Here is a 114,879-nt window from a genome sequence, read left to right as displayed (position 1 = left end):
CTGCTTGCCGGGCGGCTGATAGGTGACCGAGGGGGTGATGGTGCGGCCTTCAATTGCCATGGCCTGACCGGCGAAGAAGCGGAACTGCCCGATGGCACCGGGGATTTCCGCCCAGCGGCCAACATAGAGCGCCTTGCCCTGGTCCAGCGTTTCCAGCTCCGACAGCTCGTCAATATGACGTTCCATCAGATCGGCAATCCGGTTCAGAATGGCTGCCCGTTCTGCCGGCACCGTGGCGGCCCAGCCGGGAAAGGCAGCGCGGGCGGCCGCAACCGCCCGGTCCACATCGGCCGCACCGGCATCAGGAATCTCCGCCAGAATCCGGCCGGTGGCCGGATCGATGGTGGGGATGGTGTAGCCCGACAGGGCCTGCACCCATTCCCCGCCAATCAGCATGGCGCGCCGCGCCGGGGCGGACAGCAGGGCGCGGGCGGCCTCGCTGCTGGGGCTGGTGGCTTCTAACAAGGTCATGGTCGGGTCGCCTCCCGGATATAAGGATGGCTGGATTTGACGGGACATAGCCCTTTCAGGGCAGCGCTTTCATCATCACTATCCACCATGCGGATGGTGGTGGGGCGGAAACTGTCCATCAGGCGAACAGATGGGGGCAGCGGGCTTCGCAGAACCGGCGCCAGGCCACACCATCACTGAAAATCACCGACATACAGGGATGGTGGAGATGCTGAACACGTTCCAGCAGGCGCCGCACGCGATGCTGCCGCAGGCCACGGCCGATGAAGCCTCACGTCAGGAATTCAGCAAGAGCCTGAAGCAGTTCATCCAGAGGGGCTTGCTGCCCGGTCTGGGCCCCATCTACAAGACCCGCGCGGTTGACCGCTACAGCCAGGAGACCGGCAAGGCGCCAACGCCCGACCGCCATGGCATCCGCAAGGCGATGGTGCGGGATGTCTATTTCCAGCATTATGCCGCCGTCAACCGGATCAGCCAGGAATTGCTGTGGGATTCGGTAATTGACAGCATCGAACGCCAGGAAGGCGATCTGGCTGCCGCCGCCAAGGAATGTTCAGCCAAGAACAAGGGTCAGTTGCTGATCCCCGACAATTTCGAGGTGCCGAAATATGTCGCCGCCTTGGACATCCATTGTATGCCCGGCGGCTATCCGGGAGAGGAAAAGCCGGCGGAGATCAATGGCGGCGTTCTGTATGACCGTGGCGTCTATCTCTATTCCATGGGCTATACCGGCCCGAACAATGATGATATGGGCCGGTCGGTCTGCAACTATATCAAGCGCCGCCTGAACGGCTTCACGCCCAAGCGCATTCTCGACATGGGCTGCACCGTGGGCCATTCCACCCTTCCCTATAAGGAACTGTTCCCGGACGCAGAAGTCTGGGGGGTGGATGTGGCCGCCCAGCAGGTGCGCTATGCCCATGCCCGCGCCGGCGCCTTCGGCCTGGATGTCAATTTCGCCCAGATGAATGCGGAGAAGACCAGCTTCCCCGATGGTCATTTCGATCTGGTGGTTAGCCATATCCTGCTGCACGAGACATCCGGCAAGGCCATGCCACGCATTTTTGAAGAATGTTTCCGCGTGCTGGCCCCCGGCGGCGTGATGATCCATGCCGATCTGCCGCCGTTCGACCTGATGGACCCGTTCACCCAGTTCATTCTGGATAACGAGACCTATTATAATAACGAACCCTTCTGGGGGGCGATGCGTGAGGTGGATCAGGTGGGGCTGGCCCGCAAGGTCGGTTTCGCGCCGGACAGCGTGCGCTTTGATACCGCCCCGATGGCGGTGATGGAGTTTGCCGCCCAGGCCGCCGGTTACAGCCAGGAAGCGGCCGAAGGTGTGGCTGACCGTGATTTCGTGGCGGGTGAATTTGCCCCCGGCGGCGGCTGGGAAGTGCTGATCGCCCAGAAGCCGGCCTGATCCGGCCGTGGGGCGGCACCAAGGCCGCCCCTGCCCGCCAAGCCCCCGCCCCCCATTCGGATGAAAGCCATGAACCGCAATTCCAAGGGCAAGCGCCCGCAATTTTACGACAACAATGCCCATGACCAGATGATGTCGATGATCATGGTGCTGGCCAGCGAAGTGTCGGTGCTGGCCGACCATATTGACAGCATCGAGCGTGTGGCCGCCGCCAACGGGCTGGATCTGGCCGGCGGCGTTGCCAAGCTGCAACTGGACCAGCCGGCGCTGGAGGCACGTGAAGCCCGCCGTCAGCAGATGCTGGAACGCCTGTTCTATCTGATGCGCAAGGAAGCCGCCGAAGCCACTGCCCATGAAACGGCGGAAGGCTACAGCGCTGTGATCGACGAAATTGCGGTTGCCTGACATGCCGCTCGACACCACTCCCCTGCTGGCACAACTGGCCGCCATCGTTGGTGATGACGGCCTGATCACCGGCGATGCCATGTCGCCGCTGGCCACCGATGTCTATCGCCGGCTGGAAATGCCGCTGGCCGTGGTCCAGCCGCAAAGCGTGGAGGCTCTGCAGGCGGTGGTGCGTGCCACCGCCGCCGCTGGCATCGCCTTGTCGGTACGCGGGGGCGGTGCCTCCTACACCGATGGCTATGTGCCGCGTGATGCGGGCCAGGTGCTGGTCGATCTCAGCCGGCTGAACCGCATCCTCAGCATCAATGAAGAAGATGCCTTCGTCACGGTGGAGGCCGGTGTCACCTGGGCGGAATTAAAGGCGGCCCTGGATGCGCGCGGTTTGCGCACCCCGTTCTGGGGCCCCTTCTCCGGCCTGCTGGCCACGGTGGGCGGGTCGGTGTCGCAGAACAGTATCAGCCATGGCTCCGGCGCCTATGGCATTTCGGCGGAATCGGTGCTGTCGCTGGATGTGGTGACGGCCGATGGCAGCCTGCTGTCCACCGGTTCGGCCGCTGTCGGCAGCAGCCCTTTTTCCCGCCATTACGGGCCGGATTTGACCGGCCTGTTCACCGGCGATTGCGGGGCACTGGGCATCAAGGCGCGGGTGACCCTGGCGCTGCAGCGCCAGCGCGCCGCCCATCGCCCGATTTCTTTCGCGTTTCCCGATTTCGACCATCTGCATGAGGCCATGCGCCTGGTCTCCTTCGACCGGCTGGACGAAAGTGGTTTCGCCCTGGATGGTGCCCTGTCCCAGGGGCAGATCGCCCGGCAGGACCGGGCCGGCGCGCAGTTTGGCATGGCCCTGTCCATCCTGCGCAGCTCGCCCTCCCTGGCGTCGGGCATTGTGCAGTTGGGCAAGGCCGCCCTCTCGGCCCGGCGCGATCTGGGCAGCGCCCCCTATATGGTGCATTACATCGTCGAAGGGGTGGATGATGGGGAGGTGAAGGGCCGCCTGAACCGGATGCGCGAATTGCTGGCCCCGCTGGGCCGGGAAATTCCCGGCACGGTGCCGGCCGTGGTCCGCTCCATGCCATTCGCCCCTTTCTACAACACGTTGGGTCCGGCGGGGGAACGCTGGGTGCCGGTGCATGGTGTGCTGCCGCATTCCGCCACCAAGCCGTTCGACAAGGCGCTGGCCGCCTTCCTGGCCGAACGGTCGGCAGAGATGAAACGGCTGGGCGTCTGGACCGGCACCATGTTCTCCGTCCCCAATGCCAGCGGTTTCCTTTATGAGATCGCCATTTATTGGCCGGATGTCATCACCGACTATCACCGTCAGGTGGTGCCCGCCGATTATCTGGAAAAGCTGCCCAAATATCCGGAAAGCCTGGAGACACGGGCCTATGTGCACCAGTTGAAGGCCGATCTGGCCACCCTTTATGGTCAGTTCGGTGCCATTCATTACCAGATCGGCAAGGCCTATCCTTATCTGGATCGGCTTTCCGGTCCCGCCGCCGGGTTGGTGCGCAGCCTGAAGGCACAGTTGGACCCGCAGGGGCGCATATCGCCTGGCGTGCTGGGGCTTTAAAACAGCCAGTGACGGGGGGATATGGGGCGGTTCAGCCCGTCCCTGCATCCCCCCGTCGCCGTGCCCAGAACGGATTATCCGGCCAGCGCCGTTCCAACCCGTACCAGGCCGATAAATGGGCCCGATACGCGGCCCGGATGCTTTCCATCCGGTCCAGATGCATGGCCATGGCCCCGGCAGGGTCACCGGAAAGGGCGCGGTCGGCCGCCTGACCGGCGGCCAGCCCGGTATAAAGCGCGTTGAACAACCCCTGGGACGAGAGCGGATCAAAACAGCCGGCCGCATCCCCACAGGCGAACCAGCCTGGACCCGCGGGCTGTGCCAGACGGGCGCCATGGGCGGCGGTGAAGCCGCCCGCCAGATCATCCAGCGCCCCAGCCCTTGTCAGCAAAGGGGCCATCAGCCCCATTTTCGCTGCCCGTGACAACAGCCCGGCCCGGTCACGGACATCACGCGCCGCCGGCAAATCAGCATCAGTATGGAATGCCAGGATGCGGCGCTGGCCGGGTAGCGGGACGCTGTACCACCATCCCTCTTCCTCCGCCTCAATCAAGGTCATGCCGGGATGCTGACCCTGATCCGGCAGATGCGTCCAGGCACAGGCAAGCCCATCCTCCGCCAGCGGGCGCTGCCCCAGGGCACGGGCAACAGGGGCCGTCCGCCCACCGGCATCCACCAGGATGCGCGCCGTCACCACCCCAGCCCCTGCCAGTTGTACCTGCCAAACACCGTCTGCCGATACCACGCCAGCCAGTTCCGCCGGGGCCAGCATTTGAGCACCCCGCGCCGTGGCTTCATCGCGCAACAGCGCATCGAAGCGGGCGCGATCCAGATGCCAGCCGGGGCCATAGGGATCGCGCAGGGCGTCGCGTTCCACCAGCCGTTGCCCACCCCAGCGGGATAATTGCCCATGGCAAGGCGCATGGCCCTGGGTTTGAAAGGCCGCCATGACCCCCAGATCGGCCAGGATACGGCCGGCAGCGGCGGGCAGGCTTTCGCCCACCCGCACCATTGCCCCTTCCCGCCGATCGACCAGCAAAACCGAGCGTCTGCCCACCAGCGACAAGGCTGTGGCACAACCCGCCGGCCCGGCACCGATGATCAGCACATCGATATCGGCCAAGCGCGTCAGTCCCGCCGACGGTTGCGGCTGCCCCGCACCTTGTCGATATCGGACCAGTCGATGCCTTGGGTTTCAGCACCGGCCTTGGCGGCCCCCAGCAGCCCCGCCTTGGGTGCCGCCTCCCGATCGGCCACCTGCATGACGGGTGGCAGGTGGATGCCATCGGTGGGGCCCGGCATAACATCGACCACAGCCACAAGATCGATATTATTGGCCATGGCGTTGATCTGGGCGATGTAGGTGCCGGCCCCCAGCGTGTCATCCCAATCCTGTCGGCTGGCAAAGGCGGACAGACGCTCTTCCGTCGACAGGCTGGTATCCATCACCTTGGCGTAGGCGCTGGGCGTCAGAACCTGATTGGGCACGCGGGCCGGCCAGAAGGTGGGCAAATAGGGATCATATGTCTTGTCATAGCCCGAGCGGCAGCTTGCCGTATCGGTCTGCCATGGCACCGCCATCCAGCGGGTAATGGAGCCCGGCCGCTGCCCCCATAGCGGTCCCTGCGGTGTTTCGCAGATTTCCGTGGTCATGACGGGGCCATAATCCGGCTCCGGACTACCGGCCGGGGCATGGAGGAAGCGGAAGGCCCCCATGTACATATTAAGCGACCGTACCGGCCACGTCATTTCACATCCCGGATGGAAGGCATCGGCCAGACAGAATTCCAGCGCCGCGCGGGTCAGGGCTTCCGGCTGCTCGGCCACGGGCAATTCTTCCAGACTCTTAGGCTTATGAGCATCCGGATCATAATCGGCAATGAAATCCCCATCAGCCCATTGCTTCAGGAATGCCAGTTGTGTCGGGGTCAGTTCGGTGAACTGGCGCGGGGTCTTGCCCTTCAACTCCCCCATTGCGTCACCATAGACCCAGGGCCAGGGGACCGGCGACCAACTGTCACGATCGCTCTGGCGGAACTGGTTATAAAGCTGCCGGCGGCTTTCTGTATTCTCTTCCGACGCGTCGGCGAGTTTCACCTTCCAGGTGGCGCTGGTGAAATCATAAGGTGAATCCCAGCCAAAGCCGTGGAAAAAGCCCTCATTCACCCATTGCAGATCGCTCAACCGTTCAAAGATCGGCAAAATGTCAGACGTGAAGGAGGGGCGCTTGAGTTTGGGCAGGAAGCCCGACTTGATGGCGAGCTGGCGCATCAGATCCCACATGGTCCGCACAGATTTCTGCTGCGGCCCATAATTGGGCGGGCATGTCACAATCCAGGCCGGTGCCACGGTCAGGGACCGGCCATCCAGCTTCACGGTCGCCATGACCGGCCCATCCGCCGTATCATCGTGCCAGCCATCATTATTGCCGAAAGTCACCGCCGGCGCGCCGTTGTAGGAAGCGGATTTGCCATAGCCGCCCAGCACCACCAGACGCCCCGCCCCATCGGTGCGCAATTCGCCCAGATAGACCGGCTTGCCAACGAAATGGCCGCTGTCAAAGGCAACAGGCGCATGTTCCTTGCCGCTGATGGTACGCGGGCCGGGATCGATCACCAAGGAGGCACGATCCTCCACCTGGGCATTACGGCGATAGGAGGGGTCGGCCAGCGCCGCCTCCGGAATATCCAGGGCGATCTGGAATTCGTACCAGGCGGCCTTCTGGTTGGCCAGATGGACGGTCCATTCAATCTCCACCCCATCGGCACCGGTCAGTTCCCGCACGGCAATGCCCTGTGCGTTCAGACCATAGATGCGGAAGCGCGCCGCTTCCCGCTTCAGCGCCCCGGTGCTGTCACGATAGAAACCCGGCGGATGGGCCGGCGGCTCCGGGATTTCCGGCCCATAATACCAATCGGTGGGGCTGTTGCCGACGCGGGCAATGCCGATCGGCGGATAGATCGCCGCGCTGACAATCGTATCATCCAGGGCGGATACCGGGCTGCTCATGACGTGTCCTCGCCTTATTCCTGTTCCCGTGTAACGGGTGTGCAAGGTTGTGCGAGACAGCCATAAATTTCAACTATTAATAATGTTAAATGTTATGTGCCCGCTCAATGCGTCCCCTATATGACGGGCTTACGCCGCTGTTGTCGTGATTGCTGCCTGATCCCCGCGATCCAGCATGAAGCGGATTTGGGCGTAACGGACGAGATAGCCAATCAGATGAAACTGTCCCTGGGGATATTCCTGGGCAGCGGCCAGCAGGCGCAGCACCATGGCCTTTTCCGCCAGCCCCAGTCGGGCGATGAATTTCAGCAGGGTGCGGACATCATCCCCGATCGGCAATGGTTGCGGTTCTTGTTTAAGACCACCATGAAAATCATTGAGAAAATTCATTATTCTTTTCTCAAATGCCAAAGGGGCATAGGCTTGGTGGACCAGATCGCGCACGCCCTCTATCAGGGCCTGCCGGCTCATATGCAGCGGTTGGATATTGGTGGTGAAGCTGCCGGCACTCTGCCAATCCTCCCCCACCAGCCGCCCCTCTGCCTTCAACCGATCATGCAGCGGCGTCCCCGGTGGCGCCACCAGAGCGCCTGTGCTGAACAGCGGTACCGGTGACGATTGCATGAAGTCATAAAGCGTGCCGAAAATGTCCGGCTTGTCGGCATCAAAGCCAACCACCATGCCTCCCTGGATAGCGATCCCAGCCTTTAGAATGGCTTGCAGGGCAATATTCGTATCCTGGTAGAGGTTCTGGCGTTTGCCGGCACCGCGCAAACTCTCCTCATTCACTGTTTCGATACCGATGAAAACCATGTCCAGCCCGGCACTGACGCAGGCTTTCATCAATTCAGCGTCGCGGGCTAGGTCCAGCGACGCCTGGGTCATGAAGCGTAATTTTTCATGCGGCGCCCGCCCCACATGCCAGTCGCGGAGCACATCCAATATCGCATGGGCATGTTGGCGATAGACGGTGAAGTTATCATCGGCCAGGAAGATGCTGCGATAGCCGTGGCGGTACAGCATATCCAGTTCCGCCTGAACCTGGGCTGCATCCTTGTGGCGCTGCTTGCGGCCCAGATACTGGATCACATCGCAGAAATCACACTGGAATGGGCAGCCGCGGGACGTTTGCAGCGAGCCCATCACCGCCCCGTCATTGTGATAGAGATCCCAGCGCGGCACGGGGGAGGAGCGCAGGTCGGGCTTGCCGCCCTGGTAATGCGGGCGGGGCGTGCCGGCGGCCAGGTCGGCGAACAGGCCGCCGGCAATATCCTCAATCTCCCCGGTCACCAGCACATCGGCATGGGGGCGGATATCGTCGGTGGAAAGCGAGGCATAGGAACCGCCGATCATCACCGTCCGCCCCCGCGCCCGGAAAAGGGCGGCCAGTTCGATCATCCGGTTACGCTGCGTCACCTTGCCGGTAATCGCCACGATATCGCACCAGCCGGCGGCCTCCTCAATATCCAGCGGCTGAATCATCTCATCCACCAGCCGGATTTCCCAATCCGGCGGTACGAAGGCGGCAACGGTGGTGATGGCAAGGTCTGCCACCGGGGTGCGGGCGGCCAAGCCGGCGGCGGCAAATACCTCCCCGGAATGATATCCCGGGATTTCCGTGGCCGGATTAATGATCAGGATACGCATACAGCCCGCCGATAAACGCCTATGTCTGCCAGCAAACCATATTGGCTGCGGTACGGCACGTGGCGTGGGGTATGGCGGGCCGGGCGCTGACTATGCGGGGCCGGTAAAGGTGGCCTTGTGCTGCTCCCGCAGAGCCGCCTTCTGTACCTTGCCCATCTGGTTGCGGGGCAGTTCCTCCACAAACCAGATGCGCTTGGGCACCTTGAAATTGGCCAGCGCTTCCTTTGCCCGGGCGATCAGGTTGGCTTCCGTCACATCGTCACAGCCCGGCTTTTTCTGCACGATGGCGGCCACCGCCTCCCCGAAATCCGGGTGAGGCAGACCGATGACGGCACTTTCAGCCACACCATCAAGCCCGTCCAGAAACGTCTCCACCTCCTTGGGGTAGACGTTGAAGCCGCCGCAGATGATCAAATCCTTGGCGCGACCGACAATATGCACATAGCCATGTTCATCCAGCTTGCCGACATCGCCGGTGATAAAGAAACCATCGGCCCGCATATCCTCAGCCGTTTTCTCAGGTTTTTTCCAATAGCCCTTGAAAAGATTGGGGCCTTTGAATTCAATCTGACCAATCGTGCCGGTGGACACAGCCTGCCCTTCATCATCGGTGATGCGCAATTCTACCCCCGGCAGGGGAAAGCCCACCGTCCCCGGCACCCGGTCACCCACCAGCGGGTTGGAGGTGATCATCCCCCCTTCGGTCATGCCATAGCGCTCCAGAATGGCATGACCGGTGCGCTCGCTGAATTCCCGGTGCGTATCGGCCAGCAGCGGGGCCGACCCGCTGATGAACAGGCGCATGGGCGCCACCAGATCGTGGGTGAAACCGGGATGCGCCAACAGGCGGGTATAGAAGGTGGGCACCCCCATCAACACACTGGCCTGCGGCAGCAATTCCACCAGCCGATCGGCATCGAACTTGCCCAAAAACAGCATGGAACCGCCGTTCAACAAGGTGGTGTTGGTGGCAACGAACAGCCCATGCACATGGAAAATCGGCAGCGCGTGCAACAGCACGTCACCCGGCTGGAAGCCCCAAAGCTGATGCAGCGTCAGGGCGTTGCTGGCCAGATTGCCATGGCTGGTCATCGCCCCCTTTGACCGCCCGGTGGTGCCGGAGGTGTACAAGATGGCCGCCAGATCATCCGCCGCCATCGGCACGGTATCGAAATGATGGCTGAGATTCAGGGCCATGTCCGGCAGGCTGCCGTCGGCGGCAATGCCCAGGGTGGCCACTGCCGGCACATGATAGCGGGTGGCCAGTTCTCGCATTCCGGCCTCATCCTCCGGCCGGCAGACGAACAAGGCGGGTTCGGCATCTTCCAGGAAATAGGCGATTTCCGCTTTCTGATAGGCGTTGTTCAGCGGCAGATAGATTGCACCCAGTCTTAGGGTTGCGAGGTAAAGGAACAGGTTTTCGGCACTTTTTTCCACCTGTACCGCCACCCGGTCCCCCCGCTTCACCCCCAGTTGCACCATGGCATGGGCGAAGCGTGCGGAGATGGAGACCAGATCGGCGTATGTGTACCAGACACCCTGGCGCGGCCCGTCCATCAGGGTGATGAAACGGGCCTGCATATCGGCGGGAAAGCGGCTTTCGATCAGGTGATAGAGGTTGCCGCTTTTCACGCCGTCCATGGTCATTTCCCCTGCAGCATTTTCACGATGGCGGAGAAATCGAGCCCACCATGGCCCGCCGCCGAAAATAGCTGATACAGCGCCGCCGCCTGCGCGCCAAGGGGGGTTGATGCGCCGGCACTGGCAGCCGCCTGCTGTGCCAGCTTCAAATCCTTCAACATCATATCGACCGCGAAACCAGGCTGGTAATCCCGGTTGGCCGGCGAGGTCGGCACCGGCCCCGGCACCGGGCAGTAGGAGGTCAGCGACCAGCATTGGCCCGACGATTTGCTGGAAATATCGAACAGCTTCTGCCGATCCAGGCCCAGCTTGTCGGCCAGGGCGAACGCCTCTGACACGGCGATCATGGAAATGCCCAGCACCATGTTATTGCAGATTTTCGCCGCCTGCCCGGTGCCGGGACCACCGGCATGAACGATGGTCTTGCCCATCAGTTCCAGATAGGGCTTGGCCTTGTCAAAGGCCGCATCCGACCCGCCGACCATGAAGGTCAGCGTCCCCGCCGCCGCCCCGCCGGTGCCGCCGGAAACCGGGGCATCCAGCATCAGGTGCCCCGCCTTTTCCGCCTGGGCCGCCACGGCACGGGCGCTGTCCACATCCACGGTGGAACTGTCGATGAACAGGGTGCCGGGTTTGGCGCTGTCAATCACCCCGCCGGCATTGCCATAAACGGCGCGCACATGCGGGCCGGCGGGCAGCATGGTGACAATCACATCCGCCTGGGATGCAGCCTCACCCGCCACCGGCCCTGTCTCAATCCCCGCTTCTGCGGCGGCGGCCAGATTGGCGGGGGCGAGATCGACACCGATCACCCGATGCCCGCCCTTCAACAGGTTCTTGGCCATCGGCAGGCCCATATTGCCAAGCCCGATGAAAGCAATCGTCGCCATGGTCTTCCTCCCGATCAGGTTATTATGTGAAGGGTGGGGCTGTCTGATTCAATTTGAACCATCCTATCCCGTCACCCCGGCGAAGGCCGGGGTCCAGAACACAGGCCCCTTGCTCTACGAAACTGGACCCCGGCCTGCGCCGGGGTGACGGTTGTAAGAGCTATTCCTGTTCCACTTACACTGCACCAACACTCAGCCCGGAAAAGTCAGGTCACCATCCGCTGGCGGGGCGAAATGGCGGGCGACGAACGCGGGGTCCACCGCATCCAGGCTCGCCGGCTGCCATTTCGGGTTGCGGTCCTTATCCACCAGCACGGAGCGGATGCCTTCATAGAAATCATGACCATCCATAACCGCCTGGGTCATGCGGAATTCCAGCCGCATACAATCATCAAATTCCAGCTCGGCCCCCCGCCGCAACTGCTCGAATGTCACTTTCAGGCTGGTGGGGGACATGGTTTTCAAGCTGGCCAGTGTCTTGGCCGCCCAGTCGCTGCCCTCATTCTCCAGCCTGGCGAAAATGCCCTCAATGCTGTCGGCATCAAAGCAGCGATCGATGGCGTCGCGGTGGGCCGGCAGGGTGGGGGCATCCGGCGTGGCGGCATGGTGGCCCAACACCGCCTCCACCGCCGAATTGGCGTCGGGCGCACTGGACAAGGCCGTTTCCAGGTCGCGCTCCAGATCGTCCAGGGACTCACTGCGGCTATGGTGCGTGGCGATGCCGGCATAGGCCAGATCGCCCGCCGTCACCCGCGCGCCCGTCAGCCCCAGATAAAGCCCCAGCCGCCCCGGCAACCGGGGCAGGAACCACGTCCCGCCAACATCCGGGAACAGGCCGATGCCGGTTTCCGGCATGGCCAGCAGGGTCTTTTCCGTCGTTACCCGGTGGCTGCCATGGACAGACAACCCGACCCCGCCGCCCATGGTGATGCCATCAATCAAGGCGACATAGGGTTTGGGGAAATGCTTGATCTGCCGGTTCAGCCGGTATTCCCCGGAGAAGAAGGCCGCCGTCAGCGCACCCGCCCCCTCCCCACGCTTGCGCTGCAGCCCGGCATCCCAGACGGCGCGCACATCGCCCCCGGCGCAGAAGGCGCGGTCGCCCGCCCCCCGGATCACCACCGCCTTGATGGCGGGATCGGCAGCCCAGGCGGCAAGGGCCGGGGCAATCACCTCCACCATCGGCAGGGTCAGCGCGTTCAGCGCCTTGGGCCGGTTCAGCAGAATATGCCCCAGCGGGCCGCGCGTGGTGCAGATGGCATCAAGGGTCAAAGCCGTTCCTCCCGGTTTGGATCACACTTGTGAAGTGGGTGGGCTTATTCCACCACGGCAAGGGGGATCATGGTCTTCTGCCACAACCAACCCCTACCATTGCGGTGATGCGCACATCCATGCGAAGTTTACCCCATCCGTTGTGCGCATTTCCACGCAGGTACGTCGATGGCCGGGCAATTTGATTGGGATGATCTGCAAAGTTTCCTGGCCGTGGCCCGCAGCGGGCGGCTGACCCTTGCCGCCCGGCGCATGGGGGTGGATCACACCACCCTGGGACGGCGGCTGCAATCGCTGGAACGCGCGCTCGGGGCCAATCTGTTTGAACGCCATGCCACCGGCTACAGCCTGACCGCCCAGGGTGAAAGCCTGCTGGCCAGCGCGGAGGCGATGGAGGGGCTGGCCATGACCATCATGGAGGATCTGGCCGGCAGTTCCGGCAGCCTGTCAGGGGCCGTGCGCATCGGCACGCCGGATGGTTTCGGCAGCTTCTTCCTGGCCCCCCGCATCGGCCAACTGGCCGCCCGTCACCCGGATCTGGAGGTGCAGTTGGTGGCCATGCCGCGCCTGTTCAGCCTGTCCAAGCGGGAAGCGGATATCGCCATCTCTCTTGCCCAGCCGGATGCCGGCCGGCTGCATGGCCGCAAGCTGACGGATTATGAATTGGGGCTCTATGCTGCCCGATCCTATGTGACGGCGAACCCACCCATTTCATCGGTGGCCGACCTGCCCGGCCACCGGTTCATATCGTACATTGACGATCTGCTCTATACGCCGGAGCTGGATTACCTGCCGCAGATTTCCCGCGATATCCGCCCGCAGTTGAAAAGCGCCAGCCTGGTGGCACAATTTCGCGCGGTGGAGGCCGGGGCCGGCATTGCCGTGCTGCCCTGCTTCCTGGTGGATGGCCATGCCGATCTGGTGCGGCTGTTGCCAGCAGAGGTCAGTTTGATCCGCAGTTTCTGGCTGCTGATCCATTCCGACCTGCGCCACCTGTCCCGCATCCGTGTAACGGCGGAATTCATTGCGGAGGAGGTGCGGCGGAACAGCCGGCTGTTCCGCCCGTAATGTCACTGATCAGACCATGAACAGCTTGACGAAGATCGCCACCTGAAAGGCCAGCACAAAACCCATCATCCATTTGATGATGTTGACATCGGATTTCAGGCCGGTGACATCTTCATCCCGTTTGGACAGCGCCGACGCGGCCTTCAGCGCCTTTTCCTCCGGAATGTCGATGGCGCGGAAAGCCTCAAAAACCTCTGTCTGCATCGTGCTCATGCACTTCCTCCGCCGGGCCGACCTATCAGCATGATATCATATCGGCTGACAGGTGGATAAGCCCTATCAGGATAGGCTGGCCCGATAGGCCCGCCAGCCGCCATGATGGGTGATCTCCGTCGCCCCCTCCAGGGCATAGGATTCACACAGGAAACTGGTCACTTGCCTCCCATCGGCCAGCGTCACCTTGCCAACCCCCAAGGGGGCGGGAATGCGGGCGATGAAGGCACCCAAGGCGGCGGGCGGCAGCAACCATTCCTCCGCCAATATCCCCGGCCCGGCAAAACCGGGATCGCGCACCAGCCCCGGCTTGGGTGGCACGGTGCCGGCCAGCGCATAAAGCCGGTAATCGGGGGCCGTCCGCACCAATCCCGCCAGCCGGCCGCCCACGCTGGTCAATTCATGGTTCAGCGGCATCCCGGACAGATGCGCGCCTACGGCCAGGATGGCCAGCGCATCGGGGGCCGGCACCGGGGCAAGCGCCGGCCCTGGCAGGTCGGCTCGTGCTGTCCGGTGCAGCCGGTCGCCCAGCACCGCCAGATCGGCATCGGCAAAGGCGGGGGCCACCAGGGTGACGCCGAAGGGCAACCCCGCCGGGGTGAAGCCCGCCGGCACCGCCACGGCGCTGCAATCCAGCAGGTTCACGAAATTGGTGTAGCGGCCCAGATTGCTGTTCAGCCGCAGCGGATCGGCCAGCATGTCCGCCACCTTGTAAATGGTGGGTGCTGTCGGCAGCAGAAAAATATCAAGATCACGCCACAAGCCATTGATATACTGTGTATAGGCAGACAGGGCATATTGGCCGCGATAGGCCTCCACCGCCGTTTTGCCCTGCGCCCCTTCGATGATGGCCCTGACCGTCGGGTCCATGTCGGCGGCGTTGCTGGCAATGAAATCTTCCACCGCGGCCAGCCGTTCGGCCACCCAAGGGCCGCCATAAAGCAGGTGAGCACATTCACGCAAAGGCTTGTAATCAAATGGTACGGGCGTGCCGCCCAATGTCACCAACCGGTCGATGGCCGCATCGTAAAGGGCGGCAGCGGCATCATCGCCGTAAAATTCCCGCTCTTCCCCCGCCAGCACGCCGAAGCGGAATTTCTCCAGCTTCAGGGAATGGAACCCGGCGGGGCGGGAATAGGGATCGGCCCCGTCGAAACCCTCCGCCACGCGGCGCACCAGATCGCCATCGGCGGCGGAATGCGCCAGCACGGTGACGCAATCCTGCGACCGCACTGCAGGCACTATGCCAGCGGTCGACAGCAGCCCCTTGGTCGGCTTGATCCCCACCAGATCGTTAAAGGCGGCGGGCACCCGGCCCGAACCCGCCGTATCGGTACCCAGCGCAAAGGCCACCTGCCCCCGCGCCACCGCCACGGCAGAGCCGGAACTGGAGCCACCAGAGACATAATCCGTATCGAACACGCAGCGCGGCGCTCCATAGGGGCTGCGCGTGCCGTTCAGCCCGGTGGCAAACTGGTCCAGGTTGGTCTTGCCCACCAGCAGCGCGCCTGCCGCCCGCAGTTTGGCAACCACGGTGCTATCCGCCGCTGGCTGATAGGCGAAGGCGGGACAGGCGGCGGTGGTGGCAAGGCCGGCCGCGTCAATATTATCCTTGGCGGCAAAGGGAATACCCCAGAGCGGTTGATCTGCCTTGTACCCCTCCGCTGTCAGTTCCGCCGCTGCCGTGCGCAGTTCCGCCGCCGGCACCAAACTGATCCAGATGGCGGGGTCGGGGCTGGCTGCCAGCCGGGCCAGTATTTCTTCCACCACCGCCAGCGGGGTGGTGGCACCGCTGCGGTACAGTTCCGTCAGCCCGTGAATGGTCAGTTTTTCCGGGAACATCAGGCAATCTCCTCCAGAATGGCGACGGTCTGGCCGGCATTGACGGTGCGGCCCGGCTTGGCGGTGATTTCCCGCACCCTTCCAGCACTGGCGGCCTTCACGTCCATCTCCATCTTCATGCTTTCCAGGATCAGGATGGTGTCACCGGCGGCCACTTGCTGGCCTGGCTCCACCAATATTTTCCAGACATTGCCGGTCACGCCGGTCTCCACCCCGATGCAGCCTTCCGGCAGGGCCGTTTCATCTCCCGTCGGGCCGCCATCGTCGCTGACAAAGCTGTCCAGACCCTTAGCCTTCCAATCTTCCCGCTCTGCTTCAAACGCGGCCTGCTGGGTGCGTTTGAAGGCATCGATGCTGTCGGCATTGTCGGCCAGGAAGCGCAGATGATCGGCGTAGCTGAACTCGGCTTCTTCGATCTGGATCGGATAGCGGCCATGGGGGAAGGCCTCGCGCGCGTCGGCCAGTTCCGCCTCCGACACAGGATGGAACTTGATCTGATCGAAGAAGCGCAACAGCCAGGGTTTGCCATCCTGGAACACCGGCGTGGGCCGCCAACTGTTCCAGACCTGGATGGTGCGCCCGAACAGTTGGTACCCGCCCGGCCCTTCCATGCCATAGATGCACATATAGGCCCCGCCGATACCCACGGCATTTTCCGGCGTCCAGGTGCGGGCGGGGTTGTATTTGGTGGTCACCAGCCGGTGGCGTGGGTCCAACGGCGTGGCCACCGGGGCACCCAGATAGACATCGCCCAGCCCATAGACCATGTAATGCGCATCGAACACGATACGCTTCACATCCTCCTGGCTTTCCAAGCCGTTGATACGGCGGATGAATTCGATATTGTCGGGGCACCAGGGGGCGTCCGCCCGCACCAGTTCCTGATATTTGGTCATGGCCAGCCGCACCTGGGCATCGTTCCATGACAAGGGCAGATGCACGATGCGGCTGGGAATGCGGGCATTGGCGATATCGCCCAGACCGCCCTCAATCTCCGCCAGCACAGCCAGCAGGTTGGCGGTTTTCAGCCGTCGGCTGTCATAATGTACCTGCAAGGACCGGATGCCCGGTGTCAGGTCGATGATGCCGGCCAGGTTGCGTGCCCGCAACTCTGTGACCAGCAGATGCACCCGCAGCCGGATACCCAGGTCCAGCGCCATCGGGCCATATTCAACCAGCAGATAATCATCCCCCGCCCGGCGATAGAGGACGGGGATATCGCCGTCGATGCGGGACAGGATGGGGGATGGCAGGGTGGCGTGGGTGAAACGCTTTGCTGCTTCATTTCCGTCACCCCGGCGCAGGCCGGGGTCCAGGTTCGTAGAGCAAAGCGCTTGTGGCCCCTGGACCCCGGCCTGCGCCGGGGTGACGGTAGAGTTAGCGTCAATGTAGGTGGCGTATGCCACCGGCACAAACCGCACCTTATCCCCTGGCCGCAACTGGCCGACCTTCCACAGCTCGTCCCGTGCCACCACCACGGGACAGACGAAGCCGCCCAGGCTGGGGCCGTCGGGGCCCAGGATGATGGGCATGTCGCCGGTGAAATCGACCGCCCCGATGGCATAGGCATTGTCGTGGATGTTGGACGGGTGCAACCCCGCCTCCCCGCCATCGGCCCGCGCCCAGGCCGGACGGGGGCCGATCAGCCGCACGCCGGTGCGGGCGGAATTGAAATGCACCTCATATGATGCGGCAAACAGGTCGGCAATGTCGTTTTCCTGGAAGAAATCCGGGGCACCGTGCGGCCCATAATGCACGCCCAACACCCATTCATGGGTCAGGGCCGGGGCCGCGAATGGCTCGGCCTGCCCCACCGGCCCGCCGGCCAGCGCCAGCGTGTCCCCCGCCTTCAGGCAGCCGGTGGCATGGCCGCCGAAGCGGCCCAGCGCGAAGGTGGATTTCGACCCCAGATATTCCGGCGCATCAAAGCCACCAGCCACCGCCAGATATGTGCGCTGCCCAGGCCCCTGGATGCGGCCCAGCGCCAGGGTTTGCCCTGCCGCCACGTCAAAAGCCACGCCATGCGGCACGGCCACGCCATCCAACGTGGCCACCATCGCCGCCCCAGCCAACGCCACACGGGCGGCTTGGTTGAAGCGCAAGCTTGGCCCCGTCAGCGTGCATTCCAGTGCTGCCGTGCCTTCCGGGTTGCCCAACAGCCGGTTGGCCAGCCGAAAGGAGAGATCATCCATCGGCCCCGATGGCGGCACGCCAACATCCCAATAACCCAACCGCCCCGGCCAATCCTGGATGGATGTCTGGGCACCGGGGCTCAACACCTCCACCGTCGCGGGCGTGAAGGGGAAATCCTTCAGCACAGAGGTGGCGACCTTGCCCTGCCGGAAAATATCCGACCCGATGATGGCGCGCAGGTACGACAGGTTGGTTTCAATCCCCGCCACCCGCGATGCGGCCAGGGCCGCCGTCAATTGATCAATCGCCGCATCGCGGCTGTCGGCATGGACAATCAGCTTGGCCAGCATGGGGTCGTAATTGGCCGTCACCTCCGTGCCCGTATTCACCCAGCCATCCACGCGGATAGTGTCGGGGAAACGCACCTCCGTCAGCAGGCCGGTGGAGGGGCGGAAATCAGCGGCGGCATTTTCGGCATAAAGGCGAACCTCAATGGCGGCCCCCTGCGGGATCAGGCTTTCCGGGGCCGGCAAGGTGAAATCCCCCGCTGCCTGCCGGATCATCCATTCCACCAGATCGACGCCGAACACAGCCTCCGTCACCGGATGTTCGACCTGCAGGCGGGTGTTCACCTCCAGGAAATAGACCTGTTCGCGCGCCACATCATAGATGAATTCCACCGTGCCGGCGGAGGCGTATTGCACGCTTTCCCCCAGCGCCACGGCAGCATCACGAAGCTGCACCCGGACCGCATCGGGCAGGCCGGGGGCGGGTGTTTCCTCCACCACCTTTTGATTGCGGCGTTGCAGGGAGCAATCGCGTTCCCCCAGCGCCACCACGCCGCCCTTGCCGTCGCCGAAAATCTGCACCTCGACATGGCGGGCCTCTGCCACGAACCGTTCCAGATAGACGCGGGCATCGCCGAAGCTGCTGGTCGCCATACGCTGTACGGCGGCGAATTTGGCGGCCAGTTCCTCGGCGCTATGGCAAAGCTGCATCCCGATGCCACCACCGCCCGCCGTGCTTTTCAGCATGACGGGGAAACCGATGCGCGCCGCCTCCGCCTGGGCCTGTTCAACATCGGCCAGAATGTCGCTGCCGGGCAGCAGCGGCACGCCGGCAGCCCTGGCCAGGGCGCGGGCCGTATGCTTCAAGCCGAAATCGCGCAAATGTTCGACGCGCGGGCCGATAAAGGTGATGCCGGCCGCGTTCAGCCGTTCCACGAACCCGGCATTTTCCGACAGGAAGCCATAGCCGGGGTGAACCGCCTGTGCGCCGGTGGCCTGACAGGCGGCGATGACGGCATCAATATCCAGATAGGATTGTTTGGCCGGCGGCGGGCCGATGCGTACCGCCTCATCCGCCGACAACACGGGTTGGGTGAAGCGGTCAGCGTCGGAATAAACAGCAACCGAGGCAATGCCCATGCGCCGCAGGGTTTTTATCACCCGCGCGCAGATCTCACCCCGATTGGCGATCAGAACCTTGGTGAACATGGGGGGGGATTCCTTTGGGGGATGGGGGGAGGGATGGCGTTGGGTCATTCCCATGCCGTCTTGGGGCTGCCGTCCGCTCTCTCTCACCCGTCACCCCGGCGAAGGCCGGGGTCCAGAGGCCACGAGCGCATTGCTCTACGAACCTGGATCCCGGCCTTCGCCGGGATGACGGGGACAAGAAGGCTTTGGCCTTTCGCCCCCTCACCCCTCCCAAACCAAAATCTCAATCGGTGTCGGGTCAAACGCGTTGCATGGGTTGTTCACCTGCGGGCAGTTGGAAATGACGCACAGCAAATCCATCCGCGCCACCAGTTCCACATAGGCCCCCGGTGCCGACACGCCATCGGCAATAGCCAAGCCGCCTTCAGTATCGAACGGCACATTCATGAAGAAATTGATGTTGGGTACAATGTCCCGCTTGGTCATGCCATGGCGCGACACGGCGATCAGGAAATTTTCCCGACAAGCGTGCATGTAACGGGTGTGTTGGCCAAAGCGGACCGTATTGCTTTCACAAGAACAGGCCCCGGCGGATGTATCGTGCTGGCCGCAGGTATCAGCCACCAGTTCGGCCATCACCTGACCGCGATTGGAATAAAGCACCGATCCCGGCCCGATATAGGGCGTGCCCTGGGCCAGCACCGTATCCTGGGCGCTGTAACGTTCGGTATGGTCGGCGGTGCTGTAGAACAATGTATCCACCGCCTGACAGCCCTCGCTGTCAACAATCCGGATCACCTGGCCCTTTTTCACAAAACCCGACCAGGGATATGTCGCCGGCACGGTTTCGCGGAAAATAGCGTTGGCCGGGTCGCGGGGGGAAAGCACGGGCGTAAAGCTGCTGGTCATGATGGTGCCTCCCCCTTTCAGGCCGACAGATAGCGGTCGGTATTGTCAAACCCGCGCACGGCCTCTGCCGTGGCGGTGCGGCACAGATCGTCGGCAGCCGGTGCCGCCCCCTGGTGGATCACCAGATCAATCGGCAGCGGTTCAACAGCCGGGGCCAGCGGATGGGGCGTGTTGGAAACGGCGATAATCAAATCCATCTCCGCCCGCAGATCGACGAAATCACCCGGCACCACGCCAGCGCTATCCCAGGCAAAACCGCCATCAGCTTGCACCGACACCGGGGCAAAGAAGCCGATGCAGGGCGGAATATCGGCCAGCCCCAGCCCATGCTTGCCGGCAGCCAGAATGAAATTGTCGCGCGCATTGCGCACCCCGCTATCGGGGCCATAAAGCCGGGCGACGCTGGCCGGGGTGGAGCCACCGATCACCGTGTCATGCCGACCGCTGGTATCCTCCACGATGGAGAGCAGCACGCGGCCCATGTCGGAGAACAGCACGCGGCCTTTGCGCAGGGCGGCGGTCCATTGAATCTTGATCGTGTCGGCATGGTTGAACCGTTCCGACGGGTCGGCCTTATTCCAGGCCAGCAGGCTGACACCCGGCGTGCCCTGGCTGTTCAGGATGCGCAGCACCTGCCCCCGGCGGATCACCCCGGTCCAGTACCAGCCGCCGGGCACCTGTTCGCGCAACAGCACGGCAGCATCGGCGATGGGGGCGGCATCACGCGCCGTGGGCGGGGGCAGCACCAGGGGGGCCGCCCCCTGGGCTGCCTGTTTCAGTTCCAGATAACGCGCCCGGTTGGCGGCGATCTGTGCTTGGGTCTGGCGTGGCATTTCCACACTCCTCACGCAGCGTCGGCCGGGTCGTCCCGGTCTGGGTGCCCAAGGTCAAGCGCCGGGTCGTCCCGGCGGGGCAGATGGGCGGGGTCGCGCCCGAAATCAGGCTGTCCGGCCACCCGTTTCGGCCAGACATCGATATCGTTGGTGATGCACGCGCCATAGCGCAGCCGTTCTTCCGGAAGGGTGCGCGTGCGGTCAAAGGCGATGACGCGGGTGGCCAGATGGAAGGCTTCCGACAGATCATGCGTCACCATCACCACGCTCATCGGGTGCTGGTGCCATAATTGGCGCATCAGTTTGTGCACATCGGCGCGAATGCCGGGGTCCAGCGCGCCGAAAGGTTCATCCAGCAACAGCACCTTGGGCCGGGCGATCAGCGCCTGGGCCAGGGCCAGGCGCTGTTGCATCCCGCCGGAAAGCTGGGCGGGATATTTATCCAGCGCGTGCGACAGGCCCACCGCATCCAGCAGTGCCGCCGCATCATCGCGGGCCTGTCGGCGGGCGTCCCCGAACAGCCGGCCCAGCAGCCGGCTGCCGCGCAGTTCCGCCCCCAGCATCACATTGCCCAGCACCGTCAGGTGCGGGAACACGGAATAACGCTGAAACACCACCCCGCGATCGGGCCCCGGCTCCGGCGACAGGAGCACACCATCAATAGTGATCTCGCCGCGCGTCGGCAGTTCCTCGGACAGCAACATGCGCAGGAAGGTGGTTTTGCCACAGCCGGAAGGGCCGACCAGGGCCACAAAGGAACGCGGGGCGATTTCCAGATTGATGCGTTCCAGCACCACCTGTTCCCCATATTCCTTCCAGACATTCTTGACGCTGATCGCGGTCATTGGCCGGTCCTCGCACGATCAAACCAGGGGAAGGCGCGTGATTGAGCGGCCCGCAGGCCCCAATCCATCAGGAAGCAGAGCAGCGTGATCCAGGCGACATAAGGCAGGATGACATCCATCGCCAGATAGCGGCGAACCAGAAAGATGCGATAGCCAAGCCCGCTTTCACTGGCAATCGCCTCCGCCGAAATCAGGAACAGCCAGGCGGGGCCGAGATTGAGGCGGATACTGTCCATCAAGCGCGGCAGGATTTGCGGCAGCACCACGCGAATGGCAATCGTCCAGCTATTGGCCCCCAGCGTCTGCGCCTTGATCAGTTGCTGGCGCGGCAGATCGTCGATCTTCAGCATCAGGTCGCGGATCAGACCGGGCATCACGCCGATGACGATCAAGGTGATCTTCGATGCCTCCCCCAGACCGACCACGATGAACAGAATGGGCAGCACGGCCAGCGGCGGCACCATGGAAACCACGGTGACAAAGGGCGACAGTGCCGCGCGGGCCAGGGGTAACAGGCCCGCCAGCATCCCCACCAGCAACCCGCCAGCCGCCGCAATCGTCACCCCTGCCACCAGCCTTGTCAGGCTGGTGCCGGTATCCACCCAGAGCAGGATATCCCCGGTGCGCTTGTCGGGTTCCAGCGCCATGCGGTCGATGGCGTCGGCAAAGGCGGTCAGCCCCGGCAACAGCTTGTCCGCCGGGTTTTCCGCCAAGCGGATGGCAGAACCGGCGGCATAGGCGATCAGCACCGCCAGAAAGGGCAGCACCGCCAGGATCAGCCATAAGGACCGGTCCGGCCGGCGATTGATCAATCGCATGGGGGTGGTTCCTTGGGGGGAAGTTGCGTCTGTCGATTGAATGGGCAGTTTCGGGATCGTTCCGATGAGGAAGGATTCTGCCATTGCCGCTCACTCTTCCGTCACCCCGGCGAAGGCCGGGGTCCAGCATTACAAGCGCCTTGCCCTACGAACCTGGACCCCGGCCTTCGCCGGGGTGACGGTTAGTAAAAAACGGCAGGCTCTCCTTACAGCTTCCCTTCCGCCGCAGCGGCCATGAAGCTGTCGGTGAAGCGGAACTTCACGTTCTTGGCGTCGCCATAGGTGCTGCCATCGGGGAAGGCGATACCCACCGCCTCTGCCGACGGTGCGCCATTGCCCAGCAGGCCGTGATCGAACAGGAAGCCGGCCACCTTTTTCATCGTTGCCTTGGGCTCCGGCCCGCGAACAAAGGCCAGCGCCTCATCGGCCTTATAGAACATGCGGGTGGCGGCCAATTGCGCCTCATATCCCGCCAGATCGGTGCCCGATGCCTTGCCCATGGCAGTACGGGCGGCCGTGCCGGCCGCATCCTTGGCGGACATCAGGGCCATGGTTTCATACCAGATGCCGGCGAGCGCCTTGCCGAAATTGGGGTTGTCCTTCAGCACCGCGCTGTTGGCCACGGCCAGATCGATGATCTCCCCCGGAATCTGGCTGCTGTCGAACACCTTCTTGGCGTCCGGGGATTTCAGGATTTCCGCCACCAGCGGGTTCCAGGTGACAACCGCCGTCACGTCCGGGGTGGACCAGGCGGCCACCAGATCGGCGTCGGAGGTGGAAACCACCTTGATATCCTTGGCCTCCGTCATTTTCACGCTTTCCAGCGCGCGGGCCAGCAGATAGTGGGAGACGGAGAATTCAACCAGATTGACCTTCTGGCCCTTGATATCGGCCAGCTTGTCCTTGCCCTTCAGCATCACGGCATCATTGCCGTTGGAGAAATCACCGACGATCACGGCGGTGCTGTCCACACCACCGGCAGCGGGGATGGACAAAGCATCCATATTGGTGACGGTCACCGCATCAAAGGCGCCGGCGGTATATTGGTTGACGCTTTCCACATAATCATTGAACTGCACGACATCGATCTTGATGCCGTATTTATCGGCCCATTTCTTCACGATGCCCTGTTCGGCAGCGTACTGCCACGGCATCCAGCCCACATAAATCGACCAGGCGAGCTTGAATTCCTTCTTTGGCGCGGCCATCGCCGGCAGGGTGAAACTGCCCGCCAACATGGTGGCGGCAACAAAACCGGCGGTGATCTTTGCAAGGAAGCGGCGCGTCGTCATCATCCAACCCCTTCTGGTTTCAAACCATCTCTGGGGGGTTGGCGAGACCGAATGGAGGTTATAGCCAACCCTCCTCGATCTCCCGGGCTTTTGTCCCGCCGTGTACCCGACCGGGCCTGCGGTACAGGCGGAATCGGGCGGCAGCTCTCGGACCAGACATCCCTTTCATCAGGGACCGGAACCCTAGCCACCATTCGTGACTTACCACGCAAGGGGCGTGCCAACCGAAAAAAGCTGCATTCCCGTGCAACGGAAGGCAAAACGCCGTGCATTTCAGCAGCAGGTGCAGGCAACTGCCTATTCTATGCGCAGAAAAAACCGAGGCCGATTGCACATCCCATTTCGGAAAGACGTTTTATTTATTGACCCGGTGATGGTTCCTGTCACAAAATTTCCCGATAAAGAGGGGATCAGGCAGTTGCCCCGCAAACATGAAAGACAGCCGGCAAAGCTGTCGCCTCCGGGAAGGAACGTCGATGAACAGGGTCGCCAGCCGGCTTTTCCGTGCCTCTCTCTTTGCCTCATTGACAGCGCTTACCGCTGTTTCAGTCACAGCGCAGTCCCATCAGGGGCTGGGCGGTACCGGTGCCTTCGGTCCTGGCAGCTTCGGTCCGTTCGATGCAGAGTTTCCCCGTGGTGGCGATGGGTTGACGAAACCAGTACTGGAGGAAAAGCCGACCTTGGGGCCGGCGATACCTGCCGGCTCTCCCTGGACCCTGCAAGGCTGGGTACAGATTGACAGCGCTGACAAGGGCGTGACGCTGGTGGGCGGCCTGCCCGCCGCCGATGGCAGGTCGCCAGGGCGGTTCCTGGCGCTGGAGAATGGCAAGCCGGCCTTGCTGCTGGATGGCAAGCTGATCAGCGGCGGCAAGGCGTTGAAGGCCGGGCAATGGGTGGCCCTGGCCGCCAGCTTCGCCGATGGCACTGCGCGGCTTTATGTCGATGGGGTGGAGGTGGTGAAAACAACGGCCACCTCTGGGACCGCCCTGCCCCTGTTATCGCTGGCGCCGCGTCGTTCAAAAATGGTGCCCTTCATCGGGACGGCGAATCCGTCCTTCGCCGGCCGGGTGGCCGGCTTTACCAGCCTGCCGCGTGCCCTGGCAGCAGCCGATATCAAGGCTGCCGCTGCCCAGTCCCCCAACAGCGCCTTGACCAATTTCGAATCCGGTGCCCCCGGCTGGCCGGTGCAGGTGCGCCAGCAATATGGCCAGTTGCGCCCGCAAGACCCCTGGACGCGGCCCCGGCAGCCGGTGGATTTCAGCAAGCCTGTCGCCAAACCTTTGGTGGAAACCCCTGCCCTGCGCCCGGATGGCGCGGGTGAATGGGTGCTGGGTGCCTGGCGGCTGGCGGAAGCCCCCAAGGTGGCGGCCCCCGGTGCCACCCTGTCGCAGCCCGGCTTTGATGCCCGCAACTGGATTGTCGCCACCGTGCCCGGCACGGTGCTGACCACGCTGGTGGATCGCGGGGTCTATCCCGATCCGGACTATGGGCTGAACAATCTCGCCATCCCGGAAAGCCTGAACAAACAGGATTACTGGTACCGCACGGAATTTGAAGTGCCGGCCGATCAGGTCGGCAAACATCTGCAAATCCTGCTGAAAGGCGTGAATTACAAGGCAGAGGTCTGGCTGAACGGCGCCAAACTGGGTGACATGAAGGGGGCCTTCATCCGGGGCCGTTTCGATGTCACCGGGCTGGCCAAACCGGGCCAGAAGAACGCCCTGGCGATCAAGGTATCACCGCCCAGCCATCCTGGCATCCCGCATGAGGAGTCGCTGACGTCTGGTGTGGGGGAAAATGGCGGGATGCAGGCCCTGGACGGGCCGACCTTTGTGGCGTCGGAAGGCTGGGACTGGATTCCCTCGGTCCGTGATCGCAATACCGGCCTGTGGCAGGATGTGAAGCTGATCGCCACGGGGGATGTGCGCATCGGCGATACGCAGGTGGTCACCGCCCTGCCCGATGCCGACAATTCCCGCGCCAGCATCGATATCCATGTGCCGGTCGAAAACCTTTCCACCCAGCCGGTCAATGCGACGGTGACGGCCCGTTTCGACGGCATTACCGTCACCAAGCAGGCGATGCTTCAACCGGGTGCCGGCACCATCAGCCTGACGCCGGCGGAATTTCCCCAGTTGCTGGTGCAGAACCCCAAACTCTGGTGGCCCAATGGCTATGGGGAACCGGCGTTGCATGACCTGAAACTGGAAGTCACCGCCAATGGGGCGGCGTCGGACAGCCAGGATGTGCGTTTCGGTATCCGGCAGGTGACCTACGAACTGTCCTTGATGGACCAGAAGGGTGACCTGCGCCGGGTTGAGGTCGACCTGACCAAGGCCAAGGCGCGGGGGGAGCGCATTGTCGACAGCAGCCATGAGGGCATCCGCAAGGTGCCCGATGGCTGGGCCATGTCGCTGCGGCCAGGGGCGGAGAACTCCCCCGCCGTGAAGCCGGTGGAGGCGGCGGAACTGTCGCCGCATCTGGTGATCAAGGTCAATGGCGTGCGCATTGCCGCCAAGGGCGGCAATTGGGGCACGGAGGATTGGCGCAAGCGCATCGACAAGAAGCGGCTGGAGCCCTATTTCCGGCTGCACCGTGATGCCCATGTCAATGTCATCCGCAATTGGGTCGGCCAGAATACGGAGGAGGAATTCTTCGAACTGGCCGATGAATATGGGCTGATGGTGCTGAATGATTTCTGGGCCTCCACCCAGGATTATCAGTTGGAGCCGCAGGATGTGCCGCTCTTCATGGCTAATGCGGCCGACACCGTGCGCCGCTACCGCAACCATCCGTCCATCGTGCTCTGGTTCGGCCGCAATGAGGGCGTGCCCCAGCCGGTGCTGAATGAGGCGCTGGACGATATGCTGCAGGCCGAGGATGGCACGCGGCACTATATGGGCTCCTCGAACCGGATCAATCTGGCCGGCTCCGGCCCCTATAATTACCGCGAGCCGGAAAGCTATTTCACCGACCATGCCCAGGGCTTCTCGGTGGAGGTCGGCACTCCCTCTTTCCCCACGGCGGAGGCGTTCAAGGCGGCCGTGCCGGCCAGCGAGCAATGGCCGATCAGCGACAACTGGGCCTATCATGACTGGCACCAGAGCGGTAATGGCGATGTGAAAAGCTTCATGGACGCCATCGCCAGCAAGTTCGGTCCCGCCAGCAGCCTGGAGGATTTTGACCGCAAGGCGCAGATGCTGAATTACGAAGGCTATCGCGCCATCTTTGAAGGCATGAATGCCCAGCTTTGGCGCAAGAATTCCGGCCGGATGCTGTGGATGACCCAGCCAGCCTGGCCCAGCACCATGTGGCAGATTTTAAGCCATGATTACGATACCCATGGCGCCTTCTATGGGATGCAGAAGGCGGCGGAGCCGGTGCATGTGCAGATGAACCTGCCTGACCATGGCATCAGCGTCATCAATAATAGCCGCCAAGCCCTGGCGGGGTTGACTGTCACGGCCAAGGTCTGGACCCTGGCCAACCAGCCGCTGGCGGAAAAACGTCAGGCGCTGGATGCGCCGGCGGGCAGCGTTTCCCACCCGTTCGGGCTGGATCTGGCCCCGCACCTGGAGGCCCAGGGGCTGGTGCTGGTGACGCTGGAACTGGCGGACAAGGCCGGCGCCGTGCTGTCGCGCAATTTCTATTGGGTGGCCAAGGATGCGGCGGCAAACCAGAAGCTGAACAGCCTGCCCGCTGCCGCCGTTTCCGTCAGTGGCAGCGGCCAGAAACAGGGGGGCGAGGTGAAGCTGCGCCTGCGGCTGACCAACAGCACTTCCGTCCCCGCCATCCTGACGAAGCTGACGCCGTTGAACCCGGATGGCAGCCGCATCCTGCCCGCCTATATCAGCGAGAATTATCTCTCCCTGCTGGCGGGTGAAAGCCGGGATGTGGAGGTGACCTATCCCGCCGAAACCGCCAAAGGGACACCGTCCATCGCCCTGCGCGGCTGGAACCTGCAGCCGACCAGCGTGACGGTGACCATCACCCCCTGATCCACGCCTTTCGGGGTCTGCGCCCGCCGGTTCCGGTGCTGTGCCGCAACTGACCCCAAAGCCCGCCATGGTGATCGCCGCAGCACTCCCCTGTGGCGATGGCTCTCATGGCGGGCTTTCTGTTTTTCAGCCCCCCGCCAATCTCACCCGATGGCAGCCAGCACAGCATCCAGCAGGCCGGGAAAGCGGCGTTCCAGCTCCTCCCGCCGCAGGGAGTTCATGTGCGTCACCCCGGCGGGCTTGGTGTAGACCAGCCCCGCCTCCCGCAATACGCGGAAATGGTGGGACATGCTGGATTTCGGCCGGCCACCATCCAGCGTGGCGCAGCTTGCCTCCTGCTCCCGCGCCAGATGGCGGACAATCTCCAGGCGGACCGGATCGCTGAGCGCGTGGAAGAAGTCCTCCGGACGGACATCCTCAATGGCAGGGTGCTTATAGCTTCGCATGATGGACGCATCCTAGCACCGAAAAGGAGCTATTGCTATTGTTCGAATAATATCGTACAAGCGAACTATCGAAGGATGGTTCACCGTCCCCAATGGAGTTTGTCGATATGCCGACCTTGTTTGATCCTTTCAGCCTGAAGGATGTCACCCTGCGCAACCGCATTGCGGTGTCGCCGATGTGCCAATATAGCGCGACCGATGGTGTCGCCAATGACTGGCACGCCGTGCATCTGGCCACCCTGGCGCGCGGCGGGGCCGGGCTGGTGGTGATGGAGGCAACGGGGGTGTCGGCGGATGGCCGCATCTCCCCCGGCTGCCTGGGCCTGTGGAATGATGATCAGGCCGCCGCCCTGGAACCGATCGTCGCCGCGATTGTGAAGGCCGGGGCCGTGCCCGGCATCCAGATCGGCCATGCCGGCCGCAAGGCCAGCGCCAACCGGCCTTGGGAAGGCGATGACCATATTCCCGCCGGCGATCCGCGCGGCTGGGAAATCATGTCGCCTTCCGCCATCGCCTTCGGCAAGGGGCTGCCGCGCGTGCCGCGGGAGATGACCAAGGCCGATATTGAACAGGTGAAGGCGGATTTCGTGGCGGCCACCATCCGCGCCCGCGATGCCGGTTTCAAATGGCTGATGTTGCATTTCGCCCATGGCTATCTGGCGCAGTGCTTCTTCTCCGTCCATGCCAACCAGCGCACCGATGAATATGGCGGCAGTGCGGAAAATCGCGGCCGCTTCCTGCTGGAAACCCTGGCCGCCGTGCGCAAGGTCTGGCCGGAGAACCTGCCCCTGACCGCCCGTTTCGGCGTCATTGAGTTTGATGGACGTGATGAAGAAACACTGGCCGAGGCCATCGGGCTGGTGAAGGGCTTCAAGCGGGAGGGGCTGGATTTCCTGGATGTCTCTATGGGCTTTTCCACGCCCGATGCGCAGGTGCCGTGGGGCCCCGCCCTGCTGGCGGAGACAGCACGCCGCGTGCTGCGCGAAACCGGCCTGCCGGGTTCCAGCACCTGGAATATCGGCCCGGCGGAGCAGACCGACCGGCTGATCCGCGAAGGCTATATCGACGTCGCCATGATCGGCCGCCCACTGCTGGCCAACCCGCATTGGCCCTATGAGGCGGCCAGGCAGTTGGGCGTGGAAAAACCCGCCTGGACCCTGCCCGCCCCCTATGCCCATTGGCTGGAGCGTTATCGGTAGAGCGGAGAGCGCCGCTCCGGCGGCGACCGCCGCCGCGCGCCCTGTGGCGCGTGAAGCCAAGCCGCGGATGCGGTGCCGGCGCTTGAGGAAATGAAAAGGTGGAACCTGTTTCCGGCTATCGGAAACAGGTTCCACCGAATCAGTCGGCGCTCCACAGCCCGGCCAGCCATTCGCGCATCAGTGCAGATGTCTGATCGGGCTGTTCCAGCGGGGCCAGATGGCCGCAATGGTCCAGCACCATGCAGCGGCCACCGGGCACGGCGGCCGCCACTTCCTCCAGCCGGTCGGGCGGGGTGATCGCATCATCCCGCCCGACGATGCAGAGCGTGGGCACCTGGATGGCACCCAGAAAGGGCCGGCTGTCGATGCGGCCCAGAATGGCGCTCTGCTGGCGCAGGAAAGCGTCGCGGCCCACCCGCTCCGCCATCTCCAGTACCACACCGGCCACGGTGGGATCATTGGCCCGGTCCGGATGAATCAGCGCCGGCAGCAGGCGGGGCGTCACGCCCTTGAACTTGCCCATTTTCGCCAACTTAATCAGGGCCATACGGCGTTCGCGCTGTTCATCCGTATCCGGCCGCGCGGTGGTATCCACCAGGCACAAGCCCAGCACCCGTTCCGGTGTGCGGCGCATGATTTCCATCGCCACATAACCGCCCATGGACAGGCCAGCCAGGGCAAAACGTTGCGGGGCCGTGGCCAGCACCTGCGTTGCCATCGCTGCCACACTGTCCGCATTGGTCAAGTCCGCCACCTGACTCTCGGCAATATCCGCCAGGGCCGCCACCTGATGCGCCCATAGCGCGTGGTCGCACAGCAGGCCCGGCAACAGAAGGAGGGGCAGCCTTGCGTCCTGCGGTGGGTGCATCATCGCCCGAAATCCTTGCTCTTAAAGGCTGGAATTGTTATCGAAGATGCCGACCCTAGCTGATGCGTAAAGTCCGGCCAAGCCGGTGGCGCTGTGGTTTTGTCTGGTCGGCGGCTGGCGCATGGCAAACGCGCTCTCCTTCGGCCATATGGTCGTCCATCCATGCCGCTGACGTCACGGTCTTGATCGACGTCGTTTTACCTGCCTGACGAAGGTCGAATGCTGTTTTCGGAACTGGGGCTCGGGCCCGACGTCCTCCGCGCTGTTGATGAAGTTGGGTATAAGAACCCGACGCCGATCCAGGAGAAGGCTATTCCCTGGGTGTTGCAGGGGCGCGACGTCCTGGGTTGTGCACAGACAGGCACCGGCAAGACGGCGTCCTTTACCCTGCCCATGATCGATATTCTGGGCCGTGGCCGCGCCAAGGCGCGGATGCCCCGCTCCCTGATCTTGGAGCCGACGCGCGAACTGGCCGCCCAGGTGGCTGATAATTTTGAGCTGTACGGCAAGTATCACAAGCTGAACATGGCCCTGCTGATCGGCGGCGAGTCGTTCGGCGATCAGATCAAGAAGCTGGAACGCGGCGTCGATGTGCTGATCGCCACGCCCGGCCGCATGATGGATCTGTTTGATCGCGGCAATATCCTGCTGACCGATATCAAGGTACTGGTGATCGACGAAGCCGACCGGATGCTGGATATGGGGTTCATCCCCGATATCGAACGCATCGTCAGCCTGTTGCCGCGCAAGCGCCAGACCCTGTTCTTCAGCGCCACTATGCCGCCGGAAATCAAGCGGCTGGCCGATAAGTTCCTGGACAAGCCGGAAGAGGTGACGGTCAGCGCGCCCGCCTCCACCGCCACGACCGTGGCCCAGCATCTGCTGGTGGTGCATGAGGAAGACAAGCGCGAGGCGTTGCGCCAGTTGCTGAAGAATGATGATGTGAAGAACGCCTTCATCTTCTGCAATCGCAAGAAGGATGTGGACATCGTCTATGGTTCCCTGGCCAAGCACGGCTTCAATGCCGGTGCGCTGCATGGGGACATGATGCAATCCAAGCGGATGGAAACGCTGGAAGCCTTTAAAAATGGCAGCATCGACCTGCTGGTTTGCTCCGACGTGGCGGCACGCGGCATCGATATTTCCAATGTCAGCCACGTGTTCAATTTCGACACGCCGCACCATTCGGAAGATTATGTCCACCGTATCGGCCGCACCGGCCGCGCCGGCAAGACCGGCCGTGCCTTCACCATCGCCGTGCCGGAAGATGGCAAGCTGGTGCAGGCCATCGAGAAGCTGATCAATCAAGAAATCCCGCGTTTCAGCATCGAGGGGATGGAGACGGCTGAGTTGTCCTTCGATGATGATCCGCGCCGCCGCCGTGGCGGCCGTGGCCGCAAGGAAGAAATGCGCCGTCCGGAACCGCGCACCAAGCGCAACCGGGAAGAGGCGGTGGAAGCGCCGGCAGCCACCGTTGAAGCTGCCACTGAGTCGCGCGAACCGCGCCGCGAGCGTGGTAGCCGTGACCGGTTCGAGGCGCGCCACGGTGAAGGCCGCCCGGATCGCAATGGTGACAGCCGCTTGGATCGTAATGGCGAGAGCCGTCCAGATCGGGGCGAAGCCCCGCGTCGGGAGCGGGATGATCGTCGTGACCGCGATGACCGGCGTGACCGTCGCCCCCGGCGCGATGATCGTGATGATGATCTGGTGCCCGTGCTGGGCTTTGGTGACCATGTGCCGGCCTTCATCCTGCGGATAGCCCGTCCGCGTAAAGCCGTTGCTGAGCAGGCCGAATCCCTGCCGTTGGATGTGGTGGAGAGCGGGGAAGACAGTGTTTCCCTGCCCGCGACTGCGGTCGAAGCGGTGGCAGAGGTCTGAGCGCCATGCAAACCATCTTCGTCCAGGTCAAATGCGAACTCGGCCGCGCCTATGACGTGGCCGACCGCGCCGTCCAGGATGTGGAAGAGGTTTCAGAGGTGCATTCCATCTCCGGCCAATATGACCTGATGATGAAATGCTTCCTGGCTGACGACGCCGATATCGGTCATTTCGTCACCGGCCGCATTCAGACCCTGGCCGGGGTCAAGGATACGTTTACCATCATCACCTTCAAGGCGTTCAACTGAACCGTCTGGCTTGGGTATGATGGCCATGTAAAAAGGGGCGCCCTTTCCGGCGCCCCTTTTTAATCAGCGGACCAACACTTCCGCCGCTTCCTTGGTTTTATTCACCGACTGGGCAACTTCGCGCACCGCATCGGAGATGCTGACCACATTGGCCGACACAGTGCCGACCGCCTTGGACGCGCGCTGCATGTTATCGGACATGCCCCGCGTGACAGCGCTTTGTTCTTCGACCGCAGAAGCCGTCGTCGTCACCAGATCGCGCACCGAATTCACCGCATCGCGGATCGCATCCAGGGCCCCCGCCACCTCGCCAGAGGTGCTCTGGATACCATCGATTTCGTTGGAGATCTGGTCGGTGGCGCGGGCCGCCTGGTTGGCCAGGTTTTTCACCTCCGACGCCACAACGGCAAAGCCGCGACCCGCCTCCCCTGCCCGTGCCGCCTCGATGGTGGCATTCAGGGCCAGCAGGTTGATCTGGCCGGCAATATTCTGGATCAGGGCGACAATGCCATTCATCGCCTGTGCCGCACTGGTCAGGCGCTGGGTGCTGGCTTCCGCCGCCTGGGCGCGCTCGAACACGGTGTCGGCCGCATGGCGGGACTGAACCATGGACCGGGCGATCTCATCCACTGATGCGGCCAGTTCACCGGCACCGGCCGCCACCGCCTGCACATTCTCTGATGCATCGTCTGCGGCTTTGGTGGCGTTGCCGGCCTCATTCATCGAACGGTCGATCTCACCATTGATCTCGCCGAAATTCTTGTCGATCAGGGATTTCAGATTGCCCAGCAATTCTACCTGCGCGGTGATGTCGGTGGCGAACTTCACCACCTTGGCCACCTTGCCATTGGCATCGAAAATCGGGTTGTAGGAACCCTCGATCCAGACCGGCTTTCCTGCCTTTGACAGCCGCTTGAACTGTGCGGCGCGATATTCACCCCGGCGCAGGCCGTCCCAGAATGCCTCATACTCCCGGCTGTTCCTAACCTCTGGTTCCACGAAGATGCTGTGGTGTTTGCCCTTGATCTCCTCCAGCCGGTAACCCATGGCTTTGAGGAAATTCTCATTGGCATCAATGATGGTGCCATCGACGCCGAACTGGATCACTGCCTGCGACCGGCTGATCGCCGTCATTTGGGCGGCATAGTCAAGGTTTTGCAGCCGCTCATGGGCATTGGCCCATTCCACCACAAAGCCGATGCGCTGCCCAGCTTCGGAAAGCGGGGTCACCAGCAGGTCGAAAGTCCATTTCCCGACCTTGATGGTGGCGGCATGGGGCTTGGTCAGCGCGGCCAGCATCTTGCGCTGATGCGCCGGGTTCTTGTGGAACATGTCGATATTGCTGCCGATCAGACGGTCAGCGCGGAAATGCGGCAATTCCTTGCGCAGATCGGCCTCTGCCTCCTGCATCAGCGCCGCGACCGATGGGTTCATGTAGATGATGTTGAGATTCGGGTCAGCGACCATCACATTGCCTCGCAGCGCATCCAAGGCTGCAATCCGCGCCGTCAGATGATCGCGGTTTTTTCTAAAGCGGCCCAGCATACTGAAAGTCCCCATGAGTGATCGTTGCCTCGACCATAAGGTTGCATAAAAACACCCCTTATGAAGCTACACATAAGATTAACCTATCTTTCCGTATAGGTTGCCGTATGACCTATAGGCATGAGCCCATGTCGCTATATCGTGAAGTCGTGGTTATAGATAATACGTCCGTATTTCGTGATATCCTCTCAGTATCCTGCTGAAGATATGTCTTTCTCTACAATATGCCGCGGCGGAGTTACTGAAGCGGGCGCAACCTCACCGGCTTCTTTCGGCCAGCCCAACCTCCATCCCGCCCTTGTATTTGCCCACAAAAGGGCGGCGGGTTTGCCCCATAAAATATACTACAAAATTTATATGTTGAAATTTTAAATAATTCAATAAGAAAATAATTTACTATATAAATTTTTAAAGATGTTCTGCCTTGAGGGAAGTGGTGCCGCCGCTGACGATTCGTCCGGTTGATGGCCGTCCCCAGTGATTGACACGATAGAAAAAGCCCTGCGAAACGGCGTTTCGCAGGGCTTTTCGCGGTGGCTCAGTCTGTGTCGACCGGCGGTCAGGCCGCCGCCGTCTCCAGCAGCACACTGTTTTGCAGGGACGGATCCTTCGGCGCCGGCAGGCCGGTCTCCGTCAGGCAACGCTCACGCAGTTCGTCGATGGTGCCGCCGAAATTGAACAGGCCGATTTCACCACGCTTGGTGACCAGTTCGTCGCGCAACGCCGCCGTGGCGACCGCATCCACCGAGCCATCAGCCGCGATGACAACGCCATAACGCTTGGCTCCATCGACCGTCACCAAGCCGCGCTTGACGTCGGTGGCCACCAAGGCCGGGTCGCGGGCCAGCGGGTCGCCCCAGCCGCCGCCACCCCAGGTGTCGAAGATCAACAGGTCGCCGGGGCGAACCTGGATATCATCGATCTTGGCGGCCAGCACCTCTTCCACGCCATTGGCGCGGATCAGCACGCGGCGGGAACGCCAACCCGGCTCACCGCCATTCACGCCCCAGGGATAGGTAAACCAGCGGTCATCATGAATGGCGATGGCACCCGGCTCCAGGAAGCGATAGGAGATGCGCACGCCATTACCACCACGATGCAGGCCCGGCCCGCCGCTGTCGGGGATCGTCTCATACCGCTCAATCCGCAGCGGGAAATAGGCCTCCAGGAACTCGTTTGGCACGTTGGTGAAGTTCGGCCACAGGGAGTGACCGTCCGGCCCGTCGCCGAACGGACGGCCCGGAATGCCGCCGAAACCGATCTGGAACAGCTGGTAATATTTGCCCGACCCGCGATAGCTGCCCGACAGCATCAAGTGCGGGGAGGAGGAGAAGCCGGCGGCGTTGAGGAATTCCGGCGTGCGCTGGCCCAGCAGGGCGCCCAGCACGTCGAACACACGACCGATACCATGGGTGCGGCAGGAGAGTGCCGCCGGGTATTTCGGCTTCAGCAGGGAGCCTTCGGGGATACGGGTTTCGACCAGATCATAGAACCCGTCGTTGAACAGGATCTGCGGGTCGAACACCATGATCATGTAGATACCGAAGAACATCTTCAGCATGTTTTCGTTCAGGTAGAAATTGATCGAGCTTTCCGACTGGGGCGAGGTGCCTTCCCAGTCCAGGATCACCTTCTCCCCTTCGCGCCACATGGTGGCCCGCAGTTTGTAGGGACCGAAGCCGCGACCATCATCGCAGATATAGTCTTCAAAGCTGACCTTGTCGGTGCTGATCGAGGTTTCGATCAGCTTGGCCATGGCGCGCTTGTTGCGCTCCAGCAGCTCATCAACGGCAGAGATATAGATATCGGTCTGGAAACGCTTGCACATTTCCACGATGCGGCGACCGGCGATGCGGCAGGACGCGATGATGGCATTCAGGTCCGACCGGCACCAGTCGCGGGTACGGGTGTTGTTCAGCACCAGTTCCAGCACATCCTCGTTCAGCACGCCCTTGCGGTACAGCTTGATCGGCGGGATGCGGATGCCTTCCTGGAAGATGGAGGTGGCATCGGTCGGCAGGGAGCCCGGCACCTTGCCGCCCACATCGGTCTGATGGCCGAAATGGCAGGTCCAGGCGACCAGACGGCCATCATGGAACACGGGCAGGATGATCAACCAGTCGTTCAGATGGCTGATGGCACCTTCGACGGAGTACGGGTCCGACAGCCAGATGACGTCGCCTTCCTCGATCGTGCCCTTGTAGTTCTTCAGGAAGCCACCGAGGAACGAGCCGAACTGGCCGACAACCATCTTGCCTTCATGGTTGGCGATCAGCGGGAAGGCGTCACCCTGTTCGCGGATGCCCGGCGACATGGCCGTGCGGAACAGGGTGGCATCCATCTCCGCGCGGGCATTGCGCAGGGCGTTTTCAATGATGTCCAGCGTGATCGGGTCGATGACGATCTTCTGGAACGGGGTCGGGTTGGTCTGAATGATCTGGGCAACCATGGGTCTGTCCCCTTCTCAGAAGCTGGAAATCACTGGGCGGCGAGCGGGCGGATCAGGATCAGCCCATAGGGATCGACTTCGGCCACATGATCGGGCAGCAGCACGGTGGTGCTGTCCATTTCGCAGATGATGGCCGGGCCGATGACGCGGTCGCCCGCCTTCAGCTTGGCACGATCATAGATGACGGCCGGATGTTCCTGGCCATCGGCCCAGATGGCATGGTCGCGCACCTTGGCGGCGGACGGGTCGCCATTACCTTCCGGCAGCTTCTCCAGCTTGATGGCCGAAGCCTTGCCCAGGGCCGTGGCGCGCACCGTCACCAGCTCGCGGTCCGATTCCAGGCAGAAGGTGAACAGGCGCTCATGCTCCTTGTCGAAGGCGGCACCCAGATTTTCCAGGCCATCAGCCGCGAACCCGTCCAGCGCCACCGGCAGGGAAACCTCGAAGGCCTGACCGGAATAGCGCACGCCGGCTTCGAAGCTGATCTCCTGCTCGGCCACCGGCACGCCTTCGGCCAGCAGTTCCTTGGAGACGGCGGCGTGCAGTTCGCGCAGCACATCGGCCACGCTCTGGTTGCTGACATCCGGGAAGGGCTTGCCGATGGACTTGGCGCGTTCGGCGCGCAGGCGGGTGGTAGCGTCGCCAAAGGCGCACAGCACGCCGGGGCTGGGCGGCACGATTACCGGCCAGCTACCCAGCAGCTTGCCCAGGGCGTTGGCGTGCAGCGGACCGGCACCACCAAAGGCCACCAGCGCGAAATCACGCGGGTCATAGCCCTGCTGGACGGAGATCAGGCGCAGCGCACCCATCATCGTCTCGTTGGCGATGGAATAGATGCCGTTGGCGGCTTCCTGCACGCTGATGCCCAGCGTGTCGGCGATGACCTGCACCGAGGCGGACGCCGCCGGACGGTCCAGGCGCATGGTACCGCCCAGCAGTTCTTCGGGCAGATAACCCAGCACCACATTGGCATCGGTCACGGTCGGCTTGGTCCCGCCACGGGAGTAGCAGACGGGACCGGGAACGGCACCGGCAGAGGCCGGGCCGACGCGCAGCGCCTTGGTCAGTTCCGGCACGAAGGCGATGGAACCGCCACCGGCACCCACGGTGCGGATATCCAGGGAGGTGGCGCGCACCTTCAGGTCACCGCATTCGGTTTCACGCGCCAGACGCGGCTGGCCATTTTCAATCAGCGCCACGTCGGTGGAGGTGCCGCCGACGTCCACGGTCAGCAGATTGCCGAAACCGGACTTGCCGCACACCCACATGGCACCGGCCACGCCACCGGCAGGGCCGCTCATCAGCAGGTTGACCGGGTGGTCCTGCGCCTTTTCAAAGCTCATCAGGCCGGCATCGGAACGCAGCAGGTTCATCTGCCCGTTCATGCCGGCCTTGTTCAGCTCCGCCTTCAGGTTGCGCACATAATTGGCCACGCGCGGACGAACATAGGAGTTGGCAACGGTGGTCAGCGCACGCTCATATTCCTGCATTTCCGGCAGGACTTCGGACGACAGCGAGATCGGCAGGTCGGGGAAGATGTCCCGGGCGATCTCACCGGCGCGCTTTTCATGCACGTCGTTGCGATAGGCATTGATGAAGGAGATGGTCAGCGCCTCAATCCCCTCCTTCTTCAGCCCTTCCAGGGCGGTGCGCAAGGCCGCTTCATCCAGCGGGGTAACAATGGAACCATCCGCACCGATACGCTCCGGCACTTCCACCGTGGATTCCAGCGGTGCGGTCAGCGGCGGCTTGTTCCAGACGATCCAGCCAGCCAAACCGCCGGGCACAAAGGAACGGGCGATGTGCAGCACCTGGCGGTACCCATCCGTCGTCACCAGGCCCACCTTGGCGCCGGTGCTGGTCAGCACCGTGTTGGTGGCAACCGTTGTGCCGTGCATGAACAGCTGCACATCTTTGGGATCGATCTTCGCCTTGGCGCAAATCTTCAGCGTGCCATTGACGACGGCAACCGACGGGTCATGCGGGGTGGACGGCACCTTGTCGCGGAACGTCTCACCCGTCTCATCCTCGATCAGCAGAAGGTCGGTGAAGGTACCCCCCACATCCACGCCCAGCCTGTAAGCCATCACTCTCTCCTGTTCGACGCGATTTGTTCGCATTAGGGCTTGAGGCCCCATTCATTTGCGGGCGGCGCTGCGCCCCCACATGGCGGCTGGAAGGCCGGTTGGACAGCCGCTCAGGCCACCTTTGGCACCGGTGGGAAGATGCCGGCACGGCCCAGCATGGCCGGATTCTGCCGCCCAAGAACCCCTTCCAGCCACTTGGCCCCCTCGATGGCGGTGGCCAGATCGACGCCGGTTTCCACCTTCATGCGGTTCAGCATGTAGATCAGATCTTCGGTCGGGATGTTCCCGGTGGCGGCCGGTGCGAAGGGGCAGCCGCCGACCCCGCCCAGCGAGCTGTCCAGCACCGTCACGCCAGCCGTGATGGCCGCATAGGCATTGGCGATGCCGGTATTGCGGGTATTGTGGAAATGCGCCCGCAGCCGCATCCCCGGCAGGGCCTTGGCAACGGCGGTAAAACGCTCCACCACATCAGCCGGGCTGCCCACACCGATCGTGTCGGCCAGCGCGATTTCGTCCGTGCCATGTTCGGCAGCGCGCTTGGCGATTTCCACCACCCGTTCCACCGGCACTTCCCCTTCAAACGGGCAGCCAAAGGCAGCGCCGATGGTGATGCTGGTGGGGATTTTGGCGGCACGCGCGGCGGCCGCAACTTCGGCCCAGCCGGTCAGCGTGTCCAGCGTCGGCGCGCCATTATTGCGGTTGGAAAACGTATCGGAGGCGACCAGCACATAATTCACCTCCGACGCGCCCGCCGCCAGCGCCCGGTCGAAACCACGCCCGTTCAGCGCCAGCCCGATATAGGAAACACCCTTATCCTTGGGCAAGGCGGACAACACAACCTCCGCATCGGCCATCTGCGGCACGCGCTTGGGGTTGACGAAACTGGTCACCTCAATCCGGCGCAAGCCAGCGGCGATGGCTCGGTTGACCAGCTCCACCTTGGCTTCCGTGCTCACCAGCACGGCTTCGTTCTGCAACCCGTCGCGCGGGCTGACTTCCACGATTTCGATCGAACCAGCCATCTGTCCCTATCCTTGGAAAATCTGGCAGAGGCGCGCAAAAGGCGTCGGCCCCACCCTGTCATTATGTATACAAACACGGGGGTGATAGGCTGACAAGCGGAAAACCGTGATGATTTCATCCGCGACCACTCCACGGTCAGAAAGCGGCATATTCCTTGTATATTAGCCATGTTCTGTGCATTCTCCCGCGTGACGGTCGGTTTTCGCTGCCAGATGCGCCCACCGACCCCATCGTGTTTATGTATACATTTAATGAGGAGAGCACCGTGTCCGAGAAGGCCACTGAAACCCTGGGTGAAGGTCAGGTTGCCACCCGTCAGGGTCCGCTGACGGATCTGCGCGTGATCGAGATGGGACAGCTGCTGGCCGGCCCCTTCTGCGGTCAGTTGCTGGCCGATTTCGGCGCGGAAGTGATCAAGCTGGAACAGCCGGGTGTGGGCGATCCGATGCGCGAATGGGGCCGGGAAAAGCCCCATGGCAAGTCGCTCTGGTGGCCGGTGGTGGCCCGCAACAAGAAGTCGGTCACGCTGAACCTGCGCGAAAAGGCCGCCCAGGATATCGTGCGCGATCTGGTGGCCAAGTCCGACATCCTGATCGAGAATTTCCGTCCCGGCACCATGGAACGCTGGGGCCTGGGCTATGATGTTCTGTCCAAGATCAACCCGAAGCTGGTGATGGTGCGTGTCACCGGCTTTGGCCAGACCGGCCCCTATTCCAGCCAGGCCGGCTATGGCTCGATCGGGGAGGCCATGGGCGGCCTGCGTTATGTAGTGGGTGATCCGTCCACCGCCCCGTCGCGCATGGGCATTTCCATCGGCGACAGTCTGGCCGCCACCTATGCCGCCCTGGGTGCCTTGATGGCCATCCATGCGCGCGAACGCACCGGTCGTGGCCAGGTGGTGGACAGCGCCATTTATGAAGCCGTGCTGGCGATGATGGAAAGCCTGATCACCGAATATGATCAGACCGGCTATATCCGTGAACGCACCGGCCCGATTCTGCCCAATGTGGCACCGTCCAACGTCTATCCGGCCAGCGATGATCAGATGATCCTGATCGCCGCCAACCAGGATACCGTTTTCAAGCGTCTGGCAGAGGCGATGGGCCAGCCGGAACTGGCGACCAACCCGCGCTATGCCACCCACTCCGCTCGTGGTGCCGTGCAGCAGGAACTGGACGATCTGATCGCCGACTGGACCCGCACGGTGGACAGCACCACCCTGCTGGATCTGATGGAAAAGCATGGCGTGCCGGCCGGGCGCATCTATCGCACCCCGGAAATGCTGGTCGACCCGCATTTCCAGGCGCGCCAGAACATCATCAAGGTGGCCCACCCGATCTTCGGCAAGCTGGCGATGCAGAATGTTGCCCCGCGCCTGTCGGACACGCCGGGTGGCGTGGTCCATGCCGGTCCGGAACTGGGCCAGCATACGGAAGAGATCCTGTCCGGCGTTCTGGGCCTCAATGGCGAGAAGCTGGCCAGCCTGAAAGCCGCAGGGATCATCTGAGCCATGGCGAAAGATCTGAATGCCGATTACGCGCAGGCCGGTTTCGGCAACCGGCTGGGTTGGGGCAAGCGCCCTGCCCTGCTTATCATTGATTTCGTCAAAGCCTATCTCGACCCGGCCTGTCCGCTTTATGCGGGGGTGGAGAAGACGCGCGACGGGGCGGAAGCCCTGTTGCGCGCAGCCCGCGCCGCCGGCATCCCGGTGATCCACACCAATGTCGCCTATACGCCCGGCGGCGTGGATGGCGGGGTGTTTTTCCGCAAGGTGAAGGCGCTGACCTGTTTTGAGCGCGACAAGCACCCGCAATGGGCCGCCTTCGCCGACGGGCTGGAGCCGTTGCCATCCGAACCGGTGGTGACCAAGCAATATGCCAGCGCCTTTTTCGGCACCTCGCTGGCCGCCACCTTCACCGCCATGGGTGTGGATACCGTGCTGATCGCCGGGCTTTCCACCTCGGGCTGTGTGCGGGCCTCGGCCCTGGATGCCTGCCAGAACGGGTTCATCCCCCTGGTGGTGCGGGAGGCCGTGGGCGACCGCGACCCGCGCATCCAGGAAGCCAACCTGTTCGACCTGAACGCCAAATATGCCGACGTAATTGCGTTGGAAGAGGCGATCGACCATCTGGCAGGTAACGTGTGATGAGTGCGACGGCCAGGGCCTATCAGGCCGTCCGGGGGCTGATCCTGGATGGCACGCTTCCACCGGGCAGCCGGTTGAAAGAAGAGGAACTGGCCGAGCGGATCGGCGTCAGTCGCACGCCGATCCGCGAAGCCCTGCGCCGTCTGGTGGCCGAAGGTTTGGCTGCCAAACCGGACAGCGGGGCCGGCGTGCTGGTACCGGACTGGTCTTACCGGGAGTTGGAGGAACAGTTCCGTCTGCGCGGTCTGATGGAGGCCCATGCCGTCACCCTGGCCGCATCCCGCATCAGCGATGAAGAGATTGAGCGGCTGCAAGCCCTGGCCGATGCCATGGAAACCTGCGTGGCCCATAAGGGGGATGATTACCTGACCCTGAATGGGGAGTTCCACCACACCATCCTGTCAGCCGCCGGCAGCCGGCTGCTGGCAGCATTGATGCCGCATCTGGTGGAGGTGCCGGTGATCAACCGCACCTTCCATGCCTATGATCAGGCAGCCTTGGAACGCAGCAATCGGCACCATCGGGAACTGGTGGCGGCCCTGCGGCTGCGCGACGCCGATTGGGCGGCGTCTGTCATGCGCTCCCACATCGCCAATGCCTGGCACAGTTGGTCCAGCGGGATGACAGAACCGTAATTTTGTTCATATTCTGTTCCCACTTTGCCCGGTTGTGGTTATGATGGTGCTGACCAGCACCTTGACAACCGGAACCTTCCCCCTTGCCTGCCAGCCTCTCCCTTGATCCATTTTCCCTGCTCCTTGGCGCCTTGTTGGCGGCCAGCCTTGTCGCCCTCTGGCTGCGCCAGGGATCGGCCCGGCGGCTGGCCGGTTTGCGGGCAGAGGTGGCAGGCCTGCGGGCCGAACGCGACCATATGGGCCGGCATCTGGGGGAGCTTCGCCATGAGTTGGCGGAGCGGGACCGGTTATTGACCGATCTGCGCCGGCAGTGGATGGGCGAACAGGCGGCACGGGCGGCCGCCGAAGCGGTGGCCGAACGCGTGCCGCTGCTGGAAGAGCGGTTGGCTGAGGCCCAGGATGAACAGGCCCATCTGCAGGCTGCCTTGGCCGAGACCCGGACGGAGCTGGAGCAGGAACGGCGCGGCAATGCGGAGAAACTGGCCCTGCTGGATCAGGCCCAGGCCCGGCTGGGGGATGCCTTCAAGGCCCTGTCAGCAGAAGCACTTTCCGCCAATAACCGCGATTTCCTGACGCTGGCCCAGGCGCAGCTGGAAAAATTCCAGGAATCGGCACGCGGCGACCTGGATAAGCGCAATGCCGCTATCGACGCCCTGGTCACCCCCATCCGCGACCATCTGACCAAGTTTGGGGAGGCGGTGCAGGGCATCGAACAGGCGCGTGTCGGCGCCTATGTGGAGTTAAAGACCCAGATCGCCCATCTGATGGAAGGCCAGGGCCAGTTGCGGGCGGAAACCGGCAATCTGGTAAAGGCCCTGCGCAGCCCGGTGACCCGCGGCCGCTGGGGTGAAATCCAGCTCCGCCGCGTGGTGGAAATGGCCGGGATGCTGGACCATTGCGATTTCTTCGAACAGACCAGCACCCAGACCAGCGACGGGGTGCGGCTGCGGCCGGACCTGATCGTCCGCCTGCCCGGCGGCAAAAGCATTGTCGTGGATGCCAAGGCCCCGCTGGAAGCCTATCTGGATGCCACACAGGAGGGAGATGACCGGGCGAAGATCGTGCATCTGGCCCGCCACGCACGGCATATCCGCGACCATATGAAGGGGCTGGGGGAAAAGCGCTATTGGGCGCAGTTCGATCCAGCACCGGAATTTGTCGTGCTGTTCCTGCCGGGGGAGAATTTCTTCTCTGCCGCCCTGGAACAAGACCCCGGCCTGATTGAGGCCGGAATCGACCAGTCGGTGATCCCCGCCACCCCCACCACCCTGATCGCCCTGCTGCGCGCCGTCTCCTATGGCTGGCGGCAGGAGGCGCTGACCCGCAATGCCCAGACCATCAGCCAGTTGGGACGGGAGCTTTATGAGCGGCTGGCGGTGATGGCCGATCATATGGGTCGTGTCGGCAAGGGGCTGGGCGGGGCGGTGAACAGCTATAATGCCGCCGTGGCCTCGCTGGAATCGCGGGTGCTGGTGACGGCGCGGCGCTTCAAGGATTTGCGTGCCGCCCCCGATGGGGCCAGCTTGGCCGAACTGGCCCCGCTAGACCATGCACCACGCCAGCCCATGGCCCTGGCCGAACCCATGCCGGAAAATGATGTGCTGCCAGCCCCGCTGGCGGGGGAGTAGACCCGCACCCATGGCGCTTGACGCCAAAGGGCTTGGGGCCTATCTGCCCACAATGTAATAATGCCATCTGCGTTCCACCCCCGCCCGCCGGACCGAAGAAGAAATGTCTCTGCTGCCCATCCTCACCATCCCCGACACCCGCCTGAAGGCCAAGTGCAAGCCGCTGGACAATGTGGACGGTCGTGTCGCCGACCTGATGGATAATATGCTGGAGACCATGTACAAGGCGCCCGGTATCGGTCTGGCTGCCCCGCAGGTGGGTATTCTGGAACGGCTCATCGTGGTCGATGTCACCGACCACAAGAACGAAAAGCCGAACCCGCTGGCCATGGTCAACCCGGAACTGATCTGGACCTCGGATGAGCTGGCAGTGACGCAGGAAGGTTGCCTCTCCATCCCGGAAATCTATGCCGATGTGACCCGCCCCGCCCAGGTCCGCGTGCGCTATGTCGACCGCGCCGGGGAGGTGCGGGAGATGGATGCCGATGGCCTGCTGGCCACCTGTATCCAGCATGAGATTGATCACCTGAACGGTGTGCTGTTCATCGATCACCTCTCTTCGCTGAAGCGTAATATGGTGCTGCGCAAGTATAACAAGGCAAAGCGCGGCTGATCCGCGCTGGCCGCTTCTTTCCCGTTTTGCCTGGATATTCCGCCATGTCGCTGCGCCTCGCCTTCATGGGCACGCCGGATTTTTCGGTTGGCATCCTGGATGCGCTGGTGCAGGCCGGCCATCAGGTGGTCTGTGTCTATAGCCAGCCCCCCCGCCCCGCCGGACGTGGTCAGCAGTTGCAGGCATCGCCGGTGCATCGCCGGGCAGAGGCGTTGGGCATCCCTGTGCGCACGCCGAAAAGCCTGCGCAATGCCGATGCACAGCGCGAATTCGCTGAACTGGGGTTGGATGCGGCCATTGTCGCCGCCTATGGGCTGATCCTGCCGCAGGTGGTGCTGGATGCGCCGCGCCTGGGTTGCATCAATGTTCATGCCAGCCTGCTGCCGCGCTGGCGGGGGGCCGCCCCTATCCACCGGGCCCTGCTGGCTGGCGATGCCGAAACCGGCGTGACAATCATGCAGATGGATGCCGGGCTGGATACCGGCGCCATGCTGTTGAAGGACAGCATCGCCATTGGCCCGCGCATGATTGTATCCGAATTGCATGATGCGCTGGCCGCCATGGGTGCCCGGCTGATGGTGGAAGCCCTGCCCGGCATTGCCGATGGCAGCCTGAAACCGGAACCCCAGCCGGCAGAGGGCGTGACCTATGCCGCCAAGCTGGTGAAGGATGAAGGCCGGCTGGACCTGACCCGCCCCGCCGTTGAACTGGATCGGCAAATCCGCGGCCTGAACCCCTGGCCCGGCTGCTGGATCGACTTGCCCAACGGGGAAAAGCTGAAGGTGCTGTCCGCCGAGCCTGTGGCCGGCAAGGCAGCAGCCGGCACCCTGCTGGACAGCACCGGCACGCTGGCCTGTGGCGAAGGGGCGTTGCGCCTGTTGCGCGTACAACGCCCCGGTCGCGGCCCGGTGGATGCCGCCGCCTTCCTCAACGGTTTTCCGCACAAGGTCGGCGAACAGCTTGTTTAAGCTGGTTTATTCACCGACCAGCAATTTTTCCAATGCCGCGCGGAAACCTGCCGGCAGCGGCGTCGGTCGCCGGTTCTCCCGATCCACATAGACATGGATGAAATGGCCGGCGGCGGCGGCCTCCTCCACCCCCTGCCGGAAAATCCCCACCTCGTACCGCACGGAGCTGTTGCCCAGCTTGGTCACAGCGATGCCGATATCCAGCTGATCAGGAAAGGCAACGGGGGTGAAGTAACGGCAGCCGGTTTCCACCACCAGCCCGATCACCGCGCCCCCATGAATATCCAGCACCCCGGCGCGGATGAGATATTCATTCACCGCCGTATCGAAATAGGAATAGTAGGTCACGTTATTGACGTGACCATAGACATCATTATCCATCCAGCGCGTGCCCAGCGGCGTGAAATGCCGGTAATGCGCGCGAGTGGGCGTGGGTTCACGGGCCATGTCTGCTTCCCCTTAAAAGAACAGCGCCACATGCTGCATACCGGCGGCCACCGGTAAACCATCGCGGTTCCAGATGCCCATCTGCTGGCTGCTGTTGCCATCGACGGCATTCTGCAGGGTGGAGCGCAACAGCCACCAGCCATCTGTGGTCACAGGCGGATGCTGCATGAAATTGATCGTCCAGTTGGCGGAACTGGTCGGCCCCGGCCGGCGGGCCAGCGGCATGGCGGCCGGGGGCAGCGCATCGGCCAGCGCCAGCAGGCCGACAGAGGGATCGATATCCCGCCCATCGCGCAGGCGGACCCAGAAGGCAAAATCGCTGCGCGGCGTGCCGTCGCTAGCCTGCCAGAAAATCGCCGGCTGGTAATCGAAATTCTCCGTGAAGGCCGGGCGTTGTTCCACCGGGAATTCCAACGGCTTCGCCCCCGGTGGCGGAACATCCGGTATCGGATGCCGGGTGACATCCACGCTGGAGGATTGGGCAGCCATGAACAGGAAGATCGCCCGCAGGCCCAGCCCATTCTCCCCCATCACATCGGCCTGGATATAGGCGCTGGAGCGTCCGCGTCGCAGCAATGTCGCCGATACCTGCACCTTGCCGCCCAACGGCCCGATAAAGGCGATTTGGGCAGAGCGCAAGGGGGGCAGGTCTGCTGTGATCCGTCGGGCCGCCTCCAGCGCCAGCGCCGCAGACAGGCCGCCATAGGCGGTGCGCCCCTGCGACCAACTGCTGGGGATCGCCACAGAAAAACTTGCCCCCTCCCACACTGCGGATTCCAGCAGGGCAGCCAGGGAAAGGGCCGCCACCTCCCCATTTTTGTCAACCATCGATATTTAATTCCGGGTTGTTTGATACTGAAAATTCTGCCTAGTCACTTGACTATTGGCAAACAAAATAATCTGGCCATACTGGTTTTACAAAAATCATCTTGCACCTGTACGTGGCCCCATGACGACACCAAGATGACATGCTAGCTTCATATCCATGTCTGATCTGACCGCCGCCAGCCGCCAGCGCAACAAGCGCGACCTGATCATCGCTGCCGCTTCCGCCTTGATCTATGATCAGGGGATTCGCGGCATGACGTTGGGGGAGGTGGCCGCCCTTGTCGGGCTCAGCACCACCAGCGTGACCTATTATTTCAAACGCAAAGATCAACTGGCCGAAGCCTGTTTTGAGGACACGCTGGAACGGTTCCGGACCCTGGTGGCCGGTGCCGGCCGGCATGGTGGCGGGCACCGTGCCCGGATCGCTGCACTGGTGGACGGTTTCTTTGCCTCTTACCGCGCCATCCGGCAGGGGAACGAACCGGCGGTGGCGCGCATCTCCGACATGCGCGCCATGGAGGATCCGCGGCGCGAGCGTCTGTTGAACCTTTATCACGATAGTTACCGCACCGTGCGCGACCTGTTCGGTGATAACAGCCAGCAGGCCACCCGTTGGGCCAACACGGCGCGCACCCATGTGCTGCTGGAAACACTCTTCTGGGTGCAGGCTTGGCTGCCGTTGCATATGCCGGAGGAACATGACCGGGTGCGGCACCGCCTACTGGACCTGTTCGCCCAGGGGTTGGCACCAGAAGGCGCGGCATGGTCGCCAATGATCCTGTCCCTGCCAGCGCTGGAGGAAGATGGCAGCAAGCGGGATTTTCTGGCCGCCGCCACCCGGCTGATCAATGCGCGGGGCTATCGCGGGGCCTCGGTTGACCGGATCGTGGCGGAATTGAATGTGACCAAGGGCAGCTTCTATCACCATCTGGATGCCAAGGATGATCTGGTCTATGCCTGTTTCCAGCGCAGCTTTGCGGTGGTGAAACAGGCACAGGACATGGCCATCGCCCTGCCCCGCGTCAGCCAGCGCGACCGGCTGGCCACCGCCGTCTCCACCCTGCTGGACCTGCAATTTGACAGCCGCCGCGCCCCCCTGTTGCGCAGTGTGGCGCTGCAGGCGCTGCCGAATGAGCTGCGCGATGAGGTAATCAAGCAATCCAACCGGCTGGCCCGGCGTTTTGCCGGCATGGTGATTGACGGCATCATCGAAGGGTCGATCCGCCCGGTTGATCCGCTGGTTGCCTCACAGTCCATCATGGCGATGGTCAACGCCGCCTATGAGCTGGCGCCCTGGGCGGCGAAGCAACCGCCGGGACAGGCGGTCACCACCTATGCCGCCACCCTGTTTGACGGGCTGTTCGGCCGAGGCTGATCACCAGCCGCCGGCACGCAGCCACTCCGCCATCTGGTCCAGCCGGTCCGCCCCCCAGAAGGGCTCGCCATCAACCATGAAGAAGGGGGCGCCGAAGACACCGCGCGCAATGGCTGCCTCCGTCTCGGCTCGCAACTTCTCCTTGATGGCAGCATCAGCAATACCTAGCTCGAATGCATCACGGTCAATGCCCATGCCGGCGGCAACATCCAGCACATTTTCCGGCAGCGCCATATCCCGCCCCTCCGCCCAATGCGCATTGAAAATGGCGCGGGCGAAGGCTGGCGGCAAATGCCCGTCACCGCCCTGCCCCTCCAGCCAATAGAAGCCGCGCGATGCGGCGAGTGAGGCAAAGGGCATGGGCAAGGGATGGGCAACGGCAATGCCCCAGCGGCGGGCACAGCGCGGCACATCATGGCGCAGATAATCGCCCTGCAGCGGTTTCATCAGATTGGGCTGGCCCGCCGTCACCTTGAACACAGCCCCCAGCAGAATGGGCCGCCAGCGGACGGCCCGGCCCAGATCGGCGGCCACGGCATCCACCCGGCAGGCCGCCAGATAGGCATAGGGGGAGGCAAAATCGAAAAAAAACTCAATCGGTGTCTTGTCCATCATCCGGTCTCCCATCCGTTCACCAGGGAATGCGGCGCCCGTCAAAGGCAATGAAGCTGCCATTATCGGCGGGTCCGGCGGTGGCGATCACCCGCCGCAGCCCGGCCACACTGTCCCCCACCGGCACCGGTGCCTTCGGTCCGCCCATATCGGTCTGTACCCAACCGGGATGCAGGGCCAGCAGGATGATCCCCTGATCGGCCAGATCGGCCGCCAGGCTGCGGATACCCATATTCACCGCCGCCTTGGCGGCGCGATAGGCATAAAGGCCGCCGGATACATTCTCAGCCAGCGATGCCAGTTGGCTGGACAGCGTCGCCACCTTGGCCCCCGGCCGCAGATTGTCCTTCAGGGCAAGGGTCAGCAGGATGGGTGCCAATGCATTGGTCTGCATGGTTTCCAGCCAGCCGGCCACATCAATCTCATCCTTGGACTGACGGGCCGGGTCCGGCCCCATGGTGCCTGCATTATGGATCAGCAGATCAATGGCACGACCCCGCATCGCGGCGGCGAAGGCGGCGATGGACTCCGCCGCATTCACCGCGAGGGGCCGGACCTCCACACCGGGTAACCCGGCCAGATCGCCGGATTTGGTCAGATCCCGACAGGTGGCCACCACTTGCCAGCCGTCGACGACATATTGGCGGGCCAGTTCCAGCCCGATCCCGCGGTTGGCCCCGGTGATGACGACAAGCGGCATGGCGCTTCCTCCCCCGATATCCAGATCCCGACATTGTGGCCGGCAGTCGCGCGGATCAAGCCGCCAGCAAGTGATAAACCGCCGCAATGATCAACAGGACAGAGGCGGCCACCATGGGAATCCAGGTCAGCAGAATTCCCCACATCCGCCCGAAACTGCGCCCCTCCGGCCGGGTGGAGATGCCATAGGCGTGCAGCACCCGGCCCAGTACCAGGGCAATGCCCAGCCCATGCAGCAGATAGAGGGAATGATGCGTCAGTTCCAGCAAGGTCAGCAGGATCAGCGTCAGCGGCACATATTCAACGAAATTGCCCTGGGCACGGATGGCCCCGATCAGGGCGGGCACGCCGCCATCGCCGACCGACACATTGTGCCGCATCCGCTGGCGCGAGACCAGAAAGCTGAGCACCAGCAGCACAATCCCCAACAGGCCAGCATAAAGTGGCGTCACCATGAACGGCATCAGACATTTTCCCTGATTTGTTGTTTATCAAAAACAGCTTAGCCCAGATTGGCGTGCCGGTCGATGGCACCCTGCCCGTCAAAGGCGAAACCGATGAGCAGATCGGCCACCGCGCGATCCGCCAACAGCCGACGATGCCCCAACCCCTCTACCAGATGCCGCCGCATCCCCGGCCAGAAGGCTGCCAGATGCAACGCATCAGCCACAGGGGCCACCCGGTCATCACTGCTATGGATCAGCAGGCCGGGCATGGCCCCCGCCGGCGGATGCAAGGTCAGCCCATGCAGCGGCCGCCCCAAGGCCTGATCAATGCGCCGCTCCATCGCGGCCTGTTCCGCCTCTGTCAGGGCGAGAACCTGGGCAATCTGTTGCACTGGCCAGCGCACATCCGCCATCGGGGCCAGCAGGGCGGCGCGGCCGGGCTGAAAGCCATCAGCCATGGCGGCAACCATGGCGCTGGCCCCCAGCCCGTGGCCGATAGCCAGATCAACAGGTGCCCCCAACGCCTTGGCCACGGCCAAAACAGCGGCGGCCATGGCCAGCACATGGCAGACATCGCCGCCACTGCGCCCATGGGCCGGCGCGTCGAAGGCAACCACCCGCGCGCCAGCCTCCGTCAGGGCAGAGATCAGCAGCATCATATCCTGTATCTGCCCCTCCCAATCATGGGCCAGCAGGACCAGGGGGGCAGCCTGCCGTTCCGCCCCCCAGAAGCGCGCATTGAGATGCGGCGCAAAGCCCGGTACGGCCAGTACCATCCCACCCGCTGGTTCCGGCAGGGCCGGCGGGGCGACATGCCGTTCAGGCACCAGATAAAGATCTGCCGCCCGCTCCGCCCGCGTGGGCGGCATCAGCCAATCCGGCAGATGGGGCAGCGCCGACCACAAATTAAACCGATCGTTCGTGCTTTTTTCTGAGTAAGAAAAATCATGGGTCACGATACCCCCCATTTTGAAACAGCTAAGCGTAAATTTAATTTTTGCCGAATATTACATCCGGCGTCAAGGGCCTGTTGAGCAAGCCGAAAAGTCCTCGTCAGCCTCAGTTATACCATCGGTCAAAATTCTCGACCGATGGTACGGGGTCGACTGCCGCCGCACCGCCCGTGCGGCAGTCGATCGAGCCCACGGATGTGGGCGCTGGCGATTGAGTGGCTTGAAAGAGTGACCGCCGGTCACTCTTTCAAGCCACTGATATTATACCGATCCCGAGGGGGGCCTCCACACCAACAAGCTGTGTTGAGCACCGGGGGCAACCATGATCATTGGTATAATCTTATGACAGGTCAATCCACACACTTTTCAGGTCAGTATATTTTTCCAGCGCGTGCAGGCTGCGGTCGCGGCCGAATCCGGATTGTTTGAAGCCACCAAACGGCGTGGTGATATCCCCGCCATCATAGCAGTTGATCCAAACGCTGCCAGCCCGGATGGCACGGGCAGCCTTCATGGCGGTGGACAGGTCACGCGTCCACACCGCCGCCGCCAGACCATAGATCGTGTCATTGGCGATGCGGAACGCTTCCTCCACGCTGGAAAAACTGATGGTGGAGAGCACGGGGCCAAAAATCTCCTCCCGCGCGATGGTCATCTGGTTGGTGACGCCATCAAACAGGGTGGGTTCGATATAGAACCCGCCCGTTTCCGTGCGCGCCGCACCGCCGCCCAGTCGCAGGGACGCCCCTTCGGCCATGCCTTTGGCGATATAATCCAGCACGCGGGCGTGCTGGCGGTCATCCACCATGGCGCCCATCGTGCTTTTCGGGTCCAGCGGATCACCGGGGGTCCAGCGGGCGGCATAGTGGGTGACCCGCTCCAGAAACTCATCCTTGATGCTCTCATGCACCAGCAGGCGGGAACCGGCGGTGCAGACCTCCCCCTGATTGAAAAAGATGCCGCCCACGGCTTCGCGCGCCGCGCGGTCCAGGTCCGGCGCGTCGGGCAGAATGATGTGGGGGCTTTTGCCGCCGCATTCCAGCGACACGCGCTTCAGGTTGCTTTCCCCGGAATAGCGCATGAAATATTTGCCAACCTCGGTGGAACCGGTGAAGGCCAGCATATCCACATCCATATGCCGGCCGATGGCCTGCCCCGCCGTCTCCCCGAAACCGGGCACCACATTCAGCACGCCCGCCGGCAAGCCCGCCTGCACCGCCAGTTCGGCCAGGAACAGGGCCGTCAGCGGCGATTGTTCGGCCGGTTTCAGCACCACGGAATTGCCGGTGGCCAGTGCCGGGGCCAGCTTCCACACCGCCATCATCAGCGGGAAGTTCCACGGCACCACCACGCCGATGACGCCCAGCGGTTCCCGCAGGATCAGCGACATGGCATCGCCGCCGCTGGGGCCGACCTGATCATAAATCTTGTCGATGGCTTCTGCGTAATATTCGACACAGCGGATAGACAGGGGAATGTCGATCTTGCGGCTGTCGGAAATGGGCTTGCCCATATCCAGCGTTTCCAACAGGGCCAGCTCGTCGGCATTCTCCTCCATCAACCGGGCCAGTTTCAGCAGTACCGTGCGGCGCTGGCGGGGATGGGCATCGCGCCAGACACCGGATTCGAAGGCCTTGCGGGCGGCGGCCACCGCCGCATCCACATCGGCCGCATCACATTCGGCTACCTGCGTCAGCACCGAGCCATCACGCGGGGTGATGCAATCGAAACGCCTGCCGCTGAGCGCATCGACAAAGCGGCCGCCGATGAAGGCTTGGTTGCGGAATTGCAGCCGGGCGGCGCGTTCCTGCCAGGTGCAGGCATTTGTGCTGTCCATGGTCGCTTCCCCTTTGCGGGCCTCTGCGGCCCCTCTGATCGGCCCCCAGGGTGCCCGCTTCGGATCAGGGCGGCAAGGGGGCAGGCGGGGGATGAATGGCAGAGTATCGCGCCGCCCGCGCAAACTGTGGCCCGGATGCAGGGGGCGGTCGGAAAGGATAAAGGTGGGGTGTCGGAATGGCGTCCCTGCCCTTTGATAAAACCGGAGAGAAATCATGACCCAGACCCAGCCCCTGTCGCCCAACCTGTCCGCTCTGCGCGATGCCATTTTTGCCGATCCGGCACTGGTGGACCGCCTGTCCGCCATCAAGGAAAAGGACGCGCTCGCCAGCGAACTGCTGGGTGTGGCCGCCGCCAAGGGCATCAGTGTGGATGCCGCCGCCCTAGGCGACAGCCTGGAAGCGGAACTGGCAAAGCTGGCCGATGCCGAATTGTCGGATGATGAGCTGGAAGCCGTCGCCGCCGGCTTCATCAATTACAACAAGGTGCTCAAAGATCCGAAGAATGCCAAAGGCTTCTTCTAATATACAGGCCCGAAAGGAGCGGCCATCAACCATTGTCGCCATGACATATCATTCCAGGGGGCATGGTTCACGCCCCCTGGAGGGCGAGTTTTAGAGCCGGGTGCGTTTAACCGGAAACGCACCCGGCTCTAACTCCTTGTTCAGCGAGCGGATTCACGCTCCAGTGGCGGGGGTAAAGCGTGAAGATCAAAAATCATGTCCTATGGCTCCCGCTATAGCCAAACGCTGGCAGAACCCCGCATCCCATCAAAAATAACCTGTTGATTTTCTTAAAATTACCCAAGGATTCCTTTCACACCTGGGCATCTGACGGAGCGCAGGCATGGGGCGGGGGAGCATGACCGGCAGGACCAGCGTGATATGTCCACCGCCCAGCGACAGGTTGAGATCGTCCAGATCAGGCTGACGCATCACATTCCGTGTTCTTTTGCGAGAGAATACATTCGATAATTCAGATAATTTGCCTGGGAACGAAGGATGGAAGGCCCATGCAAACCGTGCTGCTGCTCCCCACCGCCCTGGTCACCGTGACGGTCGCGCTATGGGCGACGGCGCGTCTGCCGGAATATCTGACCGCCCTTCTGTTCTTCGCCGGGGCCACCATCCTGGCCGTGGCCCCGCCGGGGGTGATTTTTTCCGGCTTCGCCTCTGCCGCCTTCTGGCTGATTCTAAGCGGCTTCGTGCTGGGCGCGGCCATCCGCAAGGTGGGGCTGGCGGATCGGGCGGCCCGCTGGCTTTCCCGGCACCTGACCGGTTCATGGTTACGCATGGTAGCGGGCGTGGTGGGCATGACCTATGCGCTGGCCTTCGTCATGCCGTCCAATATGGGGCGGATTGCCCTGTTGATGCCGATCATCATGGCCATGGCCGACCGGGCCGGTTTGCGGCCAGGCAGCGCCGGGCGGGCGGGGCTGGCCCTGGCGGTGGGGTTCGGCACCTTTCAGCTTTCCGCCAGCATCCTGCCCGCCAATGTGCCCAATCTGGTGATGGCGGGTACGGCAGAGGCAACATATGGCGTGCATCTGGCCTATCTGCCTTATCTGCTGCTACATGGGCCGGTGCTGGGCATCCTGAAGGGGCTGTTGCTGATCGCCTGCATCCGCCACCTGTTCCCGGCCATGCCGCAGCCAATAGCGGATGATCAGGCATCGTCCCCGCTCAGCCCGGCGGAACGACGCCTGGGCCTGTTGCTACTGGTGACATTGGCCTTATGGATGACCGACACGCTGCACGGGATCTCGCCCGCCTGGATCGGTCTGGCATCGGCTTGTCTGTGTCTCTTGCCCCGGATCGGCTTTCTCAGCGGGGAGGATTTTGCCAGCGGCGTCAATTTCCGCACCTGCCTTTACATTGCCGGCATTCTGGGTTTGGCGGCCGTCGTCAGCCATACCGGGCTGGGCGCCCTGATCGGCAATGGGTTGGTGCGCCTGCTGCCGCTGGATGAAGGCGCACCGGCCGGCAATTTCGCCGCCGTCGCCGGGCTGGTCGGAGCCTTGAATTTTGCCGTCACGGCCAATGGTGTGCCTGCCATCTTCACCCCCTTGGCCAGCCAGTTGGCGGGGGCCACCGGCTTTTCCCTGATGGGCCTGTTGATGATCCAGGTCATTGGCTATGCCACGCCGTTACTACCCTATCAGGCATCCCCCATCGCGGTGGCGATGGGGATGGCACAGGTGACGGCCCGGCAGGGGATCAAGCTCTGTCTGGCCGTGGCCCTGGGCACCTATCTGATCCTGCTGCCGCTGGATTACCTCTGGTTCAGCCTGCTGGGCTGGTTGTAAAGAACCGGGACAGGTGGATGGCATCTGCAACACAGAACAGACGTTGCGTTCTCCGCTTGTTTCCAAATCGGCTTCTTCCTTGATCAAGGTCAAGGCCCGGCCCTGCCCATGATGGCATTGTCACGCATCACAATAAGGAAGGAAGCGTGCCATGCCAGCGAAAATGAAGGCAGCCATTTTTGTTGAACCCGGCCGTATCGTGCTGGAGGACAAGCCGATCCCCGATGTCGGGCCATTGGATGCGTTGATCCGCATTACCACCACCACCATCTGCGGCACCGACGTCCATATCCTGAAGGGCGAATATCCGGTCGCCCGTGGCCTGACCATCGGGCATGAGCCGGTGGGCATCATCGAGAAGCTGGGTTCTGCCGTCACCGGGTACCAGGAGGGACAGCGGGTCGTGGCCGGTGCCATCACCCCCAGCGGCCATTCCTATGCCTGCCTCTGCGGGTGCCATTCCCAGGATGGGGCCGGCACCCGCCATGGCTTCAAACCGATGGGCGGCTGGCGCTTTGGCAACACGATTGATGGCACCCAGGCGGAATATGTGCTGGTGCCGGATGCCATGGTCAATCTCAGCCCGGTGCCCGATCATTTGAGCGATGAACAGGTGCTGATGTGCCCGGACATCATGTCGACTGGCTTTTCCGGCGCTGAAAGTGCCGGTATCCGCATCGGTGACACCGTGGCGGTGTTCGCCTTGGGCCCCATCGGGCTTTGCGCCGTGGCCGGGGCCAAGCTGATGGGGGCCACCCGAATCATCGGTGTCGATACGGTGCCGGAACGGTTGGCCATTGCCCGTAAACTGGGCGCCGATGAGGTGGTCGATTTCCGGGCAGGCGATCCGGTTGAACAGATCATGGCCCTGACGGACGGGCGCGGGGTGGATGCCGCCATCGAGGCGCTGGGCACCCAGGGCACGTTCGAGGCCGGGCTGCGCGTCATCCGTCCTGGTGGTACCTTGTCCAGCCTGGGCGTCTATTCCACCGACCTGCGCATTCCGCTCAGCGCCTTTTCCGCCGGCCTGGGAGATAATCGCATTGTCACCAGCCTGTGCCCCGGCGGCAAGGAACGGATGCGCCGGTTGATGGGGGTAATCGCCTCAGGCCGGGCCGATCTTTCGGCCCTGGTGACCCACCGCTTCAAGCTGGATGATATCGAAGCCGCTTATGATCTGTTCTCCCACCAGCGCGATGGGGTGCTGAAGGTCGCCATCACGCCCTGACCTGTGGCGCCAAGCCGGCCAGCAAGAATGAGTTTTTCTCAGGTTTGTTGGCCGGTCTTGGCCTTTGTCTGCCCGTTACCGTCATCCTATGCTGAGCCTGACAGCAGAATGGAGGGGCAAGGTGCAGACAGGGACAAGGCGGGACGGGACATTGTTTCTCCTTATCCTGGCGGGGGCGCTTGTCATCAGCGCCGCCTTGGGGTCGCGTCAGACCTTTGGGCTGTTCCTGGCCCCGATCTCTCAGGAACATGCCGTCCCTCTCACCCTGGTCGCCTTCGCGGTGGCGCTGCATAACCTGACCTGGGGTTTTTCCCAACCTTTTGCCGGTGCCTTCGCCGACCGGTTCGGTGCCGCACCGGTGATTGCTGTTGGTGCGCTGGCACTTGCCCTGGGGTTGGGCATGACGGCCCTGTTCTCCGGCGCCCTGCCCCTGATCCTGGGCATGGGCTTGCTGGTGGGGTTCGGCATCAGTTGCACCAGCTTTGGTGTGGTGATGACGGCTGTGGGCAAGCGCGCCCTGCCCGAACAGCGCAGCATGGCCATGGGGATCGTCAGTGCCGGTGGTTCGTTGGGGCAGGTATTGATGGTGCCCCTGGCACAATCGGTTCAGGCCGGTTGGGGGATGCAGGCCGGTCTGCTGGCCCTGGTGGCGGTGGTGCTGGCGGTGGCCCCGCTGGGGCTGTTGCTGGATGGACGCCGCCGGGCGGAAGCTGCCGTCGAGAATATCGACGCGACACCGGTGCTGCCGATGCGGCAAGCGCTTTTGTCTGCCTGGAATCATCCGGGATACCGCCTGTTGACACTGGGCTTCTTCACCTGTGGTTTTCAGCTTGCCTTCATCGGCACCCACCTGCCCGGCTATCTGCAGCTCTGCCATATGCCGGCCGGGCTCAGCGCCACGGCCCTGGCGCTGATTGGTCTGTTCAACATGGCGGGAAGCTGGATTTGCGGCTGGCTGGGCGGTCATTTCCGCCAGCATCACGTGCTGGGCTGGCTTTATCTGCTGCGCGGGGCTGCTATTGCCCTTTTCGTGGCGCTGCCCAAGACGGAATGGTCAGTGATGCTCTTTGCCGCCATCATGGGCATGGCCTGGTTGGGGACAGTGCCACTGACCAGCGGGCTGATCGCCCGTTTCTTCGGGGTCCGCCATCTGGGCACCCTGTTCGGCATCTGTTTCATGAGCCATCAGGTCGGCTCTTTCATCGGGGTGTGGGCTGGGGGTGTTGTGTTCGACCTGACCGGCTCCTACGACCTGATCTGGGTCGCCACCGCCCTGTCGGGTATCATGGCGGCAGCCCTGCATTTTCCCATCAAGGACAGGCCGGCAGCCGTCGCTGTACAGCCCGCCTGAAAATAACCCACCATTGCCATGCCTTTGATCGGGAATCGTGACCCTTGGCTTTATCCCCTGCAAGGGTCCGTCCGGGGCAGTTGGGCGGCCCGCTGCAACGCCCGGCCGGTGATGAAATCCCGCAAGGCGCGGGGGATGCGGTCCCGGCTGGACCACCGTAGCGCCGTGCGGCTGGTGCTGAGCCATTCCAGCGCCACCTCCCGCCCATTTTCATAACGGTGCTGATCCATCTCCGTCATCACATCCAGCCGGCGATAATCCAGCGGCAAACCGCGCATCACCTCGGTAAAACCCTCATGAAAAGCGCGGTGGGCCACGACCACGCGGGCCACCCGCCAGTTGCGCGCGCCATGAATATTGTCGTTGGGTGCCATCAGTCGATCCACTGGAGAGATATTGCGTGCATAAGATACGTTACGTTATAACATAGACAAGATATTTTGCTTTGATCTGGATACCCCCATGGACACGCGCCTGCCCGTCACCGTGCTTTCCGGCTTTCTCGGCGCCGGTAAAACCAGTCTGCTGAATCATGTTCTCAATAACCGCGAGGGTTTGCGCGTCGCCGTCATCGTCAATGACATGGGCGAGGTGAATATCGACGCCGATCTGGTGCGCGATGGCGGCAACCTCTCCCACACGCAGGAAAAGCTGGTGGAGATGAGCAATGGCTGCATCTGCTGCACCCTGCGCGATGATCTGCTGCTGGAGGTTCGGCGGCTGGCGGCGGAACGGCGGTTCGATTATCTGCTGATTGAAAGCACGGGCATTTCCGAACCGCTGCCGGTCGCCGCCACCTTTGATTTCCGCGACGAGGCGGGGGACAGCCTGGCCGATGTGGCGCGGCTGGATACGATGGTGACGGTGGTCGATGCGGTGAACCTGCTGCGCGACTATGCCTCCACCGATTTTCTGCGCGACCGGGGCCAGTCGCTGGGGGAGGAGGATGGCCGCGCCCTGGTCAACCTGCTGGTTGATCAGATTGAGTTTGCCGACGTGATCGTGCTGAACAAGATCGACACGGCCACCCCCGAACAATTGGACCTTGCCCGCAAGATCATTCGCGCCCTGAACCCGGATGCCGTATTGCTGGAAACATCACGCGGGCGGGTACCCCTTCCCCATATCCTCAATTCAGGTCGTTTCGATTACGAAAAGGCCCAGGAACATCCGCTCTGGTTCAAGGAACTGTACGGGTTCCGGGAGCATCAGCCGGAAACGCTGGAATATGGCATTTCCAGCTTTGTCTATCGTGCCCGCCGCCCCTTCCACCCGCAGAAATTTTTCAATTTCGTTCAGCGGGAATGGGCCGGCGTGTTGCGTTCCAAGGGTCATTTCTGGTTGGCAACAAGGCCGGAATGGGTGGGCGAACTGGGACAGGCCGGTGCCCTGGTTCAGCATGAAGCGATGGGCTTCTGGTGGGCATCGGTGCCGAAGGAACGCTGGCCGGACGATCCGCACTATCGCCGTTCCATCACCCGCAACTGGCATCCGGTCTATGGTGACCGGCGGCAGGAGATTGTCTTCATCGGCACCGGCATGGATGAAGCGGATATCCGCCGCCAGTTGGATGCCTGCCTGATCGGGGATGAAGGGGCAACCGAACTGGATCTGGCCACCTGGCGCAAGCTGCCGGACCCGTTCCCGCGCTGGAAGCGGACGGGGGAGGCATGATGGCGCTGTCGCTTCCCCTGCCTACCGCCGCCGCTGGCGCCCTTGCCCATGGCGGCGGCGTGGTGCGCGGCGCTGATCCGGCGGTGCTGGCCTGCGTGCACCATGCCGATACGGCCCTGACCCTGTGGGAACGACCGATGCCTGACCTGATGCGCTGCCTTGCCGCCCTGCCGGCCAGCCGGCTGCCCAGCGGGCGGGTGCTGGTGCGGCGGGAAGATGCGCCCGCCGCCCTGACCCGGCTGCTGGGCGAAAGCCCGCTCGGCGATGCGCCGCTGACCCAGGCCCTGTTGGCGGACATGCTGAACCTGACGCAGCGTTTCGCCGCCATTGCCCAGACCGACCGGGTGGATATCAGGCTGGACAAGCTGGCGCATAATGCCTGCTGGAAATTCCACCGCGACCATGTGCGCCTGCGCCTGCTGGCGACATATCGCGGCCCGCAGACCCAGATCGTGCCGCCCAGCCACAGTGCCTGGGCCATGACGGCGCAGCGCGCCTATCGGGGTCCGCTGGAAGAGCTGGCACCGGGCACGGTGGCCCTGTTCAAGGGCGCCTGTGCGGCGGATGATTGCGGCATCGTCCACCGCTCTCCCCCCATCGCCGGCACCGGGATCACCCGGCTGCTATTCTGCCTGAACCTGCCGTCAGAAGCCTCACCGCCACCATGGGAAGAAGCGCGGTGAGGCGTCAATGACAGTAAAAGGTGCCGTCCGGGTTGGGGTGGCAGCATTGTAGCCCGGCGCTCTGCGTCGCCATACGGGCGCGGTAGAGTTCCATGGCGCGCTGGCGCAACTCCCCCGGCTTGGTCTGCGGGTTGGCAGCAGCGGCGGCGGCCGCTTCCTCCGCCTTTTTGGCAGCGGCTTCCGCCTCCTGCACCCGTCTGGCGGCGGCCTCCAGGTCGGGCATCCCGCAATCCATATTCTCATACATCTTGCCGCAGCCCATTTCCTGCGCTGCCACCGGCAGCGCCGTGCCAGCCGCCAGAGCCAGGATCAGGGCGGCACCGGCCAGCAGGGACAAACGGTCAGGACGTGGGCACGACACGGGCATTCTCCAGATGGTAATAGATGCCATTCTCATCCTCTGCCGACAGGCGCAGGGTGCCTTCCAGCTTGATCTGCTCCAGGGTGGCCGGCACCGCATCGGTGGCATCCACCTGGATCAGATCAGCCGGGCCCGGCGGCGGGCAGAAGGGACAAGACGGCGCCAACGACGATAACAAGAATTTGCGGCTTTTGTCCGCCGTATCCAGCGGCAGGAAGAATCCTGCCACGGTGAAGGGCTTGCCATCCAGGGCCGCCACCTCCTTGCCGAACAGGGCGACAGGGCGGGAGACCTGTTTGATGATCTTATCCACCTCCCGCACATTGGCGATGCGGTCCCAACCCAGCGTGGCGCGGGGGATGGCCCCCGGCTGGTTGGCATCATTCACCTTAGCGGCCAGATTGGGGTCTTTCACCTCTTTGAAGGCGGATGCCGTGCCGGCAGCGGCCAGCATCAACAACCCGCCCAGGGCCAACCCCGCCCAACGCTTGCATCCAGCCATAACCCGCACACTCCCTCAGCGTTGCGCCAACATGCGCGCCACATCCCCGCGATAGGCCCGGATCGCCGGCAGCAAGGCCGCCAGCAGCGCCGTGCCCAGCGCCAAAGCCAGCGGCCAGAGATCCACCAGCCCCATCGACGGCACAGCCAGCCCCAGGTCACGCGCCTGGGCGGAGAAGCGGCCCATCAGCACCATCCCCAGATGGGCAAGACCGAAGCCCAGTAAAGCCCCTGCCCCGCCGACCAGCAACGCCTCTGTCAATATCTGACCCAGGATGCGCGACCGGGTGGCCCCCAGCGTGCGCATGATCGCCAGATCATATCGGCGTTCCTGCAACGAATTGGCAAGGGCGATGAAGGTGCCAAGGGCGGCCGCCAGCACCAGCACGCCACCGAACAGCTTCATCGTATCCACCCCGATCCCCAGCAGGGAGCGCAGCCGCAGCATCTCTGTCGCCGGGCTGGCCGCCTGCATGTCGGTGCCGGTATTGATCTCCCTCGGCAGACGGGCGGCGGCCAGCGGCGTGGCATAGCGCACCAGCAGGGCCGTCACCTCCCGGTGCGGCTCGTGGCCTGCCTCTTCCTTTGTGTCGCGGTCATGATCCGCACCGGCCATGGCATGGTCGTGATCATGGTCATGGTCGCCATCTGCATCCTCGTCATGATCATCGCCATCATGGTGATGGTGGTGATGTTCATGCACGGCCCACACACTGGCCACCGGGGTCAGCACCAGCCGGTCCAGCACGCTGCCGGTGGAGGCCAGGATGCCCACCACCTTGTAAGGCGCGAAGGAATGCGCCTCCCCACCGGCCGTCAGGCCGTGGCTGCCAGCAAAGCTGTCGCCGATTTTCAGGCCGGCTGTGGCCGCCGCTGTAGCCCCCAGCACGGCTTCCATCGGCTGGGCAAAGAGCTGGCCCTGGGCCAGCTTGCCGCCATAATGGTTGATATAGGCGGGTTCCGTGCCGACGATGCGATAGCCCTGGTAATTATCGCCCAGCGCCACCGGCACCACTTCCCGCACCAGCCGGTTGGCACGCAGAGTGTCCAGCGCTGACAGGGGCACATTGCCCGTCGGCGTATCGATATGCAGCAGGGCGGACATCACCAATTGCAGCGGGCTGCCCTTGGCCCCCACCACCATGTCGAAACCGGCGACATCGCGGGCCAGCCGATCCTCGATCCGCCGGTCCAGCATCAACAGAAAGCTGATGGTGGCCACGCCGAGGGCCAGCAGCAGCAGGTTCAACAGGCTGGTCAGCGCCCGCTGGCGCAGATAGGCCAGGCTGAGGGTGAGCATGTTCATGCTGCCATCCCTTCCGGCTTGGTCAGGCGCAGGGCCACCGGCACCCGCGCCGTCAACCGCTGGTCATGCGTGGCGATCAGCAAGGTGGCACCGCTCAGATCGGCCTGCTGCAACAGCAGGTCCAGGGCGGCGGCGCAATTCTCATCATCCAGCGCGCTGGTCGGTTCATCCGCCAGCAGCAGGGCCGGACGGTTGACCAGGGCGCGGGCCACCGCCACCCGCTGGCGTTCCCCCTGCGACAGGTCGGACGGACGGGCCTTGGCCCGGTCGCCCAGCCCGACGCGGGAGAGCAGTTCCTTGATCACCGCCTCATCCACCGCATGACCGGCCAGGGTCTGGGCCAGCCGCAGATTATCAGCGATGGAAACCGCCTCGATCAAATGGAGTTGCTGGAAAACGATGCCGATATGGTGGGCCCGCAACCGGTCCAGCCCCGCGGGGCCCAACTGGCGCATATCCTGGCCCAGCAGCTTGAAGCTGCCCGCCATCACCGGCAACAGCCCCGCCAGCAGGTTCAGCAGTGTGGTCTTGCCGCTGCCGCTGGGGCCCAGCAGCAGGCCATGCTGCCCCTTGGCCAGATGCAGCGCCGGAACAGACAGGATATCCCGCCCGCCAATGGAATGGCGCAGATTGTCAATTTCGATCAGGGCATCGGCCATGGCCACCGCTCTCCCGCCTTGCCGTGGGTAAACTCACTTCGATTTATATATTATAACATAACAAAACAATGCGACAGAAAAGGCCGGGGTCCAGAGGCCACAGGCGCTTCGCTCTACAAAACTGGCCCCCGGCCTGCGCCCATAGCCGCTAAGTTAACCTCTCGCACCGAAGTGCTTTCCCCGCGAAAGCGGGGATCCAGGGGCCACGGGAACTACACATCGGTGCAGGCGGCCCCTGGCCCCCCGCTTTCGCGGGGGAGGCGGGGAAGGTGCGAAGCCCAATCTTAGCGCTATGGGCCTGCGCCGGAGTGACGGTAAATGTAGATCAGGCTTCTCAAACCTGCGTCGCCAGCACCGCCAGCCCGACCAGGGCCACCAAACCGCCCGCCAAACGCGGGAACAGGCCGGCGATCCAGGCGCGGTTGCGCAGGGCCAGCGCCGCACCCACGGCAATGACGGACTGGATGACCGCCAGACCCAGCAGATATGACGCAATCGGCGTCGCCTCCGCACCATAGATCGACTCGCCATAGGCATAGCCATGGAACAGGCCGGCAAAGGCGAATAGGGCGGCCCAGAATGCGACCGGCAGCTTACGCCCGCTGGCAATCACACTGCCGGCCGTCAGCACCGACAGCGCCACCAGCAGTTCGGATGCCGGCAGGTTGACACCCGCCACATGCAGCCCCACCCCGATGCAGGAAACCGCAACAAACAGCACCGGCAGCAGCAGCGGCAGGCCGGCGGCGGCCACGGCCAGACCGGCGGCCAGGGTGAAGGCCAGATGGTCCAGCCCAATCACCGGATGGCCCAGGCCAGACAGCAGCCCCTGCATGAAGGTGGCCGGCAGCTTGCCATCCATCATGTGATGGGCATGGGCCGGCAGCGTGGCGATCAGGCTGGCCGTCAGGGCGACACCGCAGCCAGCGGCGCGGCGGAATTGAAACGACATACTTCCTCCTCTGCGTCCTCCCTCCGAGGACGGTTACGGCTATGGTTCCAGCGGCAGGTCTCCTGGCTTGCGGCTGATGGCGCGTCGGGTCCGCCTTCCCGGTTTTCAAGCATGAAAACCAGTGGCCTGAATGGACCGAACGCTCGCCGCACACAGTTGCGGGGGCAGCCGCGGCTTCTGGCCGGATGGGGTCCGGCCGACCGCGTTCCCTTTTCATGCCGGTATTGAAACCGGCAACCGATGGAATGCGCTGGCACTATGGGGCCAAGTCGGGATGATTGACAAGCGCCTCCGCCATCGGTCTATTGCCCATTGCGCCGGTCGCCGGCCGGGCCTGAGCAACCCGGTCGGCGTTAAAAGGGAACACGGACCTGATGTTTTGCCCAATCCGATAAGCGGGACGGGCACATTGGCGACCGTGGCTGCCCCCGCAACTGTGTGTGGCGAGCCTGTTCCATCCAGGCCACTGGTTCTTTCAAGAACCGGGAAGGCGGAACAGGTGATGACCCATGAGCCAGGAGACCTGCCGCGCGTCAGGGACGGTTTCGGGCGGGGTGCCCCGGTGCCGGTCGGCCAGCTTTCTGCCTGCGCCGATGGAGCCGCCTTGATCGCGGTGCTTCCCTGTCCGGCATCCCTGGAAAGAACGGCCGGATACGGGGAAAATGACCGACCAGATGATCATTGCGGCGGATGCGGGGCCGGTTCGGCCCGTGGTGTCCGTCTGCCGTTCCTGCCGGGGGCCCGATGCGCCGCCGGACTTGGCCCCCGACCAGCGGCCGGGGGCCGTGCTGGCGCGCGGCCTGTGCGACAGCCAGCCCGATGATGTGGCGGTGCAGGTGGTGGATTGCCTGGGCAACTGCAACCGTGGCCCCTCTGCCGCGCTGCAATGTGCCGGGCGCTGGCAATATCTGTTCGGGGAGATTGACCCCGCCAGCGGCCCCGCCGACCTGCTGGCCGCCGCCCGGCTGCTGGCGGAGGCGCAGGATGGGTTGCTGCCCTGGCGCACCCGCCCGCCGGCCCTGAAAAAAGGGCTGATCGCCCGCCTGCCCGCCTTCCCCGCCCCCATCGCCGCCGGCTGAAAGTCCAAAACCATGAGCAATCTCAACAAGGTGCCCTGCACCATCATCACCGGCTTTCTGGGTGCCGGCAAAACCACCCTGGTCCGCCACCTGCTGGGCAATGCCGGCGGGCGGCGGCTGGCGGTGATCGTCAATGAATTCGGCGATGTCGGCGTGGATGGCACGCTGTTGAAGGGTTGCGGTGACGAATCCTGCCCGGATGAAAATATCGTCGAACTGGCCAATGGCTGCCTGTGCTGCACCGTGGCCGATGATTTTGCGCCCACGCTGGATGTGCTGCTGGCCCGCCAGCCGGCGGTCGAGCATATCCTGATTGAAACCAGCGGTCTGGCCCTGCCCAAACCGCTGGTGCAGGCCTTCAACTGGCCGGCGATCAAGGGAAGGGTGACGGTGGATGCCGTGGTAGCCGTGGTGGATGGTGCCGCCCTGGCCGATGGTCAGGTTGCCGGCGATCTGGCCGCCCTGGAAAGCCAGCGCGCCGCCGATCCGGCGCTGGACCATGACAACCCGCTGGAAGAAGTGTTCGGCGATCAGATTGCCTGTGCCGATCTGGTGGTGCTGACCAAGGATGATCTGCTGGACGCGGCGGGACAGGCCCGCGCCCGCGCCGCCGTGGAACGCGCGCTGCCGCGCGGCGTCGGCATCATCCCCGCCGTGGAAGGCCGCGTGTCGCCCGACCTGCTGCTGGGCCTGGGGCTGGCGACAGAACAGGATATTGAAAACCGTCGCACCCATCATGACGCGGAAGAAGACCATGATCATGATGATTTCGACAGTGTGGTGGTGCCCATGCCGCCAGTGGCCGATGCCGCCGCCCTGACCGCCCGGATCGAGGCGTTGGCCCGTGACCATGGCATTCTGCGGGTGAAGGGCCATGTCGCCGTTATCGGCAAGCCGATGCGGCTGGCCGTGCAGGCGGTGGGAGGCCGGGTGAACCAATATTATGACCGGCTGTGGGACAAGTTTGAGGAACGGCAGGGCAAGCTGGTGGCCATCGGGCTGCACGGGTTTGACCGCGCCGCCGTCGCCGCCCTTCTGGCCGGCTGATCCAGCATGCATCTTCTGGCCACCAGCAGCGCCCTTCTGGATGAGCAATCGGCAGCCGTCGATATTGCCCAGCCGGTGGCCGACGTGCTGGTGGCCAGTTTTTCCGACAGTGACCTGCAATCACTGGGGGCGGCCCATGCCGCCGCGGGTGTGGGGTGGAGCCTGGGGCTGGTCAATCTGCGCGTGTTGGCGCACCCGATGTCAGTCGATCTGTGGCTGGACCGCACGGCCCGCCATGCCAAACTGATCGTGGTGCGGGTGCTGGGCGGGCTGGATTGGTGGCGCTATGGTGCCGAAAGTCTGGCCCAGCGCTGCCAGCGCCATGGCATCCAACTGGCCCTGCTGCCGGGGGAGGATCGGGACGATCCACGGCTGGCGGAACGCTCCACCCTGCCCGGCCCCACCTTGTCCCGCCTGCTGGCCCTGTTCCGTGCCGGCGGACTGGCCAATGCCGACGGGCTGGTGCGGGGGCTGGGCAGCCTGCTGGATGGCGGGGATGATATTCCCGATGCCGTGGCCGCCCCCCTGGTCGCCCCCTATACCATGGCCGGCAACGGCTCGGCGGGGCGGGTGGTGGTATTGCTCTACCGGTCCCAGGTGCTGGCCGGTGATACCGCCCCGGCGGATATGCTGATCGAAAGGCTGGCGGCGGCGGGGGTGGCAGTCCATGCCTTCCACCTGCCAGGGCTGAAGGTGCCGGGCGTGGCCGACGCCCTGGCCGCCCACAACATTGGCCCGGTCGATCTGGTATTGACGCTGACGGCGTTTGGCGGTGGCGGCGACCTGCCCTTTGGCGATGCGCCCCTGCTGCATCTGGTCAATGCCACCACCCTGCGCGATGCCTGGGCGGCGTCCGACCGGGGCCTGGGTGCATCGGACCTTGCCATGCATGTGGTGCTGCCGGAAATTGATGGCCGGGTGCTAAGCGGGGCGATTGCCTTCAAACAGGCTGATGATGCCACCGCCGTGGCCCTCTCCCGCCCAGAACCGGCCTTGCTGGACCGGGTGGTGGAACGGGTGCTCGCCCGGCTGCGGCTGCGCCATACCCCGGCAGCCCAGCGTCGGCTGGTGATCCTGCTGCCCGATTATCCGGGGGCGGCGGGGCGGGAGGCCTATGCCGTGGGGCTGGATGTACCGGCCAGCCTGCGCGCCATCATCAATCTGTTGCAGGGGGCCGGTTGGCAGACCGGGCCGCTGCCGGCAACTGACCGCGCCCTGCTGGATGGCATCATCCGGGGCGACGCCGTCGCCCACCTGTCCCTGTCCGCCTATCAGGCATGGCTGGATACGCACCCGGACGCCGCCCGCCGGATGCTGGAAGCCTGGGGACCGCCGCAGGATGACCCGGTATTCCGCGATGGGGCCTTCCACTTCCGCGCCCTGGCCTGCGGCCCGCACTGGCTGGCCCTGCCGCCCGAACGCGGGCGGTTTGATCAGCGCCGGGCCGATTACCATGATGTCAGCCTGCCGCCGCGCCATGGGCTGATGGCGTTCTGCCACTGGATGCAGGCACAGGCGCCCCACGCCCTGTTGCATCTGGGGGCGCATGGCACGCTGGAATGGCTGCCCGGCAAGGCCGTGGCGCTGACGCCGGATTGCTTCCCCGAACTGGCGGTGGCCGCCCTGCCGGTGATCTATCCCTTCATCCTGACCAATCCGGGCGAAGCGGCACAGGCCAAGCGTCGGCTGGCCGCTATCACCCCCGGCCACCTGCCCCCGCCGCTGGCGGAAGGCTCGCTGACCGGCCCGATGGCGGAGCTGGAACGGCTGGTGGAGGAATATGCCCAGGCCGATGGGGTGGACCCGCGCCGGCGCGACCGGCTGGGCAGCCTGATCCTGGATGAAGCCCGCGCCCAAGGCCTGCTTTCCACCCTTGGCCTGGAAAGCCAGGAGGGTGGGGAGGCACTGCGCCGCATTGATGCCTGGCTTTGCGACCTGAAGGATATGGCGCTGCAGGATGGCTTGCATATTTACGGCCAGGCCCCGGCGGGGGCAGCACCTGAGATCATCGCCAGTGCGACGGGTGAACGCGATGGGCTGGTGACTGCGCTGGCGGGCCGGCACCTGCCCCCCGGCCCGGCGGGCGCACCGGCGCGGGGCCGGCTGGATGTGCTGCCCAGCGGGCGCAACCTGTTCACCAGCGATCCCCGCACCCTGCCCACCCCCACCGCCTTTGCCCTGGCGCGCAAGGCCGCCGACGCGGTGATCCGCCTGCATCTGCAGGAAAAGGGGGAGATGCCGCGTCAACTGGTGCTGGACCTGTGGGGCAGCGCCGGCCTGCGCACGGGCGGGGAGGAGGTGGCGCAGGTTCTTGCCTTCCTGGGTTGCCGCCCCCTGTGGGAACCGGCCACGGGCCGGGTGCGCGGGGTGGAGGTGCTGCCCCCCGCCGTGCTGGACTGGCCGCGCGTGGATGTCACCTGCCGCCTGTCCGGCCTGTTCCGCGACCTGTTCCCGGCCCAGATCGCCCTGCTGGACAGCGCCATCCAGGCGGTGGCCGCCCGCGATGAAAGTGATGAGGATAATCCCCTGGCGGCCGCATCCCGCGCCGGGGACGATCTGTTGCGTCTGTTCAGTTGCGCGCCGGGCCGCTATGGCAGCGGCATTGATGGCGCGCTCTCCGACCCCAGCATCAACGCCGCCGATCTGGCGGGGGCCTATCTGGAAGCCGCCGGTTTTGCGCTGAAGGCGGATGGCGGCATGATCCCCGCCCCCGGTGCCTTCGCCCGGCGGGTACAGGGGGCCGATCTGCTGGTGCATGGAGCGGACGATCCGCACCGCGACCTGTTGCAGGGCGGGGCCGATGCCAATTTCATCGGCGGTTTCGCGCTGGCGGCACGGGCCGATGCCGGGCTGATCGTCCTGGATACCAGCAACCCCGACCAGCCCCGCCCCCGCCCGCTGGCGGCCGCCCTTGCCCGCATCGTGCGGGGCCGTGCGGCCCATCCGCGCCATATCCAGGGCCTGATGCGCCATGGCCCGCGCGGCGGGGCGGAAATGGCGGAGGCGGTGGACCGGCTGGCCGATTTCGCCCGCGCCACAAAGGGCCGGGGGCCGGAGGGTGGATCGCTGGTGGATGGGGTGCTGTTCGACCTGCTGTTCGATGCCTATCTGGGCGATCCCGCCGTGGCGGATTTCCTGGCGCGGGAAAACCCCGCTGCCGGGCGCGCCATCGCTGAACGGCTGGACTGGTTGCGGCGGGATGGGCTGTGGCCCTGCCGCCGCAACGATCTGTCACCCTTGTCCCGCTGGCTGGAAGGGGAAGCGGCATGAATAAACCCACCCCCCGCCGCGACTGCCCCAGCCTGGCCCGGCCCATGCGCACAGGCGATGGGCTGATGCTGCGCCTGACACCCATCGCCCCCATGCCAGCCGCCGCCTGGGCCGAACTGGCCGATGTGGCGGAGGGGTTGGGCAATGGGCTGATCGACCTGACGCTGCGCGGGGCGGTGCAGGTGCGGGGGCTGAGGGATGAAACGGTGGCGGCGGCCCAGGCTCGGCTGCTGGAGGTCGGTTTCGTGGAAAGCCGCCCGGTGCTGGCCACCGACCCGCTGGGGCCGGATGACCCCCACGCCATGGGCGACAGCCACGCCCTGGCCGCCCGGCTGGCCGATCTGCTGACCACCCAACCGCTGCCCCCTGGCCTGCCGCCCAAGGTGACAGTGGCGCTGGATGCGGCGGGCCGACTGGACCAACTGACCGCCGACCTGCGCCTGCGCTGGGTGGGGGTGGATCGGTTGTGGCTGATTGTGGGGGATCGGGTGGTGGACGAAAGCCGGGCGGATTCCGGCCCGGCGCTGGTACGGGATTATCTGGAACGTATGGCGCGGGCAGGGTGCCGGGGGGTGGATTTCCATTCTTCAATAGCGCTCCCCCTTTCCGTCACCCCGGCGCAGGCCAGGGTCCAGAATGCCAAGCACCTTGCTCCACGAAACTGGACCCCGGCCTGCGCCGGGGTGACGGTAGAAGGGGGCGGAGCGGTCGCCACAGAAGCTCACTTTGTTTCAGCGCCCCTCCCCCTCGGCCCCATCACCCCCGACATCCATCTGCTGGTCCCCGCCTTTGGCGCGCTGACATGCGCGCAATTGCAGGAACTGCTGGCCACGCCGGGCCTCACCGCGCTGCGGCCAGCGGCGGGGCGGCGGCTGGCGGTATGGGGGTCGCAGGGGGCAGGCTGCTTCCCGCCCTTCCTTGCCACCGACGATGCCGATCCGCGGCTGGCCGTCTCCGCCTGTCCGGGCGCACCGTCCTGCGGATCGGCCTTGCGGCCCACGCGGGCGCTGGCCACGGCATTGGCGGAAGGGAATTACGGAGTGCTGCATTTGTCAGGCTGTGGCAAAGGCTGCGGGGCACCGGGGGATGGCACCGCACAGGCCATCGCCACGGCGGATGGTTGGGATTTACAAGGGGATGATGTCAGCCGGCTTGCCGCCGGGCTGGCCGCCATGGGGGAAAGGCGAAACGATGCCTTATGAGTATGAAAAGGATGGGGCGGCCATTTACCGCCAGTCCTTTGCCACCATCCGGGCAGAGGCGGACCTGTCCCGCTTCGATGGGCAAGAGGCAGAGGTGGCCATCCGCATGATCCATGCCTGCGGCATGGTGGACGCAGCACGCCATTTCGCTTTTGCCCCCGGTGCCGTGGCCCAGGCCGCCCAGGCCCTGCGCGCGGGTGCCCCCATCCTGTGTGATGCGGAAATGGTGGCCCGTGGCGTCACCCGGTCCCGCCTGCCCGCCGATAACCGGGTGATCTGCCACCTGCACCATACCGATGTGCCGGCCTTGGCCGAACGGCTGGGCACCACCCGGTCGGCGGCAGCGCTGGAGCTGTGGCGCGATGATCTGGCCGGCAGCGTGGTGGCCATCGGCAATGCCCCCACCGCCCTGTTCCACCTGCTGGAAATGCTGGAGGCAGGGGCACCCCAGCCGGCGGCCATCATCGGGATGCCGGTGGGCTTTGTCGGCGCGATGGAATCCAAGCAGGCGCTGATGGCGGTTGCCCCCGCCCTGCCCTGGCTGACCGTAAAGGGGCGGCTGGGCGGCAGCGCCATGACGGCAGCCGCCATCAACGCGCTGGCGGGGCTGACAGCATGACGGGGCGGCTTTATGGCGTGGGCACTGGCCCCGGCGACCCGGAATTGATGACGCTGAAGGCCGCCCGCCTGATCCGCGAGGCCCCCGTGGTGGCGCGCTTCTGCAAGGCGGGGCGGCTGGGCAACGCCGGCACCACGGTGGCCGGCCTGATGCGCGCCGATGTGGTGGTGGAAGAACTGGCCTATCCGGTGACAACCGAACTGCCGCTGCACAGCGATGCCTATCGCAGCCGGATCACCGCTTTTTACGAGGAATCCGCCGCCCGCATCGCCACCCATCTGGCCGTCGGGCGTGATGTGGTGGTGCTGTCGGAGGGCGACCCGCTGTTCTACGGCTCCTACATGCATCTGCACCGAAGGCTGGCCGGACGCTTCCCGGTGGAGGTGGTGCCGGGTGTCACCGGCATGGCCGCCTGCTGGGCCGCCGCTGGGGTGCCAATCGCCCAGGGTGACGATGTGCTGTGCGTGTTGCCTGGCACGTTGGGGGAGGATGCGCTGGCCGAACGGCTGGCCGGGGCCGATGCCGCCGTGATCATGAAGGTGGGTGGCAACCTGCCGAAAATCCGCCGGGCGCTGGCCCGCGCCGGGCGGCTGGATGAAGCGCTCTATGTCGAACGCGGCAGCCAGCCGGGGCAGCAGGTGATGCCACTGGCGGAACGGGATGCCGACCTGCCCGCCCCCTATTTCTCCATCATCCTGCTGCCCGGCTGGCAGGATGCGGCATTGGCGCAGGCGGAGGCGGCTGAATGAGCGGCCATCTTGCCATTATCGGGCTGGGGCCCGGCCCGGCAGACCAGATCACCCCGCAAGCCGCCGAGGCCCTGGCGCGGGCCGACTGGCTGCTGGGCTATGGCCCCTATCTGGACCGGCTCCACCTCGCCCCGCATCAGCGCATCGTGCCCACCGACAATAGGGAGGAAGCGGCCAGGGCCGCCCATGCCCTGCGGCTGGTGGCAGAGGAAGGGCGGCAGGTGGCGATGGTGACAGGCGGCGACCCCGGCGTGTTCGCCATGGCCGCCGCCGTGCTGGAACAGATGGAACAAGGGCCGCCAGCATGGCGCACGGTGGAGATGCAGATCATCCCCGGCATCACCGCCATGCTGGCCGTGGCGGCGCGCGTCGGTGCGCCCTTGGGGCATGATTTCTGCGCCATTTCGCTGTCGGACAACCTGAAACCCTGGTCGGTGATTGAAAACCGCCTGCGCGCCGCCGCCACGGGCGGCTTCGTCATGGCCTTCTATAACCCCCGCTCCAAGGCACGACCGCACCAGTTGGGCCAAGCATTGGCCCTGCTGCGTGACCTGCTGCCCGGCACGGTGCCGGTTATTTTCGGCCGCGCCATCGGCCGGCCGGATGAAAGCGTGATCTTCACAACGCTGGCGGCGGCTGACCCCGAACAGGTGGATATGTCCACCTGTGTGCTGATTGGCACGGCGGAAACCAGGGTGCTGGAACGGCCAGGGCTGGAACCGCTGGTCTATACCCCCCGCGCCATCGCGGGGCCGGTTTGATGCAGCAGGCCCAGCACCCCCGCCACATTCTCCACCCGCAGACCGGCGGACTTATCCGGGCGGGCCACCATGATGACGGGGATACCCAACGCGCGCGCCGCATCCAGCTTGGCGCGCGCTGCCTCCCCCCCGCTGTTCTTGGACAGGATATGGCTGATGCGGTGCTGGCGCAGCAGGGCCAACTCGCCCTCCAGGCTGAACGGTCCCCGGTCCAGCAGGCATTCCAGATGCGGCAGGGGCAAGGGCGGGTCGATGGGATCGACGCTGCGGATCAGATAATGATGCTGCGGGGCGGCCAGCAGGGGGGCCACCTCCTGCCGGCCCAGGGTTACAAAGACGCGGGCGGCAGCCGGCCCGAGGGCCGCCACCGCCGCCGGCACATCGGCCACCATGCGCCAATCATCGCCGGCCTGCGGCACCCAGCCGGGCCGGTGGAGGGAGATCAGGGGCACCTCCGCCAGCGCCGCCGCCTGCACCGCATTGGCGGAAATGCGGGCAGCGAAAGGATGGGTGGCATCCACCAGCAGGCTGAACCCGCCCGCCCGCAGATAATCGGCCAGCCCCGCCGCCCCGCCAAAACCACCCACACGGGTGGGCACCGGCATGGCCAGGGGCGCCTTGGTGCGCCCGGCCAGCGACAATTCTACCCGCCGTCCCCCCTGTTCGGCCAGGGCCGCAGCCAGCAGCCGGGCATCGGTGGTGCCGCCCAGGATCAAGATGGATGGGGCGGAATAAAGCGGGGGCATGGCTGATGGCGGGTCCGGCAATGGAAAATCCGGCGGATCATGCCGCCCCCACCCCCTGGCTGTCCATCATTGGCATCGGAGAGGATGGGCTGGAGGGTTTGGGTGCCGCTGCGCGTGAGGCCCTGGCCGCTGCCGAACTGGTGTTCGGTGGCCAGCGTCATTTGTCGCTGGCGGCATCGCTGATCCAGGGGCAGGCACAGCCCTGGCCCAGCCCGTTTGCCGATGGCATCAGTGCCGTGCTGGCCGCACGCGGGCGGGCCGTGGCGGTGCTGGCATCGGGCGACCCGTTCCTTTACGGGGTGGGGGCGACAATGGCACCGCATCTGTCGGCGGGGGAATGGATTGCTTATCCGGCCCCGTCGGCCCCCGCCCTGGCCGCATCCCGGCTGGGCTGGCCACTGGCCGACGTGCAGATTGTCAGCCTGCATGGCCGCGACATCACCCGCCTGCGCCCGCATCTGCACCCCGGCCAACGCCTGTTATTGCTCACCAGCGACGGGCAGGCCCCGGCAGCCATCTCGCAGATGCTGGTGACGGACGGGTTCGGCCCCTCCCAACTGACCCTGTTCAACCGGCTGGGCGGGCCGGCGGAAAGCCGGGCCGATGGCAGCGCGCGGGATTTCACCGGTATCAGCGCCGATCCGCTGAACCTGCTGGCCGTCACCGTGGCTGCGGAAGCGGCGGCACAATTGCCCCGGCTGACGCCGGGCCTGCCGGATGACTGGTTTCAGCATGATGGGCAGATCACCAAGGCCCCCGTCCGGGCGCTGACCCTGGCCGCCCTCTCCCCCCGCCGGGGGGAATTGCTGTGGGATCTGGGGGCGGGGTCCGGCTCCATCGCCATTGAATGGTGCCTGCGTCATCCGGCCCAACGCGCCATCGCCGTGGAACGCCACCCCGACCGCGCCACCCGCATCGCGGCAAATGCCCGCCGTTTCGGCGTGCCCGATCTGACCATCATCACCGCCGACAGCACCGACGCCATCGCCACCCTGCCCACCCCCGATGCCATCTTCATCGGGGGCGGTGCGAAAGCGGGCCTGCTGGCCGCTTGCCGTGAAGCGCTGCACCCCGGCGGGCGGCTGGTGGTGAATGCGGTGACGCTGGAAACAGAAGCCCTGTTGCTGGCCGAACATGCCGCCCATGGGGGCAGCCTGCTGCGGCTGGACATTGCCCAGGCGGCCCCCGTCGGCCCGCTTACCGGCTGGCGCCCCGCCATGCCCATCGTGCAATGGCGCTGGGAAAAACCATGGTAGGCCGCCCCCTGATCGCCGGCATCGGCTGCCGCCGGGGCACGTCGCTGGCAGCGCTGTCCAGCGCGCTGAACGACGCCTTGGCCAACGCCGATCGCACCCGCGCCGACCTGACGGCCCTGGCCAGTTGGACCGGCAAGGGGGACGAACCCGGCCTGCTGGCTCTGGCGGAGGGCTGGGGTTTGCCCCTGCATCTGCTGGATAGCGACACCCTCACCGCCCAGCCGGTCAGCCAGCCCAGCGCCGCCGTCACCACCCTGACCGGCCTGCCCTCTGTCGCCGAAGCCGCCGCCCTTGCCATCGCCGGCCCCAACGCCCGCCCCCTGCTGCCCCGCCATGTGGCCGGCGGGGTGGTGGTGGCCCTGGTGGAGGGGGATAAATTAATGCCAGAACAGCACAATTCCACGCCTGAGGCTCGCCCATGACGACCATCCATTTCATCGGCGCCGGCCCCGGTGCGGCGGACCTGATCACCGTGCGCGGGCGTGACCTGCTGGCAGGGTGTGAGGTCTGCCTTTATGCCGGTTCGGTCGTCTCACCCGAGGTTTTGTCCTGGTGCCGGCCCGGCGCGCGGCTGGTGGATACCGCCCCCTTGGACCTGGATGGCATCGTGGCCGAATTCCAGCGTGCCCAGGCCGATGGGCATGATGTGGCGCGGCTGCAATCGGGCGACCTGTCGATCTACAGCGCCGTGGCAGAACAGTTGCGGCGGCTGGACCAACTGGGCATCCAATATACGCTGACGCCGGGAGTACCGGCCTTTGCCGCCGCCGCCGCCACGCTGGGCCGGGAATTGACCGTGCCGGGCGTGGCGCAAACCCTGGTCTTGACCCGCATGTCGGGCCGCGCCTCGGCCATGCCGGAAGGGGAAAAACTGGCCGCCTATGCCGCCACCGGGGCTACGCTGGCCGTGCATCTGGCCATCCATGTGCTGGATGCGGTGGTGACGGAAGCCCTGCCGCATTACGGCCCCGCCTGCCCGGTGGCCGTGGTTTTCCGTGCCTCCTGGCCAGAGGAACGGGTGATCAAGGGCACGCTGGCCGATATTGTGGAAAGGGTGCGGCAAAGCCCGCCGGAACGCTCCGCCTTGATCCTGATCGGCCCGGCGCTGGATGCCGGGGATTTCCGCGAAAGCGCCCTTTACAGCCGCGATTATGACCGGCGGTTCCGCCCCACCGCGTCCGGGAAGGGTGCATGAGCCAACAGCACGCCCTGCCGGTCGAAGGCCAGCACCTCCACCAGAACGCCGCTGCCCTCGAGGGCGGCGGCCACAACGTTGCGGGCCTCCACTGCCACAAGGTCAGCCATGGCCGCCGCCTGTTGGCCGGCAATCACCAACGCCTCCCCCGCCCCGGCGGCACTGCGGATCAGGGCGATGCGTTCCGCCTCCACCCCGCAGCGGGCGGCGACCTCGGCCAGCCGGTCCAGATCCACCCGCCCACGCTTGGAATGCAGATCCATCAGCCCCTGGCCCAGCTTCACCATCTTGGCGATGCCGCCGGCGATGGACAGCCGTTCCACCGGGTGTCGGCGCAGATATTTCAACAGCCCGCCGACAAAATCCCCCATATCGATCAGAGCCTGTTCCGGCAGGCCATAGAGCGCCTGGATCGCCGCTTCGGAGGTGGAACCGGTGCTGCCGGCGATATGACGCAGGCCGAGCGCGCGGGCCACGTCCACCCCACGATGAATGCTGTCGATCCAGGCCGCACAGGAATAGGGCACCACAATCCCCGTGGTGCCCAGAATGGACAGGCCGCCGACAATGCCCAGCCGCCCGTTCAGGGTGTGGCGGGCCAGTTCCTGGCCATTCTCCACCCCAACCTCTATCTCAAGATCGGGTGGCAACCCGTTGTTCAGGCTGGACAGTTCAGCACTGATCATCCGCCGGGGGACGGGGTTGATGGCCGGTTCCCCCACCGCCAGCGGCAATCCTGGCCGTGTCACCGTGCCCACGCCATCGCCGGCCAGAAAGCGGATACCGGCCCCGCCATCCTGCCGGGGCCGCACACGGGCCCAGACCAGCGCCCCATGGGTGACATCGGGATCGTCGCCGGCATCCTTCACCACGCCAGCCATGGCAGCCCCCTCGCCCAGCGCCTCCCGCGCCAAGGCAAAGGCCGGTTGCTGGCCGCCCGGCAGGGTGATCTGCACCGGATCGGGGAACTGACCGGTCAACAGCGCCTGATACGCCGCCTTGGCGGCGGCGGTGGCGCAGGCCCCCGTCGTCCAGCCATGGCGCAGCGGACCCGTGGGTTTGAGCTGATCGGGATCATCATTCATAAGGGCTGCTATAATCGCAGGGCCGCATCATGACTAGTATTCTCCAGCACCTTGCCCATCTGCAAGGCGGCCATTTGCCGGAATTTGCCCCCGGCAGCGTCTGGCTGGCCGGGGCCGGGCCGGGCGATCCGGCACACCTGACCCTGGGCGTGGCCACAGCATTGTATCTGGCCGATGTGATTGTGCATGATGCGCTGGTGGATGATCGCGTGCTGGCCCTGGCGGCACCGGGAGCGGTGCTGGAATTTGCCGGCAAGCGCGGCGGCAAGCCATCGGCCCAGCAGGCCGATATCACCAGCCGGCTGATCGAACTGGCCCGCCAAGGCCGCCGCGTGCTGCGCCTGAAGGGCGGCGACCCGTTCATTTTTGGGCGCGGCGGGGAAGAGGTGGCGGCCCTGATCGCCGCCGGCATTCCCTTCCGCGTGCTGCCGGGGCTGACCTCTGGCCTGGCGGCACTGGCATTGTCGGGAATGCCCGGCACCATGCGGGGGGTGAACCAGGCCCTGGTGCTGGCCACCGGCCATGGGGCCGATGGGGAGGGCGCGCCGGATTGGGCAGCCCTGGCCCGGCTGGATCAGCCGATCCTGATCTATATGGGCATGAAGAACCTGCCCATCATCGCCACCGCCTTGATGGAAGGCGGGATGGGGGCAGACAAGCCCGCCGCCGCCATCGCCTGGGCCGGCACGGATAAACAACGCCGTATCACTGCAACCCTGGCCACCCTGGCCGATACCGCCGCACAGGCGGGCCTGGAAGCCCCTGCCATTCTGGTGATCGGGGATATTGCCGCAACCGACTTCAGGGGGCTGTGATGAAGGGATTGATCGTCGCCGCCCCACGTTCAGGCTCCGGCAAAACGCTGGTGACCTTGGGCCTGATGGCGGCAGCCCGGGCGCGCGGGCTGCGCGTGGCCGGCGCCAAGATCGGCCCGGATTATATCGACCCGGCCTTTCACACGGTGGCCACCGGATTGCCCAGCGTCAACCTGGATGGCTGGTCCATGCCGCCCGCCCTGGTGGATGAATTGGCCGCAAGACAGGCGGCGGATGCCGATATCGTCATCATGGAAGCGGCCATGGGCCTGTTTGATGGCGTGGCGGCAGAACCGGGGCGCAGCGGGGCCGGGGCCGATCTGGCCGCCCGGCTGGGCCTGCCGGTGCTGCTGGTGCTGGATGTTTCCGGCCAATCGCAGACGGCGGGGGCGCTCGCACTCGGCATGGCACGGTTTGACCCGGCGGTGACTGTCGCCGGCGTCATCGCCAACCGCGTGGCCAGCGACCGCCATGCCCAGCAGGTGGAACAGGGCCTAGCCCGCGCCGGCCTGCTGTTGCTGGGCTGCATCCCGCGTGACAATGATCTGGCCGTACCCGAACGCCATCTGGGATTGGTACAGGCCGGGGAGATTGCGGGGCTGGAAGCCCTGCTGGCCAAGCTGGGGGAAAGACTGGCGGCAGCGGTGGACCTGGATGCGCTGCTGGCCCTGGCCGGCCCCATCCGCACCCAGGTGCCCGACGCCGGCCACCTGATCCCCCCGCCCCCCGGCCAGCGGGTGGCCGTGGCCCGCGATGCCGCCTTCAGCTTTCTCTACCCACATCTGCTGGAAGGCTGGCGGACGCGCGGGGCGGAACTGTCTTTCTTCTCCCCCCTGGCCGATCAGGCACCGCCAGCGGATACCGATAGCTGCTGGCTGGCGGGCGGTTACCCGGAACTGCACGCCGGAGCGCTGGCAGCGGCGAAGAATTTCCGGGATGGGTTGGCCGATTTCGCCCGCACCCGCCCGGTGCATGGGGAATGCGGCGGTTACATGGTGCTGGGGCGCACGCTGGAGGATGCGGACGGGGTGACACACCGGATGGCCGGCCTGCTGGACCATGCCACAAGCTTCAAACGTCGCAAGCTGGCCCTGGGATACCGCCGCGCCGAGCTGCTGGCCGACGCCGCCCTGGGACCGGCAGGAATGCGGCTGCGCGGGCATGAGTTCCATTACGCCACGGTCAGCGACCCGGGCCACGACCAGCCGCTTTGCCGCCTGCACGACGCCACCGGCCGCGACCTGGGGCCCGCCGGCGGCGTGCACGGCCGGGTCAGCGGCAGTTTCCTGCATGTGATTTGTGGCGAGGGTTGAGACGCGGGGGACAAAAGCAATTGGCCCCCCCGAATCCCAACCGTCGCCACACCCCCGTCACGCCTGCCGATCCACCCATTCCGCATAGCTCGGCCGGGAGAGCTGGAACAGGTCGGTGCAGCGCGTATACCAGCCGGCCCCATGCATCCGCGCCACCAGCGCCATGGCCAGCGTGTCGACATGCAGGCGCTGGGCGTCGACCAGTTCATCGCGGATATGGAAGCGCAGCACCTGCCCCAGCACCACGGTGGACAGGCCGGCATCGACCGACTGGAACAACCGGCATTCCATCGCCACCGGGGCTGACGTGATGCGCGGCGGGGTGATGGCGGTGGATTGGGTGACGGCGATGCCGGCCTGCGCCAGCTCGTCAAACTCCGGCGGGGCGTCGATGCAGGTGAAATTCATCGCCGCCGCGTCCGCCTCCCCGACCAGATTGACCACGAACTCCCCCGTATCCAGGATGTTCCGGGCGCTGTCTTTGTAGCTGCCATCCGGGCGGCGCATCAGCCCGATGGCCACCAGCGGCGGCTCCGACCCCATCATGTTGAAAAAGCTGTAAGGGGCGGCATTGCGGATGCCGTCGCTGGAACAGGTGGTCAGCCAGGCGATAGGGCGCGGCGTGATGGCCGCACTCATCAGCTTATAGCGATCCGCCGCCACCATCTCTGCAAAATCGAAATCCATGATCTATCCTTGGCGCTTCACTGCCTGCTGGGGTGCCGTATTGACATTCAGGGTGAAGATGTCGGGCCGTGCGTAATGGCCAACGACATCGAAATCATATTTACCGCGCACCACCTCATCTGGATCGATATCGGCATAAAGGATGGTTTCCCCGTCGAAGCAGGGCCCTGCCAGCACGGCCCCCAGCGGGGCCACGATCATCGATCCACCACGCAACAGCACGGTTTCCGGATCATCCCCCAGCGCACAGTCATAATCGGCCGGATAGGCCCCGCGCGTGATGTACTGGCAGGCGGACAGCACGAAGCAGCGGCCCTCCAGCGCGATGTGCCGCATGGTGGAAGCCCAGCTGTCGCGGTCATCGGCGGTGGGGGCGCAATACAGCGTGATGCCCTGGTCATACATCGCCATGCGCAGCATCGGCATGTAATTTTCCCAGCAGATCACCGCCCCGATGCGGCCCAGTGACGTCTCAATCACCGGCAGGGTTGATCCATCGCCGAATCCCCAGATCAGCCGTTCTGCCCCGGTCGGCATCAGCTTGCGATGTTTGGCGACCAGCCCCTTGGCCCCGTCGAAGAACAGGGCCGTGCAATAGACGGTACCGCCATCACGCTCAATGACGCCGATGACGACAAAAGTATCGGATTCTCGCACCGCCTCAGCCAACAGTTCGACCTCCGGCCCGTCCAGAGCGATGGCCGCCGCGTGGTAGCGGCGATAATCCTCCCGCCCCTGTGGCTTGCGCATCCCGACCGGGGTACCGAACGACGCCCCCTTGGGATAACCACCGAGAAAGGCTTCCGGGAACACGATCAGCCGGGCCCCCTGGGCCGCCGCCTCCCGGACCAGGGTGGCCGCCTTGCCGGCAGAGGCCAGCGCATCCTGTGGCAAAGCTGCGGCCTGCACGACGGCGGCACGAAATGGTGGGGCCATCCTTAGAAACCTCCCAAAACTGGGGTGCCAGCACGGCACCAATTATCTGCACCCAAGATACTTGCATCATCATCCGAGGCAAGATATTTTATGCCTATAATAATTTCCGCGGGAGGGTTTCATGGCGCAGGCCAACTACGACCAGTATCGCGAGGATGTCATCGGCCGCGCCAATGTCGCCGACACACCCGAACTGGTGGCCTATTACCGGCGGCTGTCCACCCTGGGGACAGGCGCGCTCTGGACCGTCGCCAACAAGATCGAGCCCTGGCAGCCGCACTCATCCTCGGTGCCGATGCTGTGGCGCTATCGTGATTTGCGCGAGGATGTGCTGAAGGCACTGGATCTGGTGACGCCGGAACAGGCGGGCCGGCGCGTGATCTATCTGGAGAATAAGGGCCGTTCCGATGTAGTGGCCGCCGTCGGCTGGCTTTATTCCGGCCTGCAGGTGATGAAGCCGGGCGAATGCGCCTCCAGCCATCGGCACAGCGCATCCGCCCTGCGCTTCATCATGGAAGGCAGCGGCGCCTTCACCAATGTCGATGGTCACAAGATGACCCTGGGCGCCAATGATTTCGTGCTGACGCCCAACGGGACGTGGCACGAACATGGCGTGTCGGCGGACGGTTCGATCTGCATCTGGCAGGACGGTCTGGACATTCCACTGATGAACGCGCTGGACGCCAATTTCTATGAGGTGCATCCGGACCTGCAGCAGGCCATCGCCTATCCGGTCAATGACAGCCTGGCCATGTGGGCAGGGTCCGGCTTGCGCCCGGCGGGCCAGCACTGGACCAAGCCCTATTCGCCGCTGCTGAAATATGAATGGGCACCGACATACGAGGCGCTGCAGCGCTATGCCCGCGTCACCGATGGCTCGCCCTTTGACGGGATCATCATGGATTATGTGAACCCGAACACGGGCGGGCCGGTGATGCAGACCATCGGCGCCACCATGCAGATGCTGCGTCCGGGGGAGCATACCAAGGCCCATCGCCAGACCGGCAGTTTCGTTTACCAGTGCGCCAAGGGGCGGGGCTGGTCAGTGATCAATGGCCAGCGTTTTGACTGGCAGGAACGCGACATCTTCGTCGTGCCGGCCTGGATGTATCACGAACATGCCAACGCATCGGCCACAGAGGATGCCTGCCTGTTCAGCTTCCATGACCTGCCGGTGATGCGCGCCCTCGGACTCTATCGTGAAGAGGCCCTGGCCGATAATGGCGGCCATCAGCCTGTTTTCAGCTAATCAACCCCAAAGGAAGTTCGATGCGTCTCGTAACCTACCGCGCTGATGTGGAATCGGCGGCGCGCCTGGGCGCCCTGGCCGGCGATCTGGTGATCGATCTGGCCCGTTTCGGCAGCGTCAAGGGTGTGCCGTTCCCCGCCACCATGCTGGAATTCATCGATCTGGGGCCGCAGGCCGTGGCGATTGCCAGCCGGCTGATTGCCGAATGCGGGGACATCTTCCCGCTGGGCACGGCCGTGCCGCTGGCCAATGTCAAACTGCTGGCCCCCATCCCGCGCCCGCGCAAGAACATTTTCGGCATCGGCTTGAACTATACCGAGCATGTGGCCGAAAGCGCCAAGTCGCTGGACACCGCCCCCGACCTGCCGCGCCAGCCGGTGATCTTTTCCAAGCCGCCGACCAGCGTGATCGGGCCGGGGGAGCCGATCCTGCATGACAAGGCCATCACCCAGCAATTGGACTGGGAAGTGGAGCTGGCGGCCATCATCGGCACCCGCGCCAAGGGCGTTTCCCGCGCCGACGCGCTGCGCTACGTCTTCGGCTATACGGTCTGCATTGATATGAGCGCGCGTGATTGCCGCCGCGCCGGTCAGTGGATCTATTCCAAGGGCCAGGACAGCTATTGCCCGATGGGGCCGGTGGTCGTCACCGCCGATGAAATCCCCGATCCGCAGACGCTGGATCTGTGGCTGACCGTCAACGGCGTGGAAAAGCAGCGCAGCAATACCGCCTTCATGCTGTTCAAGGTGGATGAGCTGGTGGCCGATATCAGCAAGGGCATCACCCTGGAACCCGGCGACATCATTGCCACCGGCACGCCGGCGGGTGTGGGGGCGGGCCGGTCGCCGCAGGAATGGCTGTGGCCCGGTGATATTGTCGTCGCCACGGTGGAAGGCATCGGCACCCTGCGCCACCCGGTCGTCGCCCGATAACAGACTTACCCTTTCAAGGCCTTTGGGGCCTCCCACCCCGTCTCTCCCAGCCTGAAAGGGTGCGCGGGCGGTGATCCGAAGATCGCCGCCCGTTTTTTTTGCCGATACCGCACATCATCAGCGCGCCACAACAGCCCCTGGTGCAGAGCGTCTTGACGCAGAGCCGCACACTGCCACACTCCATCCCCGGCAGGTCAGGGGAGCCCGATGAATCTATTTTTGCGTCTTTTGCGTGTGGTGCTGGCGGCCCTGTTGTGGCGCAAGGGGTTAGCGCCACTGGATGTGTCGGTCGTGAGATTCCGGGTCTGGATCAATGATCTGGACACCAACCTGCATATGAATAATGGCCGTTACTTCACCGTGGCCGATCTGGGCCGGGTCGATCTGATGATCCGCAGCGGTATGCTGCGCCTGATTCTGCGGCGGAAATGGATGCCGGTGCTGGGCGGGGCCACCATCCGCTTTCGCCGTGAATTGAAGCCCCTCCAACCCTATCGGCTGAAAACCCGCGTGCTGTGCTGGGAAGGCAAATGGATATTCCTGGAACATGTGTTTGAAACCATGAGCGGCGATATCGCCGCCGCCATCGTGGTGAAGGCCGTGTTCCTGGAAAAAGGCCGGTCGATTGACACGACTGAATTGATGCACGCCATGGGGCTCGATATCCCCTCTCCGCCCATGCCACCGGATATTGAGGCGTGGCAGCATACCGAACGCGCCATCAGCAACCGCGCTAAGGAAGGGTAATAAAAAAGGGGCGCCGGTTGCCCGACGCCCCCTGTCATCCCGGTGATAGCCAGTTGGATCAGTGATTATGACCCATCGGCTGGGCACCACCCTGCCCGTCCGGCAGGACGATCTGCACATTCTGCATCATGCCCTGGTCTTCATGATCCAGAATATGGCAGTGCAGCACATATTGACCGATATAACGGCTGTAACGGGTACGGATGGTGACAATGGCATCCTGATTGACCATGATCGTGTCTTTCCAGGTGCCCTTCATGCCCTCATAGACCTGCTTGCTGGCATCGCTCAACCCCACCTTGGGGTCAGCGGGCTGGATATCCACGATCTGGAACGGGTTGACGTGGATATGGAACGGATGGTTCACGCTGATGGTGCGCAACTGCCATTGCTGGGCGTTGCCCAGGATCAACGTGTGATCCATGCGATTGGGATCATAGGCGTGCTGATTGATGAGGAACTTGGTCGGCGGTACCTTGAATTCCAGATTGAAGGCGATATCCACCTGCGGCTGACCGGAAATCTTGATTTCCTCATCCGTAACGTCGCGGTGCGGGATATATTTCGTCAGCCGCAGGTCATTGCGCAGGTCCGCCTTTACAACCTCCCGCACATCGGATGGCAGATCATCGGCCGCCCGCAGCAGTTGCTCGGTCAGGAATTCCTTCTGGGTTCCCTTGATGGCACCACCGGCAGCATGGATGACGCCGATCACCTTGGGGTTGTCAGGGGAATTCATCACCTGATCCGTGCCGCTGGCATCATCATAGACGCAATATTCACCCGGCTCCGGCAGGACGAACAGCACATCGCTGCGATATCCCGGCTGCAGGTTATTGTCCGTCTTGGCGAAAATCTGGCCACGGGTCAGCCCGTCTGTTGCCACTTCGAACTGGGTAACATCAGTGCCAGCGCAGGCCTTCCGCACTTCCGCTTCCTCCGCCTTCGCCCCGGCGGCCAGCCGGTTCAGGGCGCCCGGATTGCTGGACTTGCGGATACGCAGGTTGACCGTTTCCTCCACGCCGGCATCAATCAGGCGCCAGCGATAAAGCTGGCCCGAATTCAGCTTCATTTCCGGCCGTACCTGGGCATTGAACATGGTGTAACGGCCGGATTTCTTCCAGGCCTTGGGATCGAACTGGGCGTCGAAATCCTCCACCACGCCCACTTCACCCTTGTTACAGGTCCAGATGGCGTCTTCAGTCTTCGCGTTGCCCTTGGCGTCAACCAGACAGGCATAGGGGATTTGCTGGATCAGCATCACCTCTTTGGTGATGTCGCCATCCGGGGCAAAGCCCTTCAGCAGCGTATCCAGATCGCCATTGCTGGCCATCGTGGGGGGACGCTTGCCTTCAATCAACAAGGCCCCCGCCATGCCGCTGCCCACCTGAATGGCGGTGGAACCATGGGTGTGCGGATGATACCAGAAGGTGCCGGCCGGATGATCGGCCGGCACATTATATTCATACTGGAAATCCACCCCCGGCTTGATCGACAGCAACACGTTGTCGCTGTTGCCCGTGGGGGAAATCCACAGCCCGTGGCTGTGCATGTTGGTGGTATTGAAACAGTGGGGAATATTGGTGTTGCCGGTGGCCCCGCACAGCGGCTCAGGCTTCAGCTTGTTCTGCAGGGTGAGGCGCACTGTCTGGCCCGGCAGCATCTTGATGGTCGGGGCCGGGAAGGTTCCGTCATAGGCGCGCAGACGCACCTTGTCGTAACTGCCGGTGGCCGGGTTGAAAATCTCTCCGTCGCTCAGCACGATGGGCAGGACATAATGCAGCTCCTTGCCTGCCTCCACCGCCTTTCCCAGAGCCCGGGCGGTGAACTGGTTGAAACCAGCCTGCACATCCCCTTCCGCCGTCGATGTCAGCCCCTCTTCCGCCCGCAACACCGGCGGCGGGGCAAAGTCCGGCACCGCAGTTGCCTTCTGCCCCTGAGCCGGCATGGCCAGACCGACGGCAGAGAGGCAGACAGCCCCCGCCAATCGCCAGGACAGTCCCACTGATCCGCGCATTTTTTCGTCCCCCATTCAACGAAGAATGGTAAGATATATGACCCAGTACGCCTGACAGGACAATAAAATTGAACGCTTGACGGGTAAATATATGCAGGAAACGCAACCTTTCCTCTATGGGGTCAATTCCCCATCTCCCGATCCGGCGGGGTCACCAGCCCGCCGGAGACCACCATTTTCAGCCCCTCCTCCACACTCATGCTCAGCGGCACCAGTTGGCTGCGCGGTACGAACATCAGATAGCCCGACGTCGGGTTGGGCGTGGTAGGCACGAAGACATTCACCACCTCCTCATCCGTCAGGCGCTGCACCTCTCCCTTGGTGGTGCCGGTGATAAAGGCAATGGACCAGGTTTCCTTGCGTGGAAACTCCACCAGCACCACCTCCCGGAAGGCATCGGATTGCTGGGCCAGCACGGTTTCGAAAATCTGCTTGGTGGCGCTGTAGATGCCACGCACCACCGGCATCCGCGCCACCAGCGCTTCACCCAGCCGCACCAGCAGCCGGCCGGCGAACCCGGCAGACGTCATCCCGACCAGCACCAGGAAGACCAGCAGGATCAGCAGCCCCAGACCGGGTACGCTGAAGGGCAGATAATGATCCGGGTGATATGTTGCCGGCAGCACCCCATCCACCAGCCGGTCGATTCCATCAATGACCAGCCAGGCCAGATAAAAGGTGATGGAAATCGGTGCTGTCACCAGGATGCCGGTGAACAGATAGGCCTTCAGCCGGGCCCCCAAGGTCAGGTGAAAGGCCCATCTGACGGCTTTCTCGGCCCCAGGCCTTGTATTACGCTCTGTCACCCCAACCTCCTTGCAAAATCATCGGCCTGTCGAAACCGTAGCGGTTTGCGGCAGACGGGCCTAGATGTACTCTGTTTGAACCCATTTGCAGACGGAACTCCCCCCGTGAGCGAAGCCCATAGCGCCAATCTGGACCGCATCGACCTGTTGCAGTCGCTCAGTGCCGACGAACGCGTCAGCCTGGCCCGCCAGTGCAGCTGGCGGCATTTTCACCCGCATGAACAGATTGTGGACCGTTCATCGGACAGCCGCGATGTTTGTTTCATCGTGGAAGGTCGGGTCCAGGTGGTGAACTACTCCCTCTCTGGCCGGGAAATCACCTTCGACGATATCGAGGCCGGGGGCTATCTGGGCGAATTATCGGCCATCGACAGCGGGCCGCGCTCCGCCTCCATCGTGGCGCTGACCGAAACGCTGGTGGCCTTCATGTCGCCGCGCCTGTTTCTGGAAACGGTCACCAGCCATCCGGCCGTGGCCACGGCGGTGATGCGGCGGCTGGCCCATATTGTCCGTTCCTCCACCAGCCGGATCATGGATCTCTCCACCTTGGGTGCCAATAACCGGGTCCATGCGGAGTTGCTACGCCTGGCCAAGGCCGGGCTGAAGCCGGGCAACAAGGCGGAAATCACCCCGGTGCCGATCCATTCCGACATTGCCAGCCGCGTCTCCACCACGCGGGAGACCGTGGCGCGGGTGATGAGCGATCTGGGGCGCGACAATATCGTTATCCGGCAGGGGAACAGCCTGCTCATTGCCGACTTCGCCCGGCTGGAGGAGATGGTAGAGGAAGTGCGCGGCGATTGAGCCCAAGCCCGCAGATGCGGGCACCCGGGCTGAGGGAGATGGGCATTAGCCGAAAAAATTAGAGTGTGGTGCTTATGACACGCTTTTTGCCCTTTTAAAGCCCGGCGGGATTTGCTATATAAAAGTGGCTTGACCGTTGCAGAAGAGCCACGGTTAGGACTTTACCTCCTTATGAGGCTCCCTTCATCTCTGGCCGGCTGCCACCCCGCAGCCGGCTTTCTTTTTGGGCCGATGCCGACCGCGCTCAATCTTCCCGGTCGATGGACGCGACGACATAGCCCTGCTCCATCGGATATCGCTGATGGATGCGCAGCCGCGCCTGTTCCGGGTTGTCGGCGGTAATGTCGAAATAATGGATATCGGCCCAATCATCACTCAGCTGGCGATGTCGCTCCCCATCCGCCAGCTTGGCGCGGACCTGGGCATTGTAGACGCCGATGGAATAGCGGGGCATGGCACACCTGCCGCAAGGGATCAGTTATTGATGCGGGCGAATTCCCGGAAGGTGACGGCGATCTTGTCTTCCACAATGGTCACCTCTCCGCGCGCCACCATGCGGCCGGACACCACAATGTCGGACAGGTCGTCGATCTTGCGGTCCAGTTCCACGATAGCGCCACGCCCCAGCTTCAACAGGTCGCGCACCCGGATGACGGAGGTGCCGAGCACGACGCTCATCTCCACCTCGGTGTCATAGACGGCGGAAATCTCCGCCGCTTCCGGCACCATCTTGACGCTGCCGCCCCCGGCCATCTCGCCGAACATTGCGTCGATATCATCCTGATCCGCCATGCTGGATCACCCTTGCTGCTGGATGGTCATGGAAGGCGATGCTAGCACGGCCCCGCCCCTTCGTGCAGCGACAAAGGCCGCCGCCTGCCGCCAGGGTTCGATATTGAACCAGCGCCGCGCCTGACCAGAGGGGGAGGTCAGCACGAACAGCGCCATCCCCTCCCAATCGGCCGGCTGCCGGCCCCAGGGAATGTCCCGCCCGGCCCCGATGGCCGCCAGGAAGATGGCGGCCCCATGCTTGCTGGTGAAAGCAATCCCGCCGGGCCGATACTGGCGCATCTTGGCCATGAAGCCCGGCACATCATAGGCATCGGGTGACAGATCGGCATCATTGCCGATTTCCGTCTTGTTCAGATCGGTCAGCCCCAGGCCCAGATCGTTGAGGCGGGGAAAGTCAGCGGCACGCAGCGGCGCCGGCAATAACCCCACCTCCCACAGGCTGGGCCAGAACCGGTTGCCAGGATTGGCATAATAGGCCCCGCGCGCGGCGGAGATGCGCGACGGGGCCGTTCCGCAGAAAACGAGGTCAAGGCCGGGGCGAAGCAGGTCGGGCAAGATCATGGGCGCCACTTTGCCCCGCCAGGGGCCAGGGCGCAAGCCCGGCACTTATTGCCCATGCCCGCGACGCTCCGGTAAAAAACGGCGGAATTGCTGGGTTGGCACACCGATTGCTTATCATTCTGCAACCACGGGCCTTGCCGCCCATCGATGTTGCCGAGGGTAAGACGATGGAAAATTCACTCTACATCACGCTGTCCCGCCAGGAAGCCCTGCGCCGGCAGATGGAAGTGATTTCCAACAATGTCGCCAACATGAACACGACGGGTTTCAAGTCGCAGCGGATGCTGTTCCTGGAATATCTGGAGCGGCCGAACCGCGAAGGCGACCGGATGAGCTTCGTGCAGGATTACGGCCTGCTGCGCAACACCGAGGCCGGTCCGCTTTCCATCACCAACAACCAACTGGATCTGGCCCTGCGCGGCGAAGGCTACTTCACCGTGGAGACGCTGTCCGGCCCCCGCTACACCCGTGGCGGTGCCTTTCAGTTGAATGCCAACCGCGAGATTGTGGACCGCGCCGGCCTGCCGCTGCTGGGTGAGAACAATCAGCGCATCACCATCCCCGCCACAGCCGGCCAGATCGAAATCCAGGGCGATGGCACGGTGAAGACCGAACAGGGCGTGGCCGGCAAGCTGAAAGTGGTGAATTTTGAAGATGAACAGAAGCTTATGGAACTGGGCGGCGGGCTTTACAGCACCGATCAGGACGAAATCCGGATCGAACAGCCGCAGGTGACCCAGGGTGCTCTGGAAAGCTCCAACGTGCAGAGCGTGGTGGAGATGACGCAGATGATCGACGTCATCCGCACCTATCAGAATGTCCAGAAGATGATCGATACCGAGCATGAACGGATCCGCACCGCGATCCGTCAGTTGGCCCGGGCTCAGTAAGAAGGAACGGAAGAATGCGCAGCCTCTCCATCGGCGCCACCGGAATGCTGGCCCAGCAGTTGAATGTGGAAACCATCTCCAACAACATCGCCAACATGACGACCACTGGCTATAAGCGCCAGCGGGCGGAATTCCAGGATCTGCTGTACCAGAACCAGCGCCGCGTCGGTTCCACCTCGTCTGATGCCGGCACCGTGGTGCCCTCGGGCATCCAGGTCGGTACCGGTGTGAAGGCCGCCGCCATCTACCGCATCAACGAACAGGGCAATATCAGCCCCACCGGCAATACGCTGGATCTGGCCATCAACGGCCAGGGCTATTTCCAGGTAACCCTGCCCAATGGCGATACCGCCTATACCCGCGCCGGTTCCCTGCAACTGAACGCCCAGGGCACCATCGTCACCGGTGATGGCTATCAGGTGGTCCCAGGCATCGTGATCCCGCAGAACACCGTGGATATCACCGTCAACCCGAATGGCGAAGTGCTGGCCAAGCTGGATGGTCAGGTGGCGCCGCAGAATGTCGGCCAGATCCAGATCGCCAGCTTCCCCAATACAGCTGGCCTGGAAGCCATCGGCGACAATCTGTTGATGGAAACCCCGGCCTCAGGCCAGGCGATCGCCGGCAACCCGGGTGCCCCCGGCTTTGGCCGCATCACCCAGGGCGCGGTGGAGACCTCCAACGTCAATATCGTGGCAGAAATTACCCAGCTGATCACCGCCCAGCGCGCCTATGAAATGAATTCCCGCGTCATCTCCACCACCGACCAGATGATGCAGTCGGTCAGCCAGCTGCGCTGATCCGGGTTATCGTTAAGAAGGACCATCGCCATGCGCCGCCTAGCCGCCATCCTGATCGCCGCCACGCTGCTGACCGCCCCTTCGGCCGGTGCTGCCGCCCTGAAGCCGAACGGCGTGGTCAGCGCCCAGCAGGTGGTGCTGAGCGACCTGTTCGATGGATTGCCGCCGGAACAGGCGGCCCGCGTGGTGACCAACGCCCCTGCCCCCGGCGGCACGCTGACCCTGGATACGGCGACCTTGCTGCGCATTGCTACCGCCAATGGCGTAGCCTGGCGGCCGGTGGGGCTGGGCGAAATGGTCCAGTTGAAGCGGGAGGCGGTGCAAATCCCGCAGGTCACCATTCAGGATGGGCTGCGTGACGCCCTGGTGCAGCAGGCCGGCACCAGCGCCAATGTCGATATCTTACTGGATAACCGTTCCCTGGCGCTGTTTTTGCCGGTCGGCAGCGATACGTCCGTGCGGGTGGAAAATCTTGCCTACGATCCGGTGCGCGGTCGCTTGACCGCCGATCTCATCGCCCCGGCCACCGGACCGCAACTGTTGCGCCAGACGGTCAGCGGCCGCGCCATCGATATGGTGGAACTGCCGGTGCTGAACCGCCGGCTGGCGCCGGGCGAAGTGGTGGGGGACAGCGACCTCAGCTATCTCAACATGCCGCGCGATCGCGTGGTGGCAGGTGCCATCACCAGCGCCGGGGAACTGGTGGGCAAAAGCCTGCGCCGCGCCGTGGCCCCCAACCAGCCGGTCAATGGCCGCGATGTGCGCGAACCGGTGGTGGTGGTGAAGGGGCAGGTCGTCACCATCTTGCTGCAATCGGGTTCCATGCAGTTGAGCGCCCAGGGCAAAGCCTTGAGCGACGGGGCGCAGGGCGAGTTGGTACGGATTGTGAATAGCTCCAGCAGCAGGGTGATCGAGGCAACGGTGGCTGGTCCCAATCTGGTGACCGTCCGCCCCGCCGCCCAGATCGCCGCCGCCCAACAAGCCGCTGCCCGGATCGCCGCCAACCCCGCGCGACCGAGCCGCTAAGGAGAACCGAAATGTCTGCCGCCCGTCCGTTTCTGCGTACCGCCACCACCCTCACCACCCTGATCCTGGGCGCCAGTATGCTGACCGCCTGCGGCACGGCCGACCGGCTGGCCAATGTCGGCAAGGAGCCGGCCTTCTCCTCCATCGAGGATCCCTCGCGCCGCCCGAATTATCAGCCGGTGCGGCTGCCGATGCCGGAAGCGCCGGTGGTGGAACGGCGGGCTAACTCCCTGTGGCGGGCGGGTTCACGGGCCTTCTTCAAGGATCAGCGCGCCGCCCGCGTCGGCGACATCCTGACCGTCAATATCCAGATCAACGACAAAGCGCAGATGCAAAACCAGACCACCCGCGCCCGTACCGGTACAGAAACCATGGGGCTGCCCAACCTGTTCGGTCTGGAAGCCAGCACCAATAGTATCCTGCCCAACACAGTCAACGCCTCCAGCCTGCTCAGCACCAACAGCGCCAGCAACAGTGTCGGCAATGGCCAGATCCAGCGCCAGGAGCAGATCAACCTGCAGGTCGCGGCCCTGATCGTGCAGATTTTGCCCAACGGCAATATGGTGGTACAGGGCAAGCAGGAAGTGCGGGTGAATTACGAAATGCGGGAATTGACCCTGAACGGCATCATCCGGCCGGAAGACATCACCTCCGCCAACACCATCTCCTATGAAAAAATTGCCGAGGCACGGATTTCCTATGGCGGCAAGGGCCAGGTCAGCGACCTGCAGCAGCCGCGCTGGGGTCAGCAGGTGATCGACATCATCAATCCCTTCTAAATGGCCCTGGCAGGGCGATCGATAGTTGTCGTTCATGCCCTGCCCTGAAGGGGGCCTTGGGGGTTTCATGTGAACCGCCAGCCGGGAGGCCTATGCGCTCGCCTGGAATTGAGAGGGGAAGGCCATCAAGGGCCACAGGCAGGGGCTGGGTTGACCGGCTGCGCCGCCGGCGCATTCTCCTGCGGGGCCAGCGCTTCCCATTCCTGCACACCAATGGCGACCGGCGCCGCCGGTCCGCCAGAGGCAGTGAAAACGGCCCGCAGGCAACGGGTGGTCAGGGGGGAGAACCGCACCGCCTGCCCCCCCGTTGCCTGCGTGCCATAGGCGGAGCCGACCGGCGCCACCCGCTGCCAGCCCCCCTGGCCCCAAACTTCCAAGTGCCAGGCCGCCGGGGGCGCCATGCCCTGGACGGCATCCGTCGCCGGATCAGCGACGAACCAGATCCGGCTGCCATCCAGGGTCACCGGTGTCCTCCAGCGATACTCGATCCAGGCCTGGGCGGGATTGTTGCCGGTGCCGCTGCCCCACATGTCGGGCGGCAGGGGGGCGGGCCGGACGATCCCGTCATTCAGCGCCTTGATCCAATATCGCACCGGCAGCGGCAGGTTGGAGGCCGTCGCCGTGGCCGCCCCGGCAATATTGCGGCTGGGCGGTGGTGGGGCTTGGGGCGCACGGGTGGGCTGGACCGGCAGGATGGCTGCCGGGTTCACGCTGTCATCCCATTCCAGCCGGTCCAGCGCCACGGAGCGGCGGAAATGCCCGCCGCCCCTGGCATCTGCCGTGTGATAGGCCAGATACCATTGCCCCTTGAACATCACCGCCCCCGCATGGGAGGTGGTGGAAGAAACCGGGCGGAGCACGACCCCGCGATAGGTCCAGGGCCCCAGCGGTGACGGCGCCGTGCCATAGGCCTGACAGGCATGGTACAAGGTGGGGGTGCAGGGGCTGTCCGGTCCGGCATTGTTGCCGGCATAAAGCAGATAATAGATACCCTTGCGCTTCATGATCCAGGGCGCCTCGAAAAAGCCGGTCAGCGTGTCGATCACCTGTTGCGGCCCCTTTGGCGTCACCATGTCGGCCGCCAGTTCCATGGCACGCAGCCGCCCGAACGTGCCCCAATAGATGAAGATGCGACCATCATCATCGACCAGCACCGTCGGATCGATATTCTGGATGCGGTTGGGCACCGGCACCTGTTGGGAGATGATGGGGCCGGCAGGATGGGCGTCCAGCCATGGGCCCATCGGGCTTTCCGCCACGGCCACCCCGATGGCGAACCGATCATCCGCTCCACCATCGCGCTGCAAAACCGGCGCGTAGAGATAGAAGCGGCCATCCCGCCCCTGCACAATCTGCCCGGCATAGGCGCGGCCCGGTTCCGCCCAGGCGAAAACCGTCTCTGGCCGGGCAATGGCGGGGTAATGGGTCCAGAGCCCTGAGGCCGGGTCACTGGTGCTGAGCAACTGCCATTCATTCATGATGAAATCATTGATATCAGCCGGCGCCTCATCCCGACCGGCCAGGATATAAAGCGTGTCCCCCACCACCAGCGGTGCCGGGTCCGTCGAATAATAGCGGCCATCGGACAGGATCGGGTTGCCGGCCGCCTTTACGGCCTGCGTGGCCGCAGGCGCAGGGGTGGAAAATTCCGTCAGTGCCAGCAGCACCAGGCAGGAAACCAGCCACTTCATCGTCCCACGCCCCCGATTATCGGGCGATTACGCCCTGTTAGCCTGAAGATTTTATATCGTATAATATTTATTGCGTCACGCCCCCATCAACGGTAGCTTTTTTTCCAGGACCAAAAGACCGACGCGCGGGAGGCGGCCCCGGCCCGCCCTTCCCCCCACAATGAGAGGCAGTATGAAGCCCGCACGCCTGTTTGCCGCCGCCCTGCTGGCCGGTACTTTCATCGCCGCCCTTCCCGCCCCCTCCTCTGCACAGGCCAAGCCACAGCAACAGGAAAAGCCGGTCTATCGGCCGGTGGCCACCAGCGATCATGTCGTCGGCCGTTTCCAGCTTGCCCTGCGGCGGGATACGCAGACACTGGCCAGGCTGTCACCTTTGTCGGAACCGGGTTTCAGCTTCGTGCCCACCGCCCGCCTGCCGGAACGGGCGGGCGACGGATACAACCATCTGGGCGATTTGAACCTGCGGTTACGGCAGGCCGGTGGGGAATGGCGGGATTTCGCGTCTGCCCAAACGCGCAAACCCATCCGGGCGCTGGCCGCCGGGGGCGATGTGATCGCGGCAGCCGATATCAGCGCCAGCATGGGCAACGGCATTCCGCTGGCGGTGGAGCGGCGCTGGCTGAATGAGGGCGGCACCCCCGCCCTGGTCTTCCGCCTGACCAACACATCCACTCAGCCGGTGGAGATCGGCGCGCTGGGAATGCCGATGGTGTTCGACAATATCCTCACCGGCCGCTCCCTGGAGGAGGCGCACGCCCAGGCCAGTTTCGTCGATCCCTATATCGGGCGGGATGCCGGCTATCTCCAGGTCACCAGGCTGAATGGCCATGGCCCGGCCTTGCTGGTGCTGCCGCGCCCCGGCACGCCGCTGGAAGCCTATAGCCCCTTGAAAAACCCGAAAGAAGCGGCCGGCTCCCTCTTTGCCGATAAAAGCCCGCGCGGCCAGACGTCGGAAGGGTTCTACGACTGGATGGTGCATTCCGCCGGCATGGCGGAACGGGAATGGCGTCAGGCCGGCGAACAATGGAACCGCCCCACCAGCCGCACCCTGGCACCGGGTGAGGTGATGGAAGTCGGGGTCCGGCTGGTGGAGGCCCCCAGCATTCGCGCCATTGAGGATGTGCTGGCGGCACAGGGTCGGCCGGTGGCGGTGGGCATTCCGGGCTATGTGCTGCCCACCGACCAGCGCGGCACCCTGTTCGTGAAGGCCCCCAGCCCGATCAAAGCGATGGAGAGCGAACCGGAAGGCGCCCTGCTGGCCAGCCGCGACGGGGAGGTGAATGGCTGGACCCGCCTGTCCCTGCAGGCCAAGGGCTGGGGTCAGGTCCGCCTGACGCTGACCTATGAAGATGGGCAAAAACAGACCGTCAGCTATTTCCTGACCAAACCGCTGGCCCAGGTGATGGCCGATCTGGGCCGTTTTTCCACCAGCCAGCAATGGTATGAAGGCAAGGGCGACCCGTTCGGCCGCTCCCCCGCCATTCTGACCTATGACAAGGAAGCCGGGAAGATCGTCGATATCGAACCGCGCGTCTGGATCGCCGGGATGAGCGACGAAGGCGGGGGCGGCAGTTGGGTGGCCGCCACCCTGAAACAGTTGGACAATCCCGATCCGGCCGAGGTGGCCAGGATCGAACAGTTGGTCAATGAGACAGTGCTGGGCGACCTGCAGGTCGCCGAGGGGCCACAGGCGGGCGCCGTGAAGAAAAGCCTGTTCTATTATGACCCTTCTCGCTTCCCCGGCCTGTACAAGAACCCGGAGCAATGGCGAAGCTGGACCTCCTGGGACAAGAAGGGGGCCGGCGATCTGGGCCGTTCCTATAATTACCCGCATGTGGCGCTGGGTCACTGGGTGCTGTATCGCACCGCGCGCAATCATCCAGGCCTGGTAAAGCAGCATGACGCCGCCTTCTATCTGCGCTGGGCCTGGCGCACCATCGTCGCCATGATGCGCGACGCGCCGCATTATGCCGAGTTTGGCCAGATGGAAGGCGATGCCTTCGTCGATATCCTGCGCGATCTGCGGCGCGAAGGCATGGCCGAAGAAGCCGCCACCCTGGAACGGCTGATGAAGGGGCGCGCCGATCACTGGAAATCGCTGAAATATCCGTTCGGTTCTGAAATGCCGTGGGATTCCACGGGGCAACCAGAGGTCTATGCCTGGATGCGCTATTTCGGCCATGCCAAACAGGCGGATATCACCCGCGAAGTGATCCTGGGCTATGATCCCACCCTGCCCAGTTGGGGCTATAACGGCAATGCCCGCCGCTATTGGGATTTCCTCTATGGCGGCAAATATGCCCGGGTGGAGCGGCAGATTCACCATTATGGCTCCACCCTGAACGCCGTGCCGCTGTTCGATGCCTATCGGCGTGACCCGGCTGATTTCTATCTGCTGCGGGTTGCCTATGGCGGGTTGCTGGGCGGCATCACCAATATCGATCAGGACGGCTTCTCGTCGGCCGCCTTCCATGCCTGGCCGGACATGATGAAATGGGATCCCTATAGCGGGGATTACGGCATGGGCTTCTTTGGCCATGCCTATGCCACGGCCTCCTATCTGGTCAATCACCCTACCTTTGGTTGGCTGGGCTTTGGTGGCGATATCAGCCAATCGGGGGAGGAGATCATCATCACGCCCAAGGACAGCGCCCGCAGCCGGCTCTATATCGCACCCGCCGGCCAATGGATCACGCTGGAGGCGGGCAAGATCGCCGGCGCCACCTATCACCCCGCCAGCGGCCAGATCACCTTGACCCTGGACCCGGCCACACCCCATACGCCAGTCGCACGGCTCTATCTGGAGGCGATGACACCGACGGCCAAACGGCTGACCGTGCCAGGGGCAACACTGGAGCGGGAGGGCTATAGCCTCCCACTGGGTGAGACGCCGCTGACGCTGCGCCTCACTGCTCCCTGATCATTCCGCTTGGCAAAGCGGGAATTTATATAGTATACGATTGTCAATTCAACGGAGGATTTAAGATGGCGGAGCTTACGTGGCGTGGTGTTTACCCTGCGGCGACCACGCAGTTTGCGGAAGATTTGTCGATTGATCATGACGCGACAGCCGGTGTCCAGGATGCGCTGATCCGCGATGGTGTGGATGGCTTGATCCTGCTGGGCACCTGCGGCGAGAATAACTCGCTAGAGCCCGACGAGAAGCGGGCGGTACTGGCCCGGGCGCGTGAGAATGTGGCCGGCCGGGTGCCGGTGGTGACCGGCGTGTCGGAACTGACCACAACACGGGCCGTCGCCTTTGCCCGCGATGCGGAGGCGCTGGGCGTCGACGGGCTGATGCTGCTGCCCGCCATGGTCTATGTGCCGACCGAAGAAGAGCTGTACACCCATTTCAAGGCGGTGGCGGCGGCGACCAGCCTGCCGATCATGCTCTATAACAACCCGCCGGCCTATCGCGTCTCCATCTCCGCCCGCGTGCTGGAAAAGCTGGCCGATATTCCCAACATCGTCGCGGTCAAGGAAAGCGCCCCCGATCCGCGCCGCTTCACCGACCTGATCAATATCTTCGGCGACCGCTATGTGCTGATGGCCGGGCTGGATGATGTGGCGCTGGAAGGCATGATCCTGGGTGCCCATGGCTGGGTGTCCGGCCTGACCAGCGCCTTCCCGCAGGAATCGGTGGCCCTGGTCGCCGCCCTGCAACGCGGCGATATTGAAGAGGCCCGGCGCATCTATCGCTGGTTCATGCCCCTGTTGCATCTGGATGCCGAGCATGATCTCGTCCAGTCCATCAAGCTGGCTGAACAGATCATGGGCCGTGGCTCCGAACGCGTCCGCCTGCCCCGCCTGCCGCTCGCCGGTGAGCGTCGCAAACAGGTCATCGACATGGTCGAAAAAGCCGCCGCCACACGGCCCATCGGGCCGAAGAAGTAAAGACCAAGCCGTCGGATGCCGCCGCCCGGCGCCTGAGGGAAAACGTTAATATCAAGCTGGAGTGCCATCATGCGTCACACGTTTTTCTGTATTGATGGTCATACGGCGGGTAATCCGGTCCGGCTGGTGGCGGGCGGGGCGCCGCTGCTGCGCGGCAACTCCATGGCGGAGCGGCGGCAGGATTTCCTGGAACGATTCGACTGGATCCGTACCGGGCTCTGCTTTGAACCGCGCGGCCATGACATGATGTCCGGCGGCTTCCTTTATCCGCCCACCCAGGCGGATACGGATGTCGGCATCCTGTTCATCGAAACCAGCGGCTGCCTGCCCATGTGCGGGCATGGCACCATCGGCATGATCACCTTTGGCCTGGAAAATGGCCTGATTCTGCCGCGCGTGCCGGGCCGCCTGAAGGTGGAGGTGCCGGCCGGCATCATCGATATCGAGTATGGCCAGGAAGGCGACCGAGTGCGCTGGGTGCGCATCCGCAACGTCGCCGCCTATGTCGCGGCCACCGGGATCGAGATTGAGGTACCGGGCTTTGGCCCCTTGCGGGTCGATGTCTCCTATGGCGGCAATTTCTACGCCATTGTGGAGCCGCAGGGGCCCTATACGGGGCTGGATGATCTGGGCGCCAGCCGCATTGTTGAGCTGTCGCGCAGCATCCGCACCCTGATGCGGCAGAAGGTGGAGCCGGTGCATCCGCTGGATGAGCGTATCCGCGGCGTCACCCACGTATTGTGGGCCGACAAGCCGCGCGGCGACGGGGCCGATGGGCGCAATGCCGTATTCTATGGTGAACGCGCCATCGACCGCAGCCCCTGCGGCACCGGCACCTCGGCGCGGCTGGCGCATCTGGTGCATCAGGGCCGGCTGCGGGTGGGCGACCAGTTCGTGCATGAAAGCTATATTGGCAGCCGGTTCATCGGCAAGGTGGAAGCCTTGACCGAGCTGGGCGGCCAGCCGGCAATTATCCCCTCCATCCAGGGCAGTGCGGTTTCAACCGGTCACAACACCATCTGGATTGATCAGGAAGATACGTTCTGGAAGGGCTTCACCGTGGTGTGAGTGTGTGTCTGGAATATTTTATTCATTATCAATGTCTTACTGTATCCTCTCCGTCACCCCGGCGAAGGCCGGGGTCCAGGTTCGTAGAGCAAGGTGCCTGTGATTCTGGACCCCGGCCTTCGCCGGGGTGACGGAGATACAGACAGTCAAATTGTGTAAGATATTGAAACGGCATGAAATTTTTCGGACAGGCACGAAGCCCCCACCCCTTCCTCAAGAAAAGCCCGGCCGGGGATCGCCCCCGACCGGGCTTTTTCTTATCCGGCCTTGGCCGTGAACAGGCGCACCCCGAAGGAGGGGCCGGCGGAGCTGCCGGTTTCGGGTTCGAAGCGCACGCGGATCTTCTGCTTGCCGCGCGTCAGTTCTTCGGGGATCGGATAGTCGCGGTCGAAGAATTCGCCGGGCTTCTCTGCTTTCAACTCCTCCTTCACGATGGGGGTGCCATCGATCAGGATGGAGAATTTGCGGCCGCGCTCCTCCCCCCAATAGGTGGATTGCAGGAATAACGGCCCCGGCCGCGTCTTCAAGCTGAATTCGAAATAGCCGCCGGAGCGGGCATCGCGCCCATTGCGGCCGCGATAGACCACGGGATAGGAGATTTTGGCATCCAGATCATGGTCACGTTCGGCCTGCATCTCCCCCAGATGCATCAGGTCGGCGGAACGGTCCTGCAAGTCCTGCAGGCGGGCCTGTTCGGCCTGGAAGCGCTGTTGTTCCACCTGCCATTCGGCATCGGTGAAGCGCTTGAAATAGACGGCCGTGTTGCGTTCATGCTGGAAGGTGAAGGGGCGCAGGGTCAGGTCACCCGGCCGCACGATGCCATCACTCTTGAACACGGCTGGCTCCCCCGTCGGGTGCAGGCGGGCCAGCAGATCGCTGCCCACCAGCACCGGGGCCAGGCCCTTCCATTTCTCGGTCGCCGGTCCCAGATCGCCCGCCAGCACCATCGGCCCGTAAAGCAGGGCCACCGTGTTGGGATCATCCACTGTCGCTTCGATGCGCAACTGGCGCGGCAGGGTCAGGCGGATCACGTCGCCGGTCTGGCGCGGGCCGGCAATGCGGATATAGCCATCGCGCGGCGTGGCATCGGCGGGCTGGCCATTCAGGCTGACCGTCGCCCCCTGGCACCAGCCGGGCACGCGCAGCGACAGCGCGCCCTTGCCCACCGCCCGGGTGACGGTCAACACCACCTCATCCCCGAACGGATATTGGGTTTCCAGCCGCAGGCCCGGCGTCTCCCGCCCGGCCGCCAGGGTGCTGGGGATATAGAGATTGACCGTCACATCCCCGCTGCCATGCCAATAGATGGATTCGCCATGCTTGGAATGGCTTTCCATGCCGCTGCCGACACAGCACCAGAAATCATCGAAGGGGGTGGAGAATTCGCGGTGCGTGCCGGACATCAGCGGCACCATATAGGCGAACATCCCCGTCTTCGGGTTCTGGTGCGCCATGATATGGTTCAGGTGGGCGCGTTCGTAATAATCGAAGTAACGTGCCTCCGGCATCCCGGCATAAAGATGCCGGGTCAGTTTCAGCATGTTGTAGCTGTTGCAGGATTCACAGGTCTGTTCGGTGATGTGCTTGGAAATGGAGCGCGGGGCCTGGAAATATTCCCGGTCGGCATTGCCGCCGATGACATAGGAATAATCCCGCGTCACCGTCTCCCAGAAGAAGCTTGCGGCCTTGCCATGCCGTTCCGCCCCGGTGATTTCATGCAGCCGGGCCAGCCCGATCAGCTTGGGAATTTGCGTGTTGGCATGGATATTGGGCAGGCAGTCGATGCCCTGGCTCAGCGGTTCCAGCACCTTGCGGTGATAAATCTTTTCCGCCAGGGCCAGCCAGCGGCGGTTGCCGGTGCGCACATAGAGTTCAGCGAAACTTTCATTGATGCCGCCATGTTCGCAATCCAGCACCTTCTGGATTTGCGCGTCATCCAGCCCGGCAAAGACCCCCTCAATATAGGCGGCCAGCTTTTCGGCAATGGGAATGCCCTTGTGCAGGCCGCAATAGCGGTCGGCATCCAGGATACCGGCGAACATCTTGTGCCAGGTATAAAGCGGTACCCAGCAGCCATTGAGATCGAAGCCACGGGACTGAATCTCGCCCCGGCGTACCTCGTCAAACACCAGCTTGCCATGTTCGATCTTGTCACCCTTCTTGCGGGTGAAGCCGGCGACGAAACCATCGGCATCCTGGGCCTGACACAAGGCCAGCTCATCCAGGATATAGGAGAGGCGGCGCTGGCACTCCCCATCACCGGTCTGGGCATACATCAGGGCCAGGGCGGTCATGTAGTGGCCCAAACTGTGGCCGGCGATGGTGTCGCTTTCCCAGCCGCCGTAAACCTGCCCCTTGGGCTCCAGCCCGGCCTGGGTGCGGAAATTATGCAGCAGCCGATCCGGTTCCAGCTTGTGCAGATAGGCGCGGTTCGCCTCCACCGCCGTCAGATAGGGCGAGGGCAGCAGACGCACGGATTCCAGCGGCAGCGGCACCAGCTTGGGTTTCAACACGCCGGCAAACGGGGCCGCCAGCGCGGGCTTGCTGCCCAGCAGCAGGGCGGCCGGTGCCGCCCCCAGCAACAGGCGGCGGGAGAGAGGGTGCGCGGACATGGGCTCAGTTCCCTTCAGCTTGGGCCAGCAGGCTGCGGCGGCGGCCATAGGCAAAGTAAATGGCAAGGCCGATCAGATTCCAGATGGCGAAGCGGATCAGCGTGCCCATAGGCAAGCTGATCATGAAATAAAGGCAGCCGATGACAGCCAATGGGGCCACCAGCCAGACGGCCGGGCAGCGGAACAGGCGCGGCAGATCCGGCCGGGTGCGGCGCAGTACCATCACGCAGACGGAAACGGCGATGAAGGCGGTCAGCGTGCCGGCGTTGGACAGTTCGGCAATCTGGTCCAGGCGGAAAAAGCCGGCCACGATGGACACGAAGGCCCCGACGATCAGGGTCAGTTTCACCGGCCCGCGCCGCTGTGCATCCAGCCGGCTGAGGCTGCGGGGCAGCAGCCCGTCGCGGGCCATCACGAAGAACACGCGGGTCTGGCCAAACATCATCACCAGGATGACCGATGGCAAGGCAATGATGGCGGCAGCCCCAATGCCAAACGCTGCCCCCGGATGGCCCAGCCCGCGCAAAATGAAGGCCAGCGGTTCCCCACTGGCGGCGAATTCGGCGAAGGGCCAGGCCCCCACGGCACAGGCGGCGACCAGCATATAGATGACGGTGCAGATGACCATGGAACCGATAATGCCGATGGTCAGGTCACGCGTCGGGTTCTTCACCTCTTCGGCCGAAGTGGAAACGGCATCGAAACCGAAAAAGGCGAAGAAGACGATGGCGGCGGCCGCCATCACGCCACGCACATGCCCATCCACTGTGTGGGACGTGAAGCCATAGGGCATGAAGGGCGTGTAATTCTCCGGCACCACCGCCGGGGCAGCCAGCCCGACAAACACGGCGAGCGCCACGAGCTTGATTGCCACCAGCACAATATTCAGCGTCGCACTCTCCCGCGCGCCACGGGCCAGCAGGGCGGTGACGGCCAGCGTGATCAACACGGCAGGCAGGTTGACGATACCGCCAGCATGGGGGCCGGCAATCATCCAGGCCGGCAGGTGGATACCCGCCGCCTGCAACAGCCCGACCGCATAACCAGACCAGCCGACGGCGACGGCCGCACAGGTGACGGCATATTCCAGCACCAGGCTCCACCCGACCAGCCAGCCCAGCACCTCCCCAAGCACCGAATAGGTGTAGGTGTAGGCGCTGCCGGCGGCGGGCACCAGGGTGGCCATCTCCGTATAGGTCAGGGCGGCGAAGACACAGAGGATGCCGCAGGCGGCAAAGGCCAGCACCACCGCCGGCCCGGCCCGTTCCGCCCCGATCCCGGTCAGGGTATAGATGCCGGTGCCGATGATGGCACCAATGCCCAAAGCCACCAGATGCGGCCAGCTCAAGGTGCGCTGCAGCCGCTGATCATGATGCACGCTATGCTGTGCATCCAGCGGTTTGCGCCGTCCGAAGAAACCCATTCACCCGCTCCTGTTCTCTGGAATGCCGTTGACCGGCTTGGTCTGTCTTTATCGGAAGGGGCATTATCGATGCCCCTTCCGATGAGGCGGCGCCCGGCGCCTGAGGGAACATGTATAAGCCCCGCCATGAAGCATGGCGGGGCTGCCCTTAATTTGCCCCGCCGCTGGCAATCCAGCCGTCGATCCGGCTTTCCAGCATGGTCATCGGCATCGGCCCGTCATTCAGCACCAGGGCATGGAATTGCCGGATGTCGAATTTCGGCCCCAACGCCTTTTCTGCCTTCAGGCGCATCTGGGAGATTTTCAACTGACCGATCTTGTAGCCCAGGGCCTGACCGGGCCAGGCGATGTAACGATCCGTCTCGCTCTGGATGTTCTTTTCCGCCAGTGCGCTGTTGTCGCGCAGGCAGCTTGCCGCCTCTTCCCGGCCCATGCCTTTCCAATGGATGCCGACATCCATCACCAGCCGGCAGGCGCGCCACATCTCCATCGACAACATGCCGAACTTTTCATAGGGCGTGCGGTACAGGCCCATTTCCGCCACCAACTGTTCGCTGTAAAGCGCCCAGCCTTCCACATAGGCGGTCACGTCATCCTGGCGGCGGAACTGCGGCACATTATTCTGCTCCTGGGCCAGGGCGATCTGCAGATGGTGGCCGGGCACACCTTCATGCGCCACCAGGGCCGGCAGCTCATAAAGCGGCCGCATGGTGAGATGGGAGGTATTGATCATCAGGCCACCGGCAATGCCCTGTTCCGGGCTGCCGGGATGATAACGGCCGGAGGTGTAATTCTCCTCAATCTCCGCCGGCACCGGGCGCACGCCATAGGGCAGGCGGGGCAGCAGGCTGAAATATTGCGGCAGCTTGTCATCCACCAGCTTGGCCAGCCGGCTGGATTTTTCCAGCAACTGCTCACGCGAGGTGGCGTAGAATTGCGGGTCGCTGCGCAGGAAGGCCAGGAACTCCTTGAAGTTCCCTTTGAAGCCAGTTTCCTTGATCACCGCATCCATTTCCGCGCGGATACGGGCGATTTCCGACCGGCCCAACTCATAGACCTCATCGGGGGTCATGGTGGTGGTGGTTTCGCGCTTCACCCGGTAGACATAGTAATCGCGCCCGTCGGGCAGGGCATAGGCGCCCAGCGTATCGCGGGATTTCGGCAGATATTCCTTGGTGAAGAACTCCACCAGCCCCAGCTCGGCCGGCTTCACCTTGGTCTTGACGATCTCCACCCCGCGTTTCAACAGCGCTTCCCGCTGCGGAGCCGGGATGGTCGGCGGCAAGTCCATCAGCGGCAGCAGCAGGGCATTCTGATCCGCCGGCACATCGGCCAGCGTCTTGCTCATATGAATGGCCGCCTGCACAACAAGGCGCGGCTGCACGAAGCCGGTCTTGATGCCCCGGCGCATGTTGGCAATTTCGGTCGCATAGTAAGCGGGCAGCCCGGCCATGCGCACCAGATAGGCTTCCGCCGCCTCCACACTACGCAGGCGGGTGCCGCCGGCCATATAATCGGGCACATTGAAGAAGCCACTATCGGCATTGAAGGGAATGCGCTCCTCGTCAAAGCGCCCCCCTTCCAGGTCCAGATCCAGCCGACGCAGCAGCAGCGTATGGTTCAGCGCATCGGCCCCGGTCAGGGAAGCGGCCGGAATCGCGGCCAGCCGGTCGCGCAATTGCCCCATGCTGCGCCGGCGGGCGGCCACGGCATCCGGGCTGTCATCGGGCCAGCGCTTGGCGGCTTCCGGGTCGCCCCGCTGGCCGGCGCTGATCGGGTCAGCCGCCGCCAGCAGCTTGTCATAATCGCTGAGCACGGAACCCAGATCATCGGCCGGGCCGGCGAAGCTGGCGGTGGCGCCGAACAGGGCGATCCCCGTCCCCAGCAACAGGGCACGCGGGGTCCGGAAACGGCTTTGGACGGTTTGGCTGGCTGGACGCATCATGGTCTTTCGTTCAGGCGAGGGAAACGATGACAGGATGAGGGCCCTTGGCGATGAATAGCGGGTGGGGCATCATTGCTTGCGCGGCCCCCCGGTCACGCCATCCTTCCCAGATCAGGCCCCTGGCGGCATTCGTATTTATATGTCAGTGTTTATTTCGTATACTTTAGACGAATTTCCGCCGATCGCAACAGCAAATCCCAGCTTGTGCGACGCCGCCGGTATCGCATGGCTGGGGCAGCTTGAAATGGATTGCTCGCGCGCAACATCCCTTTGCAGTTAGCGATCATTTCCGGGACAATCGCCAAGCTGCCGGTGGCTTCGGCTGGTCTGGCAGCGGCCTGATGACACCGCTTGCCAACGCTAGGCGGCTGCCCAGGCACCCTTCCTGTTGATGTGGACCAGAATGAGCATTGTAGTCCGAACGCTTTCCGATCAGACCTATGACGTGGTGCGCCGCCATATCCTGATGGGGACCATGGCGCCGGGAACACCCGTGCGCCAGGACGTGATTGCCAATGAACTGGGCGTCAGCAAGATCCCCTTGCGGGAGGCGCTGGGCCGGCTGGAACAGGATGGGCTGCTGACCTCCTACCCCAACCGGGGTTATGTGGTCCGCCCGCTTTCCGGGGCGGAGGCGACGGAGGTGTTTGCGCTCCGCCTGAAGCTGGAGCCGGGGGCCACGGCGGACGGCGCCCGCAACGCCACCGCCGAAGACCGGAAGGTCGCCCAGGAGGCACTGACCACCCTGGAACAGCAGCAGGATATGGACGGCACCGACCACGTCACCGGCAATCGTGTCTTCCATCTGGCGCTGATCCGTCCGGCAGGGCCGGTGACCCATACGCTGCTGAAGCGACTGCATATTCTGTCCGAACGCTATGTCCGCGTGCATCTGGCCCCGCAGGGGCGGGAGGAGCGGGCGCGCCGCGAACACCGGCAGATCCTGGAAGCCTGGTTGGCCGGTGACAGCGCCCTGGTGGAAAGCCTGACCGCCAACCATATTGGCGCCACCCTTTACGACCTGAAGCACCAGTTGGGCGACTGACCGCTTTCTCGTTCCCACAAGGGATAAAGCCCTGATCACGGTGCCGTGAGGATCGACCATCCCACCTGCAAAGGCACACAGGGCAGAAAATTTCCCCTGTGAACCAACCGAGACGGTTTGTCCGGTTGCCGTGGGCGCGGGGACGCGGCATCTATGGCGTCCCCGCGCCATGGCGCCGTTGCCGCCCGGTATCATGAAAGACCGTTCCAAGCCTGCCGCCGACCGCCAGCTTAAGCTGGGTGCCCTGTTCCAGTCGCTTGCTGACCTGTTCTGGATCGCCCAGGCCTGGATTCTGGCCGCGGCGGTGCTGGCCATGGTGAAGGGGGCCGGCATGGCCGACCTGCTGGGCCCGGCACTGGGCTTTGCCGCCATCGGCATGGCCCGTACCGCGCTGGATGCAGCTGGGCGGCGGCTGGCCTTTCGCTCTGCCCGACAGACCCTGACGGACTTGCGCCGCGCGGCGCTGGACCATCTGGGCCGGCGGATGCCGCTGGACCCGACCCTGCCAGCATCGGGCACGCTGGCCGCCCTGCTGGCCGAACAGGCCGAGGCCGTCACCCCCTATCTGCAACGCTATGTGCCGGTGCGCTGGCGGTTGATGCTGGTCTGCCCGGCGCTGTTGCTGGCCGTGGCCTGGCATTCCTGGGCGGCCGGGTTGATCCTGCTGGTAGCGGCCCCGCTGATCCCCATCTTCATGGCGCTGATCGGCATCCGCGCCAAAAAGGCCAGCGAGGAACAGTTGATGGCTGTCGGCGGCATGAATGGGCTGCTGATGGACCGGCTGCGCGGCCTGCCCACCATCCGGGCGCTGGATGCGGAAGACGCGGTGGCCGGCCGCATCCAGACGCTGGCCACCAGGGTAAAGCAGCAGACCATGGCGGTGCTGCGCATCGCCTTTCTGTCGTCTGCCGTGCTGGAGCTGTTTTCAGCATTGGGGGTGGCGCTGGTGGCCGTCTATACCGGCTTCCACTTGCTGGGGCAGTTGGAATGGGGCACCTGGGGCGGGCGGCTGGATCTGGCGCAGGGCCTGTTCATCCTGCTGCTGGCCCCGGCTTTTTTTGAGCCCTGGCGCGATCTGGCCGGCGCCTGGCATGACCGGGCCAGCGGGGAAGCCGCCATCAAGGCGCTGAACGCGTTGACGGGGACGGCGGCTGTTGCGGCGGAAAGCCAGAGCGCCCCGCTGCCGCCGGCCGGCACGGCACTGGTGCTGAACGGCATCCGCTTTGCCTATCCCGGCGCGGCGGCCCCGGTGATTGATGGGTTCGATCTGTCCCTGCGGGCGGGTGAACGGGTGGCCCTGCTGGGCCCCAGCGGCAGCGGCAAATCCACCCTGCTGGCGCTGGCTGCCGGCCTGTTGCAGGCCGAGCAGGGAACGGTGCAGCGGCTGGACCGCATCGGCTGGGTCGGCCACCGGCCCTTTCTGCAGAATGCCTCTCTGGCCGCCAATGTCAGCTTGGGCCGGGCCGGCAGCGATGCCGGTGGGTTGATCCGCCGGCTACTGCCGGGCAAAGACGCTGCGCGGCGCATCGGCGAAGGCGGGGTTGGGCTGTCCGGCGGGGAGGCGGTGCGGCTGGCGCTGGCCCGCGCGCTGGCCGACCCGGAGGCTGCCCTGATCCTGGCCGATGAACCAACGGCCCATCTGGATGCCGACACCGCCGCCGCCATCGGGGAAATATTGGTGGCGGCAACGGCGGGGCGCACCTTGCTGGTCGCCACGCATGACCCGGCGCTGGCTGCCCGCATGGACCGGATTGTGGAGGTCGGGGCATGAAGCGTGATCTGTTGACCATCCTGGCCCTGTTCCACCGCGCCGCCGGTCGCCCGCTGCTGCTGGGGTTGCTGGTTGCCGGGGTCACAACCTTGGCCGGTGCCGGGCTGCTGGGCCTGTCCGGCTGGTTCATCACCGCCACCGGCATTGCCGGGCTGGCGGCGGGGGCGGCACTGGGGTTCGATGTGTTCCGGCCCGGTGCGGGTGTGCGCGGGCTGGCCATCCTGCGCACCGGTGTCCGCTATGGCGAACGGCTGCTGACCCATGATGCCACCTTGTCGGTGGTGGCGGCGCTGCGGGTGCGGCTGTTCCGGGCGCTGTCACGGCCAGGGCTGGCGCGGGCGCTGGTACAGCGGCCGGGGCGGCTGCTGTTCCGGCTGACAGGCGATCTGGATGCGCTGGACGCGCTCTATCTGCGGCTGATGGTGCCGTTGGCCAGCCTGCTGCTGCTGGCGCTGGCAGCGGGGACCGGGCTTTATCTGCTGATCGGGTGGAGCGGGGTAGGCTTCGGCCTTTACCTGCTGCTGCTGGGCCTGGCCCTGCTGTGGCTGGGTGTGCGTGGCAGTCTGGCACCGGGCGGGCAACGGGCGGCGGCCCTGGAATCGCTGCGGCTGCGCGTGCTGGACCTGACGGCCGGGCGGGTGGAATGGCGGCTGGCCGGCCGCGCACAGGCGATGCGCGATCTGGCCCTGGCCGCCGACCGGCGGCTGGCCAAAGCGGATGAACGGTTGAACCGGCTGGATATCGCCACCGGCATCATCCAGGGGCTGGCCGGCACCGCGCTGCTGGCGGGGGCGCTGTTGCTGGGGGCGACACTGGTGGCAGGCAATGCCATTACCCCGGCGGTGGCGGCCCTGCTGTTGCTGGTATCGATGGGCTTGATGGAGCCGGTGGCCGCCTTGCGGCGGGGTGCGGTGGAGTTGGGGCGCAGCCTGCGCGCCGCCACCCGCGTGGCCGCCGACCTGCGCCCCCTGCCCGCCCCGGCCACACCGGCACGCCCTGTGGATGGGGTGGCCCTGCGGCTGGAAAGCGTGCGCTTCCGGCATGATGGCATGGGGGTGGCCTTGTTTGACGGGCTGTCGCTGACCATTGAATCCTGCCAGCATGTCGCCATCCTGGGCGAAAGCGGAGCCGGCAAATCCAGCCTGCTGGCCCTGGTGACGGGCGAACAGCGGGCGGAAGCAGGCAGCATCAGCACCCTGCCCTGGACCTTGCTGGGCCAGGAAACCGCCCTGTTTCAGGATGATCTGCGGGCCAATCTGGCCCTGGCCGACCCAACGGCAGACGATGCAAGACTGATCCAGGTGCTGGCCGATGCCGGGCTGGCGGAGGTGGTGGCAGCATTACCGGCAGGGCTGGACAGCCTGCTGGGCGAAGGCGGCAGCGGCCTGTCATCGGGCCAGCGCCGCCGGCTGGCCCTGGCCCGCTTCCTATTGCGCGACCGTCCGCTCTGGCTGCTGGATGAGCCGACGGACGGGCTGGACCTGCCCACCGCCCGCGACGTGCTGGCCCGGCTGAAGCAACGCGCCGACGGGCGCAGCCTGCTGGTGGTGACGCATCTGCGACGGGAGGCGATGCTGGCCGACCGGCTGATCCGGCTGGAAGGCGGGCGGATCAGCCTGGATGTCCGGCGTGGGGAGGCGGGGTTTGACGCGGCATTGGCGGGGTTGCGGGGGGATTGATACCAATTGGTCCTACCAAATATCTTTCCGTGGTCGTGAACGACCAGGGCATGGCTGATTTCCGCAGATAACCTTGCAAATTCTCCTGATTTTGGTATGACCAAAATCAGGAGAAACACCCATGTCCCCATTGACGGATCAGATCAGGGCCTTGATTGCCGCGCGCCAGCTGGCGCCGGGCGCGCGCTTGCCGCCGGAACGGACCCTGGCGGCAGAGCTGGGTGTATCCCGGTCACGGCTGCGGGAGACGATGCAGCAACTCATCAGCCATGGCCTGATTGTCAGCCGCCGGGGTGGTGGAAACTTTGTCGCCCCCGGCAGCGCCGAACGGGCCCTGGAACAGGCAATGCAGCCCCTGCAGCCGCTTGCCCAGGCAGAGGGCGGCTATTGGCAGGATGTCATGGAAATCCGCAAGTCGCTGGAGGCGGATGCCGCCTATCACGCGGCCCTGCGCGCCGATGATCTGGATCGGCAGCGACTGCAAGCAGCCCTCGCCGCCGTTTGTGCCGGGGCCTCCGACCCGGAGACGCAATCACGCGCGGATGCCGCCTTTCACATGGCGATTGCCGAAGCGTCGCATAATCTGGTGCTGCGGCAGGTGATTTCCGGGCTGTTCGACCTGATGCGGGTCAGCATCGCCGAAAGCCTCAGCAAACTGCATCTCCTGCCCGATACGGTGGAAAAGCTGAACCACCAGCACCAGGCCATTGCCGGGGCGATCCTGGCCGGACGGGCCGACGACGCGCGCCAGGCTGCGACCGATCATCTCTGCTTCGTGGAAGACAGCCTGCGCCGCATCGAAACGGAAACCGCGCGCGCGCGCCGGGCCGGGGCCCTGCGCAACAAATTACCCCAGGGGAAGCAGCCAGCATGATCATATCCTCATCAACCGATTACAGAGAGGCCGCCCGCCGTCGATTGCCGCCCTTTCTGTTCCATTATATCGATGGCGGGGCCAATGCCGAACGCACGCTGGGCAGGAATGTGGAGGATCTTTCCGACCTTGCCCTGCGCCAGCGCGTGCTGAAAAGCGTTGGATCGGTGGATATCTCCACCCGGTTCTTTGATGAGAAGGTGAGTATGCCGGTGGCGCTGGCCCCGGTCGGCCTGACCGGCATGTATGCGCGGCGCGGTGAGGTACAGGCCGCCCGCGCAGCCGCCAAGAAGGGCATTCCGCTGACGCTTTCCACCGTCTCCGTCTGTTCGATTGAGGAAGTGCAGGCGGCCGTGGAGCGCCCGATCTGGTTCCAGCTTTACGTGCTGCGGGATCGCGGCTTCATGAAGAATGCGCTGGAACGCGCCTGGGCGGCGGGCATCCGCAAGCTTGTCTTCACCGTCGACATGCCGGTGCCCGGCAGCCGTTACCGCGATGCCCATTCCGGCATGTCGGGCCCCAATGCCCCCTTGCGGCGCATGGTCCAGGCGGTGATGCATCCCGCCTGGGCCATTGATGTCGGGCTGTTCGGCCGGCCGCATGATCTGGGCAATGTCTCCGCCTATCGGCAGCAAAAGACCAATTTGGCCGACTATGTCGGTTGGCTCAGCCAGAATTTCGACCCCTCCATCGGCTGGCAGGATCTGGAATGGATTCGTGACTTCTGGAAGGGCCCGATGATCATCAAGGGCATTCTGGACCCCGACGATGCCCGCGACGCCGTTCGCTTCGGTGCTGACGGCATTGTGGTTTCCAATCATGGCGGGCGGCAGCTTGATGGCGTTCTCTCCTCTGCCAAGGCCTTGCCGGCAATTGCCGATGCGGTGAAGGGCGACCTCACCATTCTGGCGGATTCCGGCATCCGCTCCGGGCTGGATGTGGTGCGGATGCTGGCACAAGGTGCTGATGGCGCCATGATCGGCCGCGCCTTCATCTATGCGCTGGCAGCGGCCGGTGCCGCTGGTGTCGAAAACCTGCTGGATCTGTTCGCCAAGGAAATGCAGGTGGCCATGACGCTGACGGGCGCGCGTTCCATCGCGGAGATTTCGGCCGACAGCCTGGTAAAGGCGGTCGCCGCCGCCTGATCACCCGGCACAGGGTTTTTCGCCAGCGCCGCACAAGCTGCGGGAACGCAAAATCTCTCTGGATCGGTCACGATCAGGGGAGATAGGTATTCGAGCGGATTCATCTAAAGCCCCCTGCGTTCGACTAAAAGCAGGGGGCTCCAGTGGACAATGGTCCCCCTGATCATCTCCCCGCTGACGAGGCCGGCGCAGTTTTCCGCCGATGTGCCGCCGTTGCCGGCTTTTTTGAAAGAATATGCCGCCGTCGGGTTCCCGTTCGCACCCGGTGCCGAGATCATCGGGACCACAATGCTGTCCTTCTGGACCAATGGCAGCACGGGGCCGGCAGCAGTACTCTGCGACATCCAGCTCGCCATCATGTCCCTGTTCGTGACGCTGACGCGCCGCAACTTGAGGACCAACGATGATGTCTGCGGTTGTCGTCGATCACTCGCTGGCTGGTCTGGGCGTGAAGCCCATGTACCGGATCAATCTGGCCGGCATCCGACACCCTTTCATCGACCTGAAAGCACGGATAGAGGCCGGTGAAAGGCTGGCCGATATTGCCGGTATGTCCGATCTGATCCGGCGGACAGGTGCGGCATGACATTTCTGGGTTGGCATCGCTGGATCGGGTTGTTCCTGGGACTGTTCATCGCGGTCCAGGGGTTGGGGGGCACGCTGCTGCTGTTCCGGCAACCCCTGAACCACCTGCTGCATCCCGACGCCTACACCCCGGCGGCACCGGCCCTGGATGCCAATGTCGATGCCGTGCGGGCCCGTGGCTGCACCATTACCCGCATCGACCTGCCCGATCGGGCCACAGACCCGCTGTTCTTCCAGCTGTCCTGCAGCGGCGATCCTTTCATGGCGACGGCGGGCGGTGGACAGGTGCTGCGTCTGGCACCACTGAATGACTGGCCGCTGGAATGGCTGTTCCAATTCCATTGCCGGCTGGCCGCCGGCACGACCGGGGAACAGGCCGTGGGGTGGATGGGGGTGGCGCTGCTGGCCCTGTGCCTGACGGGCCTTTGGATGCTGCTGCGGGCCGCACGGCGGGACGGCTGGCGGGGGCTGTTCTGTCCCGGCTGGCCCAAGGCTTCCCTGCGCCGCTGGCGCGACCTGCATCGCGCAGTCGGTCTGTACCTTGTCCCCGTTCTGGCCCTGCTGTCCCTCACCGGTATCGGCATGGCCTGGAACCCGACCGTGACGGCGGCACTGCCCGTCACCCCGCGCCCTTCGCCCCAGGTGGCGCCGCGCCCGGACGGGGCCCTGCTACCCTTGTCCACCTTCCTGAATAGGGCACAGGGACTGGCACCCAGCAGCATCCGTCTGCCAGGCGGGCACGGGCGGGTGGTGATGGTCATGCAGGGCCGGGCCGACAGCCCGGATTATGAACAGTTCTGGTACAATGGCTATGATGGCACCCTGCTGGGCACCCGCCGCGCGGGAGAGCGGGCGGCAGCCGACCGGTTCATGGACCTGCTCTATCCGCTGCATACGGGCAGCCTGCTGGGACCGGTGGGCACCATCCTGATCCTGCTGGCCGGCCTGTCACTGCCTTGTTTCCTGGCCACGGGGATATTCCTCTGGTCACGGCGCCGAGGGCCGGGAACCATGCCCATGCTTGTGTCGGCCCTGTCGCGCGACGGCACCGACGTGCTGCTGATCACGCTGCGCCATCGTTTCGGCCTGCCGCTGCCCTGCATCGGGGCCGGTGACCATGTGGATGTGCATCTGCCCAACGGTCTGGTCCGGCAGTATAGCCTGTGCGGTCGGCCCGGCCGGCGCCTGTCCTGGCAGATCGCCGTACGCCTGTCGGATGTCTCGGCCGGCGGGTCGGCCTGGATTCACACACATCTGAAACCGGGTGCTGCCCTGCGCCTGGGCCGCCCCCGCGCCCACTTCCCGCTGTCATCCGGGAACGCCCCCGTCCTGCTGCTGGCCGGCGGTATCGGCATCACGCCGCTTCTGTCCATGGCCTGGTGCCTGTGGGACCGAGGACGCCCCTTCACACTGCTGGTCTGTGCCCGTGACCGGGCTGCCCGGCCGCTGGCCGCCGCCATCGCCGCCACGCCGCTGGCCCCGTCTGTCCGCTGGCATGACAGCGCCACCGATGGACGCATCGACCTTGCCGCCCTGCTGACGGCACAAGCACCCGAAACACATCTCTATACCTGTGGTCCCGCTGCCTTCATGCAGGCCGCCCTGGATGCGGCCCGCACCAGTGGATGGTCCCCCGACCGGCTGCATTGGGAGGCCTTCGCCCCCGCAACCGCCAGCGGCCCCGCCTTTACCATCCTTCTGAATGGGAAAGCCATCGCCGTGGCCGCCGGAGAAAGCCTGCTGGACCGGCTGCTGGGCGAAGGCATCGCCCTCCCGCATTCCTGCCGCCGGGGCCTGTGCGGGCAATGCGTGGTGACGGTGCGGTCTGGATCGGTGGATCACCGCGACAGCATCCTGACACCAGAGGATCGCGCCGCCGGCCGCATGACCGCCTGTTGTTCCCGCGCTGCTGATGCCGGCGGCGAATTGCACCTGTCCTTGACGCCCTGACGCCGCATCCATCGTTCGTTGCGGCCATCTCCCGCCCCCGCCTTTTCGACCATGTCCAGATATTCTCGGACAAGTTTGTGTTTCAGCAACTTACACGTCGGTTCACGCGGCAGGCTTGGACGGAAATGGAAGATGCGGGGCACCTTGACCCCACCCACCCGTTCACGCAGGAAAACCGTCAGGAATGCGGCTGACCGTTTTGCATCGGTGACAGGTTCTGATGGCTGTACCACAGCCACCACCACCTGCCCCACTTCCATGTCGGGCAGACCGAACACGGCGCAATCGGCAACGGATGGACGTTCGATCAGACAATTTTCAATCTCCTGGGGATAGATATTCACCCCGCCAGAAATGATCATGAAATTCTTGCGGTCCGTCAGATAGAGGTACCCGTCGCCATCCAGCCGTCCAATATCGCCCAGCATCGCCTAGCCGCGATGGTCATAGGCGGCGGCGGTCTTGACCGGATCATTGTGGTATTCGAACTGGAGACCATCGGCGAAATAGACGTTATCGACCTGCTCCGTGGGCAGTTCATTGCCGTCTTCATCGACAATCTCCACTATCCCCAGGATCGCCTTGCCAACAGAGCCTGGCTTTGCCAGCCATTCATCGGCCGACAAGGCGGTGACGCCACATGTCTCGGTCCCTGAATAATATTCGTAGATGACAGGCCCCCACCAATCGATCATCGCCTGTTTGACCAACACGGGACAGGGGGCGGCCGCGTGGATCGCGGCCCGCATCGACCCATGGTCATGCCGCGCCCGCACATCCTTCGGCAGACGCAGCAGCCGCACGAAATGCGTCGGTACCCAGGTGGAATGGGTGATGCGGTATCGCTCGATAAGGGCAGGCGCTTCCTCTGCATCGAACCTCTCCATGATCACCACGGTGCCGCCGAACCGGTGAACGGTCATCTCGGACGCGACCAGAACCTTTGCACCGCAATCATTCAGGATATAGGCGAGGTCCGCGACGCTGGATTTGGTGGACACGCTGGTCAAATGCAGCCCCGTACGCTGCGCCGCCCAGGCCAGTGGGAACAAGGCCGCCTCATTGTCGATCATCACCGCCAGCACGTCGCCCCGGTGCAGGCCCAGCGCCCGCAGCCGGTGGGCGGCCTGATTGGCCTGCCGGTCCAGTTCGTCATAGCGCAGCACCTCTCCGCTATCGGCCATGATGCAGGCGGGTTTGGCTGGCGTGGCCAGCGCGTGATGGCGCGGATGATGATGATATGCCGGCTGGCCGACGAAGATCGCCGGCCACGCCGCCTCGCTTTCCGCCACGCCGGGCCGGTTCCATGCCCATAAGCGGCGGGAGCCGGTGGGTGTGGTCGCCGCCATCACCCCCTGGAACTTCCCCAT

At 64.2% G+C, this 114,879-nt stretch carries 102 protein-coding genes and 3 riboswitches (2 of these 105 only partly in view); of the genes, 52 read left to right on the top strand and 50 right to left on the bottom strand.

The features are described 5' to 3' along the window. Together GE253_RS14630 and GE253_RS26540 are read right to left on the bottom strand one after the other, a co-directional pair. Positions 1 to 471, bottom strand: the beginning of a protein-coding gene (locus GE253_RS14630) for an aldehyde dehydrogenase family protein (protein ID WP_200819842.1). The gene continues 1,038 nt to the left of window position 1, outside the view; 471 of the gene's 1,509 nt are visible here — the first part of the coding sequence; its start codon is at positions 469 to 471; the stop codon falls past the left edge of the window. Next, positions 468 to 590: a hypothetical protein gene (locus GE253_RS26540; RefSeq protein WP_282183228.1), complete on the bottom strand. Its 123-nt coding sequence runs from the start codon at positions 588 to 590 to the stop codon at positions 468 to 470. The genes GE253_RS14630 and GE253_RS26540 overlap by 4 nt, the downstream gene beginning before the upstream one ends. An 89-nt stretch (positions 591 to 679) precedes the next feature. Between GE253_RS26540 and GE253_RS14625 the strand changes: the two genes are divergently transcribed. The 3 genes from GE253_RS14625 to GE253_RS14615 all read left to right on the top strand — a co-directional run bounded on the left by GE253_RS14625 (position 680) and on the right by GE253_RS14615 (position 3,869). Beyond that, entirely contained in the window at positions 680 to 1,894 is a 1,215-nt protein-coding gene (locus tag GE253_RS14625) for a class I SAM-dependent methyltransferase (RefSeq protein ID WP_089287306.1), read from the top strand. 69 nt (positions 1,895 to 1,963) lie between these two features. Beyond that, complete coding sequence (locus GE253_RS14620) at positions 1,964 to 2,299, top strand: hypothetical protein (RefSeq protein ID WP_211101468.1); 336 nt, start codon at positions 1,964 to 1,966, stop codon at positions 2,297 to 2,299. Position 2,300: 1 nt separating this feature from the next. Continuing rightward, the gene (locus tag GE253_RS14615) at positions 2,301 to 3,869 is read left to right on the top strand and encodes an FAD-binding oxidoreductase (RefSeq protein ID WP_153204850.1); all 1,569 of its coding nucleotides are present in this window, start codon (positions 2,301 to 2,303) and stop codon (positions 3,867 to 3,869) included. A 31-nt stretch (positions 3,870 to 3,900) separates the two neighbouring features. On the opposite strand, the gene GE253_RS14610 is transcribed toward GE253_RS14615, so the two are convergent. From GE253_RS14610 to GE253_RS14585, 6 genes are all read right to left on the bottom strand, one after another. Further along, a complete protein-coding gene (locus GE253_RS14610; protein ID WP_247878666.1) occupies positions 3,901 to 4,992 on the bottom strand; it encodes a tryptophan 7-halogenase in 1,092 nt (363 codons plus the stop codon). A 5-nt stretch (positions 4,993 to 4,997) separates the two neighbouring features. Continuing rightward, the gene (locus GE253_RS14605; protein WP_153204848.1) at positions 4,998 to 6,878 is read right to left on the bottom strand and encodes a LodA/GoxA family CTQ-dependent oxidase; all 1,881 of its coding nucleotides are present in this window, start codon (positions 6,876 to 6,878) and stop codon (positions 4,998 to 5,000) included. Between the two features lie 129 nt (positions 6,879 to 7,007). Beyond that, positions 7,008 to 8,525, bottom strand: a complete 1,518-nt coding sequence (locus GE253_RS14600; RefSeq protein ID WP_153204847.1) for a radical SAM protein — start codon at positions 8,523 to 8,525, stop codon at positions 7,008 to 7,010. Between the two features lie 90 nt (positions 8,526 to 8,615). After that, on the bottom strand, positions 8,616 to 10,166 hold the full coding sequence (locus GE253_RS14595; protein ID WP_153204846.1) for a malonyl-CoA synthase: 1,551 nt from the start codon (positions 10,164 to 10,166) through the stop codon (positions 8,616 to 8,618). 2 nt (positions 10,167 to 10,168) lie between these two features. Continuing rightward, the gene (gene mmsB, locus GE253_RS14590; protein WP_153204845.1) at positions 10,169 to 11,056 is read right to left on the bottom strand and encodes a 3-hydroxyisobutyrate dehydrogenase; all 888 of its coding nucleotides are present in this window, start codon (positions 11,054 to 11,056) and stop codon (positions 10,169 to 10,171) included. Positions 11,057 to 11,248: 192 nt separating this feature from the next. Then, positions 11,249 to 12,328 carry an enoyl-CoA hydratase/isomerase family protein gene (locus GE253_RS14585; protein ID WP_153204844.1) on the bottom strand — a complete coding sequence of 360 codons (1,080 nt, stop codon included), beginning with the start codon at positions 12,326 to 12,328 and terminating at the stop codon, positions 11,249 to 11,251. Positions 12,329 to 12,496: 168 nt separating this feature from the next. Here GE253_RS14585 and GE253_RS14580 point away from each other — a divergent pair, with 168 nt between their 5' ends. Beyond that, positions 12,497 to 13,396, top strand: coding sequence for a LysR family transcriptional regulator (locus tag GE253_RS14580; RefSeq protein WP_153204843.1), 900 nt, complete (start codon positions 12,497 to 12,499; stop codon positions 13,394 to 13,396). Positions 13,397 to 13,405: 9 nt separating this feature from the next. Here GE253_RS14580 and GE253_RS14575 read toward each other — a convergent pair whose 3' ends face one another. The 8 genes from GE253_RS14575 to GE253_RS14540 all read right to left on the bottom strand — a co-directional run bounded on the left by GE253_RS14575 (position 13,406) and on the right by GE253_RS14540 (position 23,720). Further along, positions 13,406 to 13,609, bottom strand: coding sequence for an integrase (locus tag GE253_RS14575; protein WP_153204842.1), 204 nt, complete (start codon positions 13,607 to 13,609; stop codon positions 13,406 to 13,408). Between the two features lie 66 nt (positions 13,610 to 13,675). Continuing rightward, positions 13,676 to 15,451, bottom strand: coding sequence for an allophanate hydrolase (gene atzF, locus GE253_RS14570; protein ID WP_153204841.1), 1,776 nt, complete (start codon positions 15,449 to 15,451; stop codon positions 13,676 to 13,678). Beyond that, entirely contained in the window at positions 15,451 to 19,080 is a 3,630-nt protein-coding gene (gene uca / locus GE253_RS14565) for an urea carboxylase (RefSeq protein WP_153204840.1), read from the bottom strand. The genes atzF and uca overlap by 1 nt, the downstream gene beginning before the upstream one ends. 201 nt (positions 19,081 to 19,281) lie before the next feature. Further along, entirely contained in the window at positions 19,282 to 19,929 is a 648-nt protein-coding gene (locus GE253_RS14560; RefSeq protein ID WP_153204839.1) for an urea amidolyase associated protein UAAP2, read from the bottom strand. Positions 19,930 to 19,946: 17 nt separating this feature from the next. Then, positions 19,947 to 20,762: an urea amidolyase associated protein UAAP1 gene (locus GE253_RS14555; protein ID WP_153204838.1), complete on the bottom strand. Its 816-nt coding sequence runs from the start codon at positions 20,760 to 20,762 to the stop codon at positions 19,947 to 19,949. Between the two features lie 11 nt (positions 20,763 to 20,773). Then, positions 20,774 to 21,607 carry an ABC transporter ATP-binding protein gene (locus GE253_RS14550; RefSeq protein ID WP_153204837.1) on the bottom strand — a complete coding sequence of 278 codons (834 nt, stop codon included), beginning with the start codon at positions 21,605 to 21,607 and terminating at the stop codon, positions 20,774 to 20,776. Continuing rightward, positions 21,604 to 22,425: an ABC transporter permease gene (locus GE253_RS14545; RefSeq protein WP_153204836.1), complete on the bottom strand. Its 822-nt coding sequence runs from the start codon at positions 22,423 to 22,425 to the stop codon at positions 21,604 to 21,606. The genes GE253_RS14550 and GE253_RS14545 overlap by 4 nt, the downstream gene beginning before the upstream one ends. Positions 22,426 to 22,631: 206 nt before the next feature. Further along, positions 22,632 to 23,720 carry a putative urea ABC transporter substrate-binding protein gene (locus GE253_RS14540; protein ID WP_211101467.1) on the bottom strand — a complete coding sequence of 363 codons (1,089 nt, stop codon included), beginning with the start codon at positions 23,718 to 23,720 and terminating at the stop codon, positions 22,632 to 22,634. A gap of 74 nt (positions 23,721 to 23,794) precedes the next feature. Continuing rightward, positions 23,795 to 23,915, bottom strand: a riboswitch (guanidine-I (ykkC/yxkD leader). Positions 23,916 to 24,193: 278 nt separating this feature from the next. Between GE253_RS14540 and GE253_RS14535 the strand changes: the two genes are divergently transcribed. Beyond that, the gene (locus tag GE253_RS14535; RefSeq protein WP_153204835.1) at positions 24,194 to 27,715 is read left to right on the top strand and encodes a LamG-like jellyroll fold domain-containing protein; all 3,522 of its coding nucleotides are present in this window, start codon (positions 24,194 to 24,196) and stop codon (positions 27,713 to 27,715) included. 143 nt (positions 27,716 to 27,858) lie between these two features. Here GE253_RS14535 and GE253_RS14530 read toward each other — a convergent pair whose 3' ends face one another. Beyond that, a complete protein-coding gene (locus GE253_RS14530; protein WP_153204834.1) occupies positions 27,859 to 28,161 on the bottom strand; it encodes a helix-turn-helix domain-containing protein in 303 nt (100 codons plus the stop codon). A 107-nt stretch (positions 28,162 to 28,268) separates the two neighbouring features. Here GE253_RS14530 and GE253_RS14525 point away from each other — a divergent pair, with 107 nt between their 5' ends. Next, positions 28,269 to 29,360 (top strand): NADH:flavin oxidoreductase/NADH oxidase, encoded by a 1,092-nt coding sequence (locus tag GE253_RS14525; RefSeq protein ID WP_153204833.1) that lies wholly within the window; start codon positions 28,269 to 28,271, stop codon positions 29,358 to 29,360. A 139-nt stretch (positions 29,361 to 29,499) separates the two neighbouring features. Here the strand turns inward: GE253_RS14525 and GE253_RS14520 are convergent, their stop codons facing one another. Then, positions 29,500 to 30,231, bottom strand: coding sequence for an alpha/beta fold hydrolase (locus tag GE253_RS14520; RefSeq protein ID WP_247878665.1), 732 nt, complete (start codon positions 30,229 to 30,231; stop codon positions 29,500 to 29,502). Positions 30,232 to 30,447: 216 nt separating this feature from the next. On the opposite strand from GE253_RS14520, the gene GE253_RS14515 reads away from it, so the two are divergent. Together GE253_RS14515 and GE253_RS14510 are read left to right on the top strand one after the other, a co-directional pair. Next, positions 30,448 to 32,106 carry a DEAD/DEAH box helicase gene (locus GE253_RS14515; RefSeq protein ID WP_153204832.1) on the top strand — a complete coding sequence of 553 codons (1,659 nt, stop codon included), beginning with the start codon at positions 30,448 to 30,450 and terminating at the stop codon, positions 32,104 to 32,106. 5 nt (positions 32,107 to 32,111) lie between these two features. Next, on the top strand, positions 32,112 to 32,354 hold the full coding sequence (locus GE253_RS14510; protein WP_089287085.1) for an Lrp/AsnC ligand binding domain-containing protein: 243 nt from the start codon (positions 32,112 to 32,114) through the stop codon (positions 32,352 to 32,354). 63 nt (positions 32,355 to 32,417) lie between these two features. On the opposite strand, the gene GE253_RS14505 is transcribed toward GE253_RS14510, so the two are convergent. From GE253_RS14505 to GE253_RS14490, 4 genes are all read right to left on the bottom strand, one after another. Continuing rightward, positions 32,418 to 33,845, bottom strand: a complete 1,428-nt coding sequence (locus tag GE253_RS14505; RefSeq protein WP_247878664.1) for a PAS domain-containing methyl-accepting chemotaxis protein — start codon at positions 33,843 to 33,845, stop codon at positions 32,418 to 32,420. 613 nt (positions 33,846 to 34,458) lie between these two features. Further along, positions 34,459 to 36,348: a hydantoinase B/oxoprolinase family protein gene (locus tag GE253_RS14500; protein ID WP_153204830.1), complete on the bottom strand. Its 1,890-nt coding sequence runs from the start codon at positions 36,346 to 36,348 to the stop codon at positions 34,459 to 34,461. Between the two features lie 29 nt (positions 36,349 to 36,377). Beyond that, positions 36,378 to 38,435, bottom strand: a complete 2,058-nt coding sequence (locus GE253_RS14495) for a hydantoinase/oxoprolinase family protein (RefSeq protein WP_153204829.1) — start codon at positions 38,433 to 38,435, stop codon at positions 36,378 to 36,380. A gap of 110 nt (positions 38,436 to 38,545) precedes the next feature. Next, positions 38,546 to 39,457, bottom strand: coding sequence for a hydroxymethylglutaryl-CoA lyase (locus GE253_RS14490; protein ID WP_153204828.1), 912 nt, complete (start codon positions 39,455 to 39,457; stop codon positions 38,546 to 38,548). A 266-nt stretch (positions 39,458 to 39,723) separates the two neighbouring features. Between GE253_RS14490 and GE253_RS14485 the strand changes: the two genes are divergently transcribed. The 6 genes from GE253_RS14485 to fmt all read left to right on the top strand — a co-directional run bounded on the left by GE253_RS14485 (position 39,724) and on the right by fmt (position 45,448). Continuing rightward, positions 39,724 to 40,965 carry a CaiB/BaiF CoA-transferase family protein gene (locus GE253_RS14485; RefSeq protein ID WP_211101466.1) on the top strand — a complete coding sequence of 414 codons (1,242 nt, stop codon included), beginning with the start codon at positions 39,724 to 39,726 and terminating at the stop codon, positions 40,963 to 40,965. 3 nt (positions 40,966 to 40,968) lie between these two features. Further along, positions 40,969 to 41,604 carry an isochorismatase family protein gene (locus GE253_RS14480; RefSeq protein ID WP_153204827.1) on the top strand — a complete coding sequence of 212 codons (636 nt, stop codon included), beginning with the start codon at positions 40,969 to 40,971 and terminating at the stop codon, positions 41,602 to 41,604. After that, a complete protein-coding gene (locus GE253_RS14475) occupies positions 41,604 to 42,239 on the top strand; it encodes a GntR family transcriptional regulator (RefSeq protein ID WP_153204826.1) in 636 nt (211 codons plus the stop codon). The genes GE253_RS14480 and GE253_RS14475 overlap by 1 nt, the downstream gene beginning before the upstream one ends. A gap of 83 nt (positions 42,240 to 42,322) precedes the next feature. Next, positions 42,323 to 43,867, top strand: coding sequence for a DNA recombination protein RmuC (gene rmuC / locus GE253_RS14470; protein WP_173012645.1), 1,545 nt, complete (start codon positions 42,323 to 42,325; stop codon positions 43,865 to 43,867). A gap of 103 nt (positions 43,868 to 43,970) precedes the next feature. Beyond that, positions 43,971 to 44,480, top strand: coding sequence for a peptide deformylase (gene def / locus GE253_RS14465; protein WP_089287078.1), 510 nt, complete (start codon positions 43,971 to 43,973; stop codon positions 44,478 to 44,480). A gap of 44 nt (positions 44,481 to 44,524) precedes the next feature. Continuing rightward, a complete protein-coding gene (fmt, locus tag GE253_RS14460; protein WP_173012644.1) occupies positions 44,525 to 45,448 on the top strand; it encodes a methionyl-tRNA formyltransferase in 924 nt (307 codons plus the stop codon). A 6-nt stretch (positions 45,449 to 45,454) separates the two neighbouring features. Here fmt and GE253_RS14455 read toward each other — a convergent pair whose 3' ends face one another. After that, positions 45,455 to 45,895, bottom strand: coding sequence for a thioesterase family protein (locus tag GE253_RS14455; RefSeq protein WP_153204825.1), 441 nt, complete (start codon positions 45,893 to 45,895; stop codon positions 45,455 to 45,457). 12 nt (positions 45,896 to 45,907) lie between these two features. Continuing rightward, positions 45,908 to 46,723: a thioesterase family protein gene (locus GE253_RS14450; RefSeq protein ID WP_153204824.1), complete on the bottom strand. Its 816-nt coding sequence runs from the start codon at positions 46,721 to 46,723 to the stop codon at positions 45,908 to 45,910. A gap of 157 nt (positions 46,724 to 46,880) precedes the next feature. Between GE253_RS14450 and GE253_RS14445 the strand changes: the two genes are divergently transcribed. Beyond that, positions 46,881 to 48,098 carry a TetR family transcriptional regulator gene (locus GE253_RS14445; protein WP_153204823.1) on the top strand — a complete coding sequence of 406 codons (1,218 nt, stop codon included), beginning with the start codon at positions 46,881 to 46,883 and terminating at the stop codon, positions 48,096 to 48,098. Here the strand turns inward: GE253_RS14445 and GE253_RS14440 are convergent, their stop codons facing one another. The 5 genes from GE253_RS14440 to GE253_RS14420 form a co-directional block, all read right to left on the bottom strand. Continuing rightward, positions 48,099 to 48,713 carry a 2-hydroxychromene-2-carboxylate isomerase gene (locus tag GE253_RS14440; RefSeq protein ID WP_153204822.1) on the bottom strand — a complete coding sequence of 205 codons (615 nt, stop codon included), beginning with the start codon at positions 48,711 to 48,713 and terminating at the stop codon, positions 48,099 to 48,101. Positions 48,714 to 48,729: 16 nt separating this feature from the next. Then, entirely contained in the window at positions 48,730 to 49,410 is a 681-nt protein-coding gene (locus GE253_RS14435; protein WP_153204821.1) for an SDR family oxidoreductase, read from the bottom strand. A gap of 55 nt (positions 49,411 to 49,465) precedes the next feature. Continuing rightward, positions 49,466 to 49,873 (bottom strand): MAPEG family protein, encoded by a 408-nt coding sequence (locus GE253_RS14430; protein ID WP_211101465.1) that lies wholly within the window; start codon positions 49,871 to 49,873, stop codon positions 49,466 to 49,468. A gap of 38 nt (positions 49,874 to 49,911) precedes the next feature. Next, entirely contained in the window at positions 49,912 to 50,724 is an 813-nt protein-coding gene (locus GE253_RS14425) for an alpha/beta hydrolase (protein WP_153204820.1), read from the bottom strand. 424 nt (positions 50,725 to 51,148) lie between these two features. Then, entirely contained in the window at positions 51,149 to 52,645 is a 1,497-nt protein-coding gene (locus tag GE253_RS14420; RefSeq protein WP_153204819.1) for an aldehyde dehydrogenase, read from the bottom strand. A gap of 214 nt (positions 52,646 to 52,859) precedes the next feature. Between GE253_RS14420 and GE253_RS14415 the strand changes: the two genes are divergently transcribed. From GE253_RS14415 to GE253_RS14400, 4 genes are all read left to right on the top strand, one after another. Beyond that, positions 52,860 to 53,168 carry a hypothetical protein gene (locus GE253_RS14415; protein WP_153204818.1) on the top strand — a complete coding sequence of 103 codons (309 nt, stop codon included), beginning with the start codon at positions 52,860 to 52,862 and terminating at the stop codon, positions 53,166 to 53,168. Between the two features lie 488 nt (positions 53,169 to 53,656). Then, the gene (locus GE253_RS14410; RefSeq protein WP_153204817.1) at positions 53,657 to 54,949 is read left to right on the top strand and encodes an SLC13 family permease; all 1,293 of its coding nucleotides are present in this window, start codon (positions 53,657 to 53,659) and stop codon (positions 54,947 to 54,949) included. Positions 54,950 to 55,100: 151 nt separating this feature from the next. After that, positions 55,101 to 56,177, top strand: a complete 1,077-nt coding sequence (locus GE253_RS14405; RefSeq protein WP_153204816.1) for an NAD(P)-dependent alcohol dehydrogenase — start codon at positions 55,101 to 55,103, stop codon at positions 56,175 to 56,177. A 151-nt stretch (positions 56,178 to 56,328) separates the two neighbouring features. After that, entirely contained in the window at positions 56,329 to 57,528 is a 1,200-nt protein-coding gene (locus tag GE253_RS14400) for an MFS transporter (protein ID WP_247878663.1), read from the top strand. 50 nt (positions 57,529 to 57,578) lie between these two features. Here GE253_RS14400 and GE253_RS14395 read toward each other — a convergent pair whose 3' ends face one another. After that, positions 57,579 to 57,902, bottom strand: coding sequence for a hypothetical protein (locus GE253_RS14395; protein WP_153204814.1), 324 nt, complete (start codon positions 57,900 to 57,902; stop codon positions 57,579 to 57,581). A gap of 88 nt (positions 57,903 to 57,990) precedes the next feature. Here GE253_RS14395 and zigA point away from each other — a divergent pair, with 88 nt between their 5' ends. Then, positions 57,991 to 59,202: a zinc metallochaperone GTPase ZigA gene (gene zigA, locus GE253_RS14390; protein ID WP_153204813.1), complete on the top strand. Its 1,212-nt coding sequence runs from the start codon at positions 57,991 to 57,993 to the stop codon at positions 59,200 to 59,202. Continuing rightward, positions 59,199 to 59,885, top strand: coding sequence for a DUF1826 domain-containing protein (locus GE253_RS14385; protein WP_153204812.1), 687 nt, complete (start codon positions 59,199 to 59,201; stop codon positions 59,883 to 59,885). The genes zigA and GE253_RS14385 overlap by 4 nt, the downstream gene beginning before the upstream one ends. A gap of 4 nt (positions 59,886 to 59,889) precedes the next feature. On the opposite strand, the gene GE253_RS14380 is transcribed toward GE253_RS14385, so the two are convergent. The 5 genes from GE253_RS14380 to GE253_RS14360 form a co-directional block, all read right to left on the bottom strand. Continuing rightward, positions 59,890 to 60,246 carry a hypothetical protein gene (locus GE253_RS14380; RefSeq protein WP_153204811.1) on the bottom strand — a complete coding sequence of 119 codons (357 nt, stop codon included), beginning with the start codon at positions 60,244 to 60,246 and terminating at the stop codon, positions 59,890 to 59,892. Beyond that, entirely contained in the window at positions 60,227 to 60,748 is a 522-nt protein-coding gene (locus GE253_RS14375) for a DUF3299 domain-containing protein (protein WP_153204810.1), read from the bottom strand. The genes GE253_RS14380 and GE253_RS14375 overlap by 20 nt, the downstream gene beginning before the upstream one ends. Before the next feature lie 15 nt (positions 60,749 to 60,763). Then, positions 60,764 to 62,053 carry an ABC transporter permease gene (locus tag GE253_RS14370; protein WP_153204809.1) on the bottom strand — a complete coding sequence of 430 codons (1,290 nt, stop codon included), beginning with the start codon at positions 62,051 to 62,053 and terminating at the stop codon, positions 60,764 to 60,766. After that, the gene (locus GE253_RS14365; protein WP_089287164.1) at positions 62,050 to 62,712 is read right to left on the bottom strand and encodes an ATP-binding cassette domain-containing protein; all 663 of its coding nucleotides are present in this window, start codon (positions 62,710 to 62,712) and stop codon (positions 62,050 to 62,052) included. The genes GE253_RS14370 and GE253_RS14365 overlap by 4 nt, the downstream gene beginning before the upstream one ends. A gap of 334 nt (positions 62,713 to 63,046) precedes the next feature. Continuing rightward, positions 63,047 to 63,664 (bottom strand): HupE/UreJ family protein, encoded by a 618-nt coding sequence (locus GE253_RS14360; protein ID WP_153204808.1) that lies wholly within the window; start codon positions 63,662 to 63,664, stop codon positions 63,047 to 63,049. A gap of 34 nt (positions 63,665 to 63,698) precedes the next feature. After that, positions 63,699 to 63,921: riboswitch (cobalamin riboswitch) on the bottom strand. 44 nt (positions 63,922 to 63,965) lie between these two features. Next, positions 63,966 to 64,210: riboswitch (cobalamin riboswitch) on the top strand. Between the two features lie 116 nt (positions 64,211 to 64,326). On the opposite strand from GE253_RS14360, the gene GE253_RS14355 reads away from it, so the two are divergent. From GE253_RS14355 to GE253_RS14325, 7 genes are read left to right on the top strand one after another with little or no spacing between them, the layout of a single operon-like run. Further along, positions 64,327 to 64,743, top strand: coding sequence for a DUF1636 domain-containing protein (locus GE253_RS14355; protein ID WP_153204807.1), 417 nt, complete (start codon positions 64,327 to 64,329; stop codon positions 64,741 to 64,743). A gap of 12 nt (positions 64,744 to 64,755) precedes the next feature. Continuing rightward, complete coding sequence (gene cobW, locus GE253_RS14350; RefSeq protein WP_153204806.1) at positions 64,756 to 65,790, top strand: cobalamin biosynthesis protein CobW; 1,035 nt, start codon at positions 64,756 to 64,758, stop codon at positions 65,788 to 65,790. Between the two features lie 6 nt (positions 65,791 to 65,796). Then, positions 65,797 to 69,060: a cobaltochelatase subunit CobN gene (cobN, locus tag GE253_RS14345; protein WP_153204805.1), complete on the top strand. Its 3,264-nt coding sequence runs from the start codon at positions 65,797 to 65,799 to the stop codon at positions 69,058 to 69,060. Next, positions 69,057 to 70,262 carry a hypothetical protein gene (locus GE253_RS14340; RefSeq protein ID WP_153204804.1) on the top strand — a complete coding sequence of 402 codons (1,206 nt, stop codon included), beginning with the start codon at positions 69,057 to 69,059 and terminating at the stop codon, positions 70,260 to 70,262. The genes cobN and GE253_RS14340 overlap by 4 nt, the downstream gene beginning before the upstream one ends. After that, positions 70,252 to 70,881 (top strand): precorrin-8X methylmutase, encoded by a 630-nt coding sequence (locus GE253_RS14335; protein WP_153204803.1) that lies wholly within the window; start codon positions 70,252 to 70,254, stop codon positions 70,879 to 70,881. Before GE253_RS14340 ends, GE253_RS14335 begins: the two co-directional genes overlap by 11 nt. Next, a complete protein-coding gene (locus GE253_RS14330; RefSeq protein WP_153204802.1) occupies positions 70,878 to 71,630 on the top strand; it encodes a precorrin-2 C(20)-methyltransferase in 753 nt (250 codons plus the stop codon). The genes GE253_RS14335 and GE253_RS14330 overlap by 4 nt, the downstream gene beginning before the upstream one ends. After that, entirely contained in the window at positions 71,627 to 72,391 is a 765-nt protein-coding gene (locus GE253_RS14325; protein WP_153204801.1) for a precorrin-3B C(17)-methyltransferase, read from the top strand. Before GE253_RS14330 ends, GE253_RS14325 begins: the two co-directional genes overlap by 4 nt. On the opposite strand, the gene GE253_RS14320 is transcribed toward GE253_RS14325, so the two are convergent. Continuing rightward, on the bottom strand, positions 72,358 to 73,137 hold the full coding sequence (locus GE253_RS14320; RefSeq protein ID WP_153204800.1) for a cobalt-precorrin-6A reductase: 780 nt from the start codon (positions 73,135 to 73,137) through the stop codon (positions 72,358 to 72,360). The genes GE253_RS14325 and GE253_RS14320 overlap by 34 nt on opposite strands. Before the next feature lie 5 nt (positions 73,138 to 73,142). Between GE253_RS14320 and cbiE the strand changes: the two genes are divergently transcribed. Genes cbiE through cobM form a run of 3 tightly spaced genes read left to right on the top strand, consistent with a single transcriptional unit; the run spans position 73,143 to position 75,588 of the window. Further along, positions 73,143 to 74,393 (top strand): precorrin-6y C5,15-methyltransferase (decarboxylating) subunit CbiE, encoded by a 1,251-nt coding sequence (gene cbiE / locus GE253_RS14315; protein ID WP_247878662.1) that lies wholly within the window; start codon positions 73,143 to 73,145, stop codon positions 74,391 to 74,393. Continuing rightward, positions 74,387 to 74,815 (top strand): cobalamin biosynthesis protein, encoded by a 429-nt coding sequence (locus GE253_RS14310; RefSeq protein WP_173012643.1) that lies wholly within the window; start codon positions 74,387 to 74,389, stop codon positions 74,813 to 74,815. The genes cbiE and GE253_RS14310 overlap by 7 nt, the downstream gene beginning before the upstream one ends. Then, entirely contained in the window at positions 74,812 to 75,588 is a 777-nt protein-coding gene (gene cobM / locus GE253_RS14305) for a precorrin-4 C(11)-methyltransferase (protein ID WP_153204798.1), read from the top strand. Before GE253_RS14310 ends, cobM begins: the two co-directional genes overlap by 4 nt. Here the strand turns inward: cobM and GE253_RS14300 are convergent. Then, entirely contained in the window at positions 75,543 to 76,673 is a 1,131-nt protein-coding gene (locus GE253_RS14300; protein WP_153204797.1) for a cobalt-precorrin-5B (C(1))-methyltransferase, read from the bottom strand. The two genes, cobM and GE253_RS14300, sit on opposite strands and share 46 nt — an antisense overlap. A gap of 29 nt (positions 76,674 to 76,702) precedes the next feature. On the opposite strand from GE253_RS14300, the gene cobA reads away from it, so the two are divergent. Continuing rightward, positions 76,703 to 77,488, top strand: coding sequence for a uroporphyrinogen-III C-methyltransferase (cobA, locus tag GE253_RS14295; RefSeq protein WP_153204796.1), 786 nt, complete (start codon positions 76,703 to 76,705; stop codon positions 77,486 to 77,488). Beyond that, on the top strand, positions 77,488 to 78,801 hold the full coding sequence (locus GE253_RS14290) for a cobyrinate a,c-diamide synthase (protein ID WP_153204795.1): 1,314 nt from the start codon (positions 77,488 to 77,490) through the stop codon (positions 78,799 to 78,801). The genes cobA and GE253_RS14290 overlap by 1 nt, the downstream gene beginning before the upstream one ends. A gap of 57 nt (positions 78,802 to 78,858) precedes the next feature. Here the strand turns inward: GE253_RS14290 and GE253_RS14285 are convergent, their stop codons facing one another. Continuing rightward, a complete protein-coding gene (locus GE253_RS14285; RefSeq protein WP_153204794.1) occupies positions 78,859 to 79,488 on the bottom strand; it encodes a flavin reductase family protein in 630 nt (209 codons plus the stop codon). Between the two features lie 3 nt (positions 79,489 to 79,491). Then, a complete protein-coding gene (locus tag GE253_RS14280; RefSeq protein WP_153204793.1) occupies positions 79,492 to 80,424 on the bottom strand; it encodes a carbon-nitrogen hydrolase family protein in 933 nt (310 codons plus the stop codon). A 121-nt stretch (positions 80,425 to 80,545) separates the two neighbouring features. On the opposite strand from GE253_RS14280, the gene GE253_RS14275 reads away from it, so the two are divergent. From GE253_RS14275 to GE253_RS14265, 3 genes are all read left to right on the top strand, one after another. Continuing rightward, complete coding sequence (locus GE253_RS14275; protein ID WP_153204792.1) at positions 80,546 to 81,673, top strand: cupin domain-containing protein; 1,128 nt, start codon at positions 80,546 to 80,548, stop codon at positions 81,671 to 81,673. A 20-nt stretch (positions 81,674 to 81,693) separates the two neighbouring features. Beyond that, positions 81,694 to 82,605, top strand: coding sequence for a fumarylacetoacetate hydrolase family protein (locus GE253_RS14270; RefSeq protein ID WP_153204791.1), 912 nt, complete (start codon positions 81,694 to 81,696; stop codon positions 82,603 to 82,605). Between the two features lie 207 nt (positions 82,606 to 82,812). Next, a complete protein-coding gene (locus GE253_RS14265; RefSeq protein WP_153204790.1) occupies positions 82,813 to 83,352 on the top strand; it encodes a thioesterase family protein in 540 nt (179 codons plus the stop codon). Between the two features lie 58 nt (positions 83,353 to 83,410). Here the strand turns inward: GE253_RS14265 and GE253_RS14260 are convergent, their stop codons facing one another. Both GE253_RS14260 and GE253_RS14255 read right to left on the bottom strand, forming a co-directional pair. Next, complete coding sequence (locus GE253_RS14260) at positions 83,411 to 85,369, bottom strand: multicopper oxidase family protein (RefSeq protein ID WP_173012642.1); 1,959 nt, start codon at positions 85,367 to 85,369, stop codon at positions 83,411 to 83,413. A gap of 122 nt (positions 85,370 to 85,491) precedes the next feature. Then, positions 85,492 to 86,175: a DUF502 domain-containing protein gene (locus tag GE253_RS14255; protein ID WP_348770858.1), complete on the bottom strand. Its 684-nt coding sequence runs from the start codon at positions 86,173 to 86,175 to the stop codon at positions 85,492 to 85,494. Positions 86,176 to 86,280: 105 nt separating this feature from the next. On the opposite strand from GE253_RS14255, the gene GE253_RS14250 reads away from it, so the two are divergent. After that, positions 86,281 to 86,979, top strand: coding sequence for a Crp/Fnr family transcriptional regulator (locus GE253_RS14250; protein ID WP_348770857.1), 699 nt, complete (start codon positions 86,281 to 86,283; stop codon positions 86,977 to 86,979). Between the two features lie 244 nt (positions 86,980 to 87,223). Here GE253_RS14250 and GE253_RS14245 read toward each other — a convergent pair whose 3' ends face one another. The 3 genes from GE253_RS14245 to GE253_RS14235 are packed head-to-tail and all read right to left on the bottom strand — an operon-like array spanning position 87,224 to position 88,332. Further along, positions 87,224 to 87,433 carry a hypothetical protein gene (locus GE253_RS14245; protein ID WP_153204787.1) on the bottom strand — a complete coding sequence of 70 codons (210 nt, stop codon included), beginning with the start codon at positions 87,431 to 87,433 and terminating at the stop codon, positions 87,224 to 87,226. A 20-nt stretch (positions 87,434 to 87,453) separates the two neighbouring features. Further along, the gene (fliN, locus tag GE253_RS14240) at positions 87,454 to 87,771 is read right to left on the bottom strand and encodes a flagellar motor switch protein FliN (RefSeq protein ID WP_089289826.1); all 318 of its coding nucleotides are present in this window, start codon (positions 87,769 to 87,771) and stop codon (positions 87,454 to 87,456) included. 6 nt (positions 87,772 to 87,777) lie between these two features. Beyond that, a complete protein-coding gene (locus GE253_RS14235; protein WP_153204786.1) occupies positions 87,778 to 88,332 on the bottom strand; it encodes a mismatch-specific DNA-glycosylase in 555 nt (184 codons plus the stop codon). A 167-nt stretch (positions 88,333 to 88,499) separates the two neighbouring features. Here GE253_RS14235 and flgF point away from each other — a divergent pair, with 167 nt between their 5' ends. From flgF to flgH, 4 genes are read left to right on the top strand one after another with little or no spacing between them, the layout of a single operon-like run. Continuing rightward, complete coding sequence (gene flgF, locus GE253_RS14230) at positions 88,500 to 89,222, top strand: flagellar basal-body rod protein FlgF (RefSeq protein ID WP_153204785.1); 723 nt, start codon at positions 88,500 to 88,502, stop codon at positions 89,220 to 89,222. Between the two features lie 14 nt (positions 89,223 to 89,236). Next, entirely contained in the window at positions 89,237 to 90,022 is a 786-nt protein-coding gene (gene flgG, locus GE253_RS14225; RefSeq protein ID WP_153204784.1) for a flagellar basal-body rod protein FlgG, read from the top strand. Between the two features lie 30 nt (positions 90,023 to 90,052). Then, a complete protein-coding gene (gene flgA, locus GE253_RS14220) occupies positions 90,053 to 91,048 on the top strand; it encodes a flagellar basal body P-ring formation chaperone FlgA (protein ID WP_153204783.1) in 996 nt (331 codons plus the stop codon). Positions 91,049 to 91,059: 11 nt separating this feature from the next. Then, complete coding sequence (gene flgH, locus GE253_RS14215; protein ID WP_153204782.1) at positions 91,060 to 91,827, top strand: flagellar basal body L-ring protein FlgH; 768 nt, start codon at positions 91,060 to 91,062, stop codon at positions 91,825 to 91,827. Positions 91,828 to 91,952: 125 nt separating this feature from the next. Here flgH and GE253_RS14210 read toward each other — a convergent pair whose 3' ends face one another. Beyond that, positions 91,953 to 93,518 carry a family 43 glycosylhydrolase gene (locus tag GE253_RS14210; RefSeq protein ID WP_153204781.1) on the bottom strand — a complete coding sequence of 522 codons (1,566 nt, stop codon included), beginning with the start codon at positions 93,516 to 93,518 and terminating at the stop codon, positions 91,953 to 91,955. Between the two features lie 172 nt (positions 93,519 to 93,690). On the opposite strand from GE253_RS14210, the gene GE253_RS14205 reads away from it, so the two are divergent. From GE253_RS14205 to GE253_RS14195, 3 genes are all read left to right on the top strand, one after another. After that, the gene (locus GE253_RS14205; RefSeq protein WP_211101464.1) at positions 93,691 to 96,438 is read left to right on the top strand and encodes a DUF5695 domain-containing protein; all 2,748 of its coding nucleotides are present in this window, start codon (positions 93,691 to 93,693) and stop codon (positions 96,436 to 96,438) included. 65 nt (positions 96,439 to 96,503) lie between these two features. Next, positions 96,504 to 97,412, top strand: a complete 909-nt coding sequence (locus GE253_RS14200) for a dihydrodipicolinate synthase family protein (protein WP_153204780.1) — start codon at positions 96,504 to 96,506, stop codon at positions 97,410 to 97,412. A 69-nt stretch (positions 97,413 to 97,481) separates the two neighbouring features. Beyond that, the gene (locus GE253_RS14195; RefSeq protein ID WP_153204779.1) at positions 97,482 to 98,480 is read left to right on the top strand and encodes a 4-hydroxyproline epimerase; all 999 of its coding nucleotides are present in this window, start codon (positions 97,482 to 97,484) and stop codon (positions 98,478 to 98,480) included. A gap of 257 nt (positions 98,481 to 98,737) precedes the next feature. Here GE253_RS14195 and GE253_RS14190 read toward each other — a convergent pair whose 3' ends face one another. The 3 genes from GE253_RS14190 to GE253_RS14180 all read right to left on the bottom strand — a co-directional run bounded on the left by GE253_RS14190 (position 98,738) and on the right by GE253_RS14180 (position 104,460). Then, positions 98,738 to 101,092 carry a glycoside hydrolase family 127 protein gene (locus tag GE253_RS14190; protein WP_153204778.1) on the bottom strand — a complete coding sequence of 785 codons (2,355 nt, stop codon included), beginning with the start codon at positions 101,090 to 101,092 and terminating at the stop codon, positions 98,738 to 98,740. 4 nt (positions 101,093 to 101,096) lie between these two features. Continuing rightward, positions 101,097 to 102,515, bottom strand: coding sequence for an amino acid permease (locus GE253_RS14185; RefSeq protein WP_153204777.1), 1,419 nt, complete (start codon positions 102,513 to 102,515; stop codon positions 101,097 to 101,099). A 148-nt stretch (positions 102,516 to 102,663) separates the two neighbouring features. Then, entirely contained in the window at positions 102,664 to 104,460 is a 1,797-nt protein-coding gene (locus GE253_RS14180; RefSeq protein WP_211101463.1) for a DUF885 family protein, read from the bottom strand. Positions 104,461 to 104,863: 403 nt separating this feature from the next. Between GE253_RS14180 and GE253_RS14175 the strand changes: the two genes are divergently transcribed. The 7 genes from GE253_RS14175 (at position 104,864) to GE253_RS14145 (ending at position 113,509) form a co-directional block, all read left to right on the top strand. After that, the gene (locus tag GE253_RS14175) at positions 104,864 to 105,505 is read left to right on the top strand and encodes a GntR family transcriptional regulator (RefSeq protein WP_153204776.1); all 642 of its coding nucleotides are present in this window, start codon (positions 104,864 to 104,866) and stop codon (positions 105,503 to 105,505) included. Between the two features lie 169 nt (positions 105,506 to 105,674). Then, on the top strand, positions 105,675 to 107,276 hold the full coding sequence (cydD, locus tag GE253_RS14170; protein WP_153204775.1) for a thiol reductant ABC exporter subunit CydD: 1,602 nt from the start codon (positions 105,675 to 105,677) through the stop codon (positions 107,274 to 107,276). Beyond that, positions 107,273 to 108,955 (top strand): ATP-binding cassette domain-containing protein, encoded by a 1,683-nt coding sequence (locus GE253_RS14165; protein ID WP_153204774.1) that lies wholly within the window; start codon positions 107,273 to 107,275, stop codon positions 108,953 to 108,955. Before cydD ends, GE253_RS14165 begins: the two co-directional genes overlap by 4 nt. 121 nt (positions 108,956 to 109,076) lie before the next feature. After that, a complete protein-coding gene (locus GE253_RS14160; RefSeq protein WP_153204773.1) occupies positions 109,077 to 109,829 on the top strand; it encodes an FCD domain-containing protein in 753 nt (250 codons plus the stop codon). Further along, positions 109,826 to 110,974 (top strand): FMN-dependent L-lactate dehydrogenase LldD, encoded by a 1,149-nt coding sequence (lldD, locus tag GE253_RS14155; protein ID WP_153204772.1) that lies wholly within the window; start codon positions 109,826 to 109,828, stop codon positions 110,972 to 110,974. Before GE253_RS14160 ends, lldD begins: the two co-directional genes overlap by 4 nt. A 403-nt stretch (positions 110,975 to 111,377) precedes the next feature. After that, positions 111,378 to 111,560 carry a hypothetical protein gene (locus GE253_RS14150; RefSeq protein WP_153204771.1) on the top strand — a complete coding sequence of 61 codons (183 nt, stop codon included), beginning with the start codon at positions 111,378 to 111,380 and terminating at the stop codon, positions 111,558 to 111,560. Further along, positions 111,557 to 113,509 (top strand): PepSY domain-containing protein, encoded by a 1,953-nt coding sequence (locus GE253_RS14145; RefSeq protein ID WP_153204770.1) that lies wholly within the window; start codon positions 111,557 to 111,559, stop codon positions 113,507 to 113,509. Before GE253_RS14150 ends, GE253_RS14145 begins: the two co-directional genes overlap by 4 nt. Here the strand turns inward: GE253_RS14145 and GE253_RS26075 are convergent. Both GE253_RS26075 and GE253_RS26070 read right to left on the bottom strand, forming a co-directional pair. After that, on the bottom strand, positions 113,398 to 113,937 hold the full coding sequence (locus tag GE253_RS26075; RefSeq protein WP_211101461.1) for a hypothetical protein: 540 nt from the start codon (positions 113,935 to 113,937) through the stop codon (positions 113,398 to 113,400). The two genes, GE253_RS14145 and GE253_RS26075, sit on opposite strands and share 112 nt — an antisense overlap. Before the next feature lie 3 nt (positions 113,938 to 113,940). Continuing rightward, entirely contained in the window at positions 113,941 to 114,858 is a 918-nt protein-coding gene (locus GE253_RS26070) for an AMP-binding protein (protein ID WP_282183232.1), read from the bottom strand. Here GE253_RS26070 and GE253_RS26690 point away from each other — a divergent pair. After that, positions 114,770 to 114,879, top strand: partial view of an aldehyde dehydrogenase family protein gene (locus GE253_RS26690; protein ID WP_348770864.1) — the beginning only. 175 nt of this gene lie beyond the right edge of the window; 110 of the gene's 285 nt are visible here — the first part of the coding sequence; its start codon is at positions 114,770 to 114,772; the stop codon falls past the right edge of the window. The genes GE253_RS26070 and GE253_RS26690 overlap by 89 nt on opposite strands.

The organism is Niveispirillum sp. SYP-B3756 (genome assembly GCF_009495745.1).
Taxonomy (GTDB): Bacteria; Pseudomonadota; Alphaproteobacteria; order Azospirillales; family Azospirillaceae; genus Niveispirillum.
This window is presented reverse-complemented; position numbering and strand designations above follow the sequence as displayed.

Coding starts and splice junctions, on each gene's coding strand:
- GE253_RS26540 (WP_282183228.1), bottom strand. CDS start 590: ATGGACAGTTTCCGCCCCACCACCATCCGCATGGTGGATAGTGATGAT.
- GE253_RS14625 (WP_089287306.1), top strand. CDS start 680: ATGCTGAACACGTTCCAGCAGGCGCCGCACGCGATGCTGCCGCAGGCC.
- GE253_RS14620 (WP_211101468.1), top strand. CDS start 1,964: ATGAACCGCAATTCCAAGGGCAAGCGCCCGCAATTTTACGACAACAAT.
- GE253_RS14615 (WP_153204850.1), top strand. CDS start 2,301: ATGCCGCTCGACACCACTCCCCTGCTGGCACAACTGGCCGCCATCGTT.
- GE253_RS14605 (WP_153204848.1), bottom strand. CDS start 6,878: ATGAGCAGCCCGGTATCCGCCCTGGATGATACGATTGTCAGCGCGGCG.
- GE253_RS14600 (WP_153204847.1), bottom strand. CDS start 8,525: ATGCGTATCCTGATCATTAATCCGGCCACGGAAATCCCGGGATATCAT.
- GE253_RS14595 (WP_153204846.1), bottom strand. CDS start 10,166: ATGGACGGCGTGAAAAGCGGCAACCTCTATCACCTGATCGAAAGCCGC.
- mmsB (WP_153204845.1), bottom strand. CDS start 11,056: ATGGCGACGATTGCTTTCATCGGGCTTGGCAATATGGGCCTGCCGATG.
- GE253_RS14580 (WP_153204843.1), top strand. CDS start 12,497: ATGGCCGGGCAATTTGATTGGGATGATCTGCAAAGTTTCCTGGCCGTG.
- GE253_RS14575 (WP_153204842.1), bottom strand. CDS start 13,609: ATGAGCACGATGCAGACAGAGGTTTTTGAGGCTTTCCGCGCCATCGAC.
- atzF (WP_153204841.1), bottom strand. CDS start 15,451: ATGTTCCCGGAAAAACTGACCATTCACGGGCTGACGGAACTGTACCGC.
- uca (WP_153204840.1), bottom strand. CDS start 19,080: ATGTTCACCAAGGTTCTGATCGCCAATCGGGGTGAGATCTGCGCGCGG.
- GE253_RS14560 (WP_153204839.1), bottom strand. CDS start 19,929: ATGACCAGCAGCTTTACGCCCGTGCTTTCCCCCCGCGACCCGGCCAAC.
- GE253_RS14555 (WP_153204838.1), bottom strand. CDS start 20,762: ATGCCACGCCAGACCCAAGCACAGATCGCCGCCAACCGGGCGCGTTAT.
- GE253_RS14550 (WP_153204837.1), bottom strand. CDS start 21,607: ATGACCGCGATCAGCGTCAAGAATGTCTGGAAGGAATATGGGGAACAG.
- GE253_RS14545 (WP_153204836.1), bottom strand. CDS start 22,425: ATGCGATTGATCAATCGCCGGCCGGACCGGTCCTTATGGCTGATCCTG.
- GE253_RS14540 (WP_211101467.1), bottom strand. CDS start 23,720: ATGATGACGACGCGCCGCTTCCTTGCAAAGATCACCGCCGGTTTTGTT.
- GE253_RS14535 (WP_153204835.1), top strand. CDS start 24,194: ATGAACAGGGTCGCCAGCCGGCTTTTCCGTGCCTCTCTCTTTGCCTCA.
- GE253_RS14530 (WP_153204834.1), bottom strand. CDS start 28,161: ATGCGAAGCTATAAGCACCCTGCCATTGAGGATGTCCGTCCGGAGGAC.
- GE253_RS14525 (WP_153204833.1), top strand. CDS start 28,269: ATGCCGACCTTGTTTGATCCTTTCAGCCTGAAGGATGTCACCCTGCGC.
- GE253_RS14520 (WP_247878665.1), bottom strand. CDS start 30,231: ATGATGCACCCACCGCAGGACGCAAGGCTGCCCCTCCTTCTGTTGCCG.
- GE253_RS14515 (WP_153204832.1), top strand. CDS start 30,448: ATGCTGTTTTCGGAACTGGGGCTCGGGCCCGACGTCCTCCGCGCTGTT.
- GE253_RS14510 (WP_089287085.1), top strand. CDS start 32,112: ATGCAAACCATCTTCGTCCAGGTCAAATGCGAACTCGGCCGCGCCTAT.
- GE253_RS14500 (WP_153204830.1), bottom strand. CDS start 36,348: ATGGTTGCCCAGATCATTCAGACCAACCCGACCCCGTTCCAGAAGATC.
- GE253_RS14495 (WP_153204829.1), bottom strand. CDS start 38,435: ATGGCTTACAGGCTGGGCGTGGATGTGGGGGGTACCTTCACCGACCTT.
- GE253_RS14490 (WP_153204828.1), bottom strand. CDS start 39,457: ATGGCTGGTTCGATCGAAATCGTGGAAGTCAGCCCGCGCGACGGGTTG.
- GE253_RS14480 (WP_153204827.1), top strand. CDS start 40,969: ATGGCGAAAGATCTGAATGCCGATTACGCGCAGGCCGGTTTCGGCAAC.
- GE253_RS14475 (WP_153204826.1), top strand. CDS start 41,604: ATGAGTGCGACGGCCAGGGCCTATCAGGCCGTCCGGGGGCTGATCCTG.
- def (WP_089287078.1), top strand. CDS start 43,971: ATGTCTCTGCTGCCCATCCTCACCATCCCCGACACCCGCCTGAAGGCC.
- fmt (WP_173012644.1), top strand. CDS start 44,525: ATGTCGCTGCGCCTCGCCTTCATGGGCACGCCGGATTTTTCGGTTGGC.
- GE253_RS14455 (WP_153204825.1), bottom strand. CDS start 45,895: ATGGCCCGTGAACCCACGCCCACTCGCGCGCATTACCGGCATTTCACG.
- GE253_RS14450 (WP_153204824.1), bottom strand. CDS start 46,723: ATGGTTGACAAAAATGGGGAGGTGGCGGCCCTTTCCCTGGCTGCCCTG.
- GE253_RS14445 (WP_153204823.1), top strand. CDS start 46,881: ATGTCTGATCTGACCGCCGCCAGCCGCCAGCGCAACAAGCGCGACCTG.
- GE253_RS14440 (WP_153204822.1), bottom strand. CDS start 48,713: ATGATGGACAAGACACCGATTGAGTTTTTTTTCGATTTTGCCTCCCCC.
- GE253_RS14435 (WP_153204821.1), bottom strand. CDS start 49,410: ATGCCGCTTGTCGTCATCACCGGGGCCAACCGCGGGATCGGGCTGGAA.
- GE253_RS14430 (WP_211101465.1), bottom strand. CDS start 49,873: ATGCCGTTCATGGTGACGCCACTTTATGCTGGCCTGTTGGGGATTGTG.
- GE253_RS14425 (WP_153204820.1), bottom strand. CDS start 50,724: ATGCCGCCCACGCGGGCGGAGCGGGCGGCAGATCTTTATCTGGTGCCT.
- GE253_RS14420 (WP_153204819.1), bottom strand. CDS start 52,645: ATGGACAGCACAAATGCCTGCACCTGGCAGGAACGCGCCGCCCGGCTG.
- GE253_RS14415 (WP_153204818.1), top strand. CDS start 52,860: ATGACCCAGACCCAGCCCCTGTCGCCCAACCTGTCCGCTCTGCGCGAT.
- GE253_RS14410 (WP_153204817.1), top strand. CDS start 53,657: ATGCAAACCGTGCTGCTGCTCCCCACCGCCCTGGTCACCGTGACGGTC.
- GE253_RS14405 (WP_153204816.1), top strand. CDS start 55,101: ATGCCAGCGAAAATGAAGGCAGCCATTTTTGTTGAACCCGGCCGTATC.
- GE253_RS14395 (WP_153204814.1), bottom strand. CDS start 57,902: ATGGCACCCAACGACAATATTCATGGCGCGCGCAACTGGCGGGTGGCC.
- zigA (WP_153204813.1), top strand. CDS start 57,991: ATGGACACGCGCCTGCCCGTCACCGTGCTTTCCGGCTTTCTCGGCGCC.
- GE253_RS14385 (WP_153204812.1), top strand. CDS start 59,199: ATGATGGCGCTGTCGCTTCCCCTGCCTACCGCCGCCGCTGGCGCCCTT.
- GE253_RS14375 (WP_153204810.1), bottom strand. CDS start 60,748: ATGGCTGGATGCAAGCGTTGGGCGGGGTTGGCCCTGGGCGGGTTGTTG.
- GE253_RS14370 (WP_153204809.1), bottom strand. CDS start 62,053: ATGAACATGCTCACCCTCAGCCTGGCCTATCTGCGCCAGCGGGCGCTG.
- GE253_RS14365 (WP_089287164.1), bottom strand. CDS start 62,712: ATGGCCGATGCCCTGATCGAAATTGACAATCTGCGCCATTCCATTGGC.
- GE253_RS14360 (WP_153204808.1), bottom strand. CDS start 63,664: ATGTCGTTTCAATTCCGCCGCGCCGCTGGCTGCGGTGTCGCCCTGACG.
- GE253_RS14355 (WP_153204807.1), top strand. CDS start 64,327: ATGACCGACCAGATGATCATTGCGGCGGATGCGGGGCCGGTTCGGCCC.
- cobW (WP_153204806.1), top strand. CDS start 64,756: ATGAGCAATCTCAACAAGGTGCCCTGCACCATCATCACCGGCTTTCTG.
- cobN (WP_153204805.1), top strand. CDS start 65,797: ATGCATCTTCTGGCCACCAGCAGCGCCCTTCTGGATGAGCAATCGGCA.
- GE253_RS14340 (WP_153204804.1), top strand. CDS start 69,057: ATGAATAAACCCACCCCCCGCCGCGACTGCCCCAGCCTGGCCCGGCCC.
- GE253_RS14335 (WP_153204803.1), top strand. CDS start 70,252: ATGCCTTATGAGTATGAAAAGGATGGGGCGGCCATTTACCGCCAGTCC.
- GE253_RS14330 (WP_153204802.1), top strand. CDS start 70,878: ATGACGGGGCGGCTTTATGGCGTGGGCACTGGCCCCGGCGACCCGGAA.
- GE253_RS14325 (WP_153204801.1), top strand. CDS start 71,627: ATGAGCGGCCATCTTGCCATTATCGGGCTGGGGCCCGGCCCGGCAGAC.
- GE253_RS14320 (WP_153204800.1), bottom strand. CDS start 73,137: ATGCCCCCGCTTTATTCCGCCCCATCCATCTTGATCCTGGGCGGCACC.
- cbiE (WP_247878662.1), top strand. CDS start 73,143: ATGGCGGGTCCGGCAATGGAAAATCCGGCGGATCATGCCGCCCCCACC.
- GE253_RS14310 (WP_173012643.1), top strand. CDS start 74,387: ATGGTAGGCCGCCCCCTGATCGCCGGCATCGGCTGCCGCCGGGGCACG.
- cobM (WP_153204798.1), top strand. CDS start 74,812: ATGACGACCATCCATTTCATCGGCGCCGGCCCCGGTGCGGCGGACCTG.
- GE253_RS14300 (WP_153204797.1), bottom strand. CDS start 76,673: ATGAATGATGATCCCGATCAGCTCAAACCCACGGGTCCGCTGCGCCAT.
- cobA (WP_153204796.1), top strand. CDS start 76,703: ATGACTAGTATTCTCCAGCACCTTGCCCATCTGCAAGGCGGCCATTTG.
- GE253_RS14290 (WP_153204795.1), top strand. CDS start 77,488: ATGAAGGGATTGATCGTCGCCGCCCCACGTTCAGGCTCCGGCAAAACG.
- GE253_RS14285 (WP_153204794.1), bottom strand. CDS start 79,488: ATGGATTTCGATTTTGCAGAGATGGTGGCGGCGGATCGCTATAAGCTG.
- GE253_RS14280 (WP_153204793.1), bottom strand. CDS start 80,424: ATGGCCCCACCATTTCGTGCCGCCGTCGTGCAGGCCGCAGCTTTGCCA.
- GE253_RS14275 (WP_153204792.1), top strand. CDS start 80,546: ATGGCGCAGGCCAACTACGACCAGTATCGCGAGGATGTCATCGGCCGC.
- GE253_RS14270 (WP_153204791.1), top strand. CDS start 81,694: ATGCGTCTCGTAACCTACCGCGCTGATGTGGAATCGGCGGCGCGCCTG.
- GE253_RS14265 (WP_153204790.1), top strand. CDS start 82,813: ATGAATCTATTTTTGCGTCTTTTGCGTGTGGTGCTGGCGGCCCTGTTG.
- GE253_RS14260 (WP_173012642.1), bottom strand. CDS start 85,369: ATGCGCGGATCAGTGGGACTGTCCTGGCGATTGGCGGGGGCTGTCTGC.
- GE253_RS14245 (WP_153204787.1), bottom strand. CDS start 87,433: ATGCCCCGCTATTCCATCGGCGTCTACAATGCCCAGGTCCGCGCCAAG.
- fliN (WP_089289826.1), bottom strand. CDS start 87,771: ATGGCGGATCAGGATGATATCGACGCAATGTTCGGCGAGATGGCCGGG.
- GE253_RS14235 (WP_153204786.1), bottom strand. CDS start 88,332: ATGATCTTGCCCGACCTGCTTCGCCCCGGCCTTGACCTCGTTTTCTGC.
- flgF (WP_153204785.1), top strand. CDS start 88,500: ATGGAAAATTCACTCTACATCACGCTGTCCCGCCAGGAAGCCCTGCGC.
- flgG (WP_153204784.1), top strand. CDS start 89,237: ATGCGCAGCCTCTCCATCGGCGCCACCGGAATGCTGGCCCAGCAGTTG.
- flgA (WP_153204783.1), top strand. CDS start 90,053: ATGCGCCGCCTAGCCGCCATCCTGATCGCCGCCACGCTGCTGACCGCC.
- flgH (WP_153204782.1), top strand. CDS start 91,060: ATGTCTGCCGCCCGTCCGTTTCTGCGTACCGCCACCACCCTCACCACC.
- GE253_RS14210 (WP_153204781.1), bottom strand. CDS start 93,518: ATGAAGTGGCTGGTTTCCTGCCTGGTGCTGCTGGCACTGACGGAATTT.
- GE253_RS14205 (WP_211101464.1), top strand. CDS start 93,691: ATGAAGCCCGCACGCCTGTTTGCCGCCGCCCTGCTGGCCGGTACTTTC.
- GE253_RS14200 (WP_153204780.1), top strand. CDS start 96,504: ATGGCGGAGCTTACGTGGCGTGGTGTTTACCCTGCGGCGACCACGCAG.
- GE253_RS14195 (WP_153204779.1), top strand. CDS start 97,482: ATGCGTCACACGTTTTTCTGTATTGATGGTCATACGGCGGGTAATCCG.
- GE253_RS14190 (WP_153204778.1), bottom strand. CDS start 101,092: ATGTCCGCGCACCCTCTCTCCCGCCGCCTGTTGCTGGGGGCGGCACCG.
- GE253_RS14185 (WP_153204777.1), bottom strand. CDS start 102,515: ATGGGTTTCTTCGGACGGCGCAAACCGCTGGATGCACAGCATAGCGTG.
- GE253_RS14180 (WP_211101463.1), bottom strand. CDS start 104,460: ATGATGCGTCCAGCCAGCCAAACCGTCCAAAGCCGTTTCCGGACCCCG.
- GE253_RS14175 (WP_153204776.1), top strand. CDS start 104,864: ATGAGCATTGTAGTCCGAACGCTTTCCGATCAGACCTATGACGTGGTG.
- cydD (WP_153204775.1), top strand. CDS start 105,675: ATGGCGCCGTTGCCGCCCGGTATCATGAAAGACCGTTCCAAGCCTGCC.
- GE253_RS14165 (WP_153204774.1), top strand. CDS start 107,273: ATGAAGCGTGATCTGTTGACCATCCTGGCCCTGTTCCACCGCGCCGCC.
- GE253_RS14160 (WP_153204773.1), top strand. CDS start 109,077: ATGTCCCCATTGACGGATCAGATCAGGGCCTTGATTGCCGCGCGCCAG.
- lldD (WP_153204772.1), top strand. CDS start 109,826: ATGATCATATCCTCATCAACCGATTACAGAGAGGCCGCCCGCCGTCGA.
- GE253_RS14150 (WP_153204771.1), top strand. CDS start 111,378: ATGATGTCTGCGGTTGTCGTCGATCACTCGCTGGCTGGTCTGGGCGTG.
- GE253_RS14145 (WP_153204770.1), top strand. CDS start 111,557: ATGACATTTCTGGGTTGGCATCGCTGGATCGGGTTGTTCCTGGGACTG.
- GE253_RS26075 (WP_211101461.1), bottom strand. CDS start 113,937: ATGCTGGGCGATATTGGACGGCTGGATGGCGACGGGTACCTCTATCTG.
- GE253_RS26070 (WP_282183232.1), bottom strand. CDS start 114,858: ATGGCGGCGACCACACCCACCGGCTCCCGCCGCTTATGGGCATGGAAC.